The 112,127-nt window shown below is 72.9% G+C and carries 116 protein-coding genes, 1 tRNA gene, 2 pseudogenes and 1 riboswitch (2 of these 120 only partly in view); of the genes and pseudogenes, 24 read left to right on the top strand and 95 right to left on the bottom strand.

The features are described 5' to 3' along the window. Window positions 1-1,089 carry the 3' portion of an FAD-dependent oxidoreductase gene (locus HJG43_02890; protein UER55648.1) on the top strand. Its footprint begins 120 nt before the window's first position, so the window shows 1,089 of its 1,209 coding nt (coding positions 121-1,209); the start codon falls outside the window, past its left edge; its stop codon occupies window positions 1,087-1,089. 30 nt (window positions 1,090-1,119) lie between these two features. Here the strand turns inward: HJG43_02890 and purH are convergent, their stop codons facing one another. Further along, the gene (purH, locus tag HJG43_02885) at window positions 1,120-2,712 is read right to left on the bottom strand and encodes a bifunctional phosphoribosylaminoimidazolecarboxamide formyltransferase/IMP cyclohydrolase (GenBank protein ID UER53675.1); all 1,593 of its coding nucleotides are present in this window, start codon (window positions 2,710-2,712) and stop codon (window positions 1,120-1,122) included. Continuing rightward, a complete protein-coding gene (locus tag HJG43_02880) occupies window positions 2,709-3,368 on the bottom strand; it encodes a phosphoribosylglycinamide formyltransferase (GenBank protein UER53674.1) in 660 nt (219 codons plus the stop codon). Before HJG43_02880 ends, purH begins: the two co-directional genes overlap by 4 nt. Before the next feature lie 74 nt (window positions 3,369-3,442). On the opposite strand from HJG43_02880, the gene HJG43_02875 reads away from it, so the two are divergent. The 3 genes from HJG43_02875 to HJG43_02865 all read left to right on the top strand — a co-directional run bounded on the left by HJG43_02875 (window position 3,443) and on the right by HJG43_02865 (window position 4,718). Continuing rightward, the gene (locus tag HJG43_02875; protein UER53673.1) at window positions 3,443-3,958 is read left to right on the top strand and encodes a hypothetical protein; all 516 of its coding nucleotides are present in this window, start codon (window positions 3,443-3,445) and stop codon (window positions 3,956-3,958) included. 62 nt (window positions 3,959-4,020) lie between these two features. Beyond that, on the top strand, window positions 4,021-4,308 hold the full coding sequence (locus HJG43_02870; protein UER53672.1) for an antitoxin: 288 nt from the start codon (window positions 4,021-4,023) through the stop codon (window positions 4,306-4,308). Then, entirely contained in the window at window positions 4,305-4,718 is a 414-nt protein-coding gene (locus HJG43_02865) for a type II toxin-antitoxin system VapC family toxin (protein UER53671.1), read from the top strand. Before HJG43_02870 ends, HJG43_02865 begins: the two co-directional genes overlap by 4 nt. 10 nt (window positions 4,719-4,728) lie before the next feature. Here HJG43_02865 and HJG43_02860 read toward each other — a convergent pair whose 3' ends face one another. From HJG43_02860 to sucC, 3 genes are all read right to left on the bottom strand, one after another. Then, entirely contained in the window at window positions 4,729-6,018 is a 1,290-nt protein-coding gene (locus HJG43_02860) for a hypothetical protein (GenBank protein UER53670.1), read from the bottom strand. 86 nt (window positions 6,019-6,104) lie between these two features. Continuing rightward, entirely contained in the window at window positions 6,105-6,998 is an 894-nt protein-coding gene (gene sucD / locus HJG43_02855; protein UER53669.1) for a succinate--CoA ligase subunit alpha, read from the bottom strand. Window positions 6,999-7,009: 11 nt separating this feature from the next. Then, on the bottom strand, window positions 7,010-8,215 hold the full coding sequence (sucC, locus tag HJG43_02850) for an ADP-forming succinate--CoA ligase subunit beta (GenBank protein ID UER53668.1): 1,206 nt from the start codon (window positions 8,213-8,215) through the stop codon (window positions 7,010-7,012). A 118-nt stretch (window positions 8,216-8,333) separates the two neighbouring features. On the opposite strand from sucC, the gene HJG43_02845 reads away from it, so the two are divergent. Together HJG43_02845 and HJG43_02840 are read left to right on the top strand one after the other, a co-directional pair. Continuing rightward, entirely contained in the window at window positions 8,334-9,332 is a 999-nt protein-coding gene (locus tag HJG43_02845) for a hypothetical protein (GenBank protein ID UER53667.1), read from the top strand. Window positions 9,333-9,432: 100 nt separating this feature from the next. After that, window positions 9,433-9,837, top strand: a complete 405-nt coding sequence (locus HJG43_02840; GenBank protein ID UER53666.1) for a cobalamin B12-binding domain-containing protein — start codon at window positions 9,433-9,435, stop codon at window positions 9,835-9,837. A 58-nt stretch (window positions 9,838-9,895) separates the two neighbouring features. Here HJG43_02840 and pcrA read toward each other — a convergent pair whose 3' ends face one another. Further along, window positions 9,896-12,262 carry a DNA helicase PcrA gene (gene pcrA / locus HJG43_02835; GenBank protein ID UER53665.1) on the bottom strand — a complete coding sequence of 789 codons (2,367 nt, stop codon included), beginning with the start codon at window positions 12,260-12,262 and terminating at the stop codon, window positions 9,896-9,898. A 77-nt stretch (window positions 12,263-12,339) separates the two neighbouring features. Here pcrA and HJG43_02830 point away from each other — a divergent pair, with 77 nt between their 5' ends. Further along, window positions 12,340-13,047: a PIG-L family deacetylase gene (locus HJG43_02830; GenBank protein ID UER53664.1), complete on the top strand. Its 708-nt coding sequence runs from the start codon at window positions 12,340-12,342 to the stop codon at window positions 13,045-13,047. A 192-nt stretch (window positions 13,048-13,239) separates the two neighbouring features. Here HJG43_02830 and HJG43_02825 read toward each other — a convergent pair. Together HJG43_02825 and HJG43_02820 are read right to left on the bottom strand one after the other, a co-directional pair. Continuing rightward, window positions 13,240-15,052: pseudogene (locus HJG43_02825) on the bottom strand (bifunctional metallophosphatase/5'-nucleotidase). Between the two features lie 381 nt (window positions 15,053-15,433). Next, window positions 15,434-15,772 carry a hypothetical protein gene (locus tag HJG43_02820; GenBank protein ID UER53663.1) on the bottom strand — a complete coding sequence of 113 codons (339 nt, stop codon included), beginning with the start codon at window positions 15,770-15,772 and terminating at the stop codon, window positions 15,434-15,436. 233 nt (window positions 15,773-16,005) lie between these two features. On the opposite strand from HJG43_02820, the gene HJG43_02815 reads away from it, so the two are divergent. Further along, window positions 16,006-16,581 carry an NUDIX domain-containing protein gene (locus HJG43_02815; GenBank protein UER53662.1) on the top strand — a complete coding sequence of 192 codons (576 nt, stop codon included), beginning with the start codon at window positions 16,006-16,008 and terminating at the stop codon, window positions 16,579-16,581. Continuing rightward, complete coding sequence (locus HJG43_02810; protein ID UER53661.1) at window positions 16,578-17,354, top strand: NTP transferase domain-containing protein; 777 nt, start codon at window positions 16,578-16,580, stop codon at window positions 17,352-17,354. The genes HJG43_02815 and HJG43_02810 overlap by 4 nt, the downstream gene beginning before the upstream one ends. Window positions 17,355-17,400: 46 nt before the next feature. On the opposite strand, the gene HJG43_02805 is transcribed toward HJG43_02810, so the two are convergent. The 6 genes from HJG43_02805 to HJG43_02780 form a co-directional block, all read right to left on the bottom strand. Continuing rightward, window positions 17,401-17,538: a hypothetical protein gene (locus tag HJG43_02805; protein UER53660.1), complete on the bottom strand. Its 138-nt coding sequence runs from the start codon at window positions 17,536-17,538 to the stop codon at window positions 17,401-17,403. Between the two features lie 173 nt (window positions 17,539-17,711). Next, on the bottom strand, window positions 17,712-19,310 hold the full coding sequence (gene guaA, locus HJG43_02800) for a glutamine-hydrolyzing GMP synthase (protein ID UER55647.1): 1,599 nt from the start codon (window positions 19,308-19,310) through the stop codon (window positions 17,712-17,714). A 98-nt stretch (window positions 19,311-19,408) separates the two neighbouring features. Continuing rightward, window positions 19,409-19,726, bottom strand: coding sequence for a DUF3817 domain-containing protein (locus HJG43_02795; GenBank protein UER55646.1), 318 nt, complete (start codon window positions 19,724-19,726; stop codon window positions 19,409-19,411). A gap of 71 nt (window positions 19,727-19,797) precedes the next feature. Next, a complete protein-coding gene (locus HJG43_02790) occupies window positions 19,798-20,562 on the bottom strand; it encodes an SURF1 family protein (protein UER53659.1) in 765 nt (254 codons plus the stop codon). Window positions 20,563-20,659: 97 nt separating this feature from the next. Then, the gene (locus HJG43_02785; protein ID UER53658.1) at window positions 20,660-21,658 is read right to left on the bottom strand and encodes a hypothetical protein; all 999 of its coding nucleotides are present in this window, start codon (window positions 21,656-21,658) and stop codon (window positions 20,660-20,662) included. A 177-nt stretch (window positions 21,659-21,835) separates the two neighbouring features. Further along, window positions 21,836-22,177 carry a nuclear transport factor 2 family protein gene (locus HJG43_02780; protein UER53657.1) on the bottom strand — a complete coding sequence of 114 codons (342 nt, stop codon included), beginning with the start codon at window positions 22,175-22,177 and terminating at the stop codon, window positions 21,836-21,838. A 145-nt stretch (window positions 22,178-22,322) separates the two neighbouring features. Between HJG43_02780 and HJG43_02775 the strand changes: the two genes are divergently transcribed. Beyond that, window positions 22,323-23,348: an NAD(P)-dependent alcohol dehydrogenase gene (locus tag HJG43_02775; protein UER53656.1), complete on the top strand. Its 1,026-nt coding sequence runs from the start codon at window positions 22,323-22,325 to the stop codon at window positions 23,346-23,348. Window positions 23,349-23,411: 63 nt separating this feature from the next. On the opposite strand, the gene HJG43_02770 is transcribed toward HJG43_02775, so the two are convergent. From HJG43_02770 to HJG43_02730, 9 genes are all read right to left on the bottom strand, one after another. Next, complete coding sequence (locus HJG43_02770; protein ID UER55645.1) at window positions 23,412-23,696, bottom strand: DUF427 domain-containing protein; 285 nt, start codon at window positions 23,694-23,696, stop codon at window positions 23,412-23,414. Window positions 23,697-23,757: 61 nt separating this feature from the next. Next, the gene (locus HJG43_02765) at window positions 23,758-25,377 is read right to left on the bottom strand and encodes a succinate-semialdehyde dehydrogenase (NADP(+)) (GenBank protein ID UER53655.1); all 1,620 of its coding nucleotides are present in this window, start codon (window positions 25,375-25,377) and stop codon (window positions 23,758-23,760) included. A gap of 38 nt (window positions 25,378-25,415) precedes the next feature. Continuing rightward, on the bottom strand, window positions 25,416-27,164 hold the full coding sequence (locus HJG43_02760; GenBank protein ID UER53654.1) for a glycerol-3-phosphate dehydrogenase/oxidase: 1,749 nt from the start codon (window positions 27,162-27,164) through the stop codon (window positions 25,416-25,418). Beyond that, the gene (locus tag HJG43_02755; GenBank protein ID UER53653.1) at window positions 27,161-28,285 is read right to left on the bottom strand and encodes a GuaB3 family IMP dehydrogenase-related protein; all 1,125 of its coding nucleotides are present in this window, start codon (window positions 28,283-28,285) and stop codon (window positions 27,161-27,163) included. The genes HJG43_02760 and HJG43_02755 overlap by 4 nt, the downstream gene beginning before the upstream one ends. Before the next feature lie 36 nt (window positions 28,286-28,321). Next, window positions 28,322-29,848, bottom strand: a complete 1,527-nt coding sequence (gene guaB / locus HJG43_02750; protein ID UER55644.1) for an IMP dehydrogenase — start codon at window positions 29,846-29,848, stop codon at window positions 28,322-28,324. Window positions 29,849-30,350: 502 nt separating this feature from the next. Further along, on the bottom strand, window positions 30,351-30,743 hold the full coding sequence (locus HJG43_02745; protein UER53652.1) for a hypothetical protein: 393 nt from the start codon (window positions 30,741-30,743) through the stop codon (window positions 30,351-30,353). Next, the gene (shbA, locus tag HJG43_02740; GenBank protein UER55643.1) at window positions 30,740-31,321 is read right to left on the bottom strand and encodes an RNA polymerase sigma factor ShbA; all 582 of its coding nucleotides are present in this window, start codon (window positions 31,319-31,321) and stop codon (window positions 30,740-30,742) included. Before shbA ends, HJG43_02745 begins: the two co-directional genes overlap by 4 nt. A 55-nt stretch (window positions 31,322-31,376) precedes the next feature. Continuing rightward, window positions 31,377-31,982: a response regulator transcription factor gene (locus HJG43_02735; GenBank protein UER53651.1), complete on the bottom strand. Its 606-nt coding sequence runs from the start codon at window positions 31,980-31,982 to the stop codon at window positions 31,377-31,379. 90 nt (window positions 31,983-32,072) lie between these two features. Further along, a complete protein-coding gene (locus HJG43_02730; GenBank protein ID UER53650.1) occupies window positions 32,073-33,071 on the bottom strand; it encodes a MerR family transcriptional regulator in 999 nt (332 codons plus the stop codon). A gap of 191 nt (window positions 33,072-33,262) precedes the next feature. Here HJG43_02730 and HJG43_02725 point away from each other — a divergent pair, with 191 nt between their 5' ends. Further along, window positions 33,263-33,592 carry a WhiB family transcriptional regulator gene (locus HJG43_02725; protein UER53649.1) on the top strand — a complete coding sequence of 110 codons (330 nt, stop codon included), beginning with the start codon at window positions 33,263-33,265 and terminating at the stop codon, window positions 33,590-33,592. A 152-nt stretch (window positions 33,593-33,744) separates the two neighbouring features. Here the strand turns inward: HJG43_02725 and groL are convergent, their stop codons facing one another. Further along, window positions 33,745-35,364: a chaperonin GroEL gene (groL, locus tag HJG43_02720; protein ID UER53648.1), complete on the bottom strand. Its 1,620-nt coding sequence runs from the start codon at window positions 35,362-35,364 to the stop codon at window positions 33,745-33,747. A 90-nt stretch (window positions 35,365-35,454) separates the two neighbouring features. Beyond that, on the bottom strand, window positions 35,455-35,751 hold the full coding sequence (groES, locus tag HJG43_02715) for a co-chaperone GroES (GenBank protein ID UER53647.1): 297 nt from the start codon (window positions 35,749-35,751) through the stop codon (window positions 35,455-35,457). A gap of 284 nt (window positions 35,752-36,035) precedes the next feature. Here groES and HJG43_02710 point away from each other — a divergent pair, with 284 nt between their 5' ends. Then, window positions 36,036-37,214, top strand: a complete 1,179-nt coding sequence (locus HJG43_02710) for an SAM-dependent methyltransferase (protein UER53646.1) — start codon at window positions 36,036-36,038, stop codon at window positions 37,212-37,214. Between the two features lie 10 nt (window positions 37,215-37,224). Here HJG43_02710 and HJG43_02705 read toward each other — a convergent pair whose 3' ends face one another. From HJG43_02705 to rimI, 3 genes are all read right to left on the bottom strand, one after another. Beyond that, window positions 37,225-38,643, bottom strand: a complete 1,419-nt coding sequence (locus tag HJG43_02705) for a beta-N-acetylhexosaminidase (protein ID UER55642.1) — start codon at window positions 38,641-38,643, stop codon at window positions 37,225-37,227. Window positions 38,644-38,903: 260 nt separating this feature from the next. After that, window positions 38,904-39,950 carry a tRNA (adenosine(37)-N6)-threonylcarbamoyltransferase complex transferase subunit TsaD gene (tsaD, locus tag HJG43_02700; GenBank protein UER53645.1) on the bottom strand — a complete coding sequence of 349 codons (1,047 nt, stop codon included), beginning with the start codon at window positions 39,948-39,950 and terminating at the stop codon, window positions 38,904-38,906. Next, window positions 39,947-40,462: a ribosomal protein S18-alanine N-acetyltransferase gene (gene rimI, locus HJG43_02695; protein UER53644.1), complete on the bottom strand. Its 516-nt coding sequence runs from the start codon at window positions 40,460-40,462 to the stop codon at window positions 39,947-39,949. The genes tsaD and rimI overlap by 4 nt, the downstream gene beginning before the upstream one ends. Window positions 40,463-40,468: 6 nt before the next feature. Between rimI and HJG43_02690 the strand changes: the two genes are divergently transcribed. Next, window positions 40,469-41,164 carry a TetR/AcrR family transcriptional regulator gene (locus HJG43_02690; protein ID UER53643.1) on the top strand — a complete coding sequence of 232 codons (696 nt, stop codon included), beginning with the start codon at window positions 40,469-40,471 and terminating at the stop codon, window positions 41,162-41,164. A 378-nt stretch (window positions 41,165-41,542) separates the two neighbouring features. Here HJG43_02690 and HJG43_02685 read toward each other — a convergent pair whose 3' ends face one another. Then, a complete protein-coding gene (locus HJG43_02685) occupies window positions 41,543-42,826 on the bottom strand; it encodes an acetyl-CoA C-acetyltransferase (protein UER53642.1) in 1,284 nt (427 codons plus the stop codon). A gap of 86 nt (window positions 42,827-42,912) precedes the next feature. Between HJG43_02685 and HJG43_02680 the strand changes: the two genes are divergently transcribed. Both HJG43_02680 and HJG43_02675 read left to right on the top strand, forming a co-directional pair. Further along, entirely contained in the window at window positions 42,913-44,274 is a 1,362-nt protein-coding gene (locus HJG43_02680; protein UER53641.1) for a 3-oxoacyl-ACP reductase, read from the top strand. Between the two features lie 10 nt (window positions 44,275-44,284). After that, window positions 44,285-45,127 (top strand): hypothetical protein, encoded by an 843-nt coding sequence (locus tag HJG43_02675; protein UER53640.1) that lies wholly within the window; start codon window positions 44,285-44,287, stop codon window positions 45,125-45,127. Between the two features lie 52 nt (window positions 45,128-45,179). On the opposite strand, the gene HJG43_02670 is transcribed toward HJG43_02675, so the two are convergent. The 5 genes from HJG43_02670 to HJG43_02650 all read right to left on the bottom strand — a co-directional run bounded on the left by HJG43_02670 (window position 45,180) and on the right by HJG43_02650 (window position 50,413). Beyond that, window positions 45,180-46,838, bottom strand: a complete 1,659-nt coding sequence (locus HJG43_02670; GenBank protein ID UER53639.1) for a DUF222 domain-containing protein — start codon at window positions 46,836-46,838, stop codon at window positions 45,180-45,182. A gap of 70 nt (window positions 46,839-46,908) precedes the next feature. Continuing rightward, a complete protein-coding gene (gene tsaB, locus HJG43_02665) occupies window positions 46,909-47,601 on the bottom strand; it encodes a tRNA (adenosine(37)-N6)-threonylcarbamoyltransferase complex dimerization subunit type 1 TsaB (protein ID UER53638.1) in 693 nt (230 codons plus the stop codon). Between the two features lie 9 nt (window positions 47,602-47,610). Further along, on the bottom strand, window positions 47,611-48,123 hold the full coding sequence (gene tsaE / locus HJG43_02660; protein ID UER55641.1) for a tRNA (adenosine(37)-N6)-threonylcarbamoyltransferase complex ATPase subunit type 1 TsaE: 513 nt from the start codon (window positions 48,121-48,123) through the stop codon (window positions 47,611-47,613). Window positions 48,124-48,155: 32 nt separating this feature from the next. Beyond that, window positions 48,156-49,253, bottom strand: a complete 1,098-nt coding sequence (locus tag HJG43_02655; GenBank protein ID UER53637.1) for an alpha/beta hydrolase — start codon at window positions 49,251-49,253, stop codon at window positions 48,156-48,158. Continuing rightward, the gene (locus HJG43_02650; GenBank protein UER53636.1) at window positions 49,250-50,413 is read right to left on the bottom strand and encodes an alanine racemase; all 1,164 of its coding nucleotides are present in this window, start codon (window positions 50,411-50,413) and stop codon (window positions 49,250-49,252) included. The genes HJG43_02655 and HJG43_02650 overlap by 4 nt, the downstream gene beginning before the upstream one ends. Before the next feature lie 353 nt (window positions 50,414-50,766). Between HJG43_02650 and HJG43_02645 the strand changes: the two genes are divergently transcribed. Both HJG43_02645 and HJG43_02640 read left to right on the top strand, forming a co-directional pair. After that, window positions 50,767-51,972, top strand: coding sequence for an MFS transporter (locus HJG43_02645; protein UER53635.1), 1,206 nt, complete (start codon window positions 50,767-50,769; stop codon window positions 51,970-51,972). Between the two features lie 35 nt (window positions 51,973-52,007). Next, entirely contained in the window at window positions 52,008-52,241 is a 234-nt protein-coding gene (locus HJG43_02640) for a hypothetical protein (GenBank protein UER53196.1), read from the top strand. 77 nt (window positions 52,242-52,318) lie between these two features. On the opposite strand, the gene HJG43_02635 is transcribed toward HJG43_02640, so the two are convergent. From HJG43_02635 to HJG43_02620, 4 genes are read right to left on the bottom strand one after another with little or no spacing between them, the layout of a single operon-like run. Next, on the bottom strand, window positions 52,319-53,683 hold the full coding sequence (locus HJG43_02635) for an SAM-dependent DNA methyltransferase (GenBank protein UER53634.1): 1,365 nt from the start codon (window positions 53,681-53,683) through the stop codon (window positions 52,319-52,321). Beyond that, a complete protein-coding gene (locus HJG43_02630) occupies window positions 53,653-53,799 on the bottom strand; it encodes a hypothetical protein (protein UER53633.1) in 147 nt (48 codons plus the stop codon). Before HJG43_02630 ends, HJG43_02635 begins: the two co-directional genes overlap by 31 nt. A gap of 5 nt (window positions 53,800-53,804) precedes the next feature. Next, complete coding sequence (locus HJG43_02625) at window positions 53,805-54,212, bottom strand: PIN domain nuclease (GenBank protein UER55640.1); 408 nt, start codon at window positions 54,210-54,212, stop codon at window positions 53,805-53,807. 17 nt (window positions 54,213-54,229) lie between these two features. Next, entirely contained in the window at window positions 54,230-55,090 is an 861-nt protein-coding gene (locus HJG43_02620) for a hypothetical protein (protein ID UER53195.1), read from the bottom strand. Between the two features lie 213 nt (window positions 55,091-55,303). Here HJG43_02620 and HJG43_02615 point away from each other — a divergent pair, with 213 nt between their 5' ends. Genes HJG43_02615 through HJG43_02605 form a run of 3 tightly spaced genes read left to right on the top strand, consistent with a single transcriptional unit; the run spans window position 55,304 to window position 56,713 of the window. After that, window positions 55,304-55,636 carry a DUF3024 domain-containing protein gene (locus HJG43_02615; protein UER53632.1) on the top strand — a complete coding sequence of 111 codons (333 nt, stop codon included), beginning with the start codon at window positions 55,304-55,306 and terminating at the stop codon, window positions 55,634-55,636. Between the two features lie 43 nt (window positions 55,637-55,679). Beyond that, on the top strand, window positions 55,680-56,264 hold the full coding sequence (locus HJG43_02610) for an ArsR family transcriptional regulator (protein UER53631.1): 585 nt from the start codon (window positions 55,680-55,682) through the stop codon (window positions 56,262-56,264). Beyond that, complete coding sequence (locus HJG43_02605; protein UER53630.1) at window positions 56,255-56,713, top strand: HEPN domain-containing protein; 459 nt, start codon at window positions 56,255-56,257, stop codon at window positions 56,711-56,713. The genes HJG43_02610 and HJG43_02605 overlap by 10 nt, the downstream gene beginning before the upstream one ends. 173 nt (window positions 56,714-56,886) lie before the next feature. Here the strand turns inward: HJG43_02605 and HJG43_02600 are convergent. After that, a pseudogene (locus tag HJG43_02600) lies at window positions 56,887-57,036 on the bottom strand (PIN domain-containing protein). 90 nt (window positions 57,037-57,126) lie between these two features. Continuing rightward, window positions 57,127-57,233, top strand: a riboswitch (SAM riboswitch). A gap of 338 nt (window positions 57,234-57,571) precedes the next feature. Here HJG43_02600 and HJG43_02595 point away from each other — a divergent pair. Beyond that, window positions 57,572-57,907: a hypothetical protein gene (locus HJG43_02595; GenBank protein ID UER53629.1), complete on the top strand. Its 336-nt coding sequence runs from the start codon at window positions 57,572-57,574 to the stop codon at window positions 57,905-57,907. A gap of 98 nt (window positions 57,908-58,005) precedes the next feature. On the opposite strand, the gene HJG43_02590 is transcribed toward HJG43_02595, so the two are convergent. The 3 genes from HJG43_02590 to glmS all read right to left on the bottom strand — a co-directional run bounded on the left by HJG43_02590 (window position 58,006) and on the right by glmS (window position 61,818). Next, window positions 58,006-59,499, bottom strand: coding sequence for an NAD(P)H-hydrate epimerase (locus HJG43_02590; GenBank protein ID UER53628.1), 1,494 nt, complete (start codon window positions 59,497-59,499; stop codon window positions 58,006-58,008). Beyond that, window positions 59,496-59,894: a holo-ACP synthase gene (locus HJG43_02585; protein ID UER55639.1), complete on the bottom strand. Its 399-nt coding sequence runs from the start codon at window positions 59,892-59,894 to the stop codon at window positions 59,496-59,498. Before HJG43_02585 ends, HJG43_02590 begins: the two co-directional genes overlap by 4 nt. A gap of 64 nt (window positions 59,895-59,958) precedes the next feature. Continuing rightward, a complete protein-coding gene (gene glmS / locus HJG43_02580; protein UER53627.1) occupies window positions 59,959-61,818 on the bottom strand; it encodes a glutamine--fructose-6-phosphate transaminase (isomerizing) in 1,860 nt (619 codons plus the stop codon). Between the two features lie 63 nt (window positions 61,819-61,881). On the opposite strand from glmS, the gene HJG43_02575 reads away from it, so the two are divergent. Next, window positions 61,882-62,856, top strand: coding sequence for a type I pantothenate kinase (locus tag HJG43_02575; protein ID UER55638.1), 975 nt, complete (start codon window positions 61,882-61,884; stop codon window positions 62,854-62,856). 6 nt (window positions 62,857-62,862) lie between these two features. Here the strand turns inward: HJG43_02575 and HJG43_02570 are convergent, their stop codons facing one another. The 53 genes from HJG43_02570 to HJG43_02310 all read right to left on the bottom strand — a co-directional run bounded on the left by HJG43_02570 (window position 62,863) and on the right by HJG43_02310 (window position 109,789). Continuing rightward, window positions 62,863-64,212: a phosphoglucosamine mutase gene (locus HJG43_02570; GenBank protein ID UER53626.1), complete on the bottom strand. Its 1,350-nt coding sequence runs from the start codon at window positions 64,210-64,212 to the stop codon at window positions 62,863-62,865. A gap of 98 nt (window positions 64,213-64,310) precedes the next feature. After that, window positions 64,311-64,802, bottom strand: coding sequence for a 30S ribosomal protein S9 (rpsI, locus tag HJG43_02565; protein UER53625.1), 492 nt, complete (start codon window positions 64,800-64,802; stop codon window positions 64,311-64,313). A 47-nt stretch (window positions 64,803-64,849) separates the two neighbouring features. Further along, on the bottom strand, window positions 64,850-65,293 hold the full coding sequence (rplM, locus tag HJG43_02560) for a 50S ribosomal protein L13 (protein ID UER53624.1): 444 nt from the start codon (window positions 65,291-65,293) through the stop codon (window positions 64,850-64,852). Between the two features lie 221 nt (window positions 65,294-65,514). Beyond that, window positions 65,515-71,322: a pullulanase-type alpha-1,6-glucosidase gene (gene pulA / locus HJG43_02555; GenBank protein ID UER53623.1), complete on the bottom strand. Its 5,808-nt coding sequence runs from the start codon at window positions 71,320-71,322 to the stop codon at window positions 65,515-65,517. Between the two features lie 138 nt (window positions 71,323-71,460). Continuing rightward, window positions 71,461-71,961, bottom strand: coding sequence for a hypothetical protein (locus tag HJG43_02550; GenBank protein ID UER53622.1), 501 nt, complete (start codon window positions 71,959-71,961; stop codon window positions 71,461-71,463). Window positions 71,962-72,028: 67 nt separating this feature from the next. After that, the gene (gene truA / locus HJG43_02545) at window positions 72,029-72,886 is read right to left on the bottom strand and encodes a tRNA pseudouridine(38-40) synthase TruA (protein UER53621.1); all 858 of its coding nucleotides are present in this window, start codon (window positions 72,884-72,886) and stop codon (window positions 72,029-72,031) included. 59 nt (window positions 72,887-72,945) lie between these two features. Then, a complete protein-coding gene (gene rplQ / locus HJG43_02540; GenBank protein UER53620.1) occupies window positions 72,946-73,545 on the bottom strand; it encodes a 50S ribosomal protein L17 in 600 nt (199 codons plus the stop codon). Window positions 73,546-73,616: 71 nt separating this feature from the next. Then, window positions 73,617-74,630: a DNA-directed RNA polymerase subunit alpha gene (locus HJG43_02535; protein UER53619.1), complete on the bottom strand. Its 1,014-nt coding sequence runs from the start codon at window positions 74,628-74,630 to the stop codon at window positions 73,617-73,619. Between the two features lie 162 nt (window positions 74,631-74,792). Then, entirely contained in the window at window positions 74,793-75,419 is a 627-nt protein-coding gene (gene rpsD, locus HJG43_02530; GenBank protein ID UER53618.1) for a 30S ribosomal protein S4, read from the bottom strand. 40 nt (window positions 75,420-75,459) lie between these two features. Next, complete coding sequence (gene rpsK, locus HJG43_02525; GenBank protein UER53617.1) at window positions 75,460-75,867, bottom strand: 30S ribosomal protein S11; 408 nt, start codon at window positions 75,865-75,867, stop codon at window positions 75,460-75,462. 72 nt (window positions 75,868-75,939) lie between these two features. After that, window positions 75,940-76,317 (bottom strand): 30S ribosomal protein S13, encoded by a 378-nt coding sequence (gene rpsM, locus HJG43_02520; protein ID UER53616.1) that lies wholly within the window; start codon window positions 76,315-76,317, stop codon window positions 75,940-75,942. Between the two features lie 140 nt (window positions 76,318-76,457). After that, window positions 76,458-76,571 (bottom strand): 50S ribosomal protein L36, encoded by a 114-nt coding sequence (gene rpmJ / locus HJG43_02515; protein ID UER53615.1) that lies wholly within the window; start codon window positions 76,569-76,571, stop codon window positions 76,458-76,460. 64 nt (window positions 76,572-76,635) lie between these two features. Next, a complete protein-coding gene (gene infA, locus HJG43_02510) occupies window positions 76,636-76,857 on the bottom strand; it encodes a translation initiation factor IF-1 (protein ID UER53614.1) in 222 nt (73 codons plus the stop codon). A gap of 206 nt (window positions 76,858-77,063) precedes the next feature. Next, window positions 77,064-77,879: a type I methionyl aminopeptidase gene (gene map / locus HJG43_02505; GenBank protein ID UER53613.1), complete on the bottom strand. Its 816-nt coding sequence runs from the start codon at window positions 77,877-77,879 to the stop codon at window positions 77,064-77,066. Between the two features lie 5 nt (window positions 77,880-77,884). Beyond that, a complete protein-coding gene (locus tag HJG43_02500; protein UER53612.1) occupies window positions 77,885-78,463 on the bottom strand; it encodes an adenylate kinase in 579 nt (192 codons plus the stop codon). Beyond that, complete coding sequence (secY, locus tag HJG43_02495; protein UER53611.1) at window positions 78,460-79,776, bottom strand: preprotein translocase subunit SecY; 1,317 nt, start codon at window positions 79,774-79,776, stop codon at window positions 78,460-78,462. The genes HJG43_02500 and secY overlap by 4 nt, the downstream gene beginning before the upstream one ends. A 186-nt stretch (window positions 79,777-79,962) precedes the next feature. After that, entirely contained in the window at window positions 79,963-80,448 is a 486-nt protein-coding gene (gene rplO / locus HJG43_02490; GenBank protein UER53610.1) for a 50S ribosomal protein L15, read from the bottom strand. A gap of 1 nt (window position 80,449) precedes the next feature. Next, the gene (gene rpmD, locus HJG43_02485; GenBank protein UER53609.1) at window positions 80,450-80,632 is read right to left on the bottom strand and encodes a 50S ribosomal protein L30; all 183 of its coding nucleotides are present in this window, start codon (window positions 80,630-80,632) and stop codon (window positions 80,450-80,452) included. Beyond that, window positions 80,632-81,249: a 30S ribosomal protein S5 gene (rpsE, locus tag HJG43_02480; GenBank protein UER53608.1), complete on the bottom strand. Its 618-nt coding sequence runs from the start codon at window positions 81,247-81,249 to the stop codon at window positions 80,632-80,634. Before rpsE ends, rpmD begins: the two co-directional genes overlap by 1 nt. Before the next feature lie 41 nt (window positions 81,250-81,290). Continuing rightward, the gene (gene rplR, locus HJG43_02475; GenBank protein UER53607.1) at window positions 81,291-81,662 is read right to left on the bottom strand and encodes a 50S ribosomal protein L18; all 372 of its coding nucleotides are present in this window, start codon (window positions 81,660-81,662) and stop codon (window positions 81,291-81,293) included. 2 nt (window positions 81,663-81,664) lie between these two features. Then, window positions 81,665-82,204 carry a 50S ribosomal protein L6 gene (gene rplF / locus HJG43_02470; GenBank protein ID UER53606.1) on the bottom strand — a complete coding sequence of 180 codons (540 nt, stop codon included), beginning with the start codon at window positions 82,202-82,204 and terminating at the stop codon, window positions 81,665-81,667. A 19-nt stretch (window positions 82,205-82,223) separates the two neighbouring features. Beyond that, window positions 82,224-82,622 carry a 30S ribosomal protein S8 gene (gene rpsH / locus HJG43_02465; GenBank protein ID UER53605.1) on the bottom strand — a complete coding sequence of 133 codons (399 nt, stop codon included), beginning with the start codon at window positions 82,620-82,622 and terminating at the stop codon, window positions 82,224-82,226. 67 nt (window positions 82,623-82,689) lie between these two features. Next, entirely contained in the window at window positions 82,690-82,875 is a 186-nt protein-coding gene (locus tag HJG43_02460; protein ID UER53604.1) for a type Z 30S ribosomal protein S14, read from the bottom strand. A 1-nt stretch (window position 82,876) separates the two neighbouring features. Beyond that, entirely contained in the window at window positions 82,877-83,452 is a 576-nt protein-coding gene (rplE, locus tag HJG43_02455; protein UER53603.1) for a 50S ribosomal protein L5, read from the bottom strand. Between the two features lies 1 nt (window position 83,453). Continuing rightward, a complete protein-coding gene (gene rplX, locus HJG43_02450) occupies window positions 83,454-83,819 on the bottom strand; it encodes a 50S ribosomal protein L24 (protein ID UER53602.1) in 366 nt (121 codons plus the stop codon). A 2-nt stretch (window positions 83,820-83,821) separates the two neighbouring features. After that, window positions 83,822-84,190: a 50S ribosomal protein L14 gene (gene rplN, locus HJG43_02445; protein ID UER53601.1), complete on the bottom strand. Its 369-nt coding sequence runs from the start codon at window positions 84,188-84,190 to the stop codon at window positions 83,822-83,824. 61 nt (window positions 84,191-84,251) lie between these two features. Further along, complete coding sequence (gene rpsQ / locus HJG43_02440) at window positions 84,252-84,557, bottom strand: 30S ribosomal protein S17 (protein UER55637.1); 306 nt, start codon at window positions 84,555-84,557, stop codon at window positions 84,252-84,254. A gap of 14 nt (window positions 84,558-84,571) precedes the next feature. Beyond that, window positions 84,572-84,820, bottom strand: coding sequence for a 50S ribosomal protein L29 (locus HJG43_02435; protein ID UER53600.1), 249 nt, complete (start codon window positions 84,818-84,820; stop codon window positions 84,572-84,574). Next, window positions 84,820-85,239: a 50S ribosomal protein L16 gene (gene rplP, locus HJG43_02430; protein UER53599.1), complete on the bottom strand. Its 420-nt coding sequence runs from the start codon at window positions 85,237-85,239 to the stop codon at window positions 84,820-84,822. The genes HJG43_02435 and rplP overlap by 1 nt, the downstream gene beginning before the upstream one ends. A gap of 1 nt (window position 85,240) precedes the next feature. Further along, window positions 85,241-86,038 carry a 30S ribosomal protein S3 gene (gene rpsC / locus HJG43_02425; GenBank protein ID UER53598.1) on the bottom strand — a complete coding sequence of 266 codons (798 nt, stop codon included), beginning with the start codon at window positions 86,036-86,038 and terminating at the stop codon, window positions 85,241-85,243. After that, window positions 86,038-86,421 (bottom strand): 50S ribosomal protein L22, encoded by a 384-nt coding sequence (gene rplV, locus HJG43_02420; GenBank protein ID UER53597.1) that lies wholly within the window; start codon window positions 86,419-86,421, stop codon window positions 86,038-86,040. The genes rpsC and rplV overlap by 1 nt, the downstream gene beginning before the upstream one ends. A 110-nt stretch (window positions 86,422-86,531) precedes the next feature. Further along, window positions 86,532-86,813 carry a 30S ribosomal protein S19 gene (rpsS, locus tag HJG43_02415; GenBank protein ID UER53596.1) on the bottom strand — a complete coding sequence of 94 codons (282 nt, stop codon included), beginning with the start codon at window positions 86,811-86,813 and terminating at the stop codon, window positions 86,532-86,534. A 15-nt stretch (window positions 86,814-86,828) separates the two neighbouring features. Further along, a complete protein-coding gene (rplB, locus tag HJG43_02410) occupies window positions 86,829-87,665 on the bottom strand; it encodes a 50S ribosomal protein L2 (protein UER53595.1) in 837 nt (278 codons plus the stop codon). Window positions 87,666-87,703: 38 nt separating this feature from the next. Next, window positions 87,704-88,015: a 50S ribosomal protein L23 gene (gene rplW / locus HJG43_02405; protein ID UER53594.1), complete on the bottom strand. Its 312-nt coding sequence runs from the start codon at window positions 88,013-88,015 to the stop codon at window positions 87,704-87,706. Continuing rightward, window positions 88,012-88,749: a 50S ribosomal protein L4 gene (rplD, locus tag HJG43_02400; GenBank protein UER53593.1), complete on the bottom strand. Its 738-nt coding sequence runs from the start codon at window positions 88,747-88,749 to the stop codon at window positions 88,012-88,014. The genes rplW and rplD overlap by 4 nt, the downstream gene beginning before the upstream one ends. A gap of 2 nt (window positions 88,750-88,751) precedes the next feature. Next, entirely contained in the window at window positions 88,752-89,387 is a 636-nt protein-coding gene (gene rplC, locus HJG43_02395; GenBank protein ID UER55636.1) for a 50S ribosomal protein L3, read from the bottom strand. Between the two features lie 47 nt (window positions 89,388-89,434). Further along, on the bottom strand, window positions 89,435-89,743 hold the full coding sequence (gene rpsJ, locus HJG43_02390) for a 30S ribosomal protein S10 (protein ID UER53592.1): 309 nt from the start codon (window positions 89,741-89,743) through the stop codon (window positions 89,435-89,437). Between the two features lie 329 nt (window positions 89,744-90,072). Further along, window positions 90,073-91,266: an elongation factor Tu gene (tuf, locus tag HJG43_02385; protein ID UER53591.1), complete on the bottom strand. Its 1,194-nt coding sequence runs from the start codon at window positions 91,264-91,266 to the stop codon at window positions 90,073-90,075. A gap of 98 nt (window positions 91,267-91,364) precedes the next feature. Beyond that, window positions 91,365-93,467, bottom strand: coding sequence for an elongation factor G (gene fusA, locus HJG43_02380; GenBank protein UER53590.1), 2,103 nt, complete (start codon window positions 93,465-93,467; stop codon window positions 91,365-91,367). 85 nt (window positions 93,468-93,552) lie between these two features. After that, a complete protein-coding gene (rpsG, locus tag HJG43_02375) occupies window positions 93,553-94,023 on the bottom strand; it encodes a 30S ribosomal protein S7 (GenBank protein ID UER53589.1) in 471 nt (156 codons plus the stop codon). Further along, window positions 94,023-94,397, bottom strand: a complete 375-nt coding sequence (locus HJG43_02370; GenBank protein ID UER53588.1) for a 30S ribosomal protein S12 — start codon at window positions 94,395-94,397, stop codon at window positions 94,023-94,025. Before HJG43_02370 ends, rpsG begins: the two co-directional genes overlap by 1 nt. 275 nt (window positions 94,398-94,672) lie before the next feature. After that, window positions 94,673-98,551 carry a DNA-directed RNA polymerase subunit beta' gene (locus HJG43_02365; GenBank protein UER53587.1) on the bottom strand — a complete coding sequence of 1,293 codons (3,879 nt, stop codon included), beginning with the start codon at window positions 98,549-98,551 and terminating at the stop codon, window positions 94,673-94,675. A 91-nt stretch (window positions 98,552-98,642) separates the two neighbouring features. After that, the gene (gene rpoB / locus HJG43_02360) at window positions 98,643-102,125 is read right to left on the bottom strand and encodes a DNA-directed RNA polymerase subunit beta (protein ID UER53586.1); all 3,483 of its coding nucleotides are present in this window, start codon (window positions 102,123-102,125) and stop codon (window positions 98,643-98,645) included. A gap of 372 nt (window positions 102,126-102,497) precedes the next feature. Then, on the bottom strand, window positions 102,498-102,893 hold the full coding sequence (rplL, locus tag HJG43_02355) for a 50S ribosomal protein L7/L12 (protein ID UER53585.1): 396 nt from the start codon (window positions 102,891-102,893) through the stop codon (window positions 102,498-102,500). A 30-nt stretch (window positions 102,894-102,923) separates the two neighbouring features. Then, a complete protein-coding gene (gene rplJ, locus HJG43_02350) occupies window positions 102,924-103,511 on the bottom strand; it encodes a 50S ribosomal protein L10 (protein ID UER53584.1) in 588 nt (195 codons plus the stop codon). A gap of 257 nt (window positions 103,512-103,768) precedes the next feature. Continuing rightward, on the bottom strand, window positions 103,769-104,209 hold the full coding sequence (locus HJG43_02345; protein ID UER53583.1) for a response regulator: 441 nt from the start codon (window positions 104,207-104,209) through the stop codon (window positions 103,769-103,771). Then, window positions 104,206-105,858, bottom strand: a complete 1,653-nt coding sequence (locus tag HJG43_02340) for a HAMP domain-containing protein (protein ID UER53582.1) — start codon at window positions 105,856-105,858, stop codon at window positions 104,206-104,208. Before HJG43_02340 ends, HJG43_02345 begins: the two co-directional genes overlap by 4 nt. Next, a complete protein-coding gene (locus HJG43_02335; protein UER53581.1) occupies window positions 105,855-107,093 on the bottom strand; it encodes a SpoIIE family protein phosphatase in 1,239 nt (412 codons plus the stop codon). Before HJG43_02335 ends, HJG43_02340 begins: the two co-directional genes overlap by 4 nt. 116 nt (window positions 107,094-107,209) lie before the next feature. After that, window positions 107,210-107,926, bottom strand: a complete 717-nt coding sequence (rplA, locus tag HJG43_02330) for a 50S ribosomal protein L1 (protein UER53580.1) — start codon at window positions 107,924-107,926, stop codon at window positions 107,210-107,212. Window positions 107,927-107,996: 70 nt separating this feature from the next. Beyond that, complete coding sequence (rplK, locus tag HJG43_02325) at window positions 107,997-108,428, bottom strand: 50S ribosomal protein L11 (protein UER53579.1); 432 nt, start codon at window positions 108,426-108,428, stop codon at window positions 107,997-107,999. 37 nt (window positions 108,429-108,465) lie between these two features. Further along, window positions 108,466-109,251, bottom strand: a complete 786-nt coding sequence (nusG, locus tag HJG43_02320) for a transcription termination/antitermination protein NusG (GenBank protein ID UER53578.1) — start codon at window positions 109,249-109,251, stop codon at window positions 108,466-108,468. A gap of 104 nt (window positions 109,252-109,355) precedes the next feature. Beyond that, on the bottom strand, window positions 109,356-109,634 hold the full coding sequence (secE, locus tag HJG43_02315; protein UER53577.1) for a preprotein translocase subunit SecE: 279 nt from the start codon (window positions 109,632-109,634) through the stop codon (window positions 109,356-109,358). Window positions 109,635-109,716: 82 nt separating this feature from the next. Continuing rightward, a tRNA-Trp gene (locus tag HJG43_02310) sits at window positions 109,717-109,789 on the bottom strand. A 182-nt stretch (window positions 109,790-109,971) separates the two neighbouring features. Between HJG43_02310 and HJG43_02305 the strand changes: the two genes are divergently transcribed. Together HJG43_02305 and HJG43_02300 are read left to right on the top strand one after the other, a co-directional pair. After that, entirely contained in the window at window positions 109,972-111,198 is a 1,227-nt protein-coding gene (locus tag HJG43_02305; protein UER53576.1) for a pyridoxal phosphate-dependent aminotransferase, read from the top strand. Window positions 111,199-111,234: 36 nt separating this feature from the next. Further along, window positions 111,235-112,127 carry the 5' portion of an adenosine deaminase gene (locus HJG43_02300; GenBank protein UER55635.1) on the top strand. 127 nt of this gene lie beyond the right edge of the window, so the window shows 893 of its 1,020 coding nt (coding positions 1-893); the start codon lies at window positions 111,235-111,237; its stop codon lies off the right edge, out of view.

The following is a 112,127-nucleotide window of genomic DNA, read 5'->3' as shown; positions in this document are numbered from 1 at the left end:
CCGCTGTCCAAGGCGGTGCTCACCGGCGGGCACACCACGCGGCTGGAGGACGACCTCGGGGAGGACCTCGACGTCCTGTGCGACGAACTGCTGCTCGACCACCGCGTCACCGGCCTGGACGTCGACGCCTCCGGGGTCGTCATCCGCGGCGAGGGGTGGGACGAGCCGGCCGACGCCGTCCTGGTGACCACCGGCGCCCGCCCGGTCGTGCCCGCCGGCTGGGACGGGGTGCTCGTGCTGCGGACGCTCGACGACGCGGCGCGGCTGCGCGCAGCGCTCGTGCCCGGTGCCCGGCTGGTCGTCGCCGGCGCCGGCTGGATCGGCGCGGAGGTCGCCTCCTCCGCGGCCGCCGTCGGCTGCCAGGTCACCGTGGTCGAGGCGCTGCCCACCCCGCTGGGCCGCGAGATCGGCACCGTGGGGGACCTCACCCGCCCCTGGTACGCCGCCGCCGGCGTACAGCTGCTCACCGGGCGCCGGGTGGTGTCCGCCACCGGGGAGCGGGTGGTCCTGGACGACGGGGAGGAGCTGGTGGCGGACGCGGTGGTGGCCGCGCTCGGCGTGCTGCCGGACGCCGGCTGGCTGGGCTCGGGCGCTCACGGCGTCGAGGTGGGCGCCGACCTGCGCGCGGTCGGTCCGCTGGCGCCGCACGTGCTCGCCGCCGGTGACTGCGCGGTGCGCTGGTCGCCGCGCTACGACCGCTGGGTCGCCGGCGGGCACTGGGAGGAGGCGATGCTCGCCGGTGACGCCGCGGCGGCGACGCTGGCCGGTGAGGACGTCGTCCACGACCCGGTGCCGTACGTGTTCTCCACCCAGTTCGGGCGGGAGGTGGCGCTGGCCGGCCGCCCGCACGCCGGGGCCAGGGTGCTCGTGCGCGGTGAGCCGGCGGCCGGTGAGGGCTTCGCCGCGGCGTGGGTGCTGGCCGACACCGCCGGGCAGGACCGGCTGGTGGCGCTGCTCACCGTGGACCGTCCCCGGGACGTCGCGCAGGCCCGCCGGGCGCTCGGCGGCGCGGACGGCACCGGGGTGCCCGTGGACACCGCGGCGCTGGGCGACCCGGACGTCCCGGTGCGGGCCGCGCTGCGCGGCTGACTCACTCGTCCCTGGCCGGCGTCGGCACAGTCAGTGCGCGAAGTGCCGGGTGCCGGTGAGGTACATCGTGACCCCGGCCTCGCGGGCCGCGGCGACGACCTCCTCGTCGCGCACCGACCCGCCGGGCTGGACGACGGCCCGCACCCCCGCGTCGATGAGCACCTGCAACCCGTCGGGGAAGGGAAAGAACGCGTCGGAGGCGGCGACGGCGCCGCGGGCCCGCTCGGCGCCGGCCCGCTCGACGGCCAGCCGGCAGGAGTCCACCCGGTTGACCTGACCCATCCCGATCCCGACGCTCGCACCGCCGGCGGCCAGCAGGATCGCGTTCGACTTCACCGCGCGGACGGCGCGCCAGGCGAAGGCGAGGTCGGCGAGGGTGGCGTCGTCCGCGGGGTCACCGGCGACGAGCCGCCACGTGGCCGGGTCGTCGCCGGCGGCGTCCACGGCGTCGCGGACCTGGACCAGCATCCCGCCGGACACCTGACGCCACTCCACCTCGTCGCGCCGGTACCCCTCGGGCAGCTCGAGCAGCCGGACGTTCTTGCGGGCGGTCAGCAGGCGCAGCGCGTCGTCGGTGAACGACGGGGCGACGACGACCTCGGTGAACACGTCGGCGAGCTGGGCGGCCATCCCGGCGGTCACCGGGCGGTTGGCGGCGACGACGCCGCCGAACGCCGACACCGGGTCGCAGGCGTGGGCGCGGGCGTGGGCCTGGGCGACCGGGTCGGCCGCGTCGTCGTCGGCGACCGCGATACCGCACGGGTTGGCGTGCTTGATGACCGCGACGGCGGGCCGCTCGTGGTCGAACGCGGCTCGCACGGCGGCGTCGGCGTCGACGTAGTTGTTGTACGACATCGCCTTGCCGTGCAGCTGGGTGGACTGGGCGACGCCGGCCGGGGCGTCGACGTCGACGTACAGGGCGCCCTTCTGGTGCGGGTTCTCCCCGTACCGCAGGACGTCGGCACGCTCCAGCGCCATCCCCGCGTAGGGGGGCCACCAGTCCTCGTCGACGGCGAGCTCGGCGGCGCACCAGCGGGCGACGGCGGTGTCGTAGGCCGCGGTGTGCGCGAAGGCCCGGGCGGCGAGCCGGCGCCGGGCAGCCAGGTCGAACCCGCCGTCGCGGACCTGCCGGAGCACGTCGTCGTACCCGCCGGGGTCGACGACGACGGCGACGTTGGCGTGGTTCTTGGCGGCGGCCCGGACCATCGCCGGCCCGCCGATGTCGATCTGCTCGACGACGTCCTCGATGCCGGCGCCGGAGTGCACCGTCTCCCGGAACGGGTAGAGGTTGACCACGACGAGGTCGAAGGCCTCGACGCCGAGGTCGGCCAGCTCCTGGACGTGACCGGGGTTGCGCCGGTCGGCGAGGATCCCGGCGTGGATCCGCGGGTGCAGGGTCTTGACCCGGCCGTCGAGGCACTCGGGGAAGCCGGTGACCTCCTCCACCGGGGTCACCGGGACGTCGGCGGCGGCGATCCGCGCGGCGGTCGACCCGGTCGACACGATCGTCACGCCCGCGGCGTGCAGGCCGGTGACGAGGTCCTCCAGGCCGGTCTTGTCGTAGACGCTGACCAGGGCGCGGCGCACGGGGGTGCGCCCGTCGGCCTCTGGGGTGGCACTCATCCGATGGTCACCTTCCTGCCGGAGACGGTCCAGCCGTCGCGGGCCATCCGCCCGACGACGTCGACGAGCATCCGGCGCTCGTGGGTCTTGATCCGGGCGTGCAGGGTCGCCTCGTCGTCGTCCGGGGCCACCGTGACCGGGTGCTGGGCGACGATCGCGCCGGTGTCCACCCCGGCGTCGACGAGGAAGAGGGTGGTGCCGGTGACCCGGACGCCGTAGGCGAGGGCGTCCCGGACGGCGTGCGCCCCGGGGAACGCCGGGGACAGGGCCGGGTGGCTGTTGAGGCAGCGGCCGGCGAACCGGTCGAGGAAGGCCGGGCCGACCAGGCGCATGAACCCGGCGAGGACGACGAGGTCGGGGCGGTGGGCGGCGACCCGCTCGGTGAGCGCGGCGTCCCAGGCGGCCCGGTCGGGGTGGGCGGCGAGCGTCTCGACGAACGTCGGGACTCCCGCGGCCCGGGCCCGCTGCAGCCCGGGCGCGTCGGGGCGGTCGGAGCCGACCGCGACGACGTCCGCGCCGTAGGCGGGGTCGGCGGCGGCGTCGAGCAGCGCCTGGGCGAGGGTTCCCGTCCCGGAGAGCAGGACGACGAGCCGGGCGGGGACGGACGGGGTGAACCGGTGGCGGCCGGCGGAGGCCGGCGTCGCGTCGGCGGTCACGGTCAGAGACCATAGTGTGCGGGAGGGCGCCACCCGAGCGGTGCCCGCCCCCGACCCGGACGAGGAGGTGCACGGTGGGCAACCCCTACGCGCCGCCCGAACCGGGCCGCCCGCTGCCGGACCGTCCGGCGGGCCCGCCGTCCAGCCGGCCGGACCAGCCCGACGGGCCGGACCAGCCGGGGCCACAGCCCCCGCCTGCGGATCCTGAGCAGCTACGGGACCTCGCCCGCCGCGTCCTGCGGTTCTCCCTGCTCATGCTCGGCGGCGTGCTGGCCCTGCAGCTGCCGGTGCCGTGGCAGGCCTCGGGCATCCTGCTGACCGGGGCCGGGCTCGTGGTGGGGGCCGGGGCACTGCGGCGGGCGCTGCGTGCCCGGGTGCGCACCGCGCTCGTCGTGTCCGTCGTCGTCGGCCTCGCGATGGGCGGGCTCGTGCTCGTCCTGCACCTGGCGATGCTGGCGGTGTGGCCGGCCGCCCTCGAGCTGCAGGAGTGCCGGGCCCGGGCGCTGACCGTCAGCGCCGAGGACGAGTGCCAGGCCCAGTACGAGGAGTGGCTGCTCGAGCGCAGCGGCTTGCCGGAGCCGCAGGGGTGATGAGAGGGGCCCTGGCGCGGGTGTACCTTGAGCCCTCGACATGCACATGCTAGTGTATGTGCATGTCTGTGTTGGAGAAGCGCCTCCAGCTCTTGCTGGACACCGAGCGCTACGAACTGGTCTCCGCAGAGGCGAAGCGGACCGGGAGGAGCGTCGCCTCGGTGATCCGGCAGTCCATCGACGAGCACTTCGAGGACCGGGCGGCGACTATCCGCCGAGCCGAGGCGGCGGGGCACTTCCTCGAGCTGACGGCGCGGGCACATCCGGGCCCGGGCCAGTCGTGGCAGGAGATGAAGCAGGAGCTGGAGGAAGACCTGACCTCCTACGTCGAGCACAAGGCGTCGTCGTGAGGCGCTTCTTTCTCGACACCTCCGTGCTTCTGCTCGCGGTCGGCGGAGACCATGAGCAACGGTCCACGTGCCGTCAGATCATCGCCGGGATCCACGAGGGCGACGTCGACGGGCACGCCAGCGTCGAGGCCGTCCAGGAGTACGTCCACCACCGTCGCCGCCGGTCCGAGCACACCGCGGTCGACGAGGCCCTGGCCCTGTGCCGGATGCTGACACTGCACGCCTTCGACGAGGAGGTCCTCGACGGCGCCTTGCGGCTGATGGCGACCAGCCACGTGCGCGGCAGGGACGCCGTCCACGCGGCAACCGCTCTACGGCACGGCTTCGATGAGATCGTCTCCGCCGACCGGGACTTCGACGACCTGCCAGGTCTGCGGCGACGGGACCCGGCCGACGCCAACGCCCCGTAGGGCGGCGGCGTCACCGGGCGCGCAGCGCAGCCACCCCCAGCGCGACGGCGCAGCCCACGGCCACCTCGACGCCCACCGCGGCGCCCACCGCCCAGCCCTGCGGGCCGACCTCGGCGAGCCGACCGGGCCCGGCCGGTCCGGACGCCACCCAGGCCAGCACGGCCGCCAGCCCGCCGGTGACCAGCCCGGTGAGCGCGACGTCCCGGCCTGCCGCCGCCCAGCCGCCCGGCGCCCCGCCGCGGTCCCGCAGCAGCCGGCGCCCGGCGAGCACGCCGAGCAGCACCGGCCCCACGAGCACCGCCCAGCCGGCCGTCCCGAGCGGGTCGGGCAGCGCGCCGAGGACCGGCAGCGCGGGCACCGGCCCGAGCTCGACGACGGCCGGGGACACCACCGTGCCCTCCCCCACCACGAACCCGGGCCCGGCGAGCCACGCGGCGGCCCAGACCACCAGGGTCGGCAGGAGCAGCAGCTGGGCGGCCACCAGCCCGGCGCCGCCGAGCACCCCGGGGTCCAGGGCCCGGTGGGCGGCGGTGACGTCACCGCCGTGCACGGCCAGCGCGGCGGCCAGCAGCAGCGCCCCGGCGCCGACCCAGCCCGCCGTCGCGAGCAGCGCGGCGGGCAGCACCCGCCGCAGCGCCGCCGGCACCCGCAGCCGGTCGGCGACCACCGACCACGGCCGCGACCGGCCCGCCGTCCGCCAGGTGTGCAGGACCGCCGCCCCGCTGACGAGCCCGGCCAGCACCGCCCCGCCGGCAAGGGCCTGCCCGGACAGCGGGCGGGCGACGGGGCTGGCGGCGAGCAGGCTGACGACGGCGGCGAGCAGGCCGTAGGCGGCGGCGTAGGTGACGACCGCGCGGCGGGCGGCCCGGGCGGGACCCCCGGTCACCGGTTCCGCCGGCGGCGTCCCGGACGTGGCGGCGGACAGGCCGAGAGCGATCGCGAGCCGCCGGCCGGCGGCCCACGACCACCCGCCCACGACGAGGGTGAGACCGAGCGGGACGACGGCCAGCTGCCCGCCGGGGACCGCGATCCCGGTGTGGTGGGCCAGCAGCCACGCGTCGGCGGCCACCCGCACCGCCTCGACCCACGTCGCGCCGGTGTCGGTGGCCGCGATCCACACGGCGACGACGGGGGCGACGACGGTGAGCAGCGACCCGACGACGGCCTGGACGGCGGCCAGCGCACCGAGGGCGAGCGGGGAGCGCAGCGGGGCACGGCCGCCTCCGGCGCCGCCGGTCGCCGGTGGCGGGGCGGCCGCCACCGCGCCGGCGGCGACGGAGGAACGCGACAACAGGCTCATGACGCCCCCATCGTCCGGGACGGGCCGGGCCCGTCCGGCGACCGACACGCCCCCTTCGCCGGATGCGGCGACCGAGTGGCCCCGGTTCAGCCCTGCAGGCCGCGCATCACCTCGCGCATGAGGTCGGCCGTCTCGGAGGGGGTCTTGCCGACCCTGACCCCGGCGGCCTCCAGGGCCTCCTTCTTCGCGGCGGCGGTTCCGGAGGAGCCGGAGACGATGGCGCCGGCGTGCCCCATCGTCTTGCCCTCCGGGGCGGTGAAACCGGCGACGTAGCCGACGACCGGCTTCGTCACGTGCTCGGCGATGTAGGCGGCGGCGCGCTCCTCGGCGTCCCCGCCGATCTCGCCGATCATGACGATGGCGTCGGTGTCGGGGTCGGACTCGAACGCCTCCAGACAGTCGATGTGGGTGGTGCCGATGACCGGGTCGCCGCCGATGCCGACGCAGGTGCTGAAGCCGAAGTCCTTGAGCTCGTACATCATCTGGTAGGTCAGCGTGCCGGACTTGCTGACCAGGCCGATGCGGCCGGGCGGGGTGATGTCGGCGGGGATGATGCCGGCGTTGGACTGCCCGGGGCTGATCAGCCCGGGGCAGTTGGGACCGATGAGCCGGGTCGTGCCGGCCTCCCGGGCGTAGGCGTAGAACTCGGCGGTGTCCCTGACCGGGATGCCCTCGGTGATGATGACGCACAGCGGCATCGCGGCGTCGACGGCCTCGACCACCGCGTCCTTGGTGAACGCCGGCGGGACGAACACCACCGAGACGTTCGCCCCGGTGGCCTCCATCGCCTCGGCGACCGTGCCGAACACCGGCAGCTCGACGCCGTCGGCGAAGGACGCGCGCTGGCCGGCCTTGCGGGCGTTGACCCCGCCGACGACGTTCGCGCCGGAGCGCAGCATCCGCTGGGTGTGCTTCATCCCCTCCGAGCCGGTCATGCCCTGGACGATGATGGTGCTGCTGCTGTCGAGGAAGATCGCCATCTCGGGTCCCCTTACTTCGCCGCGAAGGCGAGCTCGGCCGCGCGGCGCGCGGCGGCGTCCATCGTGTCCACCAGCTCAAGGGACTCGTGCCCTGTGTCGACAAACTCGTCGAGGATCCGGCGGCCCTCGTCGGCGTTGTTCCCGTCCAGCCGGACGACGAGGGGCTTGGAGATCTCCTCGCCCTTGGCCTTGAGGGACTCGATCGCGCCGACGATGCCGTTGGCGACCGCGTCGCAGGCGGTGATCCCGCCGAACACGTTGACGAACACGCTCTTGACCTGCGGGTCGGACAGGATGATCTCCAGGCCGTTCGCCATCACCTCGGCGGACGCGCCGCCGCCGATGTCGAGGAAGTTCGCCGGCTTCACTCCGCCGTACTCCTCACCGGCGTAGGCGACGACGTCGAGGGTGCTCATCACGAGCCCGGCGCCGTTGCCGATGACGCCGACCTCGCCGTCCAGCTTGACGTAGTTGAGGTCCTTCTCCTTGGCCGCCTGCTCGAGGGGGTCGGTGGCGGACCGGTCGACGAGCTCGGCGTGCTCGGGGTGGCGGAAGGCGGCGTTGTCGTCGAGGGTCACCTTGCCGTCGAGGGCGATGATCCGGCCGTCCTCCGTGCGCACCAGCGGGTTGACCTCGACGAGGGTGGCGTCCTCCTCGCGGTAGACGGTCCACAGCAGCTGGGCGACCCGGACGACCTCGTCGCGGACGTCGTCGGCGAACCCGGCGCGCTCGGCGATCTCGCGGGCCTTCGCCTCGTCGATACCCGTGAGCGGGTCGACGTGCACCCGGGCCAGGGCCTCGGGCCGCTCCACAGCGAGCTGCTCGATCTCGACGCCGCCCTCGACCGAGGCCATCGCCAGGTAGGCGCGCTCGGCCCGGTCGAGCAGCAGGGAGATGTAGTACTCCTCGGCGATCCGGGCGCCCTGGGCCACCATCACCTGGTGCACGGTGTGGCCCTTGATGTCCATGCCGAGGATCTGCTCGGCCTTCTCGGCCGCCTCCTCCGGGGAGTGGGCGAGCTTGACGCCGCCGGCCTTGCCGCGGCCGCCGGTCTTCACCTGCGCCTTCACCACCACGGTGCCCCCGCCCAGCTGTTCCCCGCCCAGCTGCTCTGCGGCCGCCCGGGCCTCCTCGGGGGTCCTTGCGACCACTGCGTCCAGCACGGGCACCCCGTGCTTGGCGAACAGGTCGCGCGCCTGGTACTCGAACAGGTCCACGTGCGCCGTCCTTCGTCGTCGAAGCGGAAGCCGATCGGTCGCCGAGCCTATCGGCAGCCTCCAGGGCGCCTGCCGGGCGTCCGGGCCCGGCACCTGGCCGCCGTGCGACCCTTCCCCTGTGCGCACAGGGGCGTTCGAGGGCTGGCGGGGGGTGCTGCTCACCCTCGTCATCGGCACGGTGGTGACCGCCGTGGCCATCGCGGTCGCGCTGTGGGCGAGCCGCGACTACGAGGGCGTCAGCGAGATCATCCGGACCGAGCCGGGTGCCGTCGAGCTGCCCGGTGAGCTGGTCTGCACCGCCACCGGCACCCCGGAACCGGTCGACGGCCCGGTCGGTGCCCGGTCCGTGGTGGCGCTGCGCTCCGGCGAGGCGCTCGTGCTGGCCGGCGACGGGCAGCTGTGGCGCGGGGACCCGTTCTCCGGCGCGCTGGAGCCGTGGACCGCCGGCCCCGGTCCGGCCGACCTCGGGGTCGGCGAGCCGCTGCTGCTGGGCGAGGAGCCGATCCGCCGCGACGTGTTCGTCGTCGGCACCGACGCCGTCGCCGCCGTCGACGTGCGGACCGGGGCGGTCCGGTCCCGGCAGCCGCTGCCCGGCGGCGTCCAGGTCGTCTCGGTGACGGCGACCACCCGGCAGGTCTACCTCGTCACCGAGAGCGGTGAGCTGTACGCGGCGCGCTGGGCGTACCGGCGGATCGGGGAGGTGCACCCGGCCGACACCCGCGACGTCCCGCCCGTGCACCGGGCGCTGGCGTCCCGGGACGGGCAGGTGCTGCTGCTGGCCACCGACGGCCCGCTGACCCGGATGGCGACGGCGACCGGCGGCGGCCAGCCGCTGCCGGTGCCGGCGGCCACCCCCGACGCGATGACGATCGGCTGGGACGGAATGGTGCACCTCGCCGACGGCTCCCAGGTCCGGGTGCTCGACCTGGGCGACGGGTGGGTCACCGGCCGGCTCAGCGGCTCCGTCACCGACTGGGCGAGCGACCCGGTCGCGTTGACGGGCCTGGAGCACGGTCTCGTCGTCGTCGGCGCGGACGGCTCGGTGCGCACCACCGCCTACCCGCAGTGCAACCGGGAGGAGCTGACCCGGCTCCCGGCCACCACCGAGGGGACGTGAGGCCCGCTCCCGGGCCGAGCCCGGCTGCGCCGCCGGCCCGTCGGTTAGTCTGCGAACGCCGCGACGAGGCGGCTACGAGTCGACGGAAGGCAGCACCACGATGGCCACGACCTCCCCGGTACGCATCGTCGTCGCCAAGCCCGGCCTGGACGGGCACGACCGCGGCGCCAAGGTCGTCGCGCGAGCGCTGCGCGACGCGGGCATGGAGGTCGTCTACACCGGCCTGCACCAGACACCGGAGCAGATCGTCGAGGCAGCCATCCAGGAGGACGCCGACGGCGTCGGCCTGTCGGTGCTGTCCGGCGCCCACATGACCCTGTTCCCCAGGGTCGTCGAGCTGCTGCGGGAGCGCGACGCCGAGGACATCGTCGTGTTCGGCGGCGGGATCATCCCCGAGGCGGACATCCCCGAGCTCGAGCGGCAGGGCGTGGCGAGGATCTTCACCCCGGGCGCGCCGACGTCCGAGATCGTGGAGTGGGTCCGCGAGCACGTGCCGGCTCACTGACCGGCTCCCTTGCCGGTGCCACGGCCGCGCGGCGAGGGGCGCGGCGCATCCGCCGGGTTCAGAGCTTCTCGACCGGCGCGTAGCGCAGCAGCAGGCGCTTGGTGCCCTCGGAGCGGAAGTCGACGTGGGCGACGGTCTTGTCGCCCTCCCCCTCGATCGCCACGACCGTGCCGAGGCCGAACGTGTCGTGGGTGACCTTGTCCCCCGGCTGCAGCGCGAGCACCGGCCGGTCCCCGGGGGTGCGGACGCCGGGGCGTCCGGCGAGCCGGGCCACCGCCGGCTGGGACCCCGGCCGGGTGGCGGTGGTCTCCTCTCGCTTCCACGAGACGAGCTCGCCGGGCAGCTCGTCGAGGAAGCGCGAGGCCGGGAAGTACCGAGGTTGTCCCCACGCGCTGCGCACGCCCGCGCGGGTGACGTACAGCCGGCGCTGGGCGCGGGTGAGGCCGACGTAGGCGAGCCGGCGCTCCTCGGCCAGCTGGGCGGCGTCCCCGAGTGAACGGACGTGCGGGAACGTGCCGTCCTCCATCCCGGTGAGGAACACGACCGGGAACTCCAGGCCCTTGGCGGTGTGCAGGGTCATCAGCGTGACGACGCCGGTGTCGTCCTGCCCCGAGGGGATCTCGTCGGCGTCGGCGACCAGGGAGACCCGCTCGAGGAACTCGTCGAGACCGCCCTCGGGCTCGGACTGCTCGAACTCGCCGGCGACCGCCACGAGCTCGGCGAGGTTCTCCACCCGGGACTGGTCCTGCGGGTCGTGGCTGGCGCGCAGCTCGTCGAGGTACCCGGTCTGCTCGAGCACCGCCTGCAGCACCGTCGCCGGGCCGGCCCCGGACTCCACGACCGTGCGCAGCTCCTCGACCAGGGCGGTGAACGACCGGATGCAGGTCAGCGACCGGGCGGCGATACCCGGCGCCTCCTCGGCACGCAGCAGCGCCTCGGCGAACGGGATCCGCTCCCGCTCGGCCAGCGCGGCGACGGACGCCTCGGCCCGCTCCCCGATACCCCGCTTGGGCACGTTGAGGATCCGGCGCAGGTTGACCGTGTCGACCGGGTTGGCCAGCACGCGCAGGTAGGCCAGGGCGTCCTTGACCTCGCGGCGCTCGTAGAACCGGGTGCCGCCGACCACCTTGTACGGCAGCCCGACCCGGACGAGGACGTCCTCCAGCGCCCGCGACTGGGCGTTCGTGCGGTAGAACACCGCGACGTCGCCGTACCGGACCCCCTCGGTGTCGTGCAGCCGGTCGATCTCCTCGGCGACGAACGCGGCCTCGTCGTGCTCGGTGTCACCGACGTAGCCGACGATCTGGGCGCCGGTGCCGGCCGACGTCCACAGGTTCTTCGCGCGCCGGTCGGGGTTGCGCGCGATGACGGAGTTCGCGGCGTCGAGGATCGTCTGGGTGGACCGGTAGTTCTGCTCCAGGAGGATCGTGCGCGCGTCGGGGTAGTCCTTCTCGAACTCGACGATGTTGCGGATCGTCGCCCCGCGAAAGGCGTAGATGGACTGGTCGGCGTCGCCGACGACGGTGAGCTCGGCGGGGGGCACGGCCACCTCGCTGCCCTCCCGCACGGTGCTGCCGTCGACGGCGCGGACCTCCCCCCGGGCCGCGGCCTCGGACACGGACCCGCCGACGAGCTCACGGACGAGCACGTACTGGGCGTGGTTGGTGTCCTGGTACTCGTCGACGAGGACGTGCCGGAACCGGCGCCGGTAGTGCTCGGCGACGTCCGGGAACGCCTGCAGGATGTTGACCGTCGTCATGATCAGGTCGTCGAAGTCGAGCGCGTTCGCCTGCCGGAGCCGCTGCTGGTAGCGGGCGTAGGCCTCGGCCAGCACTCGGTCGGCGCCGCTGCCGTCGGCGGCCTGGGCGGCGTAGGTCTCCTCGTCGACGAGCTCGTTCTTGAGGTTGGACACCTGGGCGCTCAGCGAGCGCGGCGGGTAGCGCTTGGGGTCGAGATCGAGGTCGCGGCACACCATCCCCATCAGCCGCTGGGAGTCCGCGGCGTCGTAGATGGAGAAGCTCGAGCGCATCCCGACCCGGCCGGCCTCGCGCCGCAGGATCCGCACGCAGGCGGAGTGGAAGGTGGACACCCACATCGACTCGGCGCGCGGGCCGACGAGGGCGGCGACCCGCTCGCGCATCTCGGCGGCCGCCTTGTTCGTGAAGGTGATCGCCAGCACCTGCCCGGGGCGGACGCCGCGCCCGGCGAGCAGGTAGGCGATCCGGTGGGTGAGCACGCGGGTCTTGCCGGACCCGGCGCCGGCGACGATGAGCAGCGGGCCGCCCTCGTGCAGCACGGCCTCACGCTGCTGGGGGTTCAGGCCGGCGAGCAGGTCCTCGGTGCGGAGGGCGGGTGCCGCGGCCGGCTGGGGCCCCGGTCCGCCGCCCGGGGGCGGCAGCTGCAGGTCGTCGAAGAGGGTGCTCATCGTGTGGTCCAGCCTACGGCGGACGACGGACAGCCGGTTCCCGGGCGGACGGCGAGGGTGGCGGTTAGCGTGGTGGCATGCCGCTGACCGCCGTCCCGCGCGCCCTCGTCGTCGCCGCCCACCCCGACGACATCGACTTCGGCTCCGCCGGCACGGTCGCGACGTGGACCGCCGCCGGCACGCAGGTGACGTACCTGCTGTGCACGTACGGTGACGCCGGCGGCTTCGACGACACCCCGCGCGAGGAGGTCCCGGGCATCCGGGCGGCCGAGCAGCGGGCCGCCGCGGCAGCGGTCGGCGTCCACGACGTCCGGTTCCTCGAGGGGTACCGGGACGGCTACCTCGAGGTCGGGCACGACCTCGTCCGGGACCTCACCCGGGTGATCCGGCAGGTGCGGCCGGTGCGGGTGCTGGCGCCCAGCCCGGAGCGACGGTGGGACCTCTTCGCGGCAGGCCACCCCGACCACCTGGCGTGCGGGGAGGCGGCGGTGCGGGCGGTGTACCCGGCGGCGCGCAACCCGTTCGCCTACCCGGAGCTGCTCCAGGACGAGGGCCTCGAGCCGTGGGTGGTGCAGGAGCTGTGGCTGGCGGCACACCCCGACACCGACCACAGGGTCGACATCACCGACGTCGTCGACCGCAAGCTCGACGCGCTGCGCGCCCACCGGTCGCAGACGGCGCACCGCTGGGACGAGCTGGCGGCCCAGGTGCGGGAGGGGATGGCGCAAGGCGCCGGCGGGCCGGGGCGCTACGCCGAGCACTTCAAGGTGGTGGCGACCGGCTAGCCCCAGAGGACGGCGATGAACACGTTGAGGACGGCCAGTCCGCCGACGGTGTGGACGACCGCGGGCGAGGCGTCCTTCTTGCGGTAGGCGAACGCGAGCGCCGCGACGACGCAGGACGAGGAGCAGGTCGTAGGGGAGAGTCACGCCCCGAGCCCATTCGGGCTCGGGGCGTGACTCAGGGTCGGGTCGTGCTCAGGACAGCGGCACGATCCGGGTCGGGGTCGTGACCGCCGGGTACTGCTGGGCAGAGACGACGCCGCCCAGCGTCTCGACCAGGTAGCCCGTCAGGGCGGCCTGCTGCGTGGAGGGCAGGACAGTGAACGGCTGGCCGGCGAACATCGTGTAGCCGTCCTGGCCGCGCAGCAGGAAGTCGATCGACGCCAGGGAGATCGTCCCGGAGTACACGATCTCGCCCTCGGTAACCACCGACGTGCCGTCGTTGAGGGTCAGCGACTGAACCCTACTGCCGACCGGGGCGGCAGGGTCGTAAGTGTACGAGAAGCCGGCCACTTGGGCGAACGAGCCGGTCGCCGAGACGGAGCCGTGCTCGACCGCCGCCACGAACGCCTCCACCGGGAGCGCCGGCGCTACGGAGACGAAGTTCGGGAACGGCACAACGCTGTAGGTGTCAAACAGCGTGAGGTCGCCCGCCGGGATGACCGAGTCGTTGCGGATGCCACCGCCGTTCTGGATCGCCACCTGCGGCGGCGTCACGCCGTTCTCGGCCGCGAGCCGCTTTCCCTCGGACAGGAGGGCGTCAGTGACCAGGTTACCGAGGTTGGTCTCCTTGGAGCGGATGCTGACGCGCGTTCCGTCCAGCGGCACCTCGGTCGTCGCGACGACCGTCTCCTGCAGCGACTCGACGAACTCCGCGACCGGCTGCTCGACGATGCGCAGCACCCGAGCGTCCGGCTTGACCGCGTCCGGCCCGAGCGAGGTCACTGGGATCGGCCGGCTCGCCTCGTCGTCGACCGACACCACGTTGCCGTCGCGGTCGAACTGCACGACCAGCTTGCCGACGTACCGGTACAGGCCGGAGGTGGTGACCACCGGGATGTCCGCACCATCGGCGGCCGTGACCACCTGTGGGTAGGAGTAGCCGGGGTTGCGCGTGTCGCCCGGGAGAATCTCGTCGCCCGCGCTGGCCATGACCTCACCGCCACCGGCGCCGACCACGACATCAATGTTCTCGAGCTCCGCAGCCAGGGCGATCTCGTTGTCGATGTCCTGCAGGTGGGAGACAAGGATGATCTTGTTCACGCCCGCCTTCTCGAGCAGCTCGGCCTGCGCGTTGGCGATACCCGCGAGGTCCGGGTCCACCGCGACGTTTCGGCTGCTGGTCAGGGACGACAGCTCCGGCGTGGTCAGGCCGATGACGCCGATGCGCTCACCGCGCTCCTGGACCACGGTGGCGTCGACGATGGTGCCGTCGTCCACGAAGGCCCTGGAGCCGCGGCTCGCCACTGAAGTCCAGGTTCGCGGCGACGAACGTGGTGCTCTGGTCGACCTGCGCGAGGAAGTCGGCGAAGAACTCCGGACCCAGGTCGAAGTCGTGGTTGCCGATGGCGCTGACGTCCCAGCCAGCCGCGTTGAACGCGAGGGCGTCGTAGAACGGGGCACCCTCCTGGCGGCTCGCGTCGAGCTGGGCACTCGGCAGGTACAGGTCACCGCCGTGGATGGTGATGACACCGCGCTTGGTTCCCGGCGCGGCAGGCGGTCCGGTGACGGCAGCGTCGCGCTGCTGCTGCACCAGCTCGGTGAACATGGCCGCACCGGCGACCTCGGCGATCACGGCGTCCTCACCGCTCCCGTAGGTGCGGGTTATCGGCAGCAGAGCGGACTCCGTGTCGTTGGCGTGCAGGACCGTGAGGGTGAACCCACCCTTGTCCGCCGCCTTGCGGCCCTCGCCGGGTGCCGCCGTGGCCGCACCTGCGGCGACGGTCGCCACCATGGCGCCGGAGGCGATCACCGAGGCGGCGATGCGCCGGCTGGTTGCGATGGACATGTGACTCCTTGACTGGATGAGTCCGTTGGGTAGTGGGACCTTAACCCGGCTGTGGGACATGCTGGTAGGTAACAGATGACCCGTGGGCAACCGAACGTTTGACATCCGGGACAGGTCCACCCTCATCTGTCGTACTGGCGCTCGTCGCCCTCGGCAGGCGATCAGCCCCGCCGGGACGGCTCCGTACACCCCGACAGCTCCGGCGCCAGTGGCACGATCCCTCTCGGGTGGGTCTGCTCATGCGTGCCCGTAGTGGTGCCGCTTGATGTGGTCGAAGTCGACCGTGTCGCCGAAGTCAGCGGATGGAGAAGAGGCGAGCGTGGTCCACGGCCGACGTTCTTCCTGTGCGGCGGGATCACTTCAGGTGGTGGTGGCGACCGGCTAGCCCCAGAGAACGGCGATGAGCACGTTGAGGATCGCCAGCCCGCCGACGGTGTGGACCACCGCGGGCGAGGCGTCCCTCTTGCGGTAGGCGAACGCGAGCGCCGCGACGACCAGCGCGACGACGAGCTTGACCCCGATCTTGGCCTGGTCGACGTCCGCGTCCAGGGCGGCCTCGGCGACCCCGACGAGGAGCAGGCCGGTGACCACCTGGAGCAGGGACCCATGCACCATCCCGACGACGATCCGCGGCGAGCGCAGGACCGTGAGGTAGCCGCCGATGATCGCGGCCAGCCCGATGAAGTGCAGGACGAGGAGCAGGTCGTAGAGGAGGGTCACGCCGGCAGCCTAGCCAGGCTGCCGGCGTGACCCTAGGTGGGCCGCTGCCGCGGGGTGCTCAGCGGGCCTGGGCGAGGCCCTCCTCGACCATGAGGTCGAGCGCAGGGGTGAGGAACACCCGTGGCGTGGTCGCCCCGGACGCCGGCCTCCGGGACGGAAGGTGCCGACGCAGAGCCAGCGGCGATGCGGAATCCCGGGCGGCGGGGTCCCGAGCAGGCACCTAGGGTGACCGCATGTCGGGCACGCTGAGCACGCTGCGACGCCGCGGGCACACCGCCGCGCTGCTGACGTTCCGGTGGCTGCCCGCCCCGGTGCGCCGGCGACTGGTGGGGGCGGTGACCCCCGGCTTCACCGTCGGCGCGGTCTGCGCGGTGCAGCACGGTGACACGCTGCTGTTCCTGCGCCAGCCGCACCGGGAGGGGTGGAGCCTGCCCGGCGGCCTGCTCGACCGGGGCGAGGCCCCGGCGGACGGCGTCGTCCGGGAGGTGCGCGAGGAGACCGGCCTGCGGATCGAGGTCGGGCTGCCGCTCACCACCCAGGTCAACGCGACGGTGCGCCGGGTCGACGTCATCTACCGGGTCCGGGTCGACGAGCGCCCCCACGTCGAGCCCGGCGGGGAGGCCAGGGCCGCTCGCTGGCTGCGGCCCAGGGAGGTGCTCGAGGACGCCGACGGCCCGACCCGGGAGATCCTCGCCCTGCTGGAGCGGGTGGCCGCGCCCGGCGCCTACGACGGTCGAGTGGTCGCACCGGACAGCCCGCCCCCGGCTGCGCCGCCCCGGCCAACCCCTCCCCAGGCCAGCCCGCAGTGACCCGGCCGGCGGGCGTCGTCCTGGCCGCCGGCCACGGCACCCGGCTGCGGCCGCTGACGACGCTGCGCCCCAAGGCGCTGTGCCCGGTGGGCGGCGTCCCACTGCTCGACCGCGCGCTGGCCCGGCTGGCGCCTTACACCGGCGCCGGCCCGGCACACCTCGCCGTCAACGCGCACGCCCTGGCCGACCAGGTCGTCCGGCACGTCGGGGACCGGGCGCACGTCAGCGTCGAGCAGCCGGAGGCGCTGGGCACGGCGGGCGCCCTGGGCCGGTTGCGGGACTGGGTCGGCGGGCGCGACGTCCTGGTCACCAACGCCGACGCGCTGCTCGTCGGACCGCTGGACGAGCTCCTGGAGGGGTGGGACGGCGAGCGCTGCCGGCTGCTCGTCGTCCCGGCCGAGGGAACCGGCGACTTCGACGGGCACCGCTACGTCGGCGCCTGCCTGCTGCCGGGCCGCCTCGTCGGCGGCCTGGCCGCGGAGCCGTCCGGGCTCTACGAGGTGCTGTGGCGCCGCGAGCACGAGGCCGGGCGGCTGGAGCTCGTGACGTTCACCGGGACGGCGATCGACTGCGGCACGCCGACGGACTACCTGCGCGCCAACCTCACCGTCTCCGGGGGAGCAAGCGTCGTCGGCCGGGGGGCCGTCGTCGAGGGGACGGTGGAGCGCTGCGTCGTCTGGGACGGTGCCTACGTCGGGCCCGGGGAGCACCTCGTCGAGGTGGTCCGGGCGGGGACGCGTGAGGAGCCGGTCACCGTCCCGGCGCCGCAGTAGGCGCCCTTGGTCAGTGCCTGAGCCTTGGTCAGTGCCTGAGCCTTGGTCAGTGCTTGCGCAGGTCCGTCACCGCGTCGTGCTGCTGAGCGCCATCGTGCTTGGCACGCTTGGCGGCGCGCTTCTCCTTGATCGAGCGACCCGGTTTCTTCGCCGTCCGGTTCTGGGTGTGGGACTTGTCGGACATCGTCGCTCCTGTGCCTGGGCGGGGCGCGCACGGCCCCGTCGGGCACCAGCCACGCTAGACCTCCCAGCCCCCCAGCACGAGCCCACGTCCTGCGGGCTTGACGTGGCCGAACCCCGTCCCCTGGCCACGTCAAGCCCGCACGACGTGGGAGGGCGGCGGACGGCGGGGCGGCGTCACTCCCACTCGATCGTGCCCGGCGGCTTGCTCGTCACGTCGAGGACGACCCGGTTGACCCCGTCGACCTCGTTGGTGATCCGGGTGGAGATCCGCGCGAGCAGGTCGTGCGGCAGTCGGGCCCAGTCGGCCGTCATCGCGTCGTCCGAGGTGACCGGCCGCAGCACGACCGGGTGCCCGTAGGTCCGTCCGTCACCCTGGACGCCGACCGAGCGGACGTCGGCGAGCAGGACGACCGGGCACTGCCAGATGGCCCGGTCCAGGCCGGCGGCGGTGAGCTCCTCGCGGACGATCGCGTCGGCGGCGCGCAGCGTCTCGAGCCGGTCCCGGGTGACCTCCCCGACGATCCGGATGCCGAGCCCCGGCCCGGGGAACGGCTGGCGCCACACCATCGCCTCGGGCAGCCCGAGCTCCGCACCGACCGCGCGCACCTCGTCCTTGAACAGAGTCCGCAGCGGCTCGACAAGCTCGAAGGCCAGGTCCTCGGGCAGTCCCCCGACGTTGTGGTGGCTCTTGATGGTCGCTGCGCCCTCCCCGCCACCGGACTCCACGACGTCCGGGTAGAGGGTGCCCTGGACGAGGAACCGGACCTCCTCGCCCTGCTCGCCCGCCTCGGCGAGGATCTCCCGTGCGGCGCCCTCGAACGCCCGGATGAACTCCCGGCCGATGACCTTGCGCTTCTCCTCGGGGTCGGTGACCCCGGCGAGCGCGTCGAGGAACGTGTCGGCCGCGTCGACGACCTTGAGCCGGATGCCGGTCGCCTCGACGTAGTCGCGCTCGACCTGCTCGGCCTCACCGGCGCGCAGCAGGCCGTGGTCGACGAAGACAGCGGTGAGCTGGTCCCCGACCGCCCGGTGCACGAGCGCGGCCGCCACCGCCGAGTCGACCCCGCCGGACAGCCCGCAGATGACCGCGGCGCCGCCCACCTGCGCGCGGACCCGCTCGACCTGCTCGGTGATGACGTTGCCGGTGGTCCAGTCCGGCTCGATCCCCGCACCGTTCCGGAGGAAGTTCTCGATCACCTGCTGGCCGAAGGTGGAGTGCCGGACCTCCGGGTGCCACTGGACGCCGAACAGCCGCCGCTCGACGTCCTCGAACGCCGCCACCGGCGCCCCGGAGGACTCCGCGACGACGGTGAACCCCTCGGGCGCCCGCCGGACGGCGTCCCCGTGGCTCATCCACACGCTCTGCGTCTCCGGCTGCCCGGCCAGGAGCACGCTGTCCGAGGGCTGTGCCCGCACCTGGGTGCCGCCGTACTCACGCAGGCCGGTGCGGGCGACCTCGCCGCCGAGCGCCGCGGCCATCGCCTGGAAGCCGTAGCAGATGCCCAGGACCGGCACGCCCGCCTCGAACAGCGCCTCGTCCACCCGCGGGGCGCCCTCGGCGTACACCGACGACGGGCCGCCGGAGAGGATCACCGCGAGCGGCTGCTTGTCCAGCATCCGCTCGACCGGCATCGAGTGCGGGACGATCTCGGAGTAGACGTTGGCCTCGCGGACCCGGCGGGCGATGAGCTGGGCGTACTGGGCGCCGTAGTCGACGACGAGCACCGGCCGGTGGCCGGTACCGGGCGCCGCGGCGGAGCGGTCGGCGCCGATGCCGGTGGACGGCGCGCCGTCGGCGACCAGCTCGGACGCCGGGTCGTCGGGCCGGGACGGCCGGGTGGGGGCGTCGTCAGCGCTGGAGCCCGGGACGGTCACCGCGCCAGCGTAGTGCCGCCGCCCGCACGACCCTCGAGCGCGGCGATCCGGTCCCGCGCCTCGCCGGTCACCTTCCGCTCGACGACGAAGGACAGTGCCGGGACGACGCCGGCCAGGACCAGCTGGACCAGCCGGCCCGGGCCCCAGCGCAGCTTGGACCACATGTCGACGACGGTGACGAGGTAGATGACGTAGATCCAGCCGTGGGTGATCGCGATCCACGTGCCGAGGAACGGCTCGCCGTCGAGCAGCAGGTACTTGACGATGATCTCCACGGTCAGCAGCAGGAGGAAGCCACCGGTGACCCAGGCCATCACCCGGTAGCGGGTCAGCGAGGCGGCGAGCCGGCTGGGGGCGCGCGAGGAGGTGGCGCGGTCGGTGGTGCTCACGACGTCGATTGTGCCTGCTCGGGTGCGGCCGCCTCGGCGCGGGCCTCGAGCTCCCGCTCGTGGGCGTCCCGGACCAGCCGCCACCAGAAGAACACGGCGAACCCGGCGAACAGCCACCACTGCAGCGCGTAGGACAGGTTCTGCAGGGCCAGCCCGTCCGCGGGCTCGACCGTCGGCACCGGCTCCAGCGGCGGCTCGGTATCGGTGAGCGCCAGGTAGGCGGTGTACAGCGGCGGGTCCCAGACGTTGACCAGGTCGGCGGAGGCGACGGTGGGCAGCTCGCGGGTGCCGGGGCCGGCGCCGCCGACCGGCGGCTCGCTCTGCTCCAGGCGGCCCTCGAGGGTGACCCGTCCGGCGGGGACGTCGAGGGGCCTCGCGCCGTCCGGGAGCCAGCCCAGGACGACGGCCAGGGTGCCGCCGTCCGTCTCGTCCGGCCGGTCGACGGCGAGCGGGGCGACGAGCCAGGACCCGGGACGGCCGTCGAGCTCCCGGTCGGGGACGCGCACCGCGGCGTCCGGGTCGAGCACGCCGGTCACCCGGACGAGCTGGCGGACGTCGCTGCCCTCGAGCGGCTCGGCGGGAGCGAGCACGTCCTCCAGCGGCACGACGCCGCGCCCGGCCGTCTGCTCGCGGACCTCGCGCGCGGCCTCGTCCCGGGCCCGGCCGAGCTGCCAGTCACCGAGGTAGGCGAACAGCGTGGCCGCCGCCAGGGCCACGCCGAGCAGCGCGATGAAGTGCGGTCGCGTGGCGGTCCGGAGCACCTCCCCACGCTACCCCGCCGCCCATCCCCCGATCTCTGGAGCCTTTCCGTGGTCTCCGGGCCGGCCGAGACCACGGCAAGCCTCCAGAGATCGCGCGTCACCAGGCACGCGCGGCACGGGGGCGCCAGAAGTCGGCGTCGTCGAGCGGCACCGGGGCACGCAGACCGGTGAGGCGCCACAGATCGTCGAGGACGGCGTGGCGCTCGTCTCGGACGGAGGTCCGGTCGTACCGCAGCAGCTGGATCGAGCCCATCGTGGTCAGGCGGTTCTGCCGACGACGGTCCAGGGACGGCTGGTCGGCCTCGTCGTGGTACCCACCGTCGTACTCCGAGCCGACCGGGTGACCGGGGACGCGCAGGTCGGGGACGCCGATCACGGCACCGTCGGCGTCCAGGACCGGCACGTTGACCCACGGCTCGGGTAGACCCGCCAGCACGTAGATCATCCGCAGCCGGGTCTCGCCGGGCGAGCGCACGTTCTCCCGGCACAGGTCGACGGCGACCCGGACCAGCCGGACGCCGGGCCACCGGCGACGGTCCGCGGCGTAGACGGCGAGCAGGACCCGAGACAGGCCGAGCTCCCACAGGAAGGCGTCGGCGACGACCACGGCCTCGACGAGACGACGCTCACGCATGAGGTCGAAACAGGTGCGCAGCGGCGAGGTGAGGAGCACGCCGTCCTTCTCGACGATGTCCCGGTCGATCTCGCTGTGACCGACGAGCCCGCCGCCCCAGTCGGGCGTGCCGCGCAACGTCAGCCGCCGGCGGTTCAGACCCGCGACCCCGGTGCCGGCCGTCAGCACCGGCCGGGTGACGTCGAGCGGGACGACGCGTCCGGGCGCAGGCTGCCAGGCACCGTGCAACCAGGCGGCCAGGAGCCCGCACGCGACGACGTCCTGCGGCATCACGAGCCGGGCGGCGGCCAGCCGCACCTCGCTGGTGACCTCGACGGACTGGTGCACGTACACACCCCGCACCAGCCGCCGCCAGATGCTCGACCTCAGCTGCTCCTCCGTCAGCTGGCCGGCCGCGACAGCGTCACGGCCTCGAAACGGGGCGTGGACAAGCTCGTCCGGTGCGTGAGGCGTGATCGGCATGCTGCGACTGAGCCGCAGGCGACCGCACCCTGCCAAGGGGCCCCGTCGGCCTGTGGACAGACACGAGGAACGACCGGTCCTGTGGAGGCCCAGTCACCGCCACCCGCCGCGACGAGTGGAGGCTTTCCGGGGTCTCGAGCCCACACGAGACCCCGGAAGGCCTCCAGAGGTCGGTTGCTAGGCCGGCTGCGCGGTGTACAGCACCGTCTGCACGCGGATCAGGCCGTCCGCGAAGACGAACGTGTCCACGCCGTTGTCGACCGTGCGGCCACCACCGGTGGCCTTCCACTCCAGGTAGAGGACGTCGTCGGCGAACACGGTGTCGAGCTGCCACTGCGCCTGGGGGACGTCGCTCAGCAGCTGGGTGAAGACCTGTCGGGCGCCGTCCTTGCCCCGGAACACCTGCTTGTTCACCACGAGGACCGCGTCGTCGCGGTAGTCGGCGACGATCTCCTCGAGGTCCTCCGCACCGAGCGCCTGGCCGTGGTGCGCGAAGACCTCTTCCGGTGTACGGGTCATGGCCCCTCCTTCGTGGATGTCCCGACCACCGATCGTCCGCCCCGGCGCGGCGACGGGCCAGGGACCAACGACCCTGTGGGCGGGCGGTCGTCGGTGCTTGCCTTTACCGTCGGATCGAGACCGACACGAGGGGAAGGGGACGCCCATGAAGGCGGTTCGCCTGCACCGGTACGACGAGCGCCCGGTGGTCGAGGAGGTTCCCGAGCCGACCGTCGAGCGACCGTTCGACGTGGTCGTGCGGGTCGGTGGCGCCGGCCTGTGCCGCACCGACCTGCACATCATCGAGGGCCAGTGGGCCAGCCGGAGCAACGTCTCCCTGCCCTACACGCTGGGGCACGAGAACGCCGGGTGGGTGCACGCCGTCGGTCCGGCCGTCGAGCACGTCCAGGTGGGGGACGCCGTCATCCTGCACCCGCTGGTGACGTGCGGCTTCTGCCGGGCGTGCCGCGCGGGGGACGACGTGCACTGCGAGGCGCAGTCCTTCCCCGGTATCGACACCGACGGCGGAATGGCCGAGTACCTCAGGACGTCGGCACGCTCGGTGGTCCCGCTGCCGGCCGGCGTGCAACCCGCGGACGTCGCAGCGCTCGCCGACGCGGGACTCACCGCCTACCACGCGGTGAAGAAGGCCCTGCCCCTGCTGCACCCGGGCAGCACGTGCGTCGTCATCGGCGCCGGCGGCCTCGGCCACATCGGCATCCAGTGCCTCACGGCGCTGAGCGCGACGCGGGTCGTGGTGCTCGACGCCAACCCCGACGCGCTGGCCCTGACGACCGGCTGGGGCGCCGACGAGACGGTGCTCGTCGACGGCTCGCACGTGGAGCGGGTGCTCGAGCTCACCGACGGCCACGGAGCCGAGGTGGTGCTGGACTTCGTCGGCGAGCGTGGCGCGGAGCGGGACGCCTGGGCGATGACCCGCCGGGCGGGGAGCCACTACGTCATCGGCTACGGAGGCACGGTCGAGATCCCGACGATCGACGTCATCTCCACCGAGCGCAACGTCATCGGCAACCTCGTCGGCAGCTACAACGAGCTCGTCGAGCTGATGGCGCTGGCGGCGGCGGGAAAGGTCGTCATGCAGACGACGAGGTACCCGCTCGACGCTGCCCTCGACGCGATGGCAGACCTGGACGCCGGTCGGCTACGGGGCCGAGGGATCCTCGTCCCCTGACCGGCAGGCAGTCCCAGCGGTTCAGTCCGGACGGTTCGGGTCGACCTTCCGGACGCCGACCGGCTAGTCCTCGACCCGGACGTCCTTCCAGAACGCCACCCGGTCGCGGACCATCTCGGCCTGCGGGCTCGGCTCCGGGTAGTACCAGACGGCGTCCTCGCTGCGCCGCCCGTCGGCCTCCAGCGAGTAGTACGAGGCCTCGCCCTTCCACGGGCAGCGCGTCGTCGTCGCCGAGGGCCGCAGCAGGTCCTCCCGCAGCGAGGACCGGGGGAAGTAGTGGTTGCCCTCGACGACGACGGTGTCGTCGCTCTCGGCAACGACGTGACCGTTCCACACTGCTCGCATCAGGAGACCCTGTCTCTGCGCCTGCAGCAGCCTGCGGCTGCCGCAGGTGCGGGTGGTCCCTCGCTCACCGGGCACCCAGCATCTTGAGCGCACGCAGCCCCCACGTCATCGCGCGGGTGTAGGTGGCGCCGTCCAGGTCGTACACCCGCCCCATCCCCAGGCCGCGGTGGACCATCCGCTGGACGCCGATCGTCTGGGACTCGGTGTACTTGAGCAGCCCCTCGGCGCCGTGCCGGCGGCCCAGTCCGGAGTCCTTCATCCCGCCCATGGGCGCCCCGGTGGCCGTCCACGCGGTGAGGTACCCCTCGTTGACGTTGACGGTGCCGGCCTGCAGCCGTCGGGCGATCGCCCGCCCGCGGCGCAGGTCGCGGACCCAGACGCTCGCGTTGAGGCCGTACGCCGTGTCGTTCGCGACCCGGACGGCCTCGTCGTCCCCGCCGACGACGCGCACGGACACCACCGGGCCGAACGTCTCCTCGACCCAGCACGGGTTGTCGGCCGGGACGTCGGCGAGCACGGTCGGCTCGTAGAACAGGGGACCGACGTCAGGACGGGCCCGACCGCCCGCGAGCACCCGGGCCCCGGCGGCGACGGCGCCGTCGACGTGGGCGGCCACCGCGTCGAGCTGGCGACGGGACACCAGGGATCCCATGTCGGCGTCGAAGTCCAGACCGGGTCCGAGGCGCAGGGCCCGCACGCGGCGCAGGAAGGCCTCGAGGAACCGGTCCGCGACCGCCTCGTGCACGAGCAGCCGCTCGGTCGACACGCACAGCTGCCCGGCGCTGGCGAAGCTCGCCCGGACCGCGCCCTCCGCGGCGACCTCGACGTCGACGTCCTCGGTGACGTAGAGGCTGTTCTTGCCGCCGAGCTCCAGCGACGCGCCGACGAGGCGGCGGGCAGCCTGCTCGGCGACACGCCGGCCGGTTGCCGTCGAGCCGGTGAAGCACACGTAGTCGCAGGAGTCCACGAGGGCACCACCGACGGTCGCGCCGTCACCGACGACGACGGCGAACACGCCCTCCGGCACACCGGCCCGGTGCAGCAGCTCGGCTGCCCACAGCGCCGACAGCGGCGTCTGGCTGTCCGGCTTCACGACGACCGCGTTGCCGGCGAGCAGCGCCGGTAGCGCGTCGGACACCGCGAGCGTCAGCGGGTAGTTCCACGGCGCGATCACCCCGACCACACCCTTGGGGTGACGGACCTCGGTGCTTGTCGACAGCAGCGGCACCAGCCCAGGCCGGCGGGCATCGGCCAGCAGTGAGGGACCGGTCCGGGCGTAGTGGCGGGCGACGATCGCGATGTCGGCGACCTCCTCGAAGGCGTGCGCCCGGGCCTTGCCCGCCTCCAGCTGCACCAGGTCGAGGGCCTCGCCCTGGTGCTCGAGCACGAGGTCGTGCAGCCGCAGCAGCACGGCGGCCCGCTCACCGACCGGGCGGGCGGCCCAGTCGCGCTGCGCCCGGCGGGCCGCCTCGACGGCGTTCGCGACGTCCTGCGGGGTGGATGTCGGCACGCTGACCAGCGGCAGGCCGGTGAACGGTGCAGTCGTCGTGCGCCGTTCAGCACGCGGCGAAGCGACGACCCGGTCAAGGAGTGCGGCTACCCGGGCCGGGTCCAGGGCGGCATGCAGCGGATGGGTCGTCGGCACGGTGGGCGCGGCCGGGGCCGACGCCGTGTCGCTCAACATGCAGGCATGCTAACGGACAGCGCCCCGTCAGGTACCCGTCACACGAGCGGCACGATCTCCGGGGCGCCGAGCCGGGCGGAGTCGGCGGTCTCGTCGTCCGGCTGCTGCTGGCTCAGCCGCTCAGCCTCCACCCGGGCCAGGTAGTGGGAGACCTCCTTGTCCCGCTGCTCGTCGCTCCAGCCGAGGACCCGGCCCATGAGCGCGGCCGCGACGGGGGCCGCCGCCGTCCCGCGGTCCCAGGTCTCGATCGAGACCCGTAGCCGGCGGGTGAGCACGTCGTCGAGGTGCCGGGCGCCCTCGTGGCTGACGGCGTAGACCACCTCGGCGGCCAGGTAGTCCTCGGCCCCGGTGAGCGGCTCGCCGAGCGTGGGGTCGTCGGCGACGAGGGCGAGCACCTCGGGGGTCAGCGCGCCGTGCCGCTGCAGCAGGTGCTCGATACGGGCGACGTGCAGGCCGGCGGCCTCGGCGGTGCGCCGCCGGGCGTTCCACGCGGCGGCGTACCCCTGGGCGCCGACGAGCGGGATGCGGTCGGTGCAGCTGGCCGCGACCCGGAAGTCGAGGCTGCGGGCGACCTCGTCGACGGCGTCGCGGGCCATCACCCGGTAGGTCGTGTACTTGCCCCCGGCGACGACGACGAGCCCGGGCACCGGGTGGGCCACGACGTGCTCGCGGGACAGGGCGCTGGTCTCCTCGCTCTCCCCGGCCAGCAGCGGGCGCAGGCCCGCGTAGACCCCCTCGACGTCCTCGCGGGTGAGCGGCGTGACGAGAACCCGGTTCACGTGCCCGAGCAGGTAGTCGATGTCCCGGCTGGACGCCGCCGGGTGCGCCTTGTCGAGGTGCCAGTCGGTGTCGGTGGTCCCGATCACCCAGTGCCGGCCCCAGGGGATGACGAACAGCACGCTCGTCGCCGTCCGCAGGATGATCCCGGTGCGGGACCGGATCCGGTCCCGTGGGACGACGAGGTGGATGCCCTTGGAGGCGCGGACCTCGAACTGGCCGCGCTCGCCGACCATCGCCTGGGTCTCGTCGGTCCACACCCCGGTCGCGTTGACCACCTGACGGGCACGGACGTCGAGCTCCCGGCCGGACTCGAGGTCGCGCACCCGCGCCCCGACGACCCGTTCGCCCTCGCGCAGGAAGCCGACCACCCGGGCCCGGTTCGCGACGTGCGCGCCGTAGGAGGCTGCGGTGCGGACGACGGCCAGCGTGTGCCGGGCGTCGTCCACCTGGGCGTCGTAGTACTGCAGGGCTCCGACGAGAGAGTCGCGGCGAAGCGCCGGGGCCTCGCGCAGCGCCCCGCGCCGGGTCAGGTGCCGGTGCCCGGGCACGCCCCGGGAGGCCCCGGAGGTGAGTCCGAGGGTGTCGTAGAGCACCAGCCCCGCACCCACGTACGGCCGCTCCCAGACCCGGTGCGTCAGCGGGTAGAGGAACGGCACCGGCCGCACCAGGTGCGGGGCGATCCGCTGCAGCAGCAGCGCCCGTTCGGCGAGGGCCTCCCGGACCAGCCCGAAGTCGAGCATCTCGAGGTAGCGCAGGCCACCGTGGATGAGCTTGCTGGAGCGGGACGACGTCCCGCTGGCCCAGTCCCTCGCCTCGACCAGCCCGGTGGTCAGCCCGCGGGTGGCGGCGTCCAGCGCGCTGCCGGCACCGACCACCCCACCGCCGACGACGAGGACGTCGAGCTCCTCGGCGGCCATCGCGGCGAGCGCCTGCTCGCGCTCGGCCGGTCCGAGCGCGACCGGTGCCCCGGTGACCAGTGGGCGCGGGAACCTGCCGGGGCGGGTCATGCCGGCTGGTAGGGGGAGACGACGACCTCGACCCGCTGGAACTCCTTGAGGTCGGAGTACCCGGTGGTAGCCATCGCCCGGCGCAGCGCGCCGACGAGGTTCGTGGTGCCGTCGGCGATCCGGCCCGGGCCCAGCAGGATCTCCTCCAGGGGCGCGACCGTGCCCACCCGGACCCGCTCCCCGCGGGGGAGCTGCGGGTGGTGGGCCTCGCTGCCCCAGTGCCACCCGCGGCCGGGGGCCTCGGTGGCGCGGGCGAGCGCGGCGCCGAGCATGACGGCGTCCGCGCCGCAGGCGACGGCCTTGACCAGGTCACCGGAGCGGCCCACGCCGCCGTCGGCGATGACGTGCACGTACCGGCCGCCGGACTCGTCCATGTAGTCGCGGCGGGCTGCGGCGACGTCGGCGACGGCGCTGGCCATCGGCGCGTGGATGCCGGTGACGATGCGGGTCGTGTGCGCCGCGCCGCCGCCGAAGCCGACGAGGACGCCGGCCGCACCGGTCCGCATGAGGTGCAGGGCCGCGGTGTACGTGGCGCAGCCGCCGACGACCACCGGGACGTCGAGCTCGTAGATGAACCGCTTGAGGTTCAGCGGCTCCGCGCGCCCGGAGACGTGCTCGGCCGAGACGGTGGTGCCGCGGATGACGAAGAGGTCGACGCCGGCGTCGACGACCGTCTTCCACAGCTGCTGGGTGCGCTGCGGGGTGAGCGCGCCGGCGACGGTGACACCGGCGTCGCGGATCTCCCCGAGCCGCCGGGTGACGAGGTCGGGGTCGATGTCCGCGGAGTAGATCTCCTGCATCCGCCGGGTCGCGGAGCCCGGGTCGAGTGCGGCGATCTCGGCGAGCAGCGGCTCGGGGTCCTCGTAGCGGGTCCACAGGCCCTCGAGGTCCAGGACGCCGATGCCGCCCAGGCGGCCCATCGCCACCGCGGTGGCCGGCGACATCACCGAGTCCATCGGCGCGGCCATCACGGGCAGCTCGACGTGGTAGGCGTCGATCTGCCAGTCGACCGAGACGTCCTCGGGGTCGCGGGTGCGCCGGCTCGGCACGATCGCGACGTCGTCGAAGGAGTACGCCCGGCGTCCCCGCTTGCCGCGCCCGATCTCGATCTCGTTCATCACGCTGCCAGGCTACCGGCGGCCGGAGGGCGGGACGCCTCAGCGGGTGCCGTAGTTGGGCGCCTCGACGGTCATCTGGATGTCGTGCGGGTGGGACTCCTTGAGCCCGGCCGCGGTGATCCGGACGAACCGTCCACGCTCCTTGAGCTCGGCGATGGTGGCCGAGCCGGTGTAGAACATCGACTGGCGCAGCCCGCCGACGAGCTGGTGGGCGACCGCGGCCAGCGGTCCCCGGTAGGGCACCTGGCCCTCGACGCCCTCCGGCACGAACTGGTCGTCGCTGAGGACGTCGTTCTGGAAGTAGCGGTCCTTGGAGAACGAGCGGGCACCGGTGCGGGTCTGCTGCGCGCCGAGGCTGCCCATCCCGCGGTAGGACTTGAACTGCTTGCCGTTGATGAACACGAGGTCGCCGGGGCTCTCCTCGCAGCCGGCGAGCAGCGAGCCGATCATCACCGTGTCGGCGCCGGCGACGAGGGCCTTGGCGATGTCACCGGAGTACTGCAGCCCGCCGTCGCCGATCACCGGGACGCCGGCCGGCCGGCACGCCTGGGCGGCCTCGTGGATGGCGGTCACCTGGGGCACGCCGACACCGGCGACGACCCGGGTGGTGCAGATCGAGCCGGGGCCGACACCGACCTTGACGCCGTCCGCGCCGGCGTCCACGAGCGCCTGGGCGGCGGCCCGGGTGGCGACGTTGCCGCCGACGACGTCGACGTGCGCGGCGGCCGGCTCGGCCTTGAGCCGGGCGATCATCTCCAGGACGGCGTGGGAGTGGCCGTGCGCCATGTCGACGACGAGGACGTCGACGCCCGCCTCGACGAGCAGCATCGCCCGCTTCCAGGCGTCCTCGAAGATGCCGATGGCGGCGCCGACCCGCAGCCGGCCGGCCTCGTCCTTGGTGGCCAGCGGGTACTTCTCCCGCTTGACGTAGTCCTTCACGGTGATGAGGCCGCGAAGCCGGCCGGCGTCGTCGACGAGCGGCAGCTTCTCGACCTTGTTGCGGGCCAGCAGGTCCATCGCGGCGTCCGGGGCGATCCCGACCGGGGCGGTCACCAGCGGCATCGGCGTCATCACCTCGCGGACCGGGCGGCCCGGGTCGGTCTCGAAGCGCATGTCGCGGTTGGTGATGATGCCGACGAGGCGGCCGTCGTCGTCGACCACCGGGACGCCGGAGATGCGGAACCGGCCGCACAGGGCGTCCACCTCGCCGATCGTGGCGTCCGGCCGGGTCGTCACCGGGTGGGTGACCATGCCGGCCTCGGAGCGCTTGACGACGTCGACCTGGTGGGCCTGGTCCTGCGCGGACAGGTTGCGGTGCAGGACGCCGAGCCCGCCTTGGCGGGCCATCGCGATCGCCATCCGGGACTCGGTCACCGTGTCCATCGCGCTGGACAGCAGCGGGACGGCGACCTCGATCCGGCGGGACACCCGGCTGCGGGTGTCGGCCTCGCTGGGGACGACGTCGCTCTGGGCCGGCAGCAGCAGCACGTCGTCGTAGGTGAGGCCGACGAACCCGAAGGGATCGGCGCCTGCCGTCGCGGACGCGATGTCGTTCACCCCGCCGATGCTAGCCGTCGGCGGCTGGGCCGCCGTGCGGGCTCGGCCGCTCGCCGCCGTCGCGGCGGGGCGGCGGCGCAGGGTCCTGGGCCGGCGGCGGCTGCGGCGCGGTCCGGACGCCGGGCGTGGCGGGAGGGCCGGGCGGGGCAGGCTGGGGGGTGGGCGCGGGCGGCACCGGCGGATCGGGCCGGGCCGGCACGGCGGGCTCTGCGGGCTCTGCGGGCTGAGCGGGCTGAGCGGGCTCGGCGGGCTGCGGGGGGCCGGGCCGGCACCGCGGGCCGGGCGGGCTCAGCGGGCTCAGCGGGCTCAGCGGGCTCAGCGGGCTCGGCGGGCCGCGCCAGGTCCGGCTCCGAGGACGCCGGGCCGCGGTCCGGGGGGACCTCCTGAGGCAAGCCGTCCTGCGGCACCGGGACGCCGCCGGAGGGTCCGGCGTCCGCGCCGTCCCGGTCGGCCGGGTCGCCGGCAGCCGGGGCGCCGGGGGCCGGCGTCGCCCCCGCGGGCTGCGGCCCGGTCACCGCACGCTCTCCCACGACACCGTCGACGACCTCACCGGCGACCCCCACGACGGCGGCCCGGACGGCGTCGACGGCCCGGTCCGCCCACGGCGGCAGCACCCCCTCGGACGCCGCCGCGGCACCGACGCCGCCGACGGCCAGGGCGGTCGCGACGGCGGCGGACACGGCGGCCCGGCGGCGCCGGCGGCCCCGACCGGGTCCGCGCGCCGGTCCGGGGCCGGCCGCGACGTCGGGGCCGGGACCTGGGCCGGCCGGTCGACGTCCGCGGCGAGGGCGGCCAGCAGGACGGCGACCTCGTCGGCGTCCGGGTCGAGCGGGGCGCGGGCGCCGAGGCTGTCGAGCAGGGCCTCGTCGGCGCGTAGCCGGTCGTGGTGGGCGGGCGGCGTCATCCGTGGGCCTCCCGCTCGGCGGGGGCGAGCGCCCGCAGCCGGGTCAGCGCCCGGTGCTGGGCGACGCGCACCGCGCCGGCCGTCATCCCCAGGGCGCGCCCCACCTCCTCGGCGGTGAGCCCGGCGACGACCCGCAGCAGGAGCAGCTCGCGCTGCTGCTCGGGCAGCCGGGCGAGCAGCTCACGGGCGAGGTCGGCGTCCTCGCGCTGCAGAGCCAGCCCCTCCGGGCCCGGCTCCGGGCTCTCCCGGTCGGGGACGTGCTCGACGAGCAGGGGCGCCCGCGCGGCGGCGCGACCGACGTCGGCGACCCGGCGGGAGGCGATCCGGTAGACAAAGGCCTCGAACGGCCGGCCCTCGTGCCGGTACCCGGGCAGTGCGGTGAGCACGGCCACGCACACCTCCTGGGCGACGTCCTGCGCGGTCTGGTCCGCGCCCGCCGAACGGCCCAGGCGCCCGCGGGCGTACCGCAGGACGAGGTGGTGGACGGCGGCGCCGAGCTCCTCGGTGGCCCGCGGGTCCCCGCCGGTCGCGGCGGCGGCGAGCGCGGAGAGCCGCGTCGGCGGCTCTACCGGTGTGATCGCCGGGACGCTGCGGAGCGTTACCACGACAGGTGAGGATGCCGTGCCACGCGGCTCAGCGCACCATGCCCCAGCGGAAGCCGACGGCCACCGCCTGGGCGCGGTCCGCGGCGCCGAGCTTGCGGAACAGCCGTCGGGCGTGCGTCTTCACGGTGTCCTCCGACAGGTAGAGGTCTCGTCCGATCTCGGCGTTGCTGCGCCCGCGGCTCATCCCGGTGAGCACCTGCAGCTCCCGGTCGGTGAGCCGTGGTGCCTGCTCGGGCTCGAGCCGGCGGCGGCCCCGCACCGCAGGCCGGGAGGCGTCGACGGCCTGCAGCACGGCGGCGGTGAGCTCCTCACGGTCGGCGTCCTTGACCACGTACCCGCGGGCGCCTGCGGCGACCGCCTGGGCGACGCCCTCGGCGTCCTCGGCGACGGTGAGGACGACGACGGTCGCCTCGGGGTGACGGGACACCAGCCGCCGGGTCGCCTCGACCCCGCCGATGCCGGGCATCCGCACGTCCATGAGGACGACCGCAGGCCGTTCGGCCGGCCAGCGCTCGAGGACCTCCTCACCGCTGGAGGCCCCCACGACCCGGCTGACGCCGGGCACCTCGGCCACCGCTCGCCGCAGCGCCTCACGTGTCGTCGGTGAGTCGTCGCACACGAGAACCGTCGCCACCACGCGCTCCTGCCCGTCCGTCCCTGCCGCGCACTGCGGCTCCGCACCTGTCCCGCAGTGTGTCGGCACGTCCGGACCCGAACGTGAGCCTCAGCCGGCGACGGACTGCTGGATCTCCTGGACGGCCTGGCCGAGGGAGGTGACCCGGACGGCGTCCAGCCCGGCCGGCAGCTCGACGTCCTGCCAGCCCGGCCCGGCGAGGACCAGCCGCGGCGCCGGACGCATCCGCGGCAGGGACGCGAGCTGGTCGGCGTCAGCGACCGCGAGCGAGGCGTGGACGAGGACGACGGCCGGACCGCTGCGCCGGACGGCGGCGGCCAGCGCGTCCCGCGGCACCCGGCCGCCGAGGACCCGGGAGGGGGTGCCACGCTCGGCCAGCGCGGCGGCGACGGCGTGGACCGGCAGCACGTGCTGCTCCTCCTCGGCAGCGGCCAGCAGCACCGTGGCCCCGCCGCGGACCGGCTGGGCGAGGGTGTGGGCGTGCAGCACGGCGAGCACGGCCTCGGACAGCAGGTGCTCGGACTCCACCCCGCTGCCGGTCTCCTGCCAGCGACGGCCGAGGGCGACGAGCACGGGTGCGACGAGGCGGTCCCAGACCGGCTCGACCCCCTGGACCTCGACGGCCGCGCGCAGGATCCGCACGCACTCGCGGGAGTCCAGGGCGAGGGCGGCGCGGGCCAGGCCCCGGGCGGCGGGACCGGCGTCCGGCAGTGCCACGACGTGGCCGCCGCCGGCGCGGCCGAAGTCGGCCGGCGCCTGGACGTCGGCGGGCTCGCCGGCGGGCAGGGCGGTCACGGTGGCCAGGGCTGCGCCGGTGTCGTCGTCGACCGGGGTGTCGACCGCGATCCGCGCGGCCTCACCGGGCGCCACGCCCTCGAGAGTGAGCCGGCGCATGACCATGAGCCGGGTCAGGTCGGCGGGGGTGTACCGGCGGTGGGCGCCGGCGGTGTGCGCGGACGGGCCGAGCCCGTAGCGCCGGGCCCACGTCCGCAGGGTGGCCGGGGCGACGCCGAGACGGCGGGCGACGGCAGCGACGGTCAGAGTGGGGGCCGACGGTGCCTCGGCGGCCTGCGGCCGGTTCGAGGGCATGACCTGATTCTGCGGACTGGGCCAGGGGGTTGCCAGTCGGCACGCGCACGGAGCACGCTGGACTCTGCCGAGATGTTGACCAAGTCTTGGCGCGAAGTACTTGAACAACCTCTGCAACGATTGCTAGCGTCCCTCTTCGTCGGCGCCGGACGGCGCACCCGCAGGAACACCGACAGACAGAGGAGATGGCCATGGCGGAGATCTCGCGGCTCCCCGGACCGATCGCAGACATCTGGGAGTGGCAGCTGGAGGGTGCGTGCCGGGAGCACGACACCAACCTCTTCTTCCACCCGGAGGGTGAGCGGGGCCCGGCCCGGCGCCAGCGGGACGAGGCGGCCAAGGCGATCTGCGCCACCTGCCCGGTGCTGCAGCAGTGCCGTGACCACGCGCTGACGGTGCGCGAGCCCTACGGCGTGTGGGGCGGGCTGACCGAGGACGACCGCGAGCGGATCTACGCCGAGCAGCGGGCCGCTCAGAGCACCCAGGTCCGGGCCGGAACCCCGTTGCCCGTCGCCAGCTGACCTGACGCCCGACCCCCCAGTCGTCAGCAGCAGCCCCCCGCACGCAGATCAGCCACAACGCAGATCAGCCACAACGCGTCAGGAGCCCGGTCCCCGCGGGGACCGGGCTCCTGACGTGCTGGTGGCCGCTGATGGCCGTGTTGCCGGTCGGCTCAGTGGCCGTGGCCGTGCCCGTGGCCGGCGGCGGCCTCGGGCTCCTCCTCCTCGGGCTTCTCGACGACGAGAGTGTCCGTCGTCAGCACCATCGAGGCGATCGACGCGGCGTTGACCAGCGCGGAGCGCGTCACCTTGACCGGGTCGATGACCCCGGCGGCGACGAGGTCGCCGTACTGGCCGGTGGCGGCGTCCAGCCCGTGGCCCACACCGAGCTCGCGGACCTTCTCCACCACGACGTAGCCCTGCATCCCGGCGTTCTCGGCGATCCAGCGCAGCGGCTCGACCACCGCGCGGCGCACCGCGGTGGCGCCGGTCGCCTCGTCGCCGGACAGGTCCAGGTCGTCCAGGGCAGCGGCGGCGTGCACGAGGGCGGAGCCGCCGCCGGCGACGATGCCCTCCTCGATCGCGGCCCGGGTCGCCGAGACGGCGTCCTCGATCCGGTGCTTCTTCTCCTTGAGCTCCACCTCGGTGGCGGCCCCGACCTTGATCACGCAGACGCCGCCGGCGAGCTTGGCCAGCCGCTCCTGCAGCTTCTCGCGGTCCCAGTCGGAGTCGGTCACCTCGATCTCGCGCTTGATCTGCGCGACCCGGGCGTCGACGTCCTCGGCGGAGCCGCCGCCGTCGACGATCGTCGTGTCGTCCTTGGTGACGACGACCCGGCGGGCCGTACCGAGCACCTCCAGGCCGACCTGGTCGAGCTTGAGCCCCACCTCGGCGCTGACGACCTGGCCGCCGGTGAGCACGGCCATGTCCTGGAGCATCGCCTTGCGCCGGTCACCGAAGCCAGGGGCCTTGACGGCAACGGCGGTGAAGGTGCCGCGGACCTTGTTGACGACGAGCGTGGAGAGCGCCTCGCCCTCGACGTCCTCGGCAACGACGAACAGCGGCTTGCCGGCCTGGTGCACCTTCTCCAGCAGCGGCAGCAGCTCCTGCACCGAGGAGATCTTGCCCTGGTGGATGAGGACGTAGGCGTCCTCGATGACGGCTTCCATCCGCTCGGCGTCGGTGACGAAGTACGGGGAGATGTAGCCCTTGTCGAACTGCATGCCCTCGGTGAAGTCGAGCTCCATCGACATCCCGGAGGACTCCTCGACGGTGATCACACCGTCCTTGCCGACCTTGTCGAACGCCTCGGCGATGAGCTCGCCGATCGTGGCGTCCTGCGCCGAGATCGTCGCGACGTGGGCGATGTCACCCTTGCCGTCGACGTCCCGGGCGTTCTCCAGCAGGCGCGTCGAGATCGCCTGGACGGCGGCGTCGATACCGCGCTTCAGCGCCGACGGCGCGGCGCCCGCGGCCACGTTGCGCAGCCCTTCGTGGACCATCGCCTGGGCGAGCACGGTGGCGGTCGTCGTACCGTCTCCGGCGACGTCGTTGGTCTTGGTCGCCACCTCCTTGGCGAGCTGGGCGCCGAGGTTCTCGTACGGGTCGTCCAGCTCCACCTCTCGGGCGATGGTGACGCCGTCGTTGGTGATGGTGGGGGCGCCCCACTTCTTGTCGATGACGACGTTGCGGCCGCGTGGGCCGAGCGTCACCTTGACGGCGTTCGCGAGCGCGTCGACGCCGCGCTCCAGCGCGCGGCGTGCCTCGTCGTCGAACTCCAGCATCTTGGCCATGTTGTGTCTCTCGTCCCTCTCACGAGGTCGCCCCGGCGTCCGGCGGGTGCCGGCCCACCGGGGCGCTCGTCGTCGTCGGTGCGGCGGGTCTTACTTGTCCACGACGGCGAGGACGTCGCGCGCCGAGAGGATGAGAAGCTCCTCGCCGCCGAACTTGACCTCGGTGCCGCCGTACTTGCTGTAGATGACCTTGTCGCCGACCTTGACGTCGACCGGAACACGGTTGCCGTTGTCGTCGACACGGCCCGGACCGACGGCCAGGACCTCGCCCTCCTGGGGCTTCTCCTTGGCGGTGTCCGGGATGACCAGGCCGGAGGCCGTCGTCTGCTCGGCGTCGAGCGTCTTGACGACGATGCGGTCCTCGAGCGGCTTGATGGAGACCGACACTGCGGACCTCCCCTTCGCTTGTTCTCGCGGGTGGTGTCTCGTCTGACGGGTGCCGCGGGATGCCGTCCGTCGTCGCGGGTGCCGGGCGGCGCCGCCGCAGCGGCTGGCACCCTCGTACCGAGAGTGCCAACCGGACTCTAGGACTCCGGTTAGCACTCGCGCAAACCGAGTGCCAGACCACCCGGCCCCTTCGATCTCTGGAGGCCTTCCGGGGTCTCGATGGGGTCCGAGACCCCGGAAAGCCTCCAGAGATCGGGTCACAGCAGGGGTGCGAGGATCGGGGGGTGGACCTGGCCGGGCTCTCCGCACTGCTCACTCCCCAGGGGTGGGAGCTGCTCGAGGCGCTGCCCCCGTACCGCCAGGAAGCCGCGCTGCACCTGGCCGAGCGGCTCCACGCCGAGGGCGTCGACCGCACGCTCGTCGCCGCCGCGCTCACCCAGTCCCGCCTGCGGGCCCGGGCCCACGCGAAGTTCGGACCGTTCGCCGACGGCATGCTCTTCACCCCCGAGGGCCTGGAGCAGGCGACCCGGCTCGAGGTGGCCGCCCGGCACGCGCAGCGGTACGTCGCCGCCGGCGTCGACCGGGTGGCCGACCTCGGCTGCGGCATCGGCGGGGACGCCATGGCGCTGGCCGCCCTGGACGTCGGGGTGCTCGCCGTCGAGCGCGACGAGCTGACCGCGGCCGTCGCCACCGTGAACCTGCGGCACTGGCCCCACGCGGAGGTCCGGCACGAGGACGCGACGACGACGGACCTGCGCGACGTCCGGGGGGTCTTCCTGGACCCCGCGCGGCGGACGGCGTCCGGACGGCGGGTGCTCGACCCCTGGCAGGCCGAGCCCTCCTGGGACGTCGTCCTGGCGACGGCCGCCCGGGTGCCGGCGACGGGGGTGAAGGCCGCACCCGGCATCCGGCACGACCTGCTCCCCCCGGACGCCGAGACGCAGTGGGTGTCCGTCGACGGGGACGTCGTCGAAGCCGGGGTCTGGTTCGGACCGCTCGCCCGCCCGGGCGTGACCCGCAGTGCGCTGCTGCTGCGCGACGGGTCCGCGACGCTCGTCGACGACACGGGTCTGGGCCGGCCCCCGGCCGGGCCGGTCGGTGGCTACCTCTACGACCCGGACGGCGCGGTGGTGCGGGCCGGCCTGGTCGGGCAGCTCGCCGCGGACGTCGAGGGCCGGCTCCTCGACCCGACGATCGCCTACGTCACCTCCGACCGGCTGGTGCCCACGCCGCTGGGGCGGGCGTTCGCGGTGGAGGAGGTGCTGCCGTTCGGGCTGAAGACGCTGCGCACCCGGCTGCGGGACCGCGGGGTCGGCCGGGTGGAGATCCTCAAGCGCGGCAGCGCGGTCGACGTCGAGCAGCTGCGCCGTCAGCTGCGGCTCACCGGCCCGGGCGCCGCCACGGTGGTGCTCACCCGGGTCGCCGGGCGGCAGTCGGTGCTGCTGTGCCGGCCGGTCCAGTGAGCCGGGTCGCTCACGGTCGGCAGGCGCTGCGCGGCAGGCCGGGCACCTCGACCGGCAGCCGCCCGCCTGCGCGGCCCTGTCCGCGCAGCACGTCGACGAGCGCCGCGAACGCGGCCGGGGTCCGCCCGTACAGCGCCAGCCGGGCCGTCGCCGCCGACGAGCCGGCCAGGCCGTACGGCGCGTCGAGGGCGACCACGACGTCCCCCGACCCGCTCGAGGTGGGCCCGCCGAGCAGCCGGACGACGTCCCCGGAGCCGACCTGCAGCCCGCCGGCCTGCGCGGCGGCGGTGAACCGGGCCCGGTCCTGCGCCGTCCCGCCGACCACCTGCACCGCGTCCCCGACGAGCGGGCCGGAGCACGGTCCGTCGACGACGGTCGTCCCGACCAGGGACAGGGCGTGCACGACCGGTGCGGTGAGCTCGAGGGACTCCGGATCCGGCGGCGCCTGCCGCCCCTGCCAGGTGAGCAGCGCGACGACGCGGGCGGCCGCCTCCTCCACCCGTTCGCGCGGCAGCTCGCCGCTGCGCACCGCGGCGGTCACCGCCTCGACGGCCGCCGCCGGGTCGGCCGGCATGAGCAGCAGGTCGGCCCCGGCGGCCGGGGCCCGGACGGCGGCCTGGCCAGGCCCTGCCTCGGCGGTCACCGCCGCCATGTCGAGGGCGTCGGTGACGGCGACGCCGGCGAAGCCGGTGCGCTCCCGCAGGGCGGTGTAGGCGGCCGCGGACAGCGAGGCCGGCACCCCGGGGTCCCAGGCCCGGACGTCGAGGTGGCTCATCATCACCGCCGGCACCCCGGCCTGCGCGGCAGCGGCGAACGGCACCAGGTCGCGGGCGGCGAGCTCGTCGGCGGACATGGTCTGCACCGGCAGGGTGACGTGGCTGTCGGCCGGCACGCTGCCGTGGCCGGGGTAGTGCTTGGCGACCGGGACGACGCCCGCCTCCAGGTAGCCGGTCACGGCGGCGGTCACGACGTCGGCGACGAGGGCCGGCTCGTCCGAGGCGGCGCGGCTGCCGATCGTCGGGTCGTCGGGACCGGTGGTGACGTCGGCGACGGGGGCGAGCACGACGGTGACGCCGAGGTGGCGCAGCTCCCGGCCCGCCGCCCGGGTCACCGCGGTGGTCACCGGCGAGGACGCCGCAGCGCCGTGGGTCATGAACGTGGGCAGGGGCGTGACCGGCTCGCCGATCCGTTCGACCCGCCCGCCCTCCTGGTCGACGGCGACGACGCCCGGCCAGTCCCGCCCACCGGCGGTGACGGCGTCCTGGACCGCGGCCGCCGTGGCCGCCACCTGCTCGCCGTCGACGACGTTGTCCGCCATCAGGATCACCCCGGCCAGGGAGTGCCGGACGACGAGGTCGGCCGCGTCCTGGGGGTCGGTGCCGCGGTAGCTCGCCACCACCACCTGACCGGCGAGCTCCTCGACGGACAGCTGCGCGACGGCGGTCCGTGCGGCGGTCAGGTCGGCCTCGGTGGGCCCCCAGCCGGTGGGCGCCGGCTCGGTGGACGGTGACGGCCCGGACGACGGGGACGGCCCGGACGGCGCGGACGCCCCGGACGACGGCGGGTCCGCCGTCGGCGTCCCCGACGTCGTGGCGGGGCCCGGCCCGCCGGCGTCCGCGGAGCAGGCGGCCAGCACCAGCGCCAGCGCGGTGAGCACGGCTACCCGACCGACCGCCACGGGGCGCCGGATCACGCCCGGACCAGCTCCACCGGCATCGACGAGTCCGCCGGCAGGTCGAGAGCGGACGGCGTCCGGCCGCGGGCGAGGAGCTGCGCGCCGAGCGCGGCGACCATCGCCCCGTTGTCGGTGCACAGGCCAGGGCGCGGCACCCGCAGCGTGATACCCGCGGCGTCGCACCGCTCCTGGGCCACGGCCCGCAACCGGGAGTTGGCGGCCACCCCACCGCCGATGAGCAGGTGGTCCACGCCGTTCTCGCGGCAGGCGGCGACCGCCTTGCGGGTCAGCACGTCGACGACGGCCTCCTGGAAGGACGCGGCGACGTCCGCGACCGGCACCGGCTCGCCGTCCGCCTGACGGCGCTCCACCCAGCGGGCGACCGCGGTCTTGAGCCCGGAGAACGAGAAGTCGTACCGGTGCCGCTCCAGGTCGTGCGGGGCGGACAGCCCGCGGGGGAACGCGATCGCGCCCGGGTCCCCCTCGCGGGCCTGGCGGTCCACGTGCGGTCCCCCCGGGAACGGCAGGCCGAGCAGGCGGGCCACCTTGTCGAACGCCTCCCCGGCGGCGTCGTCGATGGTCTGGCCGAGGGGTCGGACGTCGGCGGTGACGTCGGGTACGAGCAGCAGCGAGGAGTGCCCGCCGGAGACGAGCAGCGCCATCGCCGGTTCGGGCAGGGGTCCGTGCTCGAGGGTGTCCACCGCGACGTGCGCGGCGAGGTGGTTGACACCGAACAGCGGGACGCCGAGCCCCACCGACAGCGCCTTCGCGGCGGCCACGCCGACGAGCAGCGCGCCGGCCAGCCCGGGACCGCTCGTCACCGCGACGGCGTCGACGTCCTGCAGCCGGACGCCGGCCTCCCGGCAGGCCCGCTCGATGGTGGGGACCATCGCCTCGAGGTGGGCGCGGCTGGCGACCTCGGGGACGACGCCGCCGAAGCGGGCGTGCTCGTCCACGGAGCTGGCGACGGCGTCGACGAGAAGCGTCCCGCCGCGCACCAGCCCCACACCGGTCTCGTCGCAGGAGGTCTCGATCCCCAGGACCAGCGGCTCGTCGTTCACCGGACCAGGGTAGGCAGCGGCCGCAGCCGCATCACGTGGGCGTCGATGCCGCCGGGCTGGTAGTAGGCGCGGCGCACCGCGATCCGTTCGAACCCGCGGCGGGTGTACAGGGCGATCGCCGGCTCGTTGTCGGCCCGGACCTCCAGGAGGAGGCTCGTCGCACCGCGGCGGGCCGCCTCCTGCACCAGGGCGTCGAGCAGCCGTCCGCCGACCCCGCGGCCCTGGGCGGCGGGGGCCACGGCGATGGTCTGGACGTCGGCCTCGGGTCCCGGTGCCATCAGCCCCGCGTAGCCGGCCAGGGTGCCGTCGGCGTCCTCGGCGACGACGTACCACCGGTCCGGGGCGGCCAGCTCGGACCAGAACGTCTCCGCCGGCCAGGCGGTCGGCCCGAACAGGTCGCGCTCGAGGGCGACGACGGGCTCGACGTCCCACCAGCGCATGGCTCGGATCACGGGTCCATCGTGCCGCACGTAACTCGCAGTGACACTGGTTGTCACACCCGTGGTTAGCATCGGTTCATGTCCGCCCGCTCCTCGACCGTCGCCGCGCGGCGACGGGCCCGGCGCGCCGAGATCGTCCGGGCCACCCGGGAGCTGTTCGACGAGCGCGGGCTGCGGGACGCCAACATGGACGACATCGCCCGGGCCGTCGGCGTGAACCGGGCGATCATCTACCGGCACTTCGGCAGCAAGGAGGAGCTGTTCGCCCTCACCCTCGCCGGCTACCTCGAGGAGCTCGACGTCCTGCTCGCGCAGGCCGACGACCCGGCGGCGACGACGCGCGACCGGCTGACCGCGGCGTGCGGGGTGCTGGCCGACTACGGACTGCAGCACCCGGCGTTCCTGGACTGCGCGATCGCGCTGATGCGTCAGCCGGGCGAGGAGCTGCTCGCCGAGATCGGGGGCGGGGCGCTGGTGCAGCTGGGCCGGCTCATGGGCGCCACCACCGGGCGGATCGCCGCCGTCCTGCAGTCCGGGGCCGCGGCCGGTGACCTGGCGGCGTCTGACCTTGCGACCTCGGACGCCGACCTGCTGGCCACGACGCTGTGGATGCAGGCCCTCGGGGCGCTGCACCTGGCACGAACCGGGTTCTACGTGCGGTCCGCGGACGGCGGCCCGCAGACCGTGCCCGTGGACGAGGCGACGGTGCGCCGCCTCGTCGTCGACACCCTCGTCGCCGCCGCCCTCGGCCGCCCCCTCACCCCTCGTCGGTGATCATGCAATCCCGCCACCCCAACCGCCCTCTCGGTGATCATGCAATCCCGCCACCCTGGGCCGCCTGCCCTGCTCCGTGGAGTTCTGGTTCACGTTGCGACAGCCAGGCGGCCGTGAAGACTCCAGGCCTTGCCAGGAAGCTCGGAGAAACAGAAGCGTCCACGTCGGGTCAGGCGCCCTCGACCACAAAATGCTGTGCTGGGCACTGCTTTGCCGGCGTGTCGCGCCACCAACCCAGCATTCTGTGAGCCGGGCGGTGGCCGGCGGGTGGCGGGATTGCATGATCACCGCGAGGGCAGCCGGGGTGGCGGGATTGCATGATCACCGCGAGGGCAGCCGGGGTGGCGGGATTGCATGATCACCGAGGAGGGCGGGTGGTCAGCGCTCGAGGATCGCGACGACTCCCTGCCCGCCGGCGGCGCACACCGAGATGAGTCCCCGCCCCGACCCCTTCTCCGCCAGCTGCTTGGCCAGCTGGGCCACGATGCGCCCGCCGGTGGCGGCGAAGGGGTGACCGACGGCCAGCGAGCCGCCGTTGACGTTGAGCCGGTCGCGGTCGATCGACCCGAGGGGTTCGTCGCGGCCGAGACGCTTGGCGCAGAAGATCGGGTCCTCCCACGCCTTGAGCGTCGCGAGCACCTGCGCGGCGAACGCCTCGTGGATCTCGTAGAAGTCGAAGTCCTGCAAGGTGAGCCCGGCGCGGTCGAGCATCGCCGGCACCGCGTACGCCGGGGCCATCAGCAGACCCTCGCCGCCGTGCACGTAGTCGACCGCCGCGGTCTGCGCCCAGGTGAGGTAGGCCAGCACCGGCAGGTCCCGCGCCGCGGCCCACTCCTCGCTGGCGAGCAGGACGACGGACGCGCCGTCGGTCAACGGAGTCGAGTTTCCCGCCGTCATCGTCGCCGTCTCGCCGCGGCCGAACACCGGCTTGAGCCGGGCGAGGCGCTCGAGGCTGGTGTCCGGGCGCAGGTTGTTGTCCCGCTCGAGGCCGAGGTAGGGGGTGACGAGATCGTCGAAGAACCCGCGCTCGTAGGCCGCGGCCGCCCGGTGGTGGCTCTGGACGGCGAGCTCGTCCTGGGCCTCCCGGGACACCTGCCACTCGACCGCGGTCAGCGCGGTGTGCTCACCCATCGACATCCCGGTCCGCGGCTCGCGGTTCGCCGGGGCGTCCGGGACGAGGTGCCCCGGCCGCACGGACGTCAGCGCGGCCAGCCGCTGCGGCAGGCTCTTGGCCCGGCTGGCAGCGAGCAGCGCCCTGCGCAGCCGGGGGCTGAGCGCCAGCGGGGCGTCAGAGGTGCTGTCGACGCCGCCGGCGATCCCGACGTCGACCTGCCCGAGCGCGATCTTGTTGGCGACGAGGATCGTCGCCTCCAGCCCGGTGCCGCAGGCCTGCTGGACGTCGTAAGCGGGGGTGCGTGGGTCGAGCCGGCTGCCGAGCACGGACTCGCGGACGAGGTTGAAGTCCCGGCTGTGCTTGAGCACCGCACCGGCAGCCACCTCGCCGAGGACCTCGCCCTCGAGGCCGAAGCGCTCGACGAGGCCGTCGATGGCCGCGGTCAGCATGTCCTGGTTCGAGGCGTGGGTGTACGCGGTGTTCGAGCGCGCGAACGGGATGCGGTTCCCGCCGACGACGGCGACACGGCGGACGGCGTTCTGGGGCACTGCAGGCTCCTCCTGGGTGCACGGTCTCACCGGCCGCCGACACGATCAGGTCGACAACCAGTTACACAGAAAGTTACGGTAACACCGTGGACCGCTACGCCGCACTCGCCGCGTCCCCCGCCGGCCGTCTCGTGCTCCCCCGCCTGGGCCTGCCCACCCCGCCCGTGCTGCGCCGGTACGCCCCGGGCCAGCCGCTCACCGTCGGACCGGTGCTGCTCGGCCCCGCCGACGGCGGGCGCCTCGCCGACGCCGCCGCCGCGGCGCTGTCCGGCACCGGGGTCGACATCCGCAGGACCGACGACGGCCAGACCCGCTACGGCGCGCTCGTCCTGGACGCCGACGACCTCGCCACCGTCGAGGACCTCGAGCGGCTGCACGCGTTCTTCTCCCCCACCGTGCGCCGGCTGGCGGACGGTGGCCGGGTCCTCGTCCTGGCCGGTCGCCCGCAGGACGCCGCGGACGCCGAGGCGGCCGTCGTCCAGCGTGCCCTGGAGGGGTTCACCCGTTCCGTCGGCAAGGAGGTCGGCGGCCAGGGTGCGACGTCCCAGCTGGTCCGGGTCGCCCCTGGTGCCCAGGACCGGATCGGCTCGACCCTCCGCTTCCTGCTGTCGGCCCGCTCGGCGTTCGTCTCCGGGCAGGTCGTCGAGATCGGCACGGACGTCGAGATGGGCACGGACGTCGACGGGCCGGTCGACGTGCCCGATTGGGACGCGCCCCTGACCGGGCGGGTCGTCGTCGTCACCGGTGCCTCCCGGGGCATCGGCGAGGCGATCGCGACGACGGTCGCCCGGGACGGCGGGACCGTCGTCGCGGTCGACGTCCCCGCCGCCGCCTCAGGGCTGGCCGACGTGGCCCGACGGACCGGCGGCAGCTACCTGGCCCTGGACGTCACCGCCCCGGACGCCGCGGCGCGCATCGCCCGGCACGCCGCCGAGCACCACGACGACCTGCACGGCATCGTCCACAACGCCGGGATCACCCGGGACAAGCGACTGCGGAACATGTCCGCCGACCGCTGGCGCCAGGTGCTCGCGGTCAACCTCGCGGCCCCGCTACGGATCACCACCGAGCTCGTCGCCGACGGCGTCCTGGGCCACGGTTCCCGGGTCGTCGGGGTGTCCTCGGTGGCCGGGCTGGCCGGCAACACCGGGCAGACGAACTACGCGACCTCCAAGGCCGGTGTCGCTGGCCTCGTCGACCGGCTCTCCGCGGACCTGGCCGGCCAGGGGATCACCGTCAACGCGGTCGCCCCAGGGTTCATCGAGACGCAGATGACGGCCGCCGTCCCGGTGGGTGTGCGTCAGGCCGGACGACGACTGTCCTCGCTGAACCAGGGCGGCCTGCCGGTCGACGTCGCCGAGACGATCGGCTGGCTGCTGTGGCCAGCGTCCACCGGGGTGACCGGCAACGTCGTCCGGGTCTGCGGCCAGGCCCTGATCGGCGCCTGAGGCGGGGCGGGTGGACGTCGTCGAGGTGGGTTCCCCGCCGTCGCTGCTGCCGCTGTACGCCCGCGCCGTCCTGCCTCGGCGTGGTGGTGGCGGTGGCGCGGTGCCGGACCGCGCCCTGCGGCTCACCGGCCTGCGCCCCGAGGCCGACCACGTCGCGGCCTACGCGCGGCTAGTCGACGACGTCCTGACCGGCGACCTGCCGCTGACCTACCCGCACCTGCTCGGCTTCCCGCTGCAGATGCAGCTGATGGCCGCCGGGGACTTCCCGTTCCCCGCGGTCGGACTCGTGCACGTCGCCAACGTCATCGAGCAGCGCCGGCCGCTGCCGGTGGGCGCCCCGCTCGACGTCACGGTGCGCGCCACCGGGCCGCACCCGCACCCCAGGGGCCGCACCGTCGACCTGCTCACCGAAGTGGCCCTGGACGGCGAACCGGCGTGGACGTCGACGAGCACCTACCTGCGCCGCGGCGGCGGCGACCCCGGCGCGGCCGGGCCGCGGCTGGACGTCGACGAGCAGCTGGCGACCACTGCGGTCCGCCGGCTCGGCGGCGACCTCGGCCGCCGCTACGCCGCGGTCTCCGGCGACGTCAACCCGATCCACCTGCACCCGCTGTCGGCGCGGCTGCTCGGCTTCCCCCGGGCGATCGCCCACGGGATGTGGACGGCCGGCGCGCTGGCCGCGCTGGTGGCCAACCGGCTGCCGGACGCCGTCCGGTACACCGCCGTGTTCCGGGCACCGGTGCTGCTGCCCGGCACCGTCGAGATCGGCGTGCGGACCGGGGAGACCACCGACGCGGTGATGCGCTCGCCGTCGGGCCGCACCCACGTGCTGGGCCGGTTCACCACCGCCTGACCAGAGCCGAGCCCACGGCCGGCGCCCGACATCCCGAACCGCCACGTCTCGCTCAGACTCCCGGGCCGGCCACCGGGCCGAGCACGGGGCGGGCGCGGCGCAGGTAGTGCCGGCCGGTCGGACTGGTCCACGCGAACACGCCCGGGGCGGGCTGCTGGAGGCGCCACCCGCCGTGCGTCTTCGCGTTGTGCCACCGCTGGCAGGGTGAACCGAGGTTGGCATCCGCCGTCGGTCCGCCCGCGGCGTGGTCGACAGTGTGGTCGAGCTGGGTCCCATGGGCCGCGTGGTGGCACGCCGGACCGATGCACACGGCGTCACGGGTCCGCACGTGCCGGGCCAGAGCAGCCCCGGGGCGGTAGCCCCGCGACGGCGCGGGAGGTGCCTCCAGCGGGTCGGCGAGCAGCCGAGTCAGCCTGGCCGCGGTCGTGCGCCCACCGTCACGAGGCCCACCACCGGCTCCCCCGCCGCCTCCGCGTCCACCGCCACGTCCGTGCCGTCCTCCGCCACGTCCGCGCCGTCCTCCACCGGGGCCTCCGCGTCGTCCGCCGGGCCCTCCGCGTCCCCCACCACCGGGATCTCGGCCACGGGGCCATGGCCCTCCGCTCCCCCAGCCGTCGCCGTCCTCGTCGCCGCCGGGGCCGGGCGGATGCACCCGGGTGCCGACGGAACGCAGCGTGCCGGTGACCGGGTCGACGACGAGCCGACGCCACCGCGCGCGGCGGGCGACCCACCGGACGTGCTGGGCGTCGACCGGCCCGACGCCGGGCAGGTACGCGGCCCGGTCGGCGTCGCGGAGCGTGTACAGGTCGACCACGACGTGCACCTCGGCCAGCGTCGCCAGCCGGTCCGGAGTGGGCACCAGGGCGGCGTCGGCCGGGTCGACGAGGCCGGTGAGCAGCCCGACCAGGGCGTCGGCGCGCAGCTGCCCCAGGCTGCGGTCCTCCGCGGTGCCGTCGCCCCGGACGCCGCGGGCGCGCGCAGCGAGCGCGACACCGTTGAGCGCGTGCCAGGCGGCGTACGCGTCGAGCGTGGGCAGGTCGGCCACCATCCGGGTGCAGCCGGGCAACGGCGACGGCCGCAGGACGACGTCCCGCTTGGCCCTGCCGCTGGCCGCGGCGCGCTCGGCGAACCCCGGGTCGGCGGCCACCGCCGTGGCGGTCAGCGCCTCCCGCAGCTGGCCGGTGGTCCGCCCCGCCGCCTGCGTCACCGCGGCCTGCTCCACCGCCCGCACCACCGCGTGCGGCTGCCCCGCGGTCACCTCCAGCAGCACCCGGACCTGCGGTGGGGTGACCCGGCCCTCGGCGAGGGCGTCGAAGGCAGCCGGCATCTCCCCGTCGAGCCGCCGGGCGTCGTTGACCAGCCGCGAGGCCGTCGCGGGCGCCATCCCGAGCGCCGGTGCCAGCTCGTCGGCGGCGCGCCGCCCGGCTGGCACGCGCCCCTTCCCGCGCCGGGCAGGCGTGGGCAGCGCGCGGTCCAGGTCCGCGACCGCGGCGTACCGGCCGGCGGTGACGTAGGACGACAGCCGGTCCCACGCGCAGGTGAGCTCGACGAGCTCCCGGGCGGACAGGTCGTCGCGCGCCGACACGGCCAGCACCCCGGCCAGCAGCTCGGGCCCGGTCTCGTGGGCGAGCGCGTCGGCGACCAGCTGCCGCAGCCGGGCGGCGGGCGGCGTGCCCTCGCCGTCCGCGACCGCCAGCTGCTGCCTGTCCATACGGTCACGCTAACGGCGACCACCGACAGTCCCGGCTCGAGAACCGCTGCAGAACCGCTGCGGCACAGTCCTACTGCAGCACGGGCTTGCGGGACCCGGGTTCGACGGCGTCCGGACGACGCAGGTACAGCGGCTCGGGCCCCAGCAGTTCGCCGGGGCCACCGGCGAGCACCCGGACGGCGATCGCGGCGACCGCGCCGGGCCCCGGATCGGCCGGTGACCCCGCCGGACCGGGCAGGACGTCGGGGTAGAGCGCGGCGCCGCGGCCGACGACCGGCACGGGTGGGCCGCCGTCGCCGGGGTCGCGGTCGACGTCCCGCGCCGGGCCGACGTGCGGTCCGGTCACCCGGCGGGCGACGCCGTCGCCGACGGCGTACCGGGCCCAGTACACCTCCCGGCGCCGGGCGTCGGTGGCGACGACGAACCCGTCGGCGAGGCCGTCGGGGTCCGCGGCGAGCGCCTCCTCGGCGAGCGCGTCCAGGCTGCAGACGCCGTGCACCGGCACGCCGAGCACGAGCCCGAGCGTGCGCGCGGTGACGAGACCCACCCGCAGCCCGGTGAACGGGCCGGGCCCGACGCCGACCGCGACACCGGTGAGCTGCGACCGGTCGACCCCGGCCCGCGCCAGCACGTCGGTCACCATCGGGGCGAGCAGCTCGGCGTGCCGGCGGGGATCGTGCTCGCGGGCGGCGACGAGCACGGACCGGCCGTCGTGCACGGCGGCGCCGACGGCGGCGGAGGTGTCGATCCCCAGCAGGAGCACGCGGCGAGGTTAGTCCAGGTCTGCGCCGGTCAGCCGGACGCCGGGCAGCTGGACGCCGGCCCACCGGTCCCCGACACCGGTGACCCGGACGGTGCGCGCGGCGGTGTCCCCCTCGACGTCCGCGTCCCCCCCGGCGTCCGGGCCGTCCCCGGCGTCCGGGTCGTCGCCGCGAGGCCGCTCGAGCCGCACCTCCAGACGGTCGACGGCCAGGCCCTCGACGAGCCCGGCGCCCCACTCCACGACCGTCACCGACTCCGCGACCGACGCGTCGAGGTCGAGGTCGTCGACCTCGGCGATGTCGCCCAGCCGGTAGGCGTCGACGTGCACGAGCGGCGGCCCGTCGACGGTGGACGGGTGCACCCGAGCGATCACGAACGTCGGGGAGGTGACCGGTCCACGGACGCCGAGGCCCTCCCCGATCCCCTGGGTCAGCGTGGTCTTGCCGGCCCCGAGGTCCCCGCTGAGGACGACGAGGTCGCCGGCGCGCAGCAGTCCGGCGAGCTGCCGGCCGAGCTCGCGCATCGCCTCCGCCGTCGGGACGACGACCGCATCACTCACGCCGTCTCCCTCGCCGGGTGCACCCCGGCCCGCCGGGCCCGCTCGACCAGGGCGACGAGGTGCCCCGTGACGACGTCGGGGTGCTCGAGCATGACGAGGTGGCCGCCGTCACGGACGACGACGTGCTCGGCGTGCGGGACGAGCCGAACGATGTCCTCGCTGTGGGCGGCCGGGGTGAGCAGGTCGGAGTCGCCGACCAGGACCAGCGTCTCGATCCCGTCGAGCGCAGCCAGCGCCTCCCGCTTGTCGTGCGCGCTGAACTCCGGGAAGAAGTCGCTGACCACCTCGATCCGGGTGGAGGCGATCATGTCGGCAGTGAACCGGACGAGTTCCTCGTCGACGTCCGAGGCGTAGCTGAACCGGCGAACCAGAACCTCTTCCAGGTCCGAGCCGATCCGGCGTCCACGCTCGACCAGGCCCGGACGGCGGGCCAGCAGCGACAGCGCCGGCGGGCCGACCCGGTGCAGGGCCAGACCGAGGCGGTCCAGACCGAAGTCGACGGTGGACATGCCGCCCGAGCTGGTCGACACGAGTGCGGCGCCGGCGACCCGGCGGGCGAACTCCTCGCCGTAGTGGGCGGCGTAGGACATCACCGTCATCCCGCCCATCGAGTGGCCGACGAGGACGAGGGGGCCGTTCGGGGCGGTCTCGGCGACGACCCGGGCGAGGTCGCGGCCGACCTGGTCGACAGTGGCGGACCCCTGCGGCCCGCGCTGGGAACGACCGTGGCCGCGCTGGTCCCAGAACACCATCCGGTAGCGCCCGCGCATGGCCTGCCGCTGGTAGTGCCAGGAGTCCAAGCTGAGGGAGTACCCGTGGCTGAACACGACGGTGAGCCCGTCCGGGTCCGGCTCGGCGGGCTCGTCGACCTCGGCGTGCAGCACCGTGCCGTCGTCGGCGGTGACCGGCCGCGGCGGCGCGTGCAGGGCGCCGAGCGGGTCCCGCTCGGCGACGTCGCCGGAGTCCACGTCCTCACTGGCGGGGAGCAGCGGGCGACCCACGGCGAGCCGCTCCGCGGCGGTGCCGAGAACGGCGCCGACGCCGGCGGCGGCCAGGCCGACACCGAGAGACAGCAGCCCGGTGCGACGGCTCACGTGACCTCCTGTCCCACCCAGCGCCGCGGCAGTCGGGCGCTCATCCGGGTGACGATCTCGTAGCTGATGGTTCCGGCGGCGTCCGCCCAGTCCTGCGCGGTGGGCTCCCCACTGGTGCCGGGACCGAACAGGACGACGGGGTCCCCGGCCGCCGCAGCGCTGTCGGGGCCCAGGTCGACGACGACCTGGTCCATGCAGACCCGGCCGGCCACCCGGGCGCTGGCGCCGCCGACGAGCAGCGGGCCCCGGTTCGAGGCGTGCCGGGGGACGCCGTCGGCGTACCCGAGCGGGACCAGGCCGAGCCGGGTCGGCCGCGCCGTCGTGTACTCGTGGCCGTAGGAGACGCCGTGACCGGCCGGGACGTCCTTGACCAGGGCGAGCGAGGTGCGCACCGTCATCGCCGGCACCAGGCCGTAGTCGGCCGGTCCACCGAGGTCGGGGACGGGTGACAGCCCGTACACGGCCAGACCGGGGCGGACGAGGTCGTAGTGGAGCTCAGGGGCGGTCAGGACGGCGGCGGAGTTCGCCAGGTGGCGGACCTCGAGGTCGGCGCCGCGGGCGGTCGTGACGGCGACGGCGTCCTCGAACACCTCGGCCTGCCGGCGAACCGTGGGGTGCTGCGGGGCGTCGGCGAAGGCCAGGTGGCTCCACACCCCGACCAGCCGGACGGCGCCGTCCCGCTGGGCGCGCAGCGCGGCGTCGACGAGGTCCGGCCACTGGGGCGGCGGGCACCCGTTGCGGCCGAGGCCGGTGTCGACCTTGAGGTGCACCCGCGCGACGCCCCCCACGGCGCCGGCCGCGGCCACGACCCGGTCCAACGCCCACGGCGCGGACACCGACACGTCGACGTCGGCTGCCACCAGTGGGGCGAGGTCGGCGTCCGGGGTGTACAGCCAGCACAGCACCCGGCCGCCGACGCCGGCGGCGCGCAGGGCGAGGGCCTCGCCGACCTGGGCGACGCCGAGCCACGTCGCGCCGCCGGCGAGCGCGGCACGGGCCGCGGGGACGAGCCCGTGACCGTAGGCGTCCGCCTTGACGACCGCCATCACCTGGGCGCCGACGGCGCGAGCGCGCAGCGCAGCGACGTTGCCGCGCACGGCCGCGAGGTCGACGACGACCTCGCCGGCGTGGCCGGCGCCGTGGGCTGCTGGCTCGGACATCGTCTGCCAGTGTCCCAGGCGGGGTCAGTGCGCGTGCAGCAGCCGGGCCACGGCGGCCGGGACCGCCCGAAGACCGCGGCGGGTGGTCCGAGCGGACCTGGCGGTCGCAGCCGGCGCCTGAGTTCCGCAGCTGATCGGGGTTCTGGGGCCTGCCGTGGGGTGAAGACGCAGGTCAAGGCGGTGTCGGCTGGTGACGCGGTCGGATTCGCCTCCTGACACGAACCAGCGTGTCCGCCCAGGTGGGCGGCCTGTTGACTGGTAGCCTCTGGTGACGTGTTCGAAGCGCCCGCCCTGGTGCAGGCGGGCATCCGCGGCCTGGCGCTGACGGAACCGGTCGACGGAGCAAAGCCAACGTGACCCGCACCCTCTCCGTCCTCGTGGCAGCCCGGCTGATCGGTCAGTTCGGCGACCGCTTCACCCTGCTTGCGCTGCCACTGTTCGCGATGTCGGCCACAGGGGCGACGGCGGCCGCAGCGGCGCTGCTGTTCACCGCGTACGCGCTGCCTGGCGTGGCGGCCGTCTTGCTCGGACCGTACTTCGACCGCAGCGGCAGGATTCGCGCCTGGTGCGTGTCCTCCGACCTGGCGCGCGGCCTGCTCCTGGCAGCCCTAGTGGTGTTCGTGCCGATGATGGACGCGGACCTGGGGTGGGTGCTGGTTCTGCTCGTGGCGCTAATCAGCGGGTGCTGGGCGGTGGTCTTCGACGTGGGCCTGCAGACCTACCTCCCTCGTGCGGTCCCGGCCGATCAGCTCGGCCGGGCCAACAGCTGGTTCGCCAGGGTCCAGGCCGTCGCGGACATGGCAGGGCCGCCCGCAGCCGGCGCGGTGATCGGCCTGGCCGGTCCCGGGGCGGCCATCGGCGTCAACTCCATCAGTCTCGCGGTGTCTGGCGTGCTGCTGCTCCTGCTGCGGGAACTGCCCGCGCCGGCGGGCACGCCGGGCACCACCCGGCTGGGCGAGTGGACGGCCGGGGCGCGCCACCTGTTGGCCGAGCCGCTGCTGAGGTCCGCGGTGGTAGTGATGCTGCTGCTCAACCTCGGCGGGGCAATGATCGGCGCCCTGTGGGTGGTCTACGTGACCGGCCCGCTGCAGGTGTCCCCTGAGGTGCTGGGCGTGATCACGGCGGTCGGCGGGGTTAGCGCCCTGGTTGGCTCGGTGGTGGTGGTCCGGCTTTCCGACCGGGTTGGGCCGCGCACCAGCCTCGTCCTCGGGTTCGCGATCGCCTCACTGGCGTTGTTCTGTATCCCCGCCGCGGCCCTGGGCGCGCCTGTGCTGCTCCTTACCGTCTACCAGGTGCTGTTCTCAGCGAGCGCGGTCGTTGTCGCCGTCAACGTCGCCACGCTCCGGCAGCGGTGGACGCCCCCCGACCTGCAGGGGCGGGTGTTCTCGGTCATCCGCAGCTCCCAGGACGTGATCATCCCTGCCGGGGGCGCCTTCGCTGCCCTGATCGCCGCCACCGCCGACACCGAGGTCGCCGTCCTGGTCGGCGCGATCGTCGCCGCCGCCGCGATCCCGGCCGCGGCGACGATCGCCCGGTCCCGGGAGCGCCCCCAGGTTTGATGCCGCTCCTGTTTGAGTCCAGGAGGATGGGCACCATGCCGAAGAAGATCGATGAAGAGTTGAAGGCCCGGACTGTGCGGCTGGTCAATGACCACCAGGGCGAGTACTCCTCGCTGACGACTGCCGCGGCGGTCGTGGCCAAGCAGCGTCCGGCCGGTGCGCGGCGGCCATGGGCAGGGGACCGGGCGCTGCGGCCGGCGATGCGTTCGCCGGGTCGTCCGGAACCGTCGCGTGCCGCTGCCCTCAACCGAGAGCCGCACCTCCTATAGGAACGGCCGAGAACCTGGGGCGCTCCGGAGATCGGCGGACTCGCGGCGGTATGCCCGAGCCTGTTGGGAAGAGAAGATCAGGAGTCGCCGGACGAGGCTTCGAGTGCGGCCGCGACGCCCTCGAACTCGGCGAGCGCCGCCGTCAGGTCCTCGACGATCTCGCGGGCGATGATCTCGGGTGCCGGCAGGTTGTCGGCATCCTCGAGCGACTCGTCGCGCAGCCAGGTGATGTCGAGATTCGCCTTGTCGCGCGCCACGAGCTCGTCGTAGTCGAAGGATCTCCAACGCTCGGACTCCACCCGCTCCGCGCGGTCCTTGCCGGACAGGTACGACGTCACGAAGTCGTCGAGGTCCGGCCGGCGCAGCGGGTTCTGCTTGAGAGTGAAGTGGATGTTGGTCCGGAAGTCGTAGACCCACAACTTCTGGGTCCACGGCTGCTCGGCGGCCGGCTTCTTGTCGAAGAAGAGCACGTTGGCCTTCACCCCGGGGGCGTACCAGATGCCGGTGGGGAGCCGGATCATCGTGTGCAGGTCGAAGTCGGCGAGCAGCTTGCGGCGTAGCGTCTCACCGGCACCGCCCTCGAACAGCACGTTGTCGGGCAGGACGACTGCGGCGCGACCGTTGATGTCGAGGATCGTCATGATGTGCTGCAGGAAGTTGAGCTGCTTGTTGGACGTCGTCACGACGAAGTCCTGGCGCTCGATGTCGCGGTCTTCGCGCACGATCCGCCCGTCGGCGCCGACCATGGTGAGCGACGACTTGCGACCGAAGGGCGGGTTCGTGAGTACCACGGACCAGCGCTGCCCGGGGTCGGCGATGAGGGAGTCGCGGACGTCGATGAGGGAGTCGCCGTTCGGCGTCCCGATGCCGTGCAGCAGCAGGTTCATCGCGGCCAGCCGGGCGGTGCCGTCGACCAGCTCGTAGCCGGTGACGAACCCGTTGCGCAGGTGCTCGCGCTCGGTCGGCGTGAGGCTGGCGGCGTCGCGGGAGGCGTGCTCGTGGGCGACCAGGAGGAAGCCGCCGGTGCCGCAGGCAGGATCGACGACCGTGTCGGTGGGCTTGGGGTCGACGACGTCGACGATCGCCCGGATCAGCTCGCGTGGCGTGAAGTACTGCCCGGCGCCGGAGCCCTTGTCGGAGGCGCCCTTCGACAGCAGCTCCTCGTAGGCGTCTCCCTTGAGGTCGGTACCGGAAGCCGACCAGTTCTCCTGGTCGATGAGGTCGACGATGAGTCGTTTGAGCTTGGCCGGGTCTTGGATCCGGTTCTGAGCCTTCCGGAAGATCGTGCCAAGGGTGCCCGGCTGTTGTGCAAGGCCAACCAGGATCTGGGTGTAGGTGACCTCCAGATCGGTGCCTTCGGCGTCGAGGAGCCTCTGCCAGGAGTACTCGGGCGGCACGATCTGCTGCGGGTTCAGCCTCCGGGTGGCGCGTTCGTGCGCCATCTTGAGGAACAGCAGGTACGTAGCTGCTCGGTGTACTCGATGACGCCCACGCCGTCGTCACGCAGGACGTTGCAGTAGGACCAGAGCTTGTCGACGAGGCGGCGGGAGTCGGACACGGGCGTCAGCCTCCCATCAGCAGCGAAAGTCCTGGAGCGCCCCGGTAGACGCCGTCCCCAGCCAGTAGTGGAGTGGTCTTCGCAATGGCACAGGCAGCGACCCACCTATCCGCGGTGTGTTCCCTGGCGTGGAGTGCGTGCCCAAGCCGTCGGCAGTCCGCGTAGAGCGTGGCGTTGGCGTCGATGACCTCGTCGTCGACGCCGATCGTGGGAGTCCGATCCAGGATCGCCCGGAGCTCGCTCGTCCGCCGTTCACCCCAGCCGCGCGCAATCGCCCCAGCGAGCAGTTCGGCCCGGGTCTGGAACGAGATGAGCACCCGGTGCCCGGCAAGCAGCTGACGCCAGCCGGCGGTCCGGGGATCCGCCGCATCACGCCTGACGAACAGGAGACTGAACGCGTCGCTATCGAGCACTGTGGCTTGGGGGTCGCTCACCCACGGACCGCCTCGAGGAAGGCCGTGAACTCCTCGTCGGTCAGCTCGATCCCGCCGTCAATATCCGGGCCGGGGGCGCTCGCGAGGATCTCGTCGAGCGACACTGCCGCCGGCACGACGCTCCCGCCCAGCGGGTCCGGGGCGGCAGCGATGGCGGCATCGTGGATCTGGGTGAGGCGTCCCGATGCGTCGCGCTCGGGCGCACCGGTCACCGTCACGTAGCTGCCGATGAGCCGGCTCACCTCGGCGTCGTTGGACACCTTCGGCAACGCGACATGGTGGCCGACGTCGTCCTGCACCTGGAGGCGGTGCGTGTTGAGGTTCACCGCGAAGAGCCTCCCGGTGAACGTGACCGATTCCGAACTCGACGGCGTGTCGACGCGCCAGGTCTCCCGGTGGGTCGCTTCGGTCTTGAAACGGCGGCACACCTTCCCGGCGGCCGTGAACTCGACCTCGGGTGCCGCCTGCTGCAGGGCCGCGGTGAGGTCTGCAGCGGCGAGGGAGAGGGAGTCATCGACCCAACTGGGACGGTGGTCGAGGCCGATCGACTCGACGAGGGCGGTGAACTTCTCGTCGAAGGCCTGTTCGTCGGCGAGGTCGAAGTCCAGAGCGCCGTCACCCGCGCCGGCCCTGCGCGCGAGCACAGTGGTGCTCCCGGGAGCCAGCCCGATGGTCAGCTTCGCGACCCGCTGGGTGCGTTTCGGTGCCCGGCCGACCGGTTCCGCGTCGGTCTCGACGCGCCCGATCTTCGTCGCGACCTCCTTCAGGCTCGCGACGATGGCGAGAAGATGATCGGCTTCGAGCTCGCCGTCGGGCGCGCTCGCGCCGATGAGGCGGAACTCGAACTGCGTGGCCATGCGGATCACCTCCCTCGGGTCTTGAGCGTGTCGAGTGCAACCTGACCATTGTGCCGTCGGCGAGGAACGACCTGGCCTACCCGCCGCTCACGCGCCGATCATGTCCTCGGCCTCCGACAGGTCGGATGCATCGCCGGTGAGGCATGCCCGAGCCTGTTGGGACCCCCCGCTGGTAGATGCTGTGTCTTGTCCTCGAGCAGGCTGGAAGGTGTGATGGCGCTTCCCGAAACTGACCTGCGCCGCATCCGGCTGTGGGCGCGGAAGCGCGTGCCCGAGCACCTGTGGGACCAGGTCAAGGTCGAGGCCGACGTCTCCGACCGACACGTCGACATCGTCGAGGTGCGGCCGCCGTGGAACGGCGTCGGTGAACACACCCGGTTCCCGATCGCACGGCTGCGCTACACGAAGTCGACCGGCCTGTGGGCGATCTACTGGCGGGACCGCCACCTCAAGTTCCACGAGTACAAGCGCAAGCGCCCGACCAAGAACGTCCAAGATCTCCTGGACCACATCGGCAGCAGCGGCGACCCGATCTTCTGGGGGTAGCGGCGCCTTGACTATCGATATAGTGGAGAATAATCTCAGGTATATGAGAACCGAGGCCCCGCTTCTCGCTCCGATCTTCCGGTCGGAGGGACAGGCGCGCCTGCTCTCCACCTTGTTGCTCACCGGCGACGAGCTGAGCGTCACCGACCTGGCCAAGCGGGCCGGCCTGGCGTACCCGACCGCACACCGTGAGGTCGCGCGCCTGCTGGATGCCGGCATCCTGGCCGAGCGACACGTGGGCCGCACAAGGCTCATCCGCGCCAACGACGAGAGCCCGCTGGTGGACCCTTTGCGCGAGATCCTCGCGATCGCGACCGGCCCGGTGGTCGTCCTGGCCGAGGAGCTCGGCCGCATCGACGGGATCGAGTCGGCGTTCCTCTACGGCTCCTTCGCCGCGCGGATGCTCGGGGATGCCGGTCCGGCGCCGCACGACATCGACGTCATGGTGCTCGGTGAGCCCGACGTGGACGCGGTCTACGAGGCGTGCACCCGGGTCGAGGCCGTTGTGCACCGTCCCGTGAACCCGACGATCCTCACTCCTGAGGAGTTCGCCGCGTCCTCCGGGTTCCTGGACAACGTACGCAGCGGCCCGGCGGTCCCCGTGATCGGGGAGCCGCCGTGGCGCTGACTCCACTCACCCGCGCCCAGCAGGCGACGGTCCTCGCCCTGGTCGAGGCCCGGCGTCTCGACGTCGTGCCCGCAGACCTCGCGCGTGCGGTCTCGTTCCTGCGCCAGGCCGAGGAGCGCCTGGACCAACTGCCGCTGCTCACCAGCGTCACCGTCAGGTACGGCATCGCCTACGACGCCTGCCACGACGCGGGCGAGGCGCTGCTGGCGGCGTACGGCTTCCGTACCACCAACGGGCCCGGCCAGCATGAGGCGCTCGGCGGCTACTTGCGCGCCGTCTTCGACAAGCCGCCGGCGGAGAAGGCAGCGCGGGAGTTCGACCGCCTGCGGCGCGCCCGTCACCAGGACCGCTACGAGGCAAAGCCGGTGGGGGCCGCGGCGACCGAGAAGGCCGAGCTGGTCGCCCGGACGCTGTTCGACGCCGCCCTCGCCCGAGGGATCTCCCTGTAGTCGCCGGGTTGCCGGCGTCACCTGAGGTCATGGTAAGCAGCGCCAGCGGACCGATTCTCGCCGACGACGTCCAGCGGTCCCACGAGCGCGTTCCCGCAGGTCAGACGGCAGTTTCCGGCCTCAACCAACGCTGACCGTCAACACCCGACACCCCCAGTTTTCGGTCCGCTTCACTCGTTGAGGAGGTAGCAGACCTCCGCCAGCACGGTGGGTGGAACCAGCAGCGGCTCGTCAGGGGTCTCGAGCAGGGGCGCCGCAGCGACGTGGTTGGTGTCTGCGAGCCGGGCAGCCGCGGTGAGAACGTTCGTGTCGACGCGGGTCACTCGCGGCCGCCGTCGGCCAAGGCGGCCCGCAGGTGAGGCTGGTAGGAGAGGCCCTTGCAGCAGCGGTGCGTCCGTACCATCCTGGACGGAGGTCAGGACGACGGCGCGCAGGCTCGGCTTGCTGTCACCAACCCGTCTCCGCGGCGGGTGGTCCGAGCGGACCTGGCGGTCGCAGACAGCGCCCGCAACACGCGGACGACCGGTGCGACGCCACCGGGGTCCATCGACTCCGGGGAGGACGCATGTCCGACGACGACTTGAGCGTGGAGATCCACGCCGCCCGCCCACGACGCGGTCCCCGCGGGAAGGTCACGGCGTGACGACCCGGCAGGTCGAGCAGCTCACGGTTCATCTGCCGTGTGGGCGCATCCGGGGGATGACGGCCTCCGGCCGCCAGGGCTGCCCGTGCGCGCCCGCAGAGCCGTGGTCGGGGCGCGACGTGAGCCGAGCGGTCGACCTGTGCCAGGTGTGCGCTCGAGGCACCGCGGGCGGCGTCACGAGGTGGTCGTGGCACGGATGCACCACCTGCCACTGCGTGGAGGACGCGCTGCAGGCATGGCTGGGCGTCCGCGTCCTGCCCCTGGGCCGACACTCGATCATGAACGGTGTCGCCGGCCGGGTCACTGCCGACGCGACGGGCGGGGCCGACTCCTTCCTCCAGTCGCTCAATGCCTTGAACCTGTCCTGGTCCAGGCTGTCGCAGTGGGCTGACGCCGAGACGCGCAGGCTGGCGGCCCGGGGCGGCTTCGTCGAGGAAGACGTGCCGCTCAGCGTCTGGCAGCGCACCTTCGCGACCTCAGTGGCGGCCTCGGGGGACGCCTACGAGCGGTTGCTGCAGATCAAGATCCCGGCTGGGGTGCTCGCCCCGTGACCATGACGGGCTCCCTCCTCTCGTGAGCCCGCCACGCCAGCAGGGTTCGCGCGGCTCAGCGGAACCACCGCCCTCACCCACCAGTCCCCCGGCAGGGCTCATTCCCCGCCTAGCAGCCGGGCCACGGCCGCGGGCAGCGCATCGAGCAGCAGGCCGGCGGCGAGCGGCCCACCGACCCGGGTGTCGTCGGTCCCGGCGGCGGCTCGGGCGGCCGCCGCGTGGGCCAGCACGGCGAGCGAACCGGCCTCCACGGGGTCGAGCCCGGCCGCGAGCAGCACGCCGGCGACCCCGGCCAGGACGTCGCCGGCACCCGCCGTGGCGAGCCAGGGCGGGCCGGCCGGCTGGGAGCGCACCGGCCCGTCAGGTGGGACGACCAGCGTGGTCGCGCCCTTGAGCAGCACGGTCGCCCCGGTCAGCCGGGCCGCACGCCGGGCCGCGTCCAGCGGGGCGGCGAGCACGTCGTCCCGGGCCGTCGTGCCGGCGCGGCGACCGGCGCCGTCGCCCTCGAGCCTGGTGAGCAGGCGGGCCAGCTCCCCGGCGTGCGGGGTGAGCAGGGTGGGGGCGTCCCGCCGCTGCGCGGGCAGCAGCTCCAGGGCGCCGGCGTCGACCAGGCAGGGCAGGTCGCCGGCGAGCGCGGCCTCCACCGCCGGCAGCTGGTCCGGGTCGCCGGGGTCGATCCCCGGGCCGACCACCCAGGCCTGTACTCGTCCCTGGCCGGGCACCACCTCGGGCCAGCGGGCCCGCACCAGCGCGGTGGGCTCCGGCGGCCCGAGGTAGCGGACCATGCCCGCGCCGGCCCGCACCGCCGCCCCGGTGCACAGCACCGCCGCGCCGGTGTACCGGGCGCCGCCGGCGACGACGCCGAGCACGCCGCGGGAGTACTTGTCGTCCCGGGGTCCCGGCACCGGCCAGCGCCCGGCGGCGTCGGCCGGCTCAAGGCGCTCCACCTGCGGCGGGCCGAGCTCCGCGGGGTCCAGGCCGATGTCGACGACCTCGACCCGGCCGGCGGCCGCCGCGGCGGGCGGCAGCAGCAGGCACGGCTTGGCGCCGCCGAAGGTCACGGTGACGTCGGCCCGCACGTGTTCGCCCGGCGTCTGCCCGGTGTCCGGGTCCACCCCGCTGGGCAGGTCGACGGCGACGACCGCGGCCGTCGGTGGCACGGCGGCGACGAGCGCGTCGGCGGGCGGGCGCAGCCCGGGGCTGCCGCCGAGACCGACCAGGCCGTCGAGGACGACGTCCGCGCGGGCGAGCACGGCCGTGGCCTCGTCGACGGCCACGGTCCGCCCACCGGCGGCGCGCAGTTCGGCGAGCCCCTCGGCGTGCACCCGCCCGGCGGCGGGGACGGCGTCCACTCGGGCACCGCGCCGGGCGAGCCGGACGCCGGCCCACAGCGCGTCACCACCGTTGTCGCCGGCTCCCACGAGCAGCACCACCCGGCGGCCGGCCACGCCGCCGCAGCGCTGCCGGAGCAGGACAGCGGTGCGGGCGGCCAGCGCCCCGGCCGCCCGCTGCATGAGGGCGCCCTCGGGGGCGATGGCCAGCGCCGCCGCCTCGGCGCGGCGGACGGCGTCCACCGTCCAGGCGCGGATCACATCCGGCCCCCGGCCCCGGCCGTGCCGGTGGCCGCGGGGGGGCGGGTGCGCTCGGCGACGACCATCGCCGAGGCGATCCCGGCATCGTGGCTCAGCGACAGGTGGAAGGTGTCGACGCCGAGCTCGGCGGCGCGGGCGGCGACCGTGCCGGTGACCTCCAGGTGCGGCCGCCCGTCGTCCGCGCGGTGCACGGTGCAGTCGTGCCAGGCGAGCCCGACCGGCGCACCGAGGGCCTTGGCGACCGCCTCCTTGGCGGCGAACCGGGCGGCGAGCGAGGCCGGCGGCAGGTCACGCTCGGCCGCGGTGAACAGCCGCTCGGTGAGCCCGGGAGTGCGCTGCAGCTGGGCGGTGAACCTGGCGACGTCGACGACGTCCACCCCTACCGCGACGATCACCCCCACCATCCCCTCTCGGTGATCATGCAGTCCCGCCACCCTGCCCCGCGGGTAGCCGTCACCCTCACTCGACCGTGACGGACTTGGCCAGGTTGCGCGGCTGGTCGACGTCCAACCCCTTGGCGGTGGCCAGCTCGCAGGCGAACACCTGCAGCGGAACGGTCGTGACCAGCGGCGCGAGCAGCGTCGGGGTCTGTGGCACCCGGATGATCTCGTCGGCGTAGGGGACGACGTCGTCGTCGCCCTCCTCGGCGATCACCAGGGTGCGGGCGCCGCGGGCCCGGATCTCCTGGATGTTGGAGACCACCTTGGCGTGCAGGGAGTCCCGCCCGCGCGGTGACGGCACGACGACGAACACCGGCTGGCCGGGCTCGATGAGGGCGATCGGCCCGTGCTTGAGCTCCCCGGCGGCGAAGCCCTCGGCGTGGATGTAGGCGAGCTCCTTGAGCTTGAGCGCGCCCTCCATCGCCACCGGGTACCCCACGTGCCGACCGAGGAAGAGCACCGACCGGGTGTCGACCATCCAGCGGGCGATCTGCCGGACGTGCTCGACGCCGTCAAGGACCTTCTGGATCGCCTCGGGCATCTGCTGCAGCTGGCCGAGAATCTCGCGCACCTCGTCGCGGAACTTGTTGCCGCGCAGCTGCGCCAGGTACAGCCCGAGCAGGTAGGTGGCGGTGATCTGGGCGAGGAACGCCTTCGTCGAGGCGACCGCGACCTCGGGACCGGCGTGGGTGTACAGGACGCCGTCGGACTCGCGCGGGATGGTGGACCCGTGGGTGTTGCAGATGGCGATCACCCGGGCACCCTGCTCGCGGGCGTGCCGCACCGCCATGATGGTGTCCATCGTCTCGCCGGACTGGGAGACCGCGACGACGAGGGTCTTGGCGTTCACCACCGGGTCGCGGTAGCGGAACTCGTGCGCGAGCTCGACCTCGACCGGGATCCGGCACCAGTGCTCGATGGCGTACTTGGCCACCTGACCGGCGTAGGCGGCGGTGCCACACGCGACGACGACGATCTTGTCGATGCTGCGCAGCACGGCCTCGTCGATGCGCAGCTCGTCGAGGACCAGGTCGCCGTTCTCGTCGGTGCGGCCGAGCAGGGTGTCGGCCACGGCGCGCGGCTGCTCGTGGATCTCCTTGGCCATGAACGACGGGTAGCCGCCCTTCTCGGCGGCGGCGGCGTCCCAGTCGACGTGGTAGCGCCTGCCCTGCGCCGGTGACCCGTCGAACCCGGTGATCTCCACGGCGTCGGCGGTGATGGTGACCACCTGGTCCTGGCCGAGCTCGACCGCCTCGCGGGTGTGGGCGATGAACGCGGCGACGTCCGAACCGAGGTAGTTGGCGTCCTGGCCCAGACCGACGACGAGCGGGGAGTTGCGTCGGGCGCCCACGACCGTGCCGGGGACGTCGGCGTGGACGGCGAGCAGGGTGAAGGCGCCCTCGAGCCGGCGGCAGACCGTCCGCATCGCCTCGGTGAGGTCACCGGTGTCGTCGTAGGCACGGGCGAGCAGGTGGGCGGCGACCTCGGTGTCGGTCTCGCTGCGGAAGGTGACGCCCGCCTCGAGCAGCTCGGCCCTGAGCCGGCCGAAGTTCTCGATGATGCCGTTGTGGATCAGCGCGACCCGGCCCTGCCCGCCGAGGTGCGGGTGGGCGTTCTCGTCGGTCGGTGCACCGTGCGTGGCCCACCGGGTGTGCCCGATCCCGGTGGCGCTGACCGGCAGCGGTGCGGCGTCCAGGGCGTCGACGAGGTTGGCCAGCTTGCCGGCCCGCTTGGCCGCCACCACCTCGCCGTCGGCCAGGACGGCGACCCCGGCCGAGTCGTAGCCGCGGTACTCCAGCCGGCGCAGGCCGTCGAGGACCACGTCCACCGCCTGACGCGTCGAGGCGTCCCTGCCCGCGTAGCCCACGATGCCGCACATGGACGGCAGCCTAACGATCCCGGCAGCGGGCGGACGCCCACCCAGGCGGCCGTGACCGGCACAATGCGGTACGTGTCGATCGTCGCGCACCCGAGCACCAGCGGTGGTGCGTCGCCGTTCGTCCACCTGGACCGGCACACCTGGAGCCGGCTGGCGCGCTCGACGCCACTGCCGCTGACCGACGCGGACGTCGAGCGGCTGCGGGGGATCGGCGAGCGGGTGGACCTGCGGGAGGTCGAGGAGGTGTACCTGCCGCTGTCCCGGCTGCTCAACCTCTACGTCGACGCCGTCGACCACCTGCACACCGCCAGCACGACCTTCCTCGGGGAGTCGCCGGGGCGCACCCCGTTCGTCGTCGGCATCGCCGGGTCCGTGGCCGTGGGCAAGTCGACGACGGCCCGGCTACTGCGCGAGCTGCTGGCCCGGTGGCCGCAGACCCCGCGGGTCGAGCTCGTCACCACCGACGGGTTCCTCTACCCCAACGCGGAGCTCGAGCGCCGGCACCTCATGCACCGCAAGGGGTTCCCCGAGTCCTACGACCGGCGGGCCCTGCTGCGCTTCGTCACCGCGGTGAAGTCGGGGGCCGAGGAGGTCCGCGCCCCGGTCTACTCCCACCTCACCTACGACATCGTGCCCGGCGCCGAGGTCGTCGTCCGGCGCCCGGACGTGCTCATCGTCGAGGGACTCAACGTCCTGCAGCCCGCCCGCCCGCGCGCCGACGGCCGGCAGGGCCTGGCGGTGAGCGACTTCTTCGACTTCTCCATCTACGTCGACGCCCGCACCGACGACGTCCGGCAGTGGTACGTCCAGCGCTTCCTCGAGCTGCGCCGGACGGCGTTCACCCGCCCCGGGTCCTACTTCCGCCGGTACGCCGACCTGACCGACGAGCAGGCGACCGCCCGCGCCGAGCAGATCTGGCGGGACATCAACGAGCGCAACCTCGTGGAGAACGTGCTGCCGACCCGTGGCCGGGCGACGCTCGTCCTGGGCAAGGGCCCGGACCACTCGGTGCAGCGGGTCCGGCTGCGCAAGCTGTGAGGGCCCTCAGGCGAGGGCGAGCCGCTGCCGGACGACGCCGGCGAGCCGGTCGGCGACCTGCTGGGCCTGCTCGACGTCCGCGGCCTCGACCATGACCCGCACGACCGGCTCGGTGCCGGACGGTCGCAGCAGCACCCGGCCGGTCTCGCCGAGGGCGGCCTCGGCGGCCTGGACGGCGCTGGTCAGCTCCGGGTCCTCGTGGGCGCGACGCTTGTCCACGTTCGTGACGTTGACGAGCACCTGCGGCAGCCGCCGGACGACGCCGGCGAGCTCGGCGAGCGGGCGACCGGTCTCGGCCATCCGGGACAGCAGCTGCAGCCCGGTCAGGATGCCGTCGCCGGTGGTCTGGTGGGCGAGCATGAGCACGTGCCCGGACTGCTCGCCGCCCAGGCAGTAGCCGTGCCGGTGCATCTCCTCGAGCACGTAGCGGTCCCCGACGGCGGTCTGCACGGTCCGGATCCCGGCCTGCTCCATCGCCAGGCGCAGCCCGAGGTTGCTCATCACCGTCGTGACGAGGGTGTCGCCGGCCAGCTCGCCGCGCTCGGCGAGGGCAACCGCCAGCACGCCCATCACCTGGTCGCCGTCGACGACGCGGCCGTCGGCGTCCACGGCCAGGCACCGGTCGGCGTCCCCGTCGACGGCGATCCCGGCGTCCGCGCCGTGCTCCCGGACGGCGGCCTGCAGCCGGTCGAGGTGGGTGGACCCGTAGCCGTCGTTGATGTTGAGGCCGTCGGGCTCGGCGCCGATCACGGTCACCTGCGCACCGGCCGCGCGCAGCGCGGCGGGGCCGACCTGGTAGGCGGCGCCGTGCGCGCAGTCCATCACCACCCGCAGGCCGTCCAGGCGGTGGCGCAGGGTCCCCACGAGGTGCTCGACGTACCGGGCGGCCCCGGCGCCGTCGGGCCGGATCCGCCCGACCCGGGCACCCGTGGGCCGCTGCCAGTCCTCCCGCAACCGCTTCTCGATCTGGTCCTCGACGTCGTCCGGCAGCTTGTGCCCACCGCGGGCGAAGAACTTGATCCCGTTGTCCGGCATCGGGTTGTGCGACGCCGACAGGACGACGCCGAGGTCGGCGCCGGTCGCCGCGACGAGGTAGGCCACACCGGGGGTCGGCAGCACCCCGACGTCCTCGACGTCCACCCCGGCACTGGCCAGACCGGCGACGACGGCGGCGGACAGGAACTCCCCGGAGGCGCGCGGGTCGCGGCCGACGACGGCCCGCGGCCGGTGGCCCGCGAAGGCCCCGGCGTCGCCCAGCACGTGGGCGGCGGCGACGGACAGGTCCAGGGCGAGCTCGGCGGTGACGTCGACGTTCGCGAGACCGCGGACGCCGTCCGTGCCGAAGAGTCGGGGCACAGGTCCTCCTGGGTCGTGGACGCCGCGACGGCCCCGGGAGCGTACTCCCGGGGCCGTCGGGACGTCGCCGGCCGCGCCCTGGGCGGGCGCCCCGGACGTCAGCGCTTGCTGTACTGCGGGGCCTTGCGGGCCTTCTTCAGACCCGCCTTCTTGCGCTCCTTGACCCGGGCGTCGCGGGACAGGAAGCCGGCCTTCTTCAGCGCCGGCCGGTTCGCCTCGGCGTCGATCTCGTTGAGCGCGCGGGCGATGCCCAGGCGCAGCGCGCCGGCCTGCCCCGAGGTGCCGCCCCCGTCGATCCGGGCGATGACGTCGAAGCGGCCCTCGAGCTCGGTGACCCGGAACGGCTCGTTGACGAGCTGCTGGTGCACCTTGTTGGGGAAGTAGGACTCCAGGTCCCGGCCGTTGACGGACCAGCGGCCGCTGCCCGGCACCAGGCGGACGCGGGCCACGGCCTCCTTGCGCCGCCCGGTCGCGCCGCCGGGCGCGGTGATGCTCGTGCCGGCCCCGGGGGTCCCGGGGGTGGTCGTCGAGTAGCTGCTCGGGGCGTCCTCGACGTCCTCGGTCACGTCGGTCGCGGTGGGCTCGGCCACGGTTCTCCTCGGGTGGGGCTGGTCTCAGTCGGTGGGGCGGGCGCGGGCTACTGCGCGACCTGGGTGATCTCGAACGGCTGCGGCTTCTGGGCGCCGTGCGGGTGCTCCGGGCCGGCGTAGACCTTGAGCTTGCGCATCATCTGGCGGCCGAGGCTGTTCTTGGGAAGCATCCCGCGGACGGCCTTCTCCACGGCGCGCTCGGGGAACCTCTCCAGCAGGTCGCCGTAGGCCATGGCGCGCAGGCCGCCCGGGTAGCCGGAGTGCCGGTAGGCCTTCTTCTGCTCGCGCTTGGCGCCGGAGAGGGCCACCTTGCCGGCGTTGACGATGATGACGAAGTCGCCGGTGTCCACGTGCGGGGCGAAGACCGGCTTGTGCTTGCCGCGCAGCAGCTGGGCGGTGTGGCTGGCCAGCCGGCCGAGGACGACGTCGGTCGCGTCGATGACGTGCCACTGACGCTCGACGTCGCCGGGCTTGGGGGTGTACGTGCGCACGGTGGTCAGCCTTCGTTCCGTCTCGTTGGTGGTGCTCGTTGGTGAGCGTGTGCTCGGTGGTGTGCGTGCGTGTCGCCGACCGCCTGAGGCGGCAGGACGAGGCGCCCTGTCACGCCAGTGGTGTCGGGACGGCGCCCCGGCCCACGCGGCCAGAGCGCACGACGACTCGTCAGGGTACTAGGGGGCCGCTGGAGTGGTCAAAACGCCCTCGCGGGGCGCGCTCAGTCCTGGACCAGGACCGCGACGGTTCGGGCCGGGACGGTGACGGTCCCCGCCTCGGCGTCCCACGCGGTGGCCCGCACGACGTCGTCCGCGCCGTCCGCCTGCACCGGGTGCAGGGAGAGGCCCTCACCAGCCAGCCCCGGCACCTGCTCGGCAACCGGCTCGTCGGTGGCGTTGAGGACGACGAGCAGCCCCTCGAGCTCGGGGTCGAGGTCCGTGCCGGCCGTGTCGTCGATGTGCATGACGACCACGCCCGGGGTCTGCTCCGGGCCGCCCAGCGGGAACGACACGCGACGCTGGATCTCCGCGGCGTCCCCGAGCCGGAACAGCGGGGAGGAGAACCGCAGCTCGAGCAGCTCGCGCGCGGCGGTCGACGCCGCCTCGACGTCGTCGGCGTCCGGCTTGAGCGCCGGGTCCGCCAGCAGCGGCTGCTGGTAGACCCACTTCGCCTCGTTGTCCCACGCCGGGGGCAGGCCGCGGCCGAAGCCGTTGTCGGCGCCGTCCCAGCCGATGTGGTTGAACCAGTCACCGGAGTCGTAGGAGTTGCGGTCCAGCGACTTGCTGCGCAGCAGGTCGGCCCCGGCGTGCCAGAACGCGGGGGTCTGGCTCAGTGCCACCGTCGACAGCGCCAGGGTGTTCATCCGCACCCGGTCGTCCATCGAGGTGTCCGGCGGCAGCTTGAGGGTCAGGGCGTCCCAGATCGTCTCGTTGTCGTGCGCGTCGACGTAGGTGACGACCTCCTCCGGGTCGCTCGCGTAGCCGGCAGGCGACCCGTTGTAGTCGACCTCGGAGCCCTTGACCGTCTCCCCGTTCGCGCCGACGAAGGTGTAGTCCCGCAGGTTGCCGGCCAGTCCGAGCTTGACCAGGTCGCCGTAGTGGAGCAGCCGGTCCCGCTGGGCGCCGGTGTCGCCGTTCGCCGGGCTGTCGTTGGGGTCGGTGAACAACCCGCTGGCCAGGCCCTGGACGCGTGGGTCCTCGTCGAACGGCCCGCCCCCACGGACGGCGTCCCGGAGCCGGTCGGAGAAGGTTCCGATCCCGGTGCCGTCGAGCTGACCCTGGGTGGCCTGGGTGAACCGGGCGTTGTCCGCGACCTCACCGAAGTTCCAGCCCTCGCCGTACAGGTACACCTGGGTGCCGTCCACGCCGTCCTTCACGGGCGTGAGGTCGTCGAGCGCGGCCCGCACCGTCTCCATCGTCGAGCGTGAGTGATGACCCATGAGGTCGAACCGGAACCCGTCGACCTTGTAGTCACGCGCCCACAGCACCACCGAGTCGACCATGAGCTTCTCGGCCATCGCGTGCTCCGTCGCGACGTTCTGGCAGCACGTGGACGTCTCGACCGCACCGGTCGAGGGGTTCAGCCGGTGGTAGTACCCGGGAACGACCCGGTCGAGCACGGACTTCGGGTCCTGCCCCGAGGCGGCCGTGTGGTTGAACACCTGGTCGAGGACGACGCGCAGCCCGTCGGCGTGCAGCGCCCCGACCATGGTCCGGAACTCCGCGACCCGCGCGCCGCCGTCCGGCCGGGTCGCGTACGAGCCCTCCGGTACCGAGAAGTGCCACGGGTCGTAGCCCCAGTTGAAGGCGTCGCGGGCACGCACGGCGCCGATGCAGGCCTGCTGCTCCGGCGAGTCCGGGGGGAGCGACTCGAGGTCGCAGTCCGGGGTGAGCTGGTCGGCCGGGTCCTCCGGGATCGAGGCGATGTCGAACGTCGGCAGCAGGTGCACCGTGTTGAGGCCCGCCTCGGCGAGGTCTCGCAGGTGCGCCCGCCCCCGTCCCTCGTCGGCGAACGCGAGGTAGGTGCCCCGGTGCTCAGCGGGCACCGTCTCGTCCCCGATGGAGAAGTCGCGCACGTGCAGCTCGTAGATGGTCGAGTCCTCCGGCTGGTCCAGGGCCGGCTGCTCGGCGGTCCGCCACTGCGCCGGGGCGAGCGAGCGGTCGTCGAGGTCCACGACGACCGACCGCCGGGAGTCGGTGGTCAGGGCCACCGAGTACGGGTCGGTGACGAGGTTCTCCTCCACTGCACCGGTCGACGGCGCGTAGACCGTGACCGCCCACAGGTACTGCGACCCGGTCCAGTCCGGCCGGCCCACCACGTGCCAGACCCCGTCGGCGTCGCGGCAGGCGTCCAGCCGCCGCGGCTCACCGTCGGGTGCGGACGCCGGCCACACCAGCAGGTCGACGTCCTTGGCCGTCGGGGCCCACAGGGCCAGGTGCGGCGAGCGGCCGCGCCACTGGACGCCCAGGTCGGCGTCCGCCGCTGCCGCGTACAGGTCGTCGATGACACCCGGCACCTGGACGCCGGTGGCGTCGGTGAGCCGACCCAGGTCGTCGTACTGCGCGACGGCGACCTGCCCGGTGAGGATGGCGCGGGCCTGCGCGACGGTCCTGGCGTCCAGCCGCAGCGCCAGGTGGTCCGCCAGGTGCGGGAAGGACTCCCGGACGTCGTCGGGCAGGCCTGCCGGGTCGTAGGTCAGCGGTGCGCTGTCACCACCGGCCAGGTCCTCGGCGTCCACGGCCAGCCCACCGTCGGGGGCCCAGTGCAGGCGCCACCGCGCCTGGTCGGGGCCGAGCCCGGGTGGCAGGTCCCCTCGAGGCCAGGCGACGAGGTCGCGCGCCACCCAGTGCGCCTTCGCCGTGCTGAGGTCCGGGGCGGCACCGGCCTGCGACGTGCTGACCGTGAGCACGTGGGTGGCCAGGTCGTAGCTGAACGTCGTCACGACGCCGGCGGCGGGCACCGAGAAGCCGATGTTCGCGCCGTCCGGGGCGCCGCCGGCGCCGTAGTTCTCGTCCCAGGACAGGCCGTGCGCGACCTTGACCTCGTAGGAGCCGGGCGGGATCTGCGTGGTCGCGAACGTGTAGGTGCCGTCGCCGTCCGGGTCCTGCAGCCACGACCGCATGCACTCGGGTGCCCAGTCACCGGGGCAGCCGAGCTCGGACTGGAACGACCCCGGTGCGGTGACGACCGGGCCCTGCGCGTCGGAGGCCACCCAGTGGGTGCGGTGGTCGTAGTAGAAGGAGACCGGCCCGCCGTCGTGGGTGTACGGGATGTTCGCGCCGCCCGGGACGGCGCCGGCGCCGTAGTTCTCGTCCCACGTGCCGTCGACGGCGACCTTGTACTCGTAGTCGCCGGCGGGCAGGTCGAACGTGCCCTTCCAGACGTCGTCGGTAGGCGACAGCGTCAGCTGGGCGGCGTCGCAGCCGGGGTCCCAGTCGGTCTCGCAACCCATCTCGGTGTTGTGCGTCCCCGGCACGCTCACGGCGTCGGGCTGCTCGACCGGGCCCACGGGGTCGGTGCCGCCGCCGGTGCCGCCACCGGCCGGGGCGTCGCCCACGACGCCGAAGCTGGAGGCGACCGAGAGGTTGCCGCTGGCGTCACGCAGCACCGCCCGGTACTCGACGACCGTGCCGTCGGCCAGCCCGGAGAGGTCGTGGAACACCCGGTACGGCGCGTTGTCGTCGGTGCCGAGGCGCTGCCAGTCCTCGGTGCCGGCCAGACGCCACGCGAAGCCGACCTCGGCGAACGCGTTCTCGGTGACGCTCACCCGCACCTCGGCCCGGTCGCCGCCGCCGCTGCCGGGCACCGGGTGCACGACGGCGCCGGCGGACGGGGCGGCGAACGCGGGCGCCGGCGCGGTCGTCCGCTTCCTGACCGGCCGGACGGCCTCCCACACCACGGCCGACAGCGGCGGCACGGTGACCTCCACCCGGCCCTCGGCGTCGCTGCGCAGGTGCGAGCCCTCCCCCAGCACCGGACGGAACGTCGTCCTCGGCGTCCACGTCTCGAACGACGCGGTGGCGGGCTCGGTCGCGTTGTTCACCGCGACGACGTACTCCACGCCGCGGTCGCGGTCGAAACGGCTGACCGCGAGCACGCCCGCCGCGTTGCTCGCGTACCGGTGCACCTGCGTCCCGTCCGCCAGCGCGGGGTGCTCCTCGCGCAGGGCCGCCAGCTCGGCGATCCAGCGGTACAGCGGGTGGTCGGTGTCGAAGTTGTCCTCGGCCGTCGTGGCGTCGGTGCCGATGAGGTCGTCGTCGGCGTAGCTGGCGACCTGTGAGGCGAACATGTCCTGCCGGGCGTCCTTGTCGCCGCCGTCACCGGTGAAGCCCTGCTCGTCGCCGTAGTAGACGACCGGCTGCCCGCGGAAGAGGTACATCAGCGCGTGGGCGAACCGGGCCCGCGCCAGCAGCTCGGCGTCGTCCTCGACGTCCTGGGCGAGGAAGTGACCGACGCGGCCCATGTCGTGGTTCCCCAGGAAGGTGGGCAGCTGGTAGGCGTTGGAGTCGGTGTCGGTGTACCAGTCGTCGGCCGCGAACAGGTCGCGCATCGCCGTGCCCGGGCCGCCCTTGGCCAGCTCGACGGCGCGCGCCTGGAAGGCGAAGTCGATGGTGGCCTGCATCCGCCCGGTGGTCGTGTACTGCGACATGTAGGCAGGGTTGGCCTCGAACACCTCGCCGAAGGCGAAGAAGTCGTCGTTGCCGGTCTCCCGGGCCCGTTGCGTGATCGCCGGTGCGAACTCCTGCCAGAACTCCATGTTCACGTGCTTGACGGTGTCGACCCGGAAGCCGTCGATGCCGAAGTCGACCCAGGTCCGGTAGATCTCGCCCATGCCCTCGACGACGTCCGGGTGCTCGGTGAACAGGTCGTCCAGGCCGATGAAGTCACCGTAGGTGCTGGACTCGCCGGTGAACGTCGAGTCGCCGCGGTTGTGGTACAGCGTGCGATCGTTGAGCCAGGCCGGCGTCTTCGCGGTGGCGTCGGCGTCGGTCCGGAACACCGGCGTGTACGGGAAGGACACCTCAGGGTCCAGCTCGGGGAACTCCCCGGTGCCGGCGTAGTCGGCGTCGTCGAACTCGTGGCCGTCAGCGTCCCGGTACGGCGCCTGCTCCTTGCTGACGTAGGCGTACTCGCCCTCGGCGTAGTCGATGACGTCCGCGGTGTGGTTCGTGATGATGTCGAAGAAGACCTTCATCCCCCGCTCGTGCGCGGCGTCGACGAGGGCCTTCATCTCCTCGTTGGTGCCCAGGTGCGGGTCGATCCGGGTGAAGTCGGTGACCCAGTAGCCGTGGTACCCAGCGCTGACGTCGTCGCCGGAACCCTGGACCGGCCGGTTCTCGAACGACGGTGTGAGCCAGATCGCCGTGGTTCCCAGCGACTCGACGTAGTCAAGCCGGTCCATGATCCCGGCCAGGTCGCCACCGTGGTAGAAGCCCTTGTCGGTCGGGTCGAACCCGTGGTCCAGGCGGTCGCCGGACGTCGAGCCGCCGGTGTCGTTGGTCGGGTCGCCGTTGGCGAACCGGTCGGCCATGACGAAGTAGAACCGCTCGTCGGTCAGCGGCTCGCGCAGGGACGGCGGCACGAGGTCCGCGTCGCCGTCCCCGAGCGGCTCCGCTGCCAGCAGCGGGGTCATCCGGACGTCGTGCGTGGCGTGGTCGTAGGAGAACCGCACCGGCACGGACCCACCGAGCACCAGGGGGATGTCGGCGCCGCCGGCCACCCCGCCGGCGCCGTAGTTCTCGTCCCACCCGTCGTTGAGCGCCACCTTGAAGGAGTGCTGCCCGCCGGGCACCTCGAACGTCGCGGCGAACTCGGTGGTGCCGTCGACCGGCTCGAGCCGGGTGGCCTCGCAGTCGGGCTCCCAGTCACCGCTGCAGCCCAGCTCGCTCTGCAGGCTGCCCACCAGCGTGACCTGCTCGGGCACCGGGGAGTGCTGCGCCACCGCCGGCAGCGGGACGAGCAGGGACCCGAGGAGCGCCGCCGAGCCGACGGTCAGGGCGGTGGCACGCAGAGGGCGGGAAGACGCCATCGGGACTCCAGGGCTGGGCGGTGACAGCGGTTGGTCCCGCTACGTGGCGATATCCGCGGGATCTGCCGAGCACCGTAGCCCCCGCCACGGACACGCCGGAAGAGCCCCGTCGCCGGCTCCGCCAGTCAGGTCAGCCGGTCACGTCGACTCAGAGTCGTCCACGACGTGCACCGCCGCCTCCTCCGCCGAGGCGGCACCGCCGTCGACGCCCACGTCCCGGGCGACGGCGTCCTTCTCGGCGTCGGTGTGGGCGCCCTCGTCGGACTCGACGATCCGGCCGGCGCGCCGGTCCCCGACCTGGTCGTCCAGCAGCTCGCCGTCCTGCGCGGCGTCGGCAGTCCCGTCGTCGACCACGTCGGGCTCGCCGGGGGCACGGACGCCGCGCGCGCCGCCGGGGTCCTGGGCCTCGACGGACTGCTCCGGCTCCTCCTGGGCCAGCCGCTGGTCGAGGGTCTCGCCCTGGCGCTCCTCCTCGAGCGTGGTGCCGAACCTGTCGATGCCGAGCGGCTTCTCCGGCGGGGAGTAGCCGGCGTCCAGGACGTCGTCGACGTCGTCGTCCGTGGCCCGCTCGAGCAGGTCGTCCGGGGCGTCGTCCGGGGGGACGCCGACGGTCTCGCTGACGTTGTCGTTCTGGCTCATGCCTCCGACGATGCCACCGCCCGGGCCGGCCCACGACTCGAGGGGCCCGCCGGCCCGCCCCGCCCGGTCAGCGGTCGGGGCCGGGTGGGCACTGCGGCTCGTCCCGGCGCCGGCGGGCCACTCGGGCCCGCTCGGCCAGGTCGGCGTCCCCGGGGTAGACGACCTCCTCGAGGACCAGCCCGTGCGCCGGGGCGACCTCGACGGCCGGGTCGCGGACGCCTGCGTCGAGCACCTGTCGCGGCCAGTCCACCGGTCGGCGCCGGCTGCCCACCGGCAGCACCGCGCCGACGAGGGCGCGGACCATCGAGTGGCAGAACGCGTCGGCGACGACGCGGGCGGTGACGAAGCCGTCGGCGTCGCGGGACCAGCGGTACTCCAGCAGCGTGCGCACCGTCGTCGCCCCGGACCGAGGGCGGCAGAACGCGGCGAAGTCGTGCAGGCCCTCCAGGGTGCGTGCGGCGGCGTCCATCGCGGCGACGTCGAGTGGACCGCGGGCCCGGGCGACGTCCCAGCGGCGCAGCGGCGGGACCCCGGCCGGGTCGTCCGCGAGCCGGTAGGCGTAGCGGCGGCGCAGTGCCGAGAACCTGGCGTCGAAGCCGGGTGCCGCCGCCGTCACCCGGGTGACGACGACGTCGTCGGGCAGGACGCCGGCCAGGCGCCGGCGCAGCACCTCACCGCGCGCGGACCCGGAGCGGTCGCGCACGGCGAGCCAGACGGTTCGGGGCAGGTCGACGTGGCAGACCTGCCCGGTGGCGTGGACGCCGGCGTCGGTGCGGCCGGCCACGACCGTGACCGGCGGGGCCTGCAGCCTGAGCACCCGGGCAAGGGCGTCCTCGAGGGTCTCCTGGACGGTGCGCAGGCCGGGTTGGCGCGCCCAGCCCCGGAACCCGGTGCCGTCGTAGCCCAGGTCCAGCCGGACGCGCACGAGCCCGCCGTCCCCGTCGGCGGGGGCGGCGGGCTCGGCGGCACGCTCAGGCGGGTGGGTCAGGCGTCCGCCTTCTTCTCGTCCTCGTCCTCGCCAGCGGCCGCTGCACCGGCGTCGGCCTCTGCCGGCGAGTCAGCCGACTCAGCAGAGTCAGCCGACTCAGCAGAGTCAGCCGGCTCAGCAGAGTCGTCCACCTCGGCCGGCTCGGTCGTCGTCTCCTCGGCGGCCGGGACGGCACTCGCCGCGGCGGCTCGGCGGGTCGCCGACTCGGCCTCGCGCACGGTCGCCTTCTTCGGCGACAGCGGTTCGAGCACGAGCTCGATCACGGCCATCGGGGCGTTGTCCCCCTTGCGGGGGCCGATCTTCGTGATCCGGGTGTACCCGCCGGGACGTTCGGCCATCGCCGGGCCGATCTCGGTGAACAGGGTGTGCACGACGCCCTTGTCGCGGACCACCGTCATCACCCGGCGCCGGGCGGCGAGGTCCCCGCGCTTGGCGAAGGTGATGAGGCGCTCAGCGAGCGGACGCAGCCGCTTCGCCTTGGCCTCGGTCGTCGTGATCCGCTGGTGCTCGAACAGCTGGGTGGCCAGACCGGCGAGCATGAGGCGCTCGTGGGCCGGGCCGCCGCCGAGCCGCGGGCCCTTGGCTGGGGTAGGCATAGTTCGGTGTTCTCCTCGGGTGGGGCCGCGCCGTCAGGACCGCCGGACGGCGTGAGCGTGGCTCGGGTGCCTCAGTACTGCTCGTCCTCGGCGAAGGACATGTCGTCGTCGCCGTAGGTGTCCACGACGGCGCTCGGGTCGAACCCGGGCGGGCTGTCCTTGAGCGACAGGCCCATGCCGACCAGCTTGGCCTTGACCTCGTCGATCGACTTCGCGCCGAAGTTGCGGATGTCGAGCAGGTCGGCCTCGCTGCGGGCGGTGAGCTCACCCACGGTGTGGATGCCCTCGCGCTTCAGGCAGTTGTAGGAGCGGACCGTGAGGTCGAGCTCCTCGATCGGCAGCGCCAGGTCCGCTGCCAGCGCGGCGTCCGTGGGCGACGGCCCCATGTCGATGCCCTCGGCCTCGACGTTGAGCTCGCGGGCCAGCCCGAACAGCTCGACCAGGGTCTTGCCGGCGCTGGCCATCGCGTCACGCGGCTGCATCGAGGCCTTGGTCTCGACGTCGACGACGAGACGGTCGAAGTCGGTGCGCTGCTCGACGCGGGTCGCCTCGACCTTGTACGTCACCTTGAGCACCGGGGAGTAGATGGAGTCCACCGGGATCCGGCCGATCTCGGCGTCCCCGGACTTGTTCTGCTGGGCCGAGACGTAGCCGCGGCCGCGCTCGACGGTGAGCTCCATCTCCAGCTTGCCCTTGGCGTTGAGCGTGGCGATGTGCAGGTCGGGGTTGTGCACCTCGACGCCCGCCGGCGGGGCGATGTCGGCGGCGGTCACCGTGCCGGGGCCCTGCTTGCGCAGGTACATGACGACCGGCTCGTCGTGCTCGCTGGAGACGACGAGGTTCTTGATGTTGAGGATGATCTCGGTGACGTCCTCCTTGACCCCCGGCACGGTGGAGAACTCGTGCAGGACGCCGTCGATGCGGAGGCTGGTCACGGCCGCGCCGGGGATCGACGACAGCAGGGTGCGACGGAGGGAGTTGCCGAGGGTGTAGCCGAAGCCCGGCTCCAGCGGCTCGATGACGAACCGCGAGCGGCGCTCGGTGACGACGTCCTCGGTGAGGGTGGGGCGCTGCGCGATGAGCACTGTGGTTCCTTCCTTCCAGGGCCCGCTATTTGACCCTGACACGGCCCGGACGGGCTCGGTACGCCGTCCGGGGTGGTGCTGCTCCCGGGGGGAGCCCGCCCGCGCGGCGTCCCCGGTGCCGTGGGCACCGGGGGCACCGGCGGGTTACGCCGGCTACCCGGCTTACTTCGAGTAGAGCTCGACGATGAGCTGCTCCTGCACCTGGGTGTCGATCACCTGGCGCTGGGGCAGGCCGTGCACGAGGATCCGCATCTTGGAGGGGACGACCTCGAGCCACGCCGGGACGGTCCGCTCACCGGCCTCGGCGCGGGCGACGACGAACGGCGTCATCTCCCAGGACTTCGCCCGGACCTCGACGATGTCGTTCTCGCTCACCCGGTAGCTCGGGATGTCGACCTTCTTGCCGTTGACGAGGAAGTGGCCGTGCCGGACGAGCTGGCGAGCCATGTCACGGGACTTGGCGTAACCGGCCCGGTAGACGACGTTGTCGAGCCGCGACTCCAGGATCCGCAGCAGGTTCTCGCCGGTCTTGCCCGGACGCCGGTGCGCCTCCTCGTAGTACCCGCGGAACTGCTTCTCCAGCACGCCGTAGATGCGGGCGGCCTTCTGCTTCTCCCGCATCTGCAGGAGGTACTCGCTCTCCTTGGTGCGGGCGCGGCCGTGCTCGCCCGGCGGGTAGGGCCGGATCTCGATCGGGCACTTCGGCGAGTCGCACTTGGCACCCTTGAGGTACAGCTTGGTCTTCTCGCGGCGGCAGCGCTTGCAGTCAGCGCCGGTGTATCGCGCCATGGTCTGGGTTTCTCCTTCGTGTCGTCAGGGTCGGCGCGGGTCAGACGCGACGGCGCTTGGGCGGGCGGCAGCCGTTGTGCGGGGTGGGAGTCACGTCCGAGATGGACCCGACCTCCAGCCCGGCGGCCGTCAGCGAGCGGATCGCGGTCTCCCGGCCGGAGCCAGGTCCCTTGACGAACACGTCGACCTTGCGCATCCCGTGCTCCTGGGCACGGCGCGCCGCGGCCTCGGCCGCCATCTGCGCCGCGAACGGGGTCGACTTGCGGGAGCCCTTGAAGCCGACCTGACCGGCGGAGGCCCACGAGATCACCGCACCGGACGGGTCGGTGATGGAGACGATGGTGTTGTTGAAGGTGCTCTTGATGTGCGCCTGGCCGTGGGAGACGTTCTTCTTCTCCTTGCGGCGGGGACGGCGCGCCCCGGCGGCTGCTCGGGTCTTGGGAGGCATGTGCTGCTTCTCTCCTGGCTGGTTCGGTGACGCTGTGTCGGGAGGTCGGGGGCGCGGCGGGGGCCGCTGGGTCTACTTCTTGGCCTTCTTCTTGCCCGCGACGGTGCGCTTGGGCCCCTTGCGGGTCCGGGCGTTCGTCTTGGTGCGCTGGCCGTGCACCGGCAGGCCGCGACGGTGGCGGAGCCCCTGGTAGGAGCCGATCTCGACCTTGCGCCGGATGTCGGAGGCCACCTCTCGGCGGAGGTCTCCCTCGACCTGGAAGTTGGCGTCGATGTAGTCACGCAGGGCCACGAGCTCGGCGTCGCCCATGTCGCGGACGCGCAGGTCGGGGCTCACGCCGGTGGCGGCAAGGGCCTGCTGGGCGCGGGTGCGTCCGATGCCGTAGATGTAGGTGAGCGCAACCTCGAGCCGCTTGTCGCGGGGGAGGTCGACGCCGACGAGACGTGCCATTCCTGTCTATCTCCTGGTGTCGCCGGAGGTCTGCTGCAGGACCGGCCTCCCGCCGCGAGGTGGGAGTCCCCGGCCTCCGGACCGGGGGTGTCGTCCCGGGACGTCGTCCCGGGGGTCGTGCCCTGCAGTGGGGTGGGTCGTCAGCCCTGGCGCTGCTTGTGACGAGGGTTCTCGCAGATCACCATGACCCGGCCGTGACGGCGGATCACCTTGCACTTGTCGCAGATCGTCTTGACGCTCGGCTGTACCTTCATCGTGTCCCTCGGCCTCCCGCCGGCCGGCTCTCGCCGTCGGCGGCGCGGTGCTCGCTGTGGTCGGTTACTTGTAGCGGTAGACAATGCGCCCGCGGGTGAGGTCGTACGGGCTGAGCTCGACGACCACCCGGTCCTCCGGGAGGATCCGGATGTAGTGCTGGCGCATCTTGCCCGAGATGTGGGCGAGGACCTTGTGCCCGTTGGACAGCTCCACACGGAACATCGCGTTCGGCAGGGCCTCCACCACGGTGCCCTCGATCTCGATGACTCCGTCCTTCTTCGCCATGTCCTGGGTCGGTCCTCACTCGTCTTCTCGGCCCGCCGGAGCGGGGACGTACCTGGCGTGGCGCACGCGTGACGGCGTCCTGGTCGTGCCGAACCAGCCGCGGGGCGCGACAGGACGATGGTGCTCGTGAGCCGACGCACAAGCCTACGCCACTCTGCCCGCAACCACGAAATCGTCGGGCCAGCCGGTCCGGTCAGTCGGCCCAGTCAGTCGGCAAGGGGAGCGGCGCGGACGCCGAGGGCGGCCAGCGCCTCCACCCCGCCGTCCGGGGCGGTGAGCACCCAGGGTCCGCGCTCACCGAGTGCGACGGTGTGCTCCCAGTGGGCGGCGCGGGCGCCGGACGTCGTCACGACGGTCCAGTCGTCGGCCAGGACGGTGGTGTCCGGGTCGCCGTCGACGAGCATCGGCTCGACCGCGACGCACAGTCCCGGGCGCAGGCGCGGGCCGCGTTCCCGGACCCGGTAGTTGAGGACCTCCGGCGGCTGGTGCATCGCGGTGCCGATCCCGTGGCCGACGTAGCCCTCCACGATGCCGTACCGACCCTCGACGGCGTCCTCGACGGCGGCGCCGACGTCGCCGAGCCGGCCGCCGACCTGCAGCGCGGCGACCCCGGCCCACATCGCCTGCTCGGTGACCGCGCTGAGCGTGGTGTCCGCGGCGCCGGCCGGTGCCACGACGGTGCTGAACGCCGCGTCGCCGTGCCACCCGTCGACGATCGCACCGCAGTCGATCGAGACCACGTCTCCGGGCTGCACCGTGCGCCCGCCGGGGATGCCGTGGACGACCTCCTCGTTCACCGACGCGCAGATCGACGCCGGGAACCCGTGGTAGCCGAGGAAGGAGGGGGTGGCCCCGGCGGAGCGGATGACGTCCTCGGCGACCGCGTCGAGCTCGGCGGTCGTCACGCCGGGACGGATCTCGGCACGCACCGCCTCCAGCGCCCGGGCGACGACGAGGCCGGCCCGGCGCATGAGCAGCACCTGCTCGGGGGTCTTGTACTCGATCCGCTCGCGACCGAACATCCGAGTCAGGCGGTGCGCTCGTCGAGGGCGGTGAGAATCCGGCTGGTCACCTCGTCGACGTCCCCGGTCCCGTCGACCTGCACGAGCAGACCCCGCTCGCGGTACAGGTCGGTCAGCGGCGCCGTCTGCTCGGCGTAGACCTCCAGCCGCCGCCGGATGACGTCCTCGGTGTCGTCGCTGCGGCCCTCGGTGACCGCCCGCTTGCGCAGCCGGCTGACGACCTCCTCGGTGTCGGCGACGACGAGCTCGAGGACGGCGTCCAGCCGGTGGCCGTCCGCGGCGAGCACCCGGTCGAGCTCGACGACCTGAGCGGCCGTGCGCGGGTAGCCGTCCAGCAGGAACCCGCCGGAGCAGTCCGCCTGGGTGAGCCGGTCGGCGACCATCCGGTTGGTCACCGAGTCGGGCACGTACTCCCCGGCCTCCATGTAGGACTGCGCCTCGCGGCCGAGCTCGGTCCCCTGGGCGACGTTGGAGCGGAAGATGTCGCCGGTGGAGACGGCGGGCACGCCGAGCCGCTCGGAGAGCCGCTGGGCCTGGGTGCCCTTGCCGGCTCCGGGGGGACCGAGCAGGACCAGGCGCGTCATCGCAGGAACCCTTCGTAGTGTCGCTGCTGCAGCTGCGACTCGATCTGCTTCACCGTCTCCAGTCCGACGCCGACGACGATGAGGATCGACACGCCACCGAACGGGAAGTTCTGGTTCGCCCCGACGAGGACCAGGGCGATGATCGGGATCAGCGCGACCAGGCCGAGGTACAGCGCTCCGGCCAGCGTGATCCGGGTGAGGATGTAGTCGAGGTACTCCGCCGTGGGTCGTCCGGCGCGGATGCCGGGGATGAACCCGCCCACGCGCTTGATGTTGTCCGCGACCTCGTCGGGGTTGAACGTGATCGACACGTAGAAGTACGTGAAGAACACGATCAGCAGGAAGTAGCTGATGATGTAGACCGGGTGGTCGCCGGTGACGAACGTGTTCGTCACCCAGACCACCCAGTCCGCCGTCGGGTCGTTGAACTGCGCGACGAGCGCCGGCAGGTACAGCAGGGACGAGGCGAAGATGACGGGGATGACGCCGGCCATGTTCACCTTGATCGGGATGTAGGTGCTCGTGCCGCCGTACATGCGGCGGCCGACCATCCGCTTGGCGTACTGCACCGGAACCCGGCGCTGGGACTGCTCGACGAAGACCACGAGCGTGAGGATGACGAGCCCGACGGCGACGACCAGCGTCATCACGTCGTAGCCGCGAGCCTGGCCGATCGCCCAGATCGAGCCCGGGAAGGTCGCCGCGATCGAGGTGAAGATGAGCATCGACATGCCGTTGCCGATGCCCTTCTCGGTGATGAGCTCACCGAGCCACATGATCAGGCCGGTGCCCGCGGTCATCGTGATCACCATGAGCAGCATGGTCATCGCCGAGTCGTTCGGGATGACGTTCTGGCAGGACGCCGGGGCACCGGAGCCGGCGACGCCGAACAGGTTGCCGGAGCGCGCGACGGCCACGTACGTGGTGGACTGCAGCACGGCCAGCGCGATCGTCAGGTACCGCGTGTACTGCGTCAGCTTGGCGGTGCCCTGCTGCCCCTCCTTGTGCAGCTCCTCGAAACGCGGGATGACGACCCGCAGGAGCTGCACGATGATGCTCGCGGTGATGTACGGCATGATCCCCAGCGCGAACACCGACAGCTGCAGGAGCGCTCCGCCGCTGAACAGGTTGACCATGCCGAGCAGGTCGTTGGTCTGGTCCAGGCCGCCGATGCAGTCCTGGACGTTCGGGTAGCTCACACCGGGGGTCGGGACGAAGGACCCGAGCCGGAACAGGGCCATGATCCCCATCGTGAACAGCAGCTTGCGCCGCAGGTCGGGCGTCTTGAACGCCCGCGCGAATGCGCTGAGCACAGGTCCTCCAGGTGCGCGGCGTGCGCAGGGGCGTCGGGGCGTCGCCGTCGGTGGCGGGTGCGCCGAGACTATCGCGGACGGGTGGGGGTGCTGCAGGGTGCCGGACGTGCGTCGGCCGCGGCGCCCGGGGTGACAGCCCGAACGGCGGTCACCCGGGCGGCGCGGCCGACGGGCACCAGCGTGACCTCAGAGCTCGGTGACCGAGCCTCCGGCGGCGGTGATCTTCTCCTTGGCGGACGCGGAGAACTTGTGGGCGCTCACCTCGAGGGCCACCGCGAGGTCACCGGTGCCGAGCACCTTGACCTTCTGGCCCTTGCGGACGGCCCCGGCCTCGACGAGCTCGGCGACGCCGACGGTCCCGCCCTGCGGGAACAGCTCGGCGAGCCGGCCGGTGTTGACCACCTGGTACTCGGTCCGGAACGGGTTGCTGAACCCGCGCAGCTTGGGCAGCCGCATGTGCAACGGCATCTGCCCACCCTCGAAGGCGGCGGACACCTGGTAGCGGGCCTTGGTGCCCTTGGTGCCCCGGCCGGCGGTCTTGCCCTTGCTGGCCTCACCCCGGCCGACCCGGGTCTTCGCGGTCCGGGACCCCGGAGCCGGGCGCAGGTGGTGCACCTTCAGCGCACCACCGTGCCCCTCGGCACGGACGTTGTCAGCGCTGTTGGGCGCCATGTCAGTCGACCTCCTCGACGGTGACGAGGTGCGCCACGGCAGCGACCATGCCCCGGATCTCCGGGCGGTCCTCCTTGACCACGGCGTCACCGATGCGCTTGAGGCCCAGGGACCGGAGGGTGTCGCGCTGGTTCTGCTTGCCCCCGATCTCCGAGCGGATCTGCACGACCTTGAGCCTGGCCATCAGGCACCGACCCCGGCAGCACGGGCCCGCAGCAGGGCGGCGGGCGCGACGTCCTCGATCGGCAGGCCGCGACGCGCGGCCACCTCCTCGGGGCGCTCGAGGCCGCGCAGGGCGGCCACGGTCGCGTGGACGATGTTGATCGCGTTGTCCGAGCCGAGGGACTTGCTCAGCACGTCGTGGATGCCGGCGCACTCCAGCACGGCCCGCACCGGGCCCCCGGCGATGACGCCGGTACCGGGCGACGCCGGGCGCAGCAGCACGACCCCGGCCGCCGCCTCGCCGGTGATCGGGTGCGGGATCGTGCCCTGGATCCGGGGGACCTTGAAGAAGTTCTTCTTGGCCTCCTCCACGCCCTTGGCGATCGCGGCCGGCACCTCCTTCGCCTTGCCGTAGCCGACGCCGACGGTGCCGTCGCCGTCACCGACGACGACGAGTGCGGTGAAGCTGAAGCGGCGGCCGCCCTTGACGACCTTGGCGACGCGGTTGATGGTCACCACGCGCTCGACGTACTGGGTCTTGTCCCGGTCGTCGCCGCGACGGTTGTCGCGGTCGCGCCGGTCACGGCGCTCGCCGCCACCGGCGGCGCCGCTGCTGCCCCTGCGCTGGGGTCCAGCCATGGGAAACGTCCTTCTCTCTCGCTGCTTCGCGGTCGCGTGCTTTACAGGGCGAGCCCGGCGGACCGGGCGCCCTCGGCGACGGCCGCGACGCGGCCGTGGTAGCGGTTGCCGCCGCGGTCGAAGACCACGGCCTCGATGCCGGCCGCCTTGGCCCGCTGAGCCACGAGCTCGCCGACCCGGCGCGCCTTGGCCGTCTTGTCGCCGTCCAGCCCGCGCAGGTCCGCCTCCATGGTGGAGGCCGAGGCCAGCGTGTGGCCGCGCTCGTCGTCCACGACCTGCACGAAGACGTGCCGGGTCGAGCGGTTGACGACCAGCCGCGGCCGCACCGCGGTGCCGGCGACCTTCTTGCGGACGCGCAGCTGACGACGGCTGCGGGCGACCCGCGTGCCCTTGCCCTTGATACCGATCGCCATCGCTACTTACCAGCCTTTCCGACCTTGCGGCGGATCTGCTCCCCGGCGTACCGGACACCCTTGCCCTTGTACGGGTCCGGACGACGCAGCTTGCGGATGTTCGCGGCCACCTCACCGACGGCCTGCTTGTCGATGCCGGAGACCGAGAACCTCGTCGGGGACTCCACCGCGAAGGTGACGCCCTCCGGCGGGGTGACGAGGACCGGGTGGCTGAAGCCGAGGGCGAACTCGAGGTTCGAGCCCTTGGCGGTCACCCGGTAGCCGGTGCCGACGATCTCGAGCTTCTTCTCGTAGCCCTCGGTCACGCCGGTCACCATGTTGGCGATCAGCGTCCGGGTCAGGCCGTGCAGCGAGCGGGACTCGCGGCTGTCGTCGGGACGGGTGACGGTCACGGCACCGTCCTCGCCGCGGTTCACCTCGATGGGGGCTGCCACGGTGTGGCTCAGCGTCCCCTTGGGGCCCTTGACGTTCACGGTGCGGCCGTCGATCGTCACGTCGACGCCGGACGGGACCGGGACGGGCTGCCTGCCGATGCGGGACATGCTCTTGTCTCCTCCCGTCTCACCAGACGTAGGCGAGGACTTCCCCGCCCACGCCCTGCTTGGCTGCCTGTCGGTCGGTGAGCAGCCCGGACGACGTCGAGATGATCGCGACGCCGAGGCCACCCAGGACGCGGGGCAGGTTGGTCGACTTGGCGTACACCCGCAGACCGGGCTTGCTCACCCGGCGGATGCCGGCGATGGACCGCTCGCGGTTGGGGCCGAACTTGAGCTCGACGACGAGCTTCTTGCCCACCTCGGCGTCCTCGACCTTCCAGCCGGCGATGTACCCCTCGGCCTGGAGGATCTCGGCGATCCGGGACTTCAGCTTGCTGTACGGCATGCTCACCGTGTCGTGGTACGCCGCGTTGGCGTTCCGCACGCGGGTCAGCATGTCCGCGATCGGGTCGGTCATGGTCATCGGGCTCTCCGCCCTTCCTCACCGTGGTATCCCCGCTCCGGCGGACCGGGGACCTGCGATGTCGTGGTTACCAGCTGCTCTTCGTGACGCCGGGGAGCTCCCCGGCGTGGGCCATCTCGCGCAGGCACACGCGGCACAGCCCGAACTTGCGGTACACGGAGTGCGGACGACCGCACCGCTGGCACCGGGTGTAGGCGCGCACCTCGTACTTCGGCTTGCGCGCGGCCTTGGCGATCAGCGCCTTCTTGGCCATCTCAGTCCTCCTTGAAGGGGAAGCCGAGCCGGCGCAGCAGGGCACGCCCCTCGTCGTCCGTCGTGGCTGTCGTGACGACCGTGATGTCCATGCCGCGGACACGGTCGACGCGGTCCTGGTCGATCTCGTGGAACATCGACTGCTCGGTGAGACCGAAGGTGTAGTTGCCGTGGCCGTCGAACTGCTTGGGCGACAGCCCGCGGAAGTCACGGATGCGCGGCAGGGCGATCGACAGCAGCCGGTCGAGGAACTCCCACATCCGGTCCCCGCGCAGCGTCGTGTGGGCCCCGATCGGCATGCCCTCGCGCAGCTTGAACTGGGCGATCGACTTGCGGGCCCTGGTCACCGCCGGCTTCTGGCCGGTGATGGTGGCCAGGTCGCGCACGGCACCCTCGATGAGCTTGGCGTCGCGGGCGGCGTCACCGACACCCATGTTGACGACGACCTTGACCAGGCCGGGGACCTGCATGACGTTCTGGTAGGAGAACTCCTCCCGCAGGGCCGGCACGATCTCGTCGCGGTAGCGGGCCCGCAGGCGCGGGCCTGCGTAGTCGGTCGCGGTGGTGGTCTGGGTCATCTCAGATGTCCTTACCGGAGCGCTTGGCGACCCGGACGCGCACGGTGCGCTCACGGCCGTCGCGCTCGGTCGTCTCGGTGCGGTAGCCGACCCGGGTGGGCTTCTTCGTCTCCGGGTCGACGAGCATCACGTTGCTGATGTGCAGCGGCGCCTCGTGGGTCTCGATCCCGCCGGTGCGGCCACCGCGGCCGGTGCTGCCGACCTTGCGGTGCTTCTTGACCCGGTTGACACCCTCGACGATGACGCGCTGGGTGTCTGGGAGGACCGCGATGACCTTGCCCTGCTTGCCGCGGTCGCCGCCGTTGGCCTGCGAGGCCCCGGTGATCACCTGGACGAGGTCGCCCTTCTTGATCTTGAGCTTCGCCATGGTCAGAGCACCTCCGGCGCCAGCGAGATGATCTTCATGAACTTCTTGTCCCGCAGCTCACGGCCGACGGGGCCGAAGATGCGGGTGCCGCGCGGGTCGCCGTCCGCCCGCAGGATGACCGCGGCGTTCTCGTCGAACTTGATGTACGAGCCGTCCGGGCGGCGGCGCTCCTTGCGAGTGCGCACGACCACGGCCTTGACGACGTCGCCCTTCTTGACGTTGCCGCCGGGGATGGCGTCCTTGACGGTCGCCACGATGACGTCGCCGATGCCGGCGTAGCGGCGCCCGGAGCCGCCGAGAACGCGGATGCAGAGGATCTCCTTGGCACCCGTGTTGTCGGCGACCTTCAGCCGCGACTCCTGCTGGATCACTGTCGAACTCCTGTCGTCACGTCGGTTCTCTCTTCGAGCCTGACGGAACCTGGTGGGTGGACTACTTGGCCTTCTCGAGGACCTCGACGAGGCGCCAGCGCTTCGTCGCGGACAGCGGTCGGGTCTCCATGATCAGGACGAGGTCGCCGGTGCCGGCGGTGTTCTGCTCGTCGTGGACCTTGACCTTGTTGGTGCGCCGCATGACCTTGCCGTAGAGCGGGTGCTTCACCCGGTCCTCGACAGCGACCACGACGGTCTTGTCCATCTTGTCGCTGACGACGTAGCCGCGACGGACCTTCCGGTTGCCGCGCTGCCCGGTCTGCCCGGTCTGCCTGGTCTGCCCGGTCTGCTCGGTCTGCTTGTCCATGCTCTCCTGCTCGCTCACTGCTCGCTCCCGCCCTCGGCCTCGATCTCGCCGATGCCGAGCTCGCGCTCGCGCATGACCGTGTAGATCCGGGCGATGTCGCGCCGGACGGCCTTGAGCCGCCCGTGGCTCTCCAGCTGGCCGGTGGCCGACTGGAAGCGGAGGTTGAACAGCTCCTCCTTCGCCTTGCGCAGCTCCTCGGCCAGGCGCTCGTCCTCGAACGTGCGCAGGTCGGCCGGGGTGAGGTCCTTGGAACCGACTGCCATCACTGATCACCACCCTCGCGCCGCACGAAGCGGCACTTCATGGGGAGCTTGTGCATCGCCAGGCGCATCGCCTCGCGTGCCACCGGCTCCGGGACGCCGGACAGCTCGAACATCACCCGGCCGGGCTTGACGTTGGCCACCCACCACTCCGGGGAGCCCTTGCCGGAACCCATCCGGGTCTCGGCCGGCTTCTTGGTCAGCGGCCGGTCGGGGTAGATGTTGATCCAGACCTTCCCGCCGCGCTTGATGTAGCGGGTCATCGCGATTCGGGCGGACTCGATCTGCCGGTTCGTGACGTAGGCGGGCTCCAGCGCCTGGATGCCGTAGTCACCGAACGCGACGGTCGTCCCGCCCTTGGCAGCCCCGGACCGCTTGGGGTGGTGCTGCTTGCGGTGCTTGAGTCGACGGGGGACGAGCACGTCAGCCCTCCGATCCGGTCGTGGCGGCGGCCTCGGCCGGGGCGCCGCCGGTGGCGGCACCCGCAGTGGCCGGACGGCGTCCGCGCTGGGGGCGGTCACTCCGCGGGCCCCGGGGGGCGCGCGGACCGGCGGCGGCGGCCTGCTGCTGCGCGAGCTCGCGCTGCGTCATGTCGCCCTTGTAGATCCAGACCTTCACGCCGATCCGGCCGAAGGTGGTGCGCGCCTCGTAGAAGCCGTAGTCGATGTTCGCGCGCAGCGTGTGCAGCGGCACCCGGCCCTCACGGTAGAACTCCGAGCGGCTCATCTCGGCGCCACCGAGCCGGCCGGAGCACTGCACCCGGACGCCCTTGGCGCCGGCGCGCAGCGCGGTCTGCATCCCCTTGCGCATCGCGCGCCGGAACGACACCCGGCTGGACAGCTGCTCGGCGATGCCCTGGGCGACGAGCTGGGCGTCGGTCTCGGGGTTCTTCACCTCGAGGATGTTGAGCTGCACCTGCTTGCCGGTGAGCTTCTCCAGCTCCCCGCGCAGCCGGTCGGCCTCCGCGCCACGGCGCCCGATCACGATGCCGGGACGGGCGGTGTGGATGTCGACACGGACCCGGTCGCGGGTGCGCTCGATCTCCACCTTGGCGATGCCCGCGCGCTCCATGCCGGTGGACATGAGCCGGCGGATGGCGACGTCCTCCTTGACGTAGTCGCGGTACCGCTGACCGGGCTTGGTGCTGTCGGCGAACCAGCGCGACCGGTGGTCGGTGGTGATGCCGAGCCGGAACCCGTTGGGGTTGATCTTCTGGCCCACTAGGAGTTCCTCCCTGTGTCGGTCCTGCGCGCGTCGGGGCGCGGGCCCACGACCACGGTGATGTGGCTGGTGCGCTTGTTGATCCGGAACGCGCGACCCTGCGCCCGCGGGCGGAACCGCTTCATCGTCGGACCCTCGTCCACGAACGCCGCCCGGACGACGAGCTCACGCTCGTCGAACGGCTCGCTGGCGCGGTCGGCCTTGACCCGGGCGTTGGCGATCGCGCTCTCCACGACCTTGCGCACCGGCTCGCTCGCCGCCTGCGGCGCGAACCGCAGCACCGACACGGCCTCGCCGGCCTGGCGGCCCCGGATGAGGTCCACGACGCGCCGAGCCTTCTGGGGCGTGACGCGGACGTACCGCGCCTGCGCCTTGGCTTCCATCGCTGTCCTGCCTTCTCGTCTCTAGAAGATTCGTCGCGTCAGCGACTGTGGCTGGTGCGCCGTCACCGACTGTGGCTGGTGCGCCGTCACCGGCTGTGGCTGGTGCGCCGTCACCGGCGACGGGCCTTGCGGTCGTCCTTCTCGTGGCCGCGGAACGTCCGCGTGGGCGCGAACTCCCCGAGCTTGTGGCCGACCATCGCCTCGGTGATGAACACCGGCACGTGCTTGCGGCCGTCGTGCACGGCGATCGTGTGGCCGAGCATGTCCGGCACGATCATCGAGCGCCGGGACCAGGTCCGGATGACGTTCTTGGTCCCCTTGCTGTTCTGCTCGTCCACCTTCTTCATGAGGTGGTCGTCGACGAAGGGGCCCTTCTTCAGGCTGCGAGGCATCGTGTCGGGCTCCTATCAGCGCTTCTTGCCGGTGCGGCGGCGACGGACGATCTGGCGGTCACTGGCCTTGTTGGCCTGGCGGGTGCGGCCCTCGGGCTGACCCCAGGGGCTGACCGGGTGGCGACCACCCGAGGTCTTGCCCTCACCACCACCGTGCGGGTGGTCGATCGGGTTCATCGCGACACCGCGGACGGTCGGGCGCTTGCCCTTCCAGCGCATCCGTCCGGCCTTACCCCAGTTGATGTTGGACTGCTCGGCGTTGCCGACCTCGCCGACGGTGGCGCGGCAGCGGACGTCGACGTTGCGGATCTCCCCCGACGGCATCCGCAGCTGGGCGTTCGGCCCCTCCTTGGCGACGAGCTGCACCGAGGTGCCGGCCGAGCGGGCGATCTTCGCCCCGCCGCCGGGGCGCAGCTCGATCGCGTGCACGACGGTGCCGACCGGGATGTTGCGCAGCGGCAGGTTGTTCCCCGGCTTGATGTCCGCACCCGGCCCGTTCTCGACGAGGTCCCCCTGGCGCAGTCGGTGCGGCGCGAGGATGTACCGCTTCGTACCGTCCGCGTAGTGCAGCAGCGCGATCCGGGCGGTGCGGTTCGGGTCGTACTCGATGTGCGCGACCTTGGCCGGCACGCCGTCCTTGTCGGCCCGACGGAAGTCGATGACCCGGTAGGCGCGCTTGTGCCCACCACCCTGGTGCCGGGTGGTGATCCGGCCGCTGCTGTTGCGGCCGCCCTTCTTGGTCAGGGGACGGACCAGCGACTTCTCCGGCTCCGACCGGGTGACCTCGACGAAGTCGGCGACGCTGGAGCCACGGCGGCCCGGCGTCGTCGGCTTGTACTTGCGGATTCCCATGGTGAGTCAGTCCTCGATGTGCTCGGACGTCGGCCCGGTCAGGAGACCGGTCCTCCGAAGATGTCGATGGTGCCCTCGCGCAGCGTCACGATCGCGCGCTTGGTGTCCTTGCGCTTGCCGGTCCCGAACCGGGTGCGACGGCGCTTGCCCTCACGGTTGGCGGTGTTGACCCACGCCACCTTGACCCCGAAGACCTTCTCGACCGCGAGCTTGATCTGGGTCTTGTTGGCCCGGGGGTCGACGAGGAAGGTGTACTTACCCTCGTCGAGCAGCCCGTACGACTTCTCGGACACGACAGGCGCGATGAGGATGTCGCGGGGGTCGCGGTAGTGGCTGGCTGCGGTGGTCACTTGGCCTCCTCCTCGGACGTCCCGGCCGCCTCGGCCGCCGCCTCGGCTGCCTCGGACTCGGTGGCGACGGCCTTCGCGGACCGTCCGGTCACCGGCCCGGCGAGGAACGCGTCGAGCGCGCCGGTGGTGAACACGACGTCGTCGGAGCACAGCACGTCGTAGGTGTTGAGCTGGTCCGCGACGAGCAGGTGCACGCCGTCGACGTTGCGCAGGCTCTTCCAGGTGACCTCGTCGTCGCGCTCCAGCACGACGAGCACGTTGCGCCGGGAGCTCACCGCGCCCAGCGCCTGGACCGCGGCCTTGGTGGAGGGGGTGTCGCCGTCCACCAGGGCGCTGACGACGTGCACCCGGCCGTGCCGGGCCCGGTCGGACAGGGCGCCCCGCAGGGCGGCGGCCTTCATCTTCTTCGGGGTGCGCTGGGTGTAGTCGCGCGGCGTCGGCCCGTGCACGGTGCCACCGCCGGCGAACTGCGGCGCGCGCAGCGAACCCTGCCGCGCCCGGCCGGTGCCCTTCTGCCGGTAGGGCTTGCGCCCCCCGCCGCGCACCTCACCGCGGGACCTGGTGTCGTGCGTGCCCTGGCGGGCGGCGGCCAGCTGACCGACGACGACCTGGTGGATCAGCGGCACGTTGGTCTGGACGTCGAACACCTCGGCGGGCAGCTCGCGCGTGCCCACCGTGGCACCCGAGGCGTCTCGGACGTCGACGGCGGTGCGGGTCTGGTCGGTGGGAGCCATCGTCACGCCTCCTCGGGCGCGGCCTTCGCCGCGGTCTTGACGAGCACGACGCCTCCGCGGGGGCCAGGGACCGCGCCCTTGACGAGCAGCAGCCCCTTGTCCGCGTCGACCGCGTGCACGGTCAGGTTCTGGGTGGTCTGACGCTCGTTGCCCATCCGGCCGGCCATCCGCAGGCCCTTGAAGACGCGGCCGGGGGTGGATGCGCCGCCGATCGAGCCGGGCTTGCGGTGGTTGCGGTGGGCACCGTGCGAGGCGCCGACGCCGGCGAAGCCGTGCCGCTTCATCACGCCGGCCGTGCCCTTGCCCTTCGTCGTGCCCACGACGTCGACGCTCTGGCCGGCGGTGAACACCTCCGCGGTCAGCTCCTGGCCGGCGGAGTACTCCGCGGCGTCGGAGGTGCGCAGCTCGACGAGGTGGCGGCGGGGGGTCACGCCGGCCTTCTCGAAGTGCCCGGTGAGCGGCTTGGTCACCTTGCGTGGGTCGATCGCCCCGAAGGCCAGCTGAACGGCGCTGTAGCCGTCGACCTCCGGCGTGCGGACCTGCGTCACCACGCAGGGACCGGCCTGGATCACGGTGACCGGCACCAGCCGGCCGTCGGCGTCCCAGACCTGGGTCATCCCCAGCTTGGTGCCGAGCAGGCCGGTGACACGCCTTGTCGTCTCGGTAGTCATGGCGCTGCAGTCCCTCAGAGCTTGATCTCGATGTTCACGTCGGCCGGCAGGTCGAGCCGCATGAGCGAGTCGACGGCCTTCGGCGTGGGATCGATGATGTCGATGAGCCGCTTGTGCGTCCGCATCTCGAAGTGCTCGCGGCTGTCCTTGTACTTGTGGGGCGACCGGATGACGCAGTACACGTTCTTCTCGGTCGGGAGCGGCACCGGCCCCACGACTGTCGCCCCGGCCCGGGTCACCGTGTCGACGATCTTGCGCGCCGAGCTGTCGATCACCTCGTGGTCGTAGGACTTGAGCCGGATGCGGATCTTCTGTCCCGCCATGGCGTCGTCTGACTCTCTCTCGTCGTCCCGCTTCTGTCCCGGGCCGGTCCGACCCCCGAGGTCGGGCGTGTCGCGGTGTCTGACCGCGTCCCGCCCGGCACGCTGACGTGCCCTTGACTCTCGTGGTTGTCGGACCGCTTGGTCCCGGACGCCGCCGCGGTGGTCCCCGCCGGGACGCACCTTCCGGTGCGAACCGCCGGGCGCCGGCCCGCGCCGAGCAACCTGTCTAGTGTGCCAGAGGCCGTGACCCTTTGGCCAATCCGGCCTCTGACGTGGCCGGGCCCGGGCACACGCTGCGTACCCGGGCCCGCCCCCGTGACGTCAGAACGTCACTTGAGGATCTTCGTCACCTGGCCGGCGCCGACGGTGCGGCCGCCCTCGCGGATGGCGAAGCGCAGGCCCTCCTCCATCGCGATCGGCTGGATCAGCTGAACCGTCATCTCGGTGTTGTCGCCGGGCATGACCATCTCGGTGCCCTCGGGCAGCTGGATGACGCCGGTGACGTCGGTCGTCCGGAAGTAGAACTGCGGACGGTAGTTCGAGTAGAACGGGTTGTGCCGGCCACCCTCGTCCTTGCCGAGGATGTAGACCCGCGCCTCGAACTCGGTGTGCGGGGTGATCGAGCCCGGCTTGCAGACGACCTGGCCGCGCTCCACCTCCTCGCGCTTGGTACCGCGCAGCAGCAGACCGACGTTCTCGCCCGCACGGGCCTCGTCGAGCAGCTTGCGGAACATCTCCACGCCGGTGACCGTCGTCTTCAGCGACTTCTCCTTGATGCCGACGATCTCCACCTCCTCGTTGACGCGGAGGACACCGCGCTCGACGCGGCCGGTGACGACCGTGCCGCGGCCGGTGATGGTGAAGACGTCCTCGACCGGCATGAGGAACGGCTTGTCGACGTCGCGCTCCGGCTCCGGGATGGCGGTGTCGACGGCGTCCATGAGCTCCATGAGCTTCTCGGACCACTCGGGGTCGCCCTCGAGCGCCTTGAGCGCCGAGACGCGCACCACCGGGACGTCGTCACCCGGGAACTCGTACTGCGACAGCAGCTCCCGGACCTCCATCTCGACGAGCTCGAGGATCTCCTCGTCGTCGACCATGTCCGCCTTGTTCAGCGCCACGACGATGTACGGCACGCCGACCTGACGGGCCAGCAGCACGTGCTCCTTGGTCTGCGGCATCGGGCCGTCGGTCGCAGCGACCACGAGGATGGCCCCGTCCATCTGCGCGGCACCCGTGATCATGTTCTTGATGTAGTCCGCGTGACCCGGGCAGTCGACGTGCGCGTAGTGCCGCGACTCGGTCTGGTACTCGATGTGCGCGATGGAGATGGTGATACCGCGCTGCTTCTCCTCCGGCGCCTTGTCGATCTCGTCGAACGGCGTGAAGGGGTTCAGGTCCGGGTACTTGTCGTGCAGCACCTTGCTGATAGCTGCCGTCAGCGTCGTCTTGCCGTGGTCGATGTGACCAATGGTGCCGATGTTGACGTGCGGCTTAGTCCGCTCGAACTTCGCCTTCGCCACTGGGGGTCCTCCTCAGGACTTGTCGTGTACGCCGTCCGGTGTGGTGCCGGCGCGTGAGTTTACGGCCCCGACGACCGGGTTCGGCCGCCGGGAGGGTGCTACTCGCCTCGGACCTTCTTGACGATCTCCTCGGCGACGTTCCGCGGAACCTCCGCGTAGGAGTCGAACTGCATCGTGTACATCGCCCGGCCCTGGGTCTTGGACCGCAGGTCGCCGACGTACCCGAACATCTCCGACAGCGGCACCAGCGCGCGCACGACCTTGGCGCCGCTGATGTCCTCCATGGCCTGGATGTGGCCACGGCGGGAGTTGAGGTCGCCGATGACGTCGCCCATGTACTCCTCGGGCGTGCGCACCTCGACGGACATCACCGGCTCGAGAAGAACCGGGTCGGCCCGCTTGACGGCCTCCTTGAGGACCATGGAGCCCGCGATCTTGAACGCCATCTCCGAGGAGTCGACGTCGTGGTAGGCGCCGTCCAGCAACGTCGCCTTGATCCCGACGAGCGGGTAGCCCGCGACGACACCGAGCTGCATCGCGTCCTGGATGCCGGCGTCCACGCTGGGGATGTACTCCCGGGGCACGCGACCGCCGGTGACCTTGTTCTCGAACTCGTAGGTCACGCCCTCGGCGGTGTCCAGCGGCTCGATGGTGACCTGCACCTTCGCGTACTGCCCGGAACCGCCGGTCTGCTTCTTGTGGGTGTAGTCGACCTTCTCCACCTTGCGGCGGATCGTCTCGCGGTAGGCGACCTGCGGCTTGCCCACGTTCGCCTCGACCTTGAACTCCCGGCGCATACGGTCCACCAGGATGTCGAGGTGCAGCTCGCCCATGCCGCCGATGACGGTCTGACCGGTCTCCTCGTCCAGCCGGACGGAGAACGTCGGGTCCTCCTCGGCCAGCTTCTGGATGGCGGTGGACAGCTTCTCCTGGTCGCCCTTGGTCTTGGGCTCGATGGCCACGTGGATGACCGGCTCGGGGAAGCTCATCGACTCCAGGACGATCTGGTCGGCCGGGTCGCAGAGCGTGTCCCCGGTCGTCGTGTCCTTGAGCCCGATGACGGCGTAGATGTGCCCCGCCGTCGCCTCCTCGACCGGGTTCTCCTTGTTGGCGTGCATCTGGAAGAGCTTGCCGATCCGCTCCTTCTTGCCCTTGGTGGAGTTCACCACCTGCGCACCGGAGGCGACCTTGCCGGAGTACACCCGCAGGTACGTCAGCCGACCGAAGAACGGGTGCGAGACGACCTTGAACGCCAGCCCGGCGAAGGGGGCCTTCGCGCTCGGCTCGCGCGTGACGACCGCCTCCTCGTCGCCGGGCTTGTGGCCCTGGACCGGCGGCACGTCCAGCGGCGAGGGCAGGTAGTCGACGACGGCGTCCAGCATGGGCTGCACGCCCTTGTTCTTGAACGCCGAGCCGCACAGCACCGGGTAGACCTCGCTGGCGATCGTCAGCCGGCGGATGGCCCCCTTGATCTCCTCGGGGGTCAGCTCCTCACCGCCGAGGTACTTGTCGAGCAGCTCCTCGTCGGACTCCGCCACGGTCTCCACGAGCTGCTGGCGGTACTCCGCGACGATCTCCCGGAGGTCCTCGGGGACCTCCTCGATCTCGTAGTCCTGGCCCATCTGCACCTCGCCGCGCCAGGTCAGGGCGCGGTTGTAGACGAGGTCGACGACACCCTGGAAGCTGCTCTCGGAGCCGATCGGCACCTGGAGCACCAGGGGCTTGGCACCCAGGCGCTCGACGATCGTCCGGACGGTGAAGAAGAAGTCCGCGCCCAGCTTGTCCATCTTGTTGACGAAGCAGATCCGCGGGACGTCGTACTTGTCCGCCTGCCGCCACACGGTCTCGGACTGCGGCTCCACGCCCTCCTTGCCGTCGAAGACGGCGACCGCGCCGTCGAGCACGCGCAGCGACCGCTCGACCTCGACGGTGAAGTCGACGTGGCCGGGCGTGTCGATGATGTTGATCTGGTTGCCCTCCCAGAAGCACGTCGTCGCGGCCGACGTGATGGTGATGCCGCGCTCCTGCTCCTGCTCCATCCAGTCCATCGTGGCGGAGCCGTCGTGGGTCTCACCGATCTTGTAGTTGATCCCGGTGTAGAACAGGATCCGCTCGGTGGTGGTGGTCTTGCCGGCGTCGATGTGCGCCATGATGCCGATGTTGCGGACCTTCTTGAGGTCCGTCAGCACGTCGAGTGCCACGGGTGTGTCTCGCCTCGTCTCGGAGTCGTCCGGGGGGCCGGGGGGGCCGGCTTGCCGGGCGGCGGCGTGGAGCCGCCGCGCGGCGTCACCAGCGGTAGTGCGCGAAGGCCTTGTTGGACTCGGCCATCTTGTGGGTGTCCTCGCGCCGCTTCACCGCGGCACCGAGGCCGTTGCTCGCGTCGAGGATCTCGTTCATGAGCCGCTCGGTCATCGTCTTCTCCCGACGCTGACGGGCGTAGCCGACGAGCCAGCGCAGGGCGAGCGTCGTCGAGCGGCCGGCCCGGACCTCGACGGGCACCTGGTAGGTCGCGCCGCCGACCCGGCGGGAGCGGACCTCCAGGGCCGGCTTCACGTTGTCCAGGGCGCGCTTCAGAGCGATCACCGGGTCCTGGCCGGTCTTCTCCCGGCAGCCTTCGAGCGCGCCGTAGACGATGCGCTCGGCGGTCGACTTCTTGCCGTCCATCAGCACCTTGTTGACCAGCTGGGTGACCAGCGGGGAGCCGTAGACCGGGTCCACGACGAGCGGCCGCTTGGGGGCCGGGCCCTTGCGGGGCATCAGCTCTTCTCCTTCTTCGCGCCGTAACGGCTCCGGGCCTGCTTGCGACCCTTGACCCCCTGGGTGTCGAGCGAGCCGCGGATGATCTTGTAGCGGACGCCGGGCAGGTCCTTCACCCGGCCGCCGCGCACGAGCACGATGGAGTGCTCCTGGAGGTTGTGCCCCACGCCCGGGATGTAGGCGGTGACCTCGATCCCGCTCGACAGGCGCACGCGCGCGACCTTGCGCAGCGCCGAGTTCGGCTTCTTCGGGGTGGTCGTGTACACGCGGGTGCACACGCCGCGCCGCTGGGGGCTCCCCTTGAGGGCCGGGGTCTTCTGCTTCCCGACCTTGTCCTGGCGGCCCTTGCGGACCAGCTGCTGGATCGTGGGCACCGATGTGTCTCCGTGTCGTGTCGTGGGTGGTTCTGGGTCGTGCGGTGCGGTTCCTGCGGGCCGCGCCGGGCTCGACTCTCCCGGACCGCGTCCGCCGGCCCGACCCCCGCGCTCGGGCGTGTCGTCCGTCCGCCCGGACGAGGGCAGGGCGCACGTGTCGGCCCGGACCGGTTGGTCAGCCTACCCGGGGCCGGTGAGCACGGTCAAAACGGCACCGGCCACCGGTCCGGCGTCCGTGGGCCCCGCCGCGCGGCGGGGCCCACGGACGAGGGTGCTCAGCGGTCGTAGCCGCCGAGGTCGTACTCCTCCAGCGGGACGGCCTGGCCCGAGCCGCCGCCGAAGTGCCCGTAGTCCACCTCGTCGTAGCCGGGCATCGCGTACATGGCCGCCTTGGCCTCCTCGGTCGGCTCCACCCGGACGTTGCGGTAGCGGGTCAGCCCCGTGCCGGCCGGGATCAGCTTGCCGATGATCACGTTCTCCTTGAGGCCGAGCAGCGGGTCGCTGCGCCCGTGCAGGGCGGCCTCGGTGAGCACGCGGGTGGTCTCCTGGAAGGAGGCCGCCGACAGCCACGACTCCGTGGCCAGCGACGCCTTCGTGATGCCCATGAGCTCCGGCCGGCCTGCTGCGGGCTGACCACCCTCGGCGACCACCCGCCGGTTCTCCTCCTCGAAGCGCGAGCGCTCGACGAGCTCACCGGGGAGCAGGTTGGAGTCCCCGGAGTCGATGATCGTCACCCGGCGGAGCATCTGCCGGACGATGACCTCGATGTGCTTGTCGTGGATGCCGACGCCCTGGCTGCGGTAGACCTCCTGCACCTCGTCGACGAGGTGCTTCTGCACCGCGCGAGGTCCGAGGATGCGCAGGACCTGCTTGGGGTCGACGGACCCGGCCACGAGCTGCTGGCCGACCGCGACGTGGTCGCCGTCCTCGACCAGCAACCGGGCCCGGCGGGCCAGCGGGTAGGCCACCTCCTCGGACCCGTCGTCCGGGGTGATGACGAGCCGCCGGGTGCGCTCGGTGTCGTCGACCTGAACCCGGCCGGCGACCTCGGCGATCGGAGCCACGCCCTTGGGGGTGCGGGCCTCGAACAGCTCGGCGACACGCGGCAGACCGTGGGTGATGTCGCCGCCCTCGGAGGCCACCCCACCGACGTGGAAGGTCCGCATCGTCAGCTGCGTGCCCGGCTCACCGATGGACTGGGCGGAGATGATGCCGACCGCTTCCCCGATGTCGACGAGCTTGCCGGTGGCCAGTGAACGGCCGTAGCAGCGAGCGCAGGTGCCTACCCGGGACTCGCAGGTCAGCACGGAGCGCACCTTGACCTCGGTCACGCCCCGGCCGACGAGCTCGTCGATGAGGACGTCGCCGACGTCCGCGCCTGCCGTCGCCACGACCTCGCCGTCGACGACCACGTCGGAGGCCAGCGTCCGGGCGTACACCGTGGACTCCACGGTGTCGGACTTGCGCAGGACGCCGTCGGGACCCTCGGTCGCGATGGTGTAGATGAGGCCTCGGTCGGTACCGCAGTCCTCCTCGCGGACGATGACGTCCTGGGAGACGTCGACGAGGCGCCGGGTGAGGTAGCCCGAGTCGGCGGTCCGCAGCGCGGTGTCGGCCAGGCCCTTGCGGGCGCCGTGGCTGGAGATGAAGTACTCCAGCACGGAGAGCCCGTCACGGAAGGAGGACTTCACCGGCCGCGGGATGATCTCGCCCTTGGGGTTGGCGACCAGGCCCTTGATGCCGGCGATCTGCCGCATCTGCATCCAGTTGCCCCGGGCGCCGGAGGACACCATCCGGAAGATGGAGTTCGTGGGCGGGATGTGGGTCTCCAGGTCCCGGGCCACCTCGTTCGTCGCCTGGGTCCAGATCTCGATGAGCTCCTGGCGGCGCTCGTCGTCGGTGATCAGGCCCATCTCGTACTGCTGCTGGACCTTCTCGGCCTTCGCCTCGTAGGACTCCAGGATCTCCTGCTTGTGCGGCGGCGGGACGACGTCCGAGATCGAGATCGTCGAGCCGGACCGGGTCGCCCAGTGGAACCCCAGGGTCTTGAGCGCGTCGAGGGACGCCGCCACCTGGACCTTCGGGTAGCGCTCCGCGAGCTCGTTGACGATGCCGGAGAGCACCTTCTTGTCGACGACGACGTTGACGAAGGGGTACCCCTCCGGGAGGGTCTCGTTGAACAGCGCCCGGCCGAGCGTCGTCTCGATGTCGATCGGCGCCGGGAACTCCCAGCCGTCGGGGATCTTCGTGCCGGGCGGGGGCAGCTCGCCCTCGAGCCGGATCCGCACCGTGGCGTTGACCGCCAGCTCGCCGGCGTCGAAGGCCATCAGCGCCTCGGCGACGGACGAGAACGACCGGCCCTCCCCGACGGCACCCTCGTGCTCCGAGGTGAGGTGGTACAGGCCGATGATCATGTCCTGGGTGGGCATGGTGACCGGACGGCCGTCGGCGGGCTTGAGGATGTTGTTGCTCGACAGCATGAGGATCCGCGCCTCGGCCTGCGCCTCGGCCGACAGCGGCAGGTGCACGGCCATCTGGTCCCCGTCGAAGTCCGCGTTGAACGCGGTGCACACGAGCGGGTGGATCTGGATCGCCTTGCCCTCGACGAGCTGCGGCTCGAAGGCCTGGATGCCGAGGCGGTGCAGCGTCGGCGCCCGGTTGAGCAGCACCGGGTGCTCGGTGATGACCTCCTCCAGCACGTCCCAGACGACCGGTCGTGCGCGCTCCACCATCCGCTTGGCGGACTTGATGTTCTGCGCGTGGTTGAGGTCGACGAGCCGCTTCATGACGAACGGCTTGAACAGCTCCAGGGCCATCTGCTTGGGCAGGCCGCACTGGTGCAGCTTGAGCTGGGGGCCGACGACGATGACCGAGCGGCCGGAGTAGTCGACCCGCTTCCCGAGCAGGTTCTGACGGAAGCGGCCCTGCTTGCCCTTGAGCATGTCGGACAGCGACTTCAGCGGGCGGTTGCCCGGGCCGGTGACCGGCCGGCCGCGACGGCCGTTGTCGAACAGCGAGTCCACGGCCTCCTGCAGCATCCGCTTCTCGTTGTTGACGATGATCTCCGGCGCGCCGAGGTCGAGGAGCCGCTTGAGCCGGTTGTTCCGGTTGATGACCCGGCGGTACAGGTCGTTGAGGTCCGAGGTGGCGAACCGGCCACCGTCGAGCTGCACCATCGGGCGCAGGTCCGGCGGGATGACCGGGACGGCGTCCAGGACCATGCCCAGCGGGGAGTTGGTGGTGGTGAGAAACGCCGAGACGACCTTGAGCCGCTTGAGGGCGCGGGTCTTGCGCTGGCCCTTGCCGTTGGCGATGATCTCGCGCAGCCGCTCGGCCTCGGCCTCGAGGTCGAAGGACTCCAGCCGCTTCTGGATCGCGGCCGCGCCCATCCCGCCCTCGAAGTACAGACCGTACCGGTCACGCAGCTCGCGGTAGAGCACCTCGTCGCCCTCGAGGTCGGCGACCTTGAGGTTGACGAAGCGGTCCCAGACCTGGTCGAGCCGCTCGATCTCGGCGTCGGCGCGACGGCGGATCTGGTTCATCTCCCGCTCGGCGGACTCCCGGACCTTGCGCCGGGCGTCGCTCTTGGCACCCTCGGCCTCGAGCTCGGCGAGGTCGGCCTCGAGCCGCTGGGCCCGGGCCTCGACGTCGGCGTCGCGCCGGTCGGCGATCTCCTTCTTCTCCACCTCGATCTGGGCCTGCAGCGAGGACTGGTCGCGGTGGCGACCCTCCTCGTCCACCCACGTGATCATGTAGGCGGCGAAGTAGATGACCTTCTCGAGGTCCTTCGGCGCCAGGTCGAGCAGGTAGCCCAGCCGGCTCGGCACGCCCTTGAAGTACCAGATGTGGGTGACCGGGGCGGCGAGCTCGATGTGGCCCATCCGCTCACGGCGAACCTTGGCGCGGGTCACCTCGACGCCGCAGCGCTCGCAGATGATGCCCTTGAAGCGGACCCGCTTGTACTTGCCGCAGTAGCACTCCCAGTCGCGGGTGGGACCGAAGATCTTCTCGCAGAAGAGCCCGTCCTTCTCCGGCTTGAGGGTGCGGTAGTTGATCGTCTCGGGCTTCTTCACCTCGCCGTGCGACCACTGGCGGATGTCATCGGCGGTGGCGAGGCCGATGCGTAGCTCGTCGAAGAAGTTGACGTCGAGCACGTGTGTCCTTCTCTCGTGTCTGAGGTCTTGCCTCTGGTCTGACGGATGGCCGGCGGCGGGACCGGCGCCCGTGGCGCCCGGTCCCGGTCCGTCAGACCTCTTCGACGCTGCTCGGCTCGCGCCGGGACAGGTCGATGCCGAGCTCCTCGGCAGCGCGGAAGACGTCGTCGTCGGTCTCCCGCATCTCGATCGACATGCCGTCGCTGGACAGCACCTCGACGTTGAGGCACAGCGACTGCATCTCCTTGATCAGCACCTTGAACGACTCCGGGATGCCGGGCTCGGGGATGTTCTCGCCCTTGACGATCGCCTCGTAGACCTTGACCCGGCCCAGGACGTCGTCGGACTTGATGGTCAGCAGCTCCTGCAGGGCGTAGGCGGCGCCGTACGCCTCCAGCGCCCAGACCTCCATCTCGCCGAACCGCTGTCCGCCGAACTGCGCCTTACCACCGAGCGGCTGCTGGGTGATCATCGAGTACGGGCCGGTCGAGCGGGCGTGGATCTTGTCGTCGACGAGGTGGTGGAGCTTGAGGATGTACATGTAGCCGACCGACACCGGCTCCGGGAACGGCTCCCCGCTGCGGCCGTCGAACAGCCGTGCCTTGCCGTCGGCGTCCACGAGGACGTCGCCGTCGGCGTTCGGCAGCGTCGAGGACAGCAGACCGGTGACCTCCTGCTCGGAGACGCCGTCGAAGACCGGCGAGGCGATCGGGGTGCCCGCGGCCGCCTGGCGGGACTGCTCGGTCAGCCGGGCAGCCCACTGCGGGTCACCCTCGACCTTCCAGCCCTGCTTGGCGACCCACCCGAGGTGCAGCTCGAGCACCTGACCGATGTTCATCCGGCCCGGCACGCCGAGCGGGTTGAGCACGATGTCGACCGGGGTGCCGTCCTCGAGGAACGGCATGTCCTCGATCGGCAGGATCTTGGAGATCACGCCCTTGTTGCCGTGCCGGCCGGCGAGCTTGTCGCCGTCCGTGATCTTGCGCTTCTGGGCGATGTAGACCCGCACGAGCTGGTTGACCCCCGGGGGCAGCTCGTCGCCCTCGTCGCGGTCGAAGACCTTGACGCCGATGACGGTGCCCGTCTCGCCGTGCGGCACCTTCAGCGAGGTGTCCCGCACCTCGCGGGCCTTCTCCCCGAAGATGGCGCGCAGCAGGCGCTCCTCCGGAGTCAGTTCGGTCTCGCCCTTCGGCGTGACCTTGCCGACGAGGATGTCACCGGGCACCACCTCGGCGCCGATCCGGATGATGCCGCGCTCGTCGAGGTCCGCCAGCACCTCCTCGGAGACGTTGGGGATGTCCCGGGTGATCTCCTCCGGACCGAGCTTGGTGTCCCGGGCGTCGACCTCGTGCTCGTCGATGTGGATCGACGAGAGGGTGTCGTCCTGGACCAGCCGCTGGGACAGGATGATCGCGTCCTCGAAGTTGTAGCCCTCCCACGACATGAACGCGACGAGCAGGTTCTTCCCGAGCGCCAGCTCGCCGTTGTCGGTGGACGGACCGTCGGCCAGCACGTCGCCGGCCTCGACCCGGTCGCCCTCGTCGACGAGGACCCGCTGGTTGTACGAGGTGCCCTGGTTCGAGCGGCGGAACTTGGCCAGCCGGTAGGTCTGGGCCCGCCCGTCGTCACCGGTGACGGTCACCGCCTCGGCGGAGACCTCGGTGACGACCCCGGCGGCCTCGGCGACGACGACGTCACCGGCGTCGACCGCCGCGGGCCGCTCCATACCGGTGCCGACCAGCGGCGCCTCGGCCCGCAGCAGCGGGACGGCCTGGCGCTGCATGTTCGAGCCCATCAGCGCGCGGTTCGCGTCGTCGTGCTCGAGGAACGGGATCATCGCGGTGGCGACGGAGACCATCTGCCGCGCCGAGACGTCCATGAAGTCGACGTCGGAGCGGGGCACGAACTCGACCTCGCCACCCTTGGCGCGCACCAGCACCCGCTCCTCGGAGAACGTGTTGTCGTCGTCCAGCGGCGCGTTCGCCTGGGCGATGACGTACTCGTCCTCCTCGTCCGCGGTGAGGTAGACGATCTCGTCGGTGACCCGGCCGTTGTCGACCTTGCGGTACGGGGTCTCGACGAACCCGAACGGGTTGATCCGGGCGTAGCTCGACAGCGAGCCGATGAGGCCGATGTTCGGCCCCTCGGGGGTCTCGATCGGGCACATCCGGCCGTAGTGCGACGGGTGGACGTCGCGGACCTCGAAGCCGGCGCGGTCGCGGGACAGGCCGCCGGGGCCGAGCGCGGACAGCCGGCGCTTGTGCGTCAGGCCCGCGATCGGGTTGGTCTGGTCCATGAACTGGGAGAGCTGGCTGGTGCCGAAGAACTCCTTGATGGAGGCGACGACCGGCCGGATGTTGATCAGGGTCTGCGGCGTGATCGCCTCGACGTCCTGGGTGGTCATCCGCTCCCGGACGACGCGCTCCATCCGGGACAGGCCGGTGCGGACCTGGTTCTGGATGAGCTCGCCGACCGTGCGCAGGCGCCGGTTGCCGAAGTGGTCGATGTCGTCGACCTCGACCCGGAGGTCGACGTCCTGGCCGTCCCGGCGGCCGGGCATGGAGGTGCCGCCGGCGTGCAGGGTGACGAGGAACCGGATCGTCGCGATGATGTCGTCCATCGACAGCACCGTGTCGCTCAGCGGCGCCTCGAGACCGAGCTTGCGGTTGATCTTGTACCGGCCGACCTTGGCCAGGTCGTAGCGCTTGGCGTTGAAGTAGAGGTTCTCCAGCAGCGTCTGCGCGGCCTCGCGGGTCGGGGGCTCGCCCGGCCGGAGCTTGCGGTAGATGTCGAGCAGGGCCTCGTCGCTGTCGGCGACGTGGTCCTTCTCCAGGGTGGTGCGGATGGACTCGAACTCGCCGAACTCCTCGAGGATCCGGGACTCCGACCAGCCGAGCGCCTTGAGCAGGACGGTGACGGACTGCTTGCGCTTGCGGTCGATACGCACGCCGACCGTGTCGCGCTTGTCGACCTCGAACTCCAGCCAGGCACCCCGCGACGGGATGACCTTGGCGGTGAAGACGTCCTTGTCACTCGTCTTGTCCGGCGTCCGCTCGAAGTACACGCCCGGGGAGCGGACGAGCTGGGAGACGACGACCCGCTCGGTCCCGTTGATCACGAAGGTGCCACGGGAGGTCATGAGCGGGAAGTCACCCATGAACACCGTCTGGCTCTTGATCTCACCGGTGTTCGCGTTCATGAACTCGGCGGTGACGAACAGCGGCGCGGCGTAGGTCATGTCCCGCTCCTTGCACTCCTCCAGGGAGTACTTGGGCGGCTCGAAGCGGTGATCGCGGAACGAGAGCTGCATGGAGCCGGAGAAGTCCTCGATCGGCGAGATCTCCTCGAAGATCTCCTCCAGGCCGGAGGTGGTGGGCACACCACCACGGCCGTTCTCGAGGGCCTCGGCCACCCGGGCCTGCCAGCGCTCGTTGCCGAGCAGCCAGTCGAAGCTCTCGGTCTGCAGGGCGAGGAGGTCGGGGACCTCCAGGGGTTCACGGATCTTGGCGAAGGAGATGCGGCGGGGAGCTGCAGAGGTGGTACCAGGGTCAGACGCGGTGCGCGAGGCAGCCAAGAGGGGTCCTTCCACGGGCCTGCGGGCGGGTCGGGCGCGCCGTGAGCACACCGAGGAGTCCGTGACCGGCAGGTGCCTGGTCGCGGTTCGGGGGCACAGGGCAGCGCAAAGCGACAGCGTACCCGTCCCGGGCGCTCGTGTCCACCACGGTCCCCGGGAGCCGGCTGCTCGCCGTCACCGGGCGAGCGCACCGACCGAGCCGCGCAGGGACCGCAGCCGCGGCACGAGGATGACCGCACCGGAGGCTCCCGTCAAGGACGCGGGCCACCAGCGCGTCGGCCGGAGCGACGCGCGGGCGGGGCGGACCGGTGGTCCACCCCGCCCGCGCGGCAGGTGTCACGCCGTGTCACGCCGTGGCGCGACACCGGCAGGTCACTTGACGGTGACCGTGGCCCCGGCGCCCTCGAGGGCGGCCTTGGCCTTGTCGGCGGTCTCCTTGTTGACGCCCTCCAGGAGCGGCTTCGGGGCGCCGTCGACGAGGTCCTTGGCCTCCTTGAGGCCCAGGCTCGTCAGGGCGCGGACCTCCTTGATGACCTGGATCTTCTTGTCGCCGGCGGCCTCGAGGACGACGTCGAACTCGTCCTTCTCCTCGACGGCCTCGGCGCCGCCGTCGCCGCCCGCGGCCGGGGCACCGGCAGCGGCCACGGCGACCGGGGCGGCCGCGGTGACGTCGAAGGTGTCCTCGAACTTCTTCACGAACTCCGAGAGCTCGATCAGCGTCATCTCCTTGAACGCGTCGAGCAGCTCGTCGGTGCTGAGCTTCGCCATGGTGGCGTGTCCTTCCTCGTTGCGGGGCGGTCAGCCCTCGGTGGTCTCGGCGCCGGCCTGCTCGGCCTGCTCCGGTGCGGCCTCCGGCTGACCGGCCGGAGTCTCGGTCTCTCGCTTGACCCGCAGGGCGTCGACGGCGCGGGCGGCCTGCGACAGCGGGGCGGCGAAGAGGTAGGCGGCGTTGGTGAGCGACGCCTTCATGGCGCCGGCCAGCTTCGCCAGCAGGACCTCGCGGGACTCGAGGTCCGCCAGGCTCGTGATCGCGGCGGCGTCGAGGGTGCGGCCCTCGAGGTAACCGGCCTTGATCACCAGCTGGGGGTTCGCCCGGGCGAAGTCACGCAGGCCCTTGGCGGCCTCCACCGGGTCCCCGGTGACGAACGCGATCGCAGTGGGACCGGAGAGCTGGCCGTCGAACGCGTCGACGCCGGCCTCCTTCGCCGCGATCGCGGTCAGCGTGTTCTTCACCACGGTGTAGGTGGCGTGCTCTCCGAGCGCGCGACGCAGCTCCTTGAGCTGAGCCACGGTGAGCCCGCGGTACTCGGTGAGCACACCCGCGGTGGAGCTGCGGAAGCGCTCGCTGAGCTCAGCGACCGCAGCTGCCTTGTCAGGCCTCGCCATGGCCCTCCTTCCGGGTGGGTGCCGGTCTCCCAGGTCCCGAGCGCGCTGGGACAGCGTGCTCGGACACGGAAAAGGCCCCGCGCAGGCTGCACGGGGCCGCACCGACCGGGGTCGGGTCGTCTCGTCACACCTGCGCTGGCCGTCCCCGTGGGGACCCTTCGACCACCCTGGCGGGTGGTGACCGGCGGTCTTCGGCGTCCGTGAGGATACGCACCTGCCCGGCCCGCGACCAAATCGCCGGCCGGCCGGACGAGGTGTCAGTGGCTCGGTAGCCGGACGACGGTGACGAAGAACTCGTCGATCTGCCGGACGACCTCGATGAACCTGCTGAAGTCGACCGGCTTGGTCACGTAGGCGTTGGCGTGCAGGGAGTAGCTGCGCAGCACGTCCTCCTCGGCCTCCGATGTGGTGAGGACGACCACCGGGATCCGCCGCAGCTCGGGGTCCTCCTTGAGCGCGGCGAGGACCTCCCGGCCGTCCATCCGCGGCAGGTTGAGGTCGAGCAGCACGAGGTCGGGGGTGGGCGCGTCGGCGTACTGGCCCTCCTTGCGGAGGAACTCCATCGCCATGACCCCGTCGTTGACGACGTACAGGTTGTTCGCGACCTTGTTGTCCTCGAACGCCTCGCGGGTCATCAGCACGTCACCGGGATCGTCCTCGACGAGCAGGACGTCGATCGGGCGGGTCTCGGGGGTCATTCGGTGCCCTTCGCGGCGGGGAGCGGGTCGACGCTGGTGTCGTCGCTGGTCTGGTGCGACTCGGGCACATCCTGCCCGAGGGCGGCCGGGTCCTGCCCGTCGGCGGCCGGGCCGGCACCGGGTACCGGCAGCGTGAACCGGACGGACGTCCCGGACCCGGTGCGCTGGGTGTCGATGCTGATGGTGCCGCCGTGGTGCTCGACGATCTTGCGGGCGAGGGCCAGACCGATCCCGGTGCCGGCGTAGACGTCCTTGGGGTGCAGCCGCTGGAAGAGCACGAACACCCGTTCGGCGTACTGCGGCTCGATCCCGATCCCGTTGTCGCTGACCTCGATCACCCACTCGTCGCCGTCCCGGCGGGCACCGACGTGGACGCGCGGCGGCTCGTCCCCGTGGAACTTCAGGGCGTTGCCGACGAGGTTGGCCAGCACCTGACCGAGCAGGCCCTGCTCGCCGCGGACGGTGGGCAGCGGGTCGGAGGTGACGGTGGCGCCGGTCTCGTCGATCCGCTCCCCCAGGTCGCGCAGGACCCGCCCGAGGACGGCGTCGAGGTCGACGTCGGTCTGCGGTCCGGTGATCCGGCCGACCCGGGAGAACTGCAGCAGGTCGTTGATGAGCTGCTGCATCCGCTTGGCGCCGTCGACGGCGAACTCGATGTACTGGTCGGCGCGCTCGTCGAGCTCGCCGCCGTACCGGCGCTGGAGCATCTGGGTGAAGCTGGCGACCTTGCGCAGCGGCTCCTGCAGGTCGTGCGAGGCGACGTAGGCGAACTGCTCGAGCTCACGGTTGGACCGCTCGAGGTCCTCGGTGCGCGCCTCGAGCTCGCCCTTGGCGGCCTCCAGCTCGCGGGAGGCCGCGCGGGCGGCGGCGATCTGGCCGACGAGCTCCCGTCGCATGCCCTCGACGTCGTGGCTCAGGGCGACGACCTCCGGCGGCCCCTCGACGTCCACCGGGTGCTCGAGGTCGCCGCCCGCGACGGCGCGGGTGCGCGCGGCGAGCTCCTCCAGCGGGCCGGTGACCCAGCGCCGCAGCAACCAGCCGAGGACGGCGAACGCCAGCAGGCCGACGACGGCGACCGCGACGACCGTGGCCAGGAGCAGGGAGCTGCGCTGCTCGAGCACCACCAGAGCGGCCTGCCGCCGCTCGCCGAGGGTGTCGACGTAGGCACCGTAGGTGCGCTGCAGCTCGGCGAACAGGCGCTCTCCCTCCTCGGCCTGCGCGTCGGTGACCGACCCGGCCCCCTGGACGTCGACCTGCTCGACGACGGGCTGGGCCCAGCCGTTCCACCACGCCGCGGCGGCCGCAGTCGCCTGCTCGAGCGCGGCGAGGGACTCCGGGTCCTCGGCCAGCAGGTCCTGCAGCCGGTCGGCGTCGCCGCCGCCCAGCACCGACTGGGCGTCCCGCGCCGGCTCGAGGGCCTGGGGGTCGCCGGTCAGCGCGTAGCCGCGGACCGCCGTCTCGATCTGCACCAGGGCCACGTACAGGTCGTTGGCGGAGGTGACCGCCTCGTAGTAGTGGTTGACGACCTCGCGCTGGTGGGTGCGCACGCTGGCGAACGCGGACAGTGCGACCGCGACGAGCACGAGCACGACGGCGGCGGTGACGGCCAGGGTGGCCAGCAGCCGGCGGTGCAGGCGCCAGTGGCTCATCCGTCGTCCCCGGTCGTCGCGGGGTAGCCGACGACGACGACCGCGACGTCGTCGGACAGCGGGCCGCCGTTGAGGTCGACGACCTGGCGCAGCAGGTCGTCGAGCAGGGCGGAGACGTCGTCGAGGTGCTCGCTGGCCTGGACCAGCTCGAGCAGGCCCTCCTTGCCGAGACGGCGAGCGCCGTCCCCGACGCGCCCCTCGAACAGCCCGTCGGTGAACGCCATCACCCGCCAGCTCTCCGGCAGGTCGACGTGCGCGGGTGCCCAGCTCGCGCCGGGGAGCAGGCCGAGGGCGGGGCCGCGGCCGTCGGAGGGCAGCAGCTCGGCCTGCGGGTGCAGGGCGTACGGCACGTGGTGGCCGGCCAGCCAGATCTCCAGCCGGCGCCGGTCCGGGGACACGACGAGCATGCACACGGTGGTGAACGTCTCGGCCGTCCGCCGCTCGGCGACCAGGACGTCCTGGAGGATCGGCAGCAACCGCTCGGCCGGGGTGCCGGCGAGCACCAGCGTGCGCCAGGCGATCCGCAGGGACACCCCGAGGGCGGCCTCGTCCGGGCCGTGCCCGGCGACGTCGCCGACGACGACCCAGACCCGGCCGTCGTCGGTCTCGACGACGTCGTAGAAGTCGCCGCCCAGCAGGCTGTCCCGACCCGGACGGTAGCGGTTGGTGATGGCAAGGTCGTCGCTGCGCAGGTACGGCTGGGGCAGCAGCCCGCGCTCCATCCGGGCGTTCTCGGCTGCCTGGATGCGCGAGGCGTACAGCTGCCGGGACTGCTCCTCGGCCCGGCGGCGCTCGACGGCGTAGCGCAGGGCGCGGTGCAGCAGGTTCGCGTCGACCTCGTCCTTGACGAGGTAGTCCTGCGCTCCGGCGGCGACCGCGGCGACGCCGCGGTGCGCGTCGTCCAGACCGGTCAGGCAGACGACGGCCGCGTCGCCGGCGGCCGCCAGGACGCTGCGCAGGGCGTCGATCCCCTCGCCGTCCGGCAGGCCGAGGTCGAGCAGGACCACCGCGGTCCGCTGCCGCAGGGCCTCGGTCGCCTCGGCGACCGAGCGGGCCCGGACCACCTCCCAGGCCGGGCCGGTCTCGGCGAGCAGCTCGGTGACGAGGAAGGCGTCGCCGTCGTCGTCCTCGACGAGCAGCAGCCGGGCGGGCGCGGGGGCAGCCGCCGTCGGAGGCCGCCGGGCGGCCGTGGTCTCGTACACCGTGCTCCCGAGCGTGTGAGGTGGTGTCGGCATCCTAGGCAGGCAGGCGGTCGACGGCGCGGACCGTCACCGGGACGGCGCAGCGGGGTACGCCGAGACCGCCCGCGGGTGCGGGCGGTCTCGGCACGACGGGGGACCCGAGGACGCCGTCAGGCGTCGACGGTCTCCTCGGTGAGGTTGCGGGTCCGGTTCGGGTCGACCGGGATGCCGGGGCCCATCGTCGTGGCGATGGTGGCCTTCTGGATGTAGCGGCCCTTGGCGGCCGACGGCTTGAGCCGCAGCACCTCGTCGAGCGCGGCGCTGTAGTTCTCCACGAGCTGCTCGGGGGTGAAGGACGCCTTGCCGATGATGAAGTGCAGGTTCGCGTGCTTGTCGACCCGGAACTCGATCTTGCCGCCCTTGATGTCGGTGACGGCCTTGGCGACGTCCATCGTGACCGTGCCGGTCTTGGGGTTCGGCATCAGCCCGCGGGGACCGAGCACCTTGCCGAGGCGCCCGACCTTGCCCATGAGGTCGGGGGTGGCGACGACGGCGTCGAAGTCGAGGAACCCGCCGGCGACCTTCTCGATGAGCTCGTCGGAACCGACGATGTCGGCTCCGGCGGCCTCGGCCTGCGCAGCACGGTCACCGGTCGCGAAGACCAGGACCCGGGCGGTCTTGCCGGTGCCGTGGGGCAGGTTGACGGTGCCGCGGACCATCTGGTCGGCCTTGCGCGGGTCGACCCCGAGGCGGAAGGCCACCTCGACGGTCGGGTCGAACTTCGTGGTCGAGGTCTGCTTGGCCAGCTTGACGGCCTCGAGGGGGGTGTACAGCCGGCTGCGGTCGATGGACTCCGCGGCGGCGCGGTAGGACTTGCTGCGCTTCATGTCTGCTCCTGGTCTCAGGTCAGTCGTGGTCGCTCGGGCCAGCGCTGGCCCTGCCACTGGGGTGGGGAGGTCAGCCCTCGACGGTGACGCCCATCGAACGGGCCGTGCCGGCGATGATCTTCATGGCGGCCTCGACGTCGTTGGCGTTGAGGTCCGCCATCTTCTGCTCGGCGATCTCGCGCACCTGGTCCCGGGTCAGCGTGGCGACCTTGGTGGTGTGCGGGGTGCCGGAGCCCTTGTCGACGCCGGCCTTCTTCTTGATCAGCTCGGCCGCGGGCGGCGTCTTCGTGACGAAGGTGAAGGACCGGTCCTCGTAGACCGTGATCTCCACCGGGATGACGTTGCCCCGCTGCGACTCGGTCGCGGCGTTGTAGGCCTTGCAGAACTCCATGATGTTGACGCCGTGCTGGCCCAGCGCAGGGCCGATCGGCGGCGCCGGGGTGGCGGCGCCGGCGTTGATCTGGAGCTTGATCAGGCCGGCGACCTTCTTCTTGGGAGGCATTGCTTCGGGTCCTTACCTCGTACGGAACTCGTCGCGGCTAGAGCTTGGCGACCTGGTTGAAGGAGAGCTCGACCGGGGTCTCCCGGCCGAAGATCGAGACCAGCACCTTGAGCTTCTGGGCGTCGGGGTTGATCTCGGAGATGGTGGCGGGGAGGGTCTCGAACGGACCCTCCATGACGGTGACCGACTCGCCGACCTCGAAGTCGACGAGGGTCGTCTCGCTGGTGCGCGCGGCGGCCGAACCGCCCTTGGCGGTCTCCTTGGGCTGCAGCGTCGGGGCGAGCATCGAGAACACCTCGTCCAGGCTGAGCGGCACCGGCTGGTGGGTGTGCCCGACGAAGCCGGTCACCCCGGGGGTGTGCCGCACGGCACCCCACGACTCGTCGGTGAGGTCCATCCGGACCAGCACGTAGCCGGGGATCCGCACCCGGCGCACCTGCTTGCGCACGCCGTTCTTGATCTCGGTGACCTCCTCCATGGGCACCTCGACCTGGAAGATGTAGTCCTCCATGTTGAGGCTGGAGATGCGGTTCTCGAGGTTCGCCTTCACCCGGTTCTCGTAGCCGGCGTAGGAGTGCACGACGTACCAGTCGCCGGGAGCGCGCCGCAGCTGGGCGCGGAACTCCTCGACCTCGTCGATCTCGTCCGGCTCCTGCCCGTCGTCCGGCTCCTGCCCGTCGTCCGGCTCCTGCCCGTCGTCCGGGGTCACCGGGGCGTCGGACGGCACGTCCTCGGCCTGGACGCTGTCCTCGGCCTGCACGCTGTCCTCGCCCTCCACGACGTCGGGCAGGACGACGTCGTCCGCGGTCGGGTCCTGGGACACGGTGGCGCTCGCTTTCTCCGGCTGGTGACTGGTGCGGTCGGCCCCGGGACGGGCCGGCTGCTGTGCTCGTTGGTGCGCGGGCCCGCAGGCCTCGGTGCCGCTGGTCAGGCCCCGTCCCCGAAGGCCCAGAAGACCAGCTGCCCGAACACGACGTCGAGGCCCGAGACGTAGACCATGACGGCGGCGACGAAGACCAGCACCGCGGCCGTGTAGGTCAGCAGCTCGTTACGGGTCGGGCGGACGACCTTCTTCAGCTCGGCGACCACCTGACGCAGGAACACCATGAGCCGAGCGAAGGGGCCTCCCCCGCTCGCACGGCGGTCCGCTCCTCGCGGTGGCCGGGGCGCGTCTGCGCCGGGTCCACCCGCGCGGGTCTCGGTCATGGTCCTCGCTGTCGTCGCTGTCGTCGTCCGGGTCTGGTCGTGCTCCGGTGGGTCCGGTGGAGGTGGGGGACCTCCCGCACCGCAGGGCAGGAGGGACTCGAACCCACAACCGCCGGTTTTGGAGACCGGTGCGCTGCCAATTGCGCCACTGCCCTACGACGGTGCCGGGCCGCTCCGCCGCACCGGCCCCGGGGTCGATCCAGGGCAGGCAACAGCATCGCGGTCGTCAACCGCCGGGCAGGAGTGTACGCGGTTCGGGCGCTGCGGGTCGAACCGCCGGCTCCCGGCAGGCGGACCGTGGCTGCGACGGCCGGCGGGGCTCTGGGAGGATCGCCCGGTGAGCGAGCAGCAGAACGGCCCCACGACCCGCCGGGTGTCGGCCCGGGTAGGCGCCATCGCCGAGTCCGCGACGCTGGCCGTCGACGCCCGGGCCAAGGCGCTCAAGGCAGCCGGCCGGCCGGTCATCGGCTTCGGCGCGGGAGAGCCGGACTTTCCCACCCCCGACTACGTCGTCCAGGCCGCGGCCGCCGCGTGCGCGGACCCGGTCAACCACCGCTACACCCCCGCCGGCGGGCTCCCGGAGCTCAAGGCGGCCATCGTCGCCAAGACCGAGCGGGACTCCGGCTACGCGGTGGCACCGGAGCAGGTCCTCGTGACGAACGGCGGCAAGCAGGCCGTCTACGAGGCGTTCGCCACGCTGCTCGACCCCGGCGACGAGGTGCTGCTACCGGCCCCGTACTGGACGACGTACCCGGAGGCGATCCGGCTGGCCGGCGGCGTCCCGGTGGAGGTGCTGGCCGGGACCGAGGCCGGTTACCTCGTCGACGTCGAGGCCCTCGAGGCGGCCCGCACGCCGAGCACGAAGGTGCTGCTGTTCTGCTCGCCGTCCAACCCCACCGGGGCGGTGTACCCCCCGGAGCAGGTGCAGGCGATCGGCGAGTGGGCGGCCCGCCACGGGCTCTGGGTGGTCACCGACGAGATCTACGAGCACCTGCTGTACGACGGCGCCCAGGCTCCGTCGATGCCGGTGCTCGTACCCGAGCTCGCCGACCGCACCCTCGTGCTCAACGGGGTGGCCAAGACCTACGCGATGACCGGGTGGCGGGTCGGCTGGCTGATCGGCCCGCGGGACGTCGTCCGGGCGGCGACGAACCTGCAGTCCCACCTCACCTCGAACGTCGCGAACGTGTCCCAGCGTGCCGCGGTGGCGGCGCTCGAGGGGCCGCTGGACGCCGTCGCCGCGATGCGCGAGGCGTTCGACCGGCGGCGGCGGACCATCGTCTCGATGCTGTCCGAGGCCCCGGGCGTCGTCTGCCCGACCCCGCAGGGCGCCTTCTACGTCTACCCCGACGTCCGCGGCGTCCTGGGGAGGACCATCCGCGGCCGGACGCCCACGACGTCGGCCGAGCTGGCCGAGCTCGTCCTCGAGGAGGTCGAGGTGGCGGTCGTGCCGGGCGAGGCGTTCGGTCCCAGCGGGTGGCTGCGCCTGTCGTACGCGCTCGGCGACGAGGACCTGGCCGAGGGCGTCGGCCGACTCGTCGGCCTGCTGCGCGAAGCCACCTGACCCGTGGCGCTCGGGACCGGGCAGCGGCACCGCGACCTGGCCGCCCTGCCGAAGGCCCACCTGCACCTGCACTTCACCGGCTCGATGCGGCCGCAGACCCTCCAGGACCTCGCCGACAAGCACGGCGTCCGGCTGCCGGCGGCCCTGCGGGAGCACCGCGACGTCCGCCTCTCCCCGGACGAGCGCGGCTGGTTCCGGTTCCAGCGGCTCTACGACGCGGCGCGGGCGGTGGTCCGGGACGCCGACGACATGCGCCGGATCGTCCTGGAGGCCGCCCAGGACGACGCCACCGAGGGCTCCGGCTGGCTCGAGCTGCAGATCGACCCCACCTCCTACGCCCCGTTCGTCGGGGGCATCACCCCGGCGCTGGAGATCGTCCGGGACGCCGCCCGGGAGGCGACCGCGGTGACCGGCACCAGGGTCGCCGTCGTCATCGCGGCGAGCCGGGTGCGCCATCCCCTCGACGCCCGGACCCTGGCCCGGCTGGCCGCCCGGCACGCCGGTGACGGGCCCGCGGACGTCGTCGGGTTCGGCCTCAGCAACGACGAGCGGCGCGGCTGGACCGCGGACTTCGCCCCCGCGTTCGCGATCGCCCGCCGCGCGGGACTGGCCCGTGTGCCGCACAGCGGGGAGCTGCTCGGCGCCGACCACGTCGCGGTCACCCTCGACACCCTCGCCCCGGACCGGCTGGGGCACGGCGTCCGCTCGGTCGAGGACCCGGCGGTGCTGCGACGGGTCGTCGACGCCGGCATCGCCCTCGAGGTGTGCCCGAGCAGCAACGTCGCCCTCGGCGTCTACCCCGACGCCGCGAGCGTGCCGCTGGCGCGCCTGCTGGACGCCGGGGCGCGGGTGGCGCTCGGCGCGGACGACCCGCTGCTGTTCGGCCACCGGCTGGTGGACCAGTACCGGGCCGCCCGCGAGGTGCACGG

Source organism: Kineosporiaceae bacterium SCSIO 59966, from assembly GCA_020881835.1.
GTDB lineage: Bacteria > Actinomycetota > Actinomycetes > Actinomycetales > SCSIO-59966 > SCSIO-59966.
Note: the sequence above shows the minus strand (reverse complement) of the source record. Positions and strands in the feature narration are given on the sequence as shown.

Bases quoted from the DNA above. Each gene is read 5' to 3' on its own strand.
- purH (UER53675.1), bottom strand. From the start codon at position 2,712: ATGAGTGCCACCCCAGAGGCCGACGGGCGCACCCCCGTGCGCCGCGCC.
- HJG43_02870 (UER53672.1), top strand. From the start codon at position 4,021: ATGTCTGTGTTGGAGAAGCGCCTCCAGCTCTTGCTGGACACCGAGCGC.
- HJG43_02860 (UER53670.1), bottom strand. From the start codon at position 6,018: ATGAGCCTGTTGTCGCGTTCCTCCGTCGCCGCCGGCGCGGTGGCGGCC.
- sucD (UER53669.1), bottom strand. From the start codon at position 6,998: ATGGCGATCTTCCTCGACAGCAGCAGCACCATCATCGTCCAGGGCATG.
- HJG43_02840 (UER53666.1), top strand. From the start codon at position 9,433: ATGGCCACGACCTCCCCGGTACGCATCGTCGTCGCCAAGCCCGGCCTG.
- pcrA (UER53665.1), bottom strand. From the start codon at position 12,262: ATGAGCACCCTCTTCGACGACCTGCAGCTGCCGCCCCCGGGCGGCGGA.
- HJG43_02830 (UER53664.1), top strand. From the start codon at position 12,340: ATGCCGCTGACCGCCGTCCCGCGCGCCCTCGTCGTCGCCGCCCACCCC.
- HJG43_02815 (UER53662.1), top strand. From the start codon at position 16,006: ATGTCGGGCACGCTGAGCACGCTGCGACGCCGCGGGCACACCGCCGCG.
- HJG43_02805 (UER53660.1), bottom strand. From the start codon at position 17,538: ATGTCCGACAAGTCCCACACCCAGAACCGGACGGCGAAGAAACCGGGT.
- HJG43_02795 (UER55646.1), bottom strand. From the start codon at position 19,726: ATGGCCTGGGTCACCGGTGGCTTCCTCCTGCTGCTGACCGTGGAGATC.
- HJG43_02785 (UER53658.1), bottom strand. From the start codon at position 21,658: ATGCCGATCACGCCTCACGCACCGGACGAGCTTGTCCACGCCCCGTTT.
- HJG43_02780 (UER53657.1), bottom strand. From the start codon at position 22,177: ATGACCCGTACACCGGAAGAGGTCTTCGCGCACCACGGCCAGGCGCTC.
- HJG43_02775 (UER53656.1), top strand. From the start codon at position 22,323: ATGAAGGCGGTTCGCCTGCACCGGTACGACGAGCGCCCGGTGGTCGAG.
- HJG43_02765 (UER53655.1), bottom strand. From the start codon at position 25,377: ATGTTGAGCGACACGGCGTCGGCCCCGGCCGCGCCCACCGTGCCGACG.
- HJG43_02760 (UER53654.1), bottom strand. From the start codon at position 27,164: ATGACCCGCCCCGGCAGGTTCCCGCGCCCACTGGTCACCGGGGCACCG.
- HJG43_02745 (UER53652.1), bottom strand. From the start codon at position 30,743: ATGACGCCGCCCGCCCACCACGACCGGCTACGCGCCGACGAGGCCCTG.
- HJG43_02730 (UER53650.1), bottom strand. From the start codon at position 33,071: ATGCCCTCGAACCGGCCGCAGGCCGCCGAGGCACCGTCGGCCCCCACT.
- HJG43_02725 (UER53649.1), top strand. From the start codon at position 33,263: ATGGCGGAGATCTCGCGGCTCCCCGGACCGATCGCAGACATCTGGGAG.
- groL (UER53648.1), bottom strand. From the start codon at position 35,364: ATGGCCAAGATGCTGGAGTTCGACGACGAGGCACGCCGCGCGCTGGAG.
- rimI (UER53644.1), bottom strand. From the start codon at position 40,462: ATGCTAACCACGGGTGTGACAACCAGTGTCACTGCGAGTTACGTGCGG.
- HJG43_02690 (UER53643.1), top strand. From the start codon at position 40,469: ATGTCCGCCCGCTCCTCGACCGTCGCCGCGCGGCGACGGGCCCGGCGC.
- HJG43_02670 (UER53639.1), bottom strand. From the start codon at position 46,838: ATGGACAGGCAGCAGCTGGCGGTCGCGGACGGCGAGGGCACGCCGCCC.
- tsaE (UER55641.1), bottom strand. From the start codon at position 48,123: ATGCGCGAGCTCGGCCGGCAGCTCGCCGGACTGCTGCGCGCCGGCGAC.
- HJG43_02650 (UER53636.1), bottom strand. From the start codon at position 50,413: ATGTCCGAGCCAGCAGCCCACGGCGCCGGCCACGCCGGCGAGGTCGTC.
- HJG43_02640 (UER53196.1), top strand. From the start codon at position 52,008: ATGCCGAAGAAGATCGATGAAGAGTTGAAGGCCCGGACTGTGCGGCTG.
- HJG43_02635 (UER53634.1), bottom strand. From the start codon at position 53,683: ATGGCGCACGAACGCGCCACCCGGAGGCTGAACCCGCAGCAGATCGTG.
- HJG43_02620 (UER53195.1), bottom strand. From the start codon at position 55,090: ATGGCCACGCAGTTCGAGTTCCGCCTCATCGGCGCGAGCGCGCCCGAC.
- HJG43_02615 (UER53632.1), top strand. From the start codon at position 55,304: ATGGCGCTTCCCGAAACTGACCTGCGCCGCATCCGGCTGTGGGCGCGG.
- HJG43_02610 (UER53631.1), top strand. From the start codon at position 55,680: ATGAGAACCGAGGCCCCGCTTCTCGCTCCGATCTTCCGGTCGGAGGGA.
- glmS (UER53627.1), bottom strand. From the start codon at position 61,818: ATGTGCGGCATCGTGGGCTACGCGGGCAGGGACGCCTCGACGCGTCAG.
- HJG43_02575 (UER55638.1), top strand. From the start codon at position 61,882: ATGCGGTACGTGTCGATCGTCGCGCACCCGAGCACCAGCGGTGGTGCG.
- pulA (UER53623.1), bottom strand. From the start codon at position 71,322: ATGGCGTCTTCCCGCCCTCTGCGTGCCACCGCCCTGACCGTCGGCTCG.
- HJG43_02550 (UER53622.1), bottom strand. From the start codon at position 71,961: ATGAGCCAGAACGACAACGTCAGCGAGACCGTCGGCGTCCCCCCGGAC.
- rplQ (UER53620.1), bottom strand. From the start codon at position 73,545: ATGCCTACCCCAGCCAAGGGCCCGCGGCTCGGCGGCGGCCCGGCCCAC.
- rpsD (UER53618.1), bottom strand. From the start codon at position 75,419: ATGGCGCGATACACCGGCGCTGACTGCAAGCGCTGCCGCCGCGAGAAG.
- rpsK (UER53617.1), bottom strand. From the start codon at position 75,867: ATGCCTCCCAAGACCCGAGCAGCCGCCGGGGCGCGCCGTCCCCGCCGC.
- rpsM (UER53616.1), bottom strand. From the start codon at position 76,317: ATGGCACGTCTCGTCGGCGTCGACCTCCCCCGCGACAAGCGGCTCGAG.
- rpmJ (UER53615.1), bottom strand. From the start codon at position 76,571: ATGAAGGTACAGCCGAGCGTCAAGACGATCTGCGACAAGTGCAAGGTG.
- infA (UER53614.1), bottom strand. From the start codon at position 76,857: ATGGCGAAGAAGGACGGAGTCATCGAGATCGAGGGCACCGTGGTGGAG.
- map (UER53613.1), bottom strand. From the start codon at position 77,879: ATGTTCGGTCGCGAGCGGATCGAGTACAAGACCCCCGAGCAGGTGCTG.
- HJG43_02500 (UER53612.1), bottom strand. From the start codon at position 78,463: ATGACGCGCCTGGTCCTGCTCGGTCCCCCCGGAGCCGGCAAGGGCACC.
- rplO (UER53610.1), bottom strand. From the start codon at position 80,448: ATGGCGCCCAACAGCGCTGACAACGTCCGTGCCGAGGGGCACGGTGGT.
- rpmD (UER53609.1), bottom strand. From the start codon at position 80,632: ATGGCCAGGCTCAAGGTCGTGCAGATCCGCTCGGAGATCGGGGGCAAG.
- rpsE (UER53608.1), bottom strand. From the start codon at position 81,249: ATGGCTGGACCCCAGCGCAGGGGCAGCAGCGGCGCCGCCGGTGGCGGC.
- rplR (UER53607.1), bottom strand. From the start codon at position 81,662: ATGGCGATCGGTATCAAGGGCAAGGGCACGCGGGTCGCCCGCAGCCGT.
- rplF (UER53606.1), bottom strand. From the start codon at position 82,204: ATGTCCCGCATCGGCAGGCAGCCCGTCCCGGTCCCGTCCGGCGTCGAC.
- rpsH (UER53605.1), bottom strand. From the start codon at position 82,622: ATGACCATGACCGACCCGATCGCGGACATGCTGACCCGCGTGCGGAAC.
- HJG43_02460 (UER53604.1), bottom strand. From the start codon at position 82,875: ATGGCCAAGAAGGCGCTGATCGCCAAGGCCGCGCGCAAGCCGAAGTAC.
- rplE (UER53603.1), bottom strand. From the start codon at position 83,452: ATGACCCAGACCACCACCGCGACCGACTACGCAGGCCCGCGCCTGCGG.
- rplX (UER53602.1), bottom strand. From the start codon at position 83,819: ATGGCGAAGCTCAAGATCAAGAAGGGCGACCTCGTCCAGGTGATCACC.
- rpsQ (UER55637.1), bottom strand. From the start codon at position 84,557: ATGGACAAGCAGACCGAGCAGACCGGGCAGACCAGGCAGACCGGGCAG.
- HJG43_02435 (UER53600.1), bottom strand. From the start codon at position 84,820: ATGGCAGTCGGTTCCAAGGACCTCACCCCGGCCGACCTGCGCACGTTC.
- rplV (UER53597.1), bottom strand. From the start codon at position 86,421: ATGGAAGCCAAGGCGCAGGCGCGGTACGTCCGCGTCACGCCCCAGAAG.
- rpsS (UER53596.1), bottom strand. From the start codon at position 86,813: ATGCCTCGCAGCCTGAAGAAGGGCCCCTTCGTCGACGACCACCTCATG.
- rplB (UER53595.1), bottom strand. From the start codon at position 87,665: ATGGGAATCCGCAAGTACAAGCCGACGACGCCGGGCCGCCGTGGCTCC.
- rplD (UER53593.1), bottom strand. From the start codon at position 88,749: ATGGCTCCCACCGACCAGACCCGCACCGCCGTCGACGTCCGAGACGCC.
- rpsJ (UER53592.1), bottom strand. From the start codon at position 89,743: ATGGCGGGACAGAAGATCCGCATCCGGCTCAAGTCCTACGACCACGAG.
- rpsG (UER53589.1), bottom strand. From the start codon at position 94,023: ATGCCCCGCAAGGGCCCGGCCCCCAAGCGGCCGCTCGTCGTGGACCCG.
- rplL (UER53585.1), bottom strand. From the start codon at position 102,893: ATGGCGAAGCTCAGCACCGACGAGCTGCTCGACGCGTTCAAGGAGATG.
- rplJ (UER53584.1), bottom strand. From the start codon at position 103,511: ATGGCGAGGCCTGACAAGGCAGCTGCGGTCGCTGAGCTCAGCGAGCGC.
- HJG43_02345 (UER53583.1), bottom strand. From the start codon at position 104,209: ATGACCCCCGAGACCCGCCCGATCGACGTCCTGCTCGTCGAGGACGAT.
- HJG43_02340 (UER53582.1), bottom strand. From the start codon at position 105,858: ATGAGCCACTGGCGCCTGCACCGCCGGCTGCTGGCCACCCTGGCCGTC.
- HJG43_02335 (UER53581.1), bottom strand. From the start codon at position 107,093: ATGCCGACACCACCTCACACGCTCGGGAGCACGGTGTACGAGACCACG.
- rplA (UER53580.1), bottom strand. From the start codon at position 107,926: ATGAAGCGCAGCAAGTCCTACCGCGCCGCCGCGGAGTCCATCGACCGC.
- rplK (UER53579.1), bottom strand. From the start codon at position 108,428: ATGCCTCCCAAGAAGAAGGTCGCCGGCCTGATCAAGCTCCAGATCAAC.
- secE (UER53577.1), bottom strand. From the start codon at position 109,634: ATGACCGAGACCCGCGCGGGTGGACCCGGCGCAGACGCGCCCCGGCCA.